Origin of the sequence: Shinella agrisoli (genome assembly GCF_046557955.1) — a bacterium.
Lineage (GTDB): Bacteria > Pseudomonadota > Alphaproteobacteria > Rhizobiales > Rhizobiaceae > Shinella.
In genome coordinates, this window is sequence record NZ_JBJIEP010000021.1 from 1 (window position 1) to 101,073 (window position 101,073).

Sequence of the window (101,073 nt, forward strand, 5' to 3'; positions counted from 1 at the left end):
GGAGGAGCATGAGCACCGGCACGATGAAGAAGAGGACGATGAGCAGCAATGCCGGCACGAGATAGCCGAAAGTGCCCAGGAGCCGCCTCCGGTATGCTCGAGAACTGGCAGATGCCATTCGTAACCCCTCTTACTCTCCCGGCGTCTTGAGGACGCCCATTGTCATTGCGGTCCGTCCCCGCACTCATCCGGCCGGCTGCGGCGAGAACGGCGCCGCATTCATGATCTTGTTCTCGGCAAGCTCGATGAGGCCGACGATCTCGGGAATGAACGCCTGCCATTCCGGATCTTCGGCGAGCGCCCTGCGGCGGCGCTGGCGATCGTCGAGGCTGGAAAAGGCCCAGATGTGGACGATCTCGTTGATCGGCCCGATTTCGGAATAAAGATAACAGACGAGGTTTCCCAGATGCTTCTTCTGGATTGCGATGCCTCTTTCCTCGACGGCCTTGAGATAGGCGGGAAGGGCGCCGTTCTTCAGCCGATAGGTCCTGACTTCATGGAACATGGCGTCATTTCGCCGTTCGGGACAGCGCCAGGCTCGACGTGACCGGGTGCACGCGGCCGGAAATGTCATCGCCGAAATAGACGCCGAAATTGCCGATCGAGCTTTCAAGGACGAAACGTCTGATGACGTCGGCCGTCGCCGTGTTCTCGAACGTCGCGTCCACCAGATCGGCCCCGCCGATGAACCGTCCTTCCCGCGGAATGCCGCTGCCGGCCAGCGCGTGGTAGATCACGTTGTGCTGCCGGCCGCCCTTCGTCGAGAAGACCGAATAGATGAAGCCGATCTCGATGGAGAGGCCGGACAATTGCCGCAGATGGTCCTCCAGCGCCTTGACCGGGTCTCCATCGACGCTGGTGCAGCTCGGCAAGGCAAGCCGCTCCTCGCCCAGCAGATAGATCGCGCCGTTCTGTTCGAGCACGGCCCCTATCCGCGCTTCCGGCTCGGCAGCCGCGGACGTGCCGATCGCCTCCAGCCTCGGCGTGAAATAGCGGCCGCGGACATAGCCGAGACCATTCAGCCCATTGTTGACGAAAGCGACGATGCGGCCGAGCAGGATGACGTGGTCGCCGGCCTCGATGACCTGGCTGAGGGCGCATTCGAACCAGGCCGCGGCGCCTGGAAAGATCGGCGAACCGTTGGGCGCATCGGCCCATTCGACGGAGGAGAACCGATCCTCGAGCTGGCGGGCAAATGTGTTCGAGACATCCTGCTGGTGCTCGGACAGGATATTGACCGCGAACCTGTCGGTGCCCGTCATGGCCGCGTAGCTGCGCGAGGTTCTGGCCAGGCAGACGAGCAGCATGGGCGGATCCATGGAGACGGAGCTGAAGGAATTAGCGGTGAAGCCGACGGGCTTGCCGTCACGCGCCCGTGCCGTGACGACGGTCACCCCCGTGGCGAAGGCGCCGAAGGCATCGCGCAACGCGCGGGGATCGATGGTCTGCTCAATCACGGTTGTCTCCTTTCCCGCTCGGACGGTCCGCAGCGCCGGCTCACACGCCCGCCGGATTGGCGACGTCGTGTCCGAGATCCTGCAAATCCTGGTAGCGATTGCCGATGCGGTGATGCGGCCGGCCGCCGACCGAGGCGCCGAGCGCGATCACGATCTCGCCCGCCGCCGGCGCATCGCAAACCGAGGTCTGGATCGTCAGATAGTGCGAGCGGCGGCCCTCGTCGTTCTTGTCCATCAGCGGGATCATCAGGGGCGCATTGGCCGGGCCGCGCGTGTTGCAGAAGGCGAGATAGGACTTCGCGCCCACCGCCGTGCGGTAGTGATTGCCGAAACGCAGCGTGTGGATCAGGGCCGAGGCGTGCTCGATTTCGCCGTCGAGGCCGACGATGGCCGACTTGCCGTAGGCCTCGACGCGATCGCCCGAGCCGACGGCGTCGATGATCATGCCGGTCAGCAATTCGCCGAGCACGGGGGCGGCAGCATGGATTTCCGGCTTGAGGTCCTCGACGAAGCCCCTGCCCGCCCAGGGATTCGTGACGACGGCGATGGCCGAGTAGAGTTTGAGGGGCGTGGCCGCCGTCTTGCCGCCCTCGATGAGGGTGGTTTCAACTTGCAGCAGGGTCTTGCGGATTTCGATTGCCACGAAAAGCTCCCGGTCTTGATGCGTCGATCAGATATTGGTGTTGATCCAGACCGTGATGGTCTTGGTGTAGTCCCGCACGGCATCGATCCCGCCTTCGCGGCCCTTGCCGCTGTCGCCGAACCCGCCGATCGGACCCATGGGTGCACCCATCCGGTAGCAGTTGACGAACTGGATGCCGGCGCGCAGGCCGTCGCTGAGGCGCAGGACGCGGCCGACATCCCGGGTGAAGATGCCGGATGCGAGGCCGAAACGGGTATCATTGGCCATGTCCAGCGCTTGCTGTTCGTCGTCGAAGGTCATGACGGTCAGCACCGGACCGAACATCTCGGTCTGCGCCAGGTCGTGACTGTTGGCATCCACTTCGACGATGGTCGGCAGGTAGTACCAGCCTTCCTTGAGTTCTTCAGGCCGGCTGCCGCCGAGCAGGATGCGTGCGCCGCCCGCCGCGGCCTTGGCGACGGAGGTCTCGATCCGCGAGAGCTGTGCCTCGGTCGCCAGCGGGCCGAGCTGCGAATCCGTGTCCAGCGGATCGCCGATCCTGAGCGTTGAGGCGGCCTCGACGAGACGGCGGACGAATTCGGGATAGATGCCTTTCTGCACCAGCGCGCGCGACGAGGCGACGCAGCTCTGGCCGGCCGAGCCGAGGAAGACGCCGGAGATGACGCTGGCGACCGCATTGTCCAGATCGGCATCATCGAAGATCAGCGCCGGCGATTTGCCGCCGAGCTCGAGCGACACATCCGCGAGATTGCGCGACGAGTTCTCGACGATATGCCGCGCCGTGTCCGGCCCGCCGGTGAAGGCGATCTTGGAAACCAGGGGATGGCTGCTGAGCGCCCGGCCGCAGGTGGCGCCCCCGCCGGTCACCACATTGATGACGCCCCTGGGCAGGTCGATGGCTTCGGTGACGAGGCGGACGAATTCGATGATCGGGGCCGCCGCGATTTCCGACGGCTTGATGACGATGGTGTTGCCGGCCGCAAGGGCCGGGCCCAGCTTGAGCGAGAGCAGCCAGAGCGGATTGTTCCATGGCACGATGGCAGCCACCACCCCGATCGGAACGCGCTTGGTAAAGGCGGTCATGCCCTGCTGCGGCGGCGTGAACGTATCGCCCGTGACCTTGTCGGCAAGCTCGCCGAAAAAGCGCAGGTAATCGGCGCAGACGCTGGCGAAGCGCTTTGTCTCGGCCAGCACCTTGCCGGAATCGGCGGCCTCGATCTCGGCAAGAAGATCGGCGTTCTGCACCGCGACATCGGCCATCCGGCGGATCAGCAGACCGCGCTGGACCGGCCCCAAAGCCCGCCATTCAGCGCCGTGAAAGGCGGCATGCGCGGCCCGGACCGCCTTGTCCACCTCCGCCTCGCCGCAATCCGGCATGCTGTAGATCGGCTGTGCGGTCGCGGGATTGTAGGACAGGATGCGGGGCTTCTCCGCGAGATCTCGCCATTCGCCATTGATGTAAACGGGCATGGGGCGTGTTTCGCCCGCGCGTGCGGTCACGGATTGCGTCATCGACATCTGGGAATCTCCATGCTTTCGGGCGACGCGAGCCGGCAATCGGATCGCGTCGCGATGGGAGGCCGGCGATTTGCCAGCCGTATTGCGATCAGGCCTCAGGATGCCTGCCAGGCGTACCACCGCGTTCCGATCTCGTCGGTATGTTCGGACCAGTATTCGAGGTTCATCGGCAGTTCCTGGTCGGCGTGCGAGAAGGGCATGAACTCGATCATGTCCTCGTTGAGCAGCGCTCGGGCACCCTCGTTGGTCGGCGCATAGGCGGATGCATTGGAGAAGTCTGCCTGGCCCTTGGCTCCGGATGCGATCGCGATGAATTCCATGGCGGCCGCCTTGTTGGGCGCACCCTTCGGGATGACCAGCATGTCCGGCCCCGGGATGTTCTGCGCCCAGGAGATGCCTAGCGTATCCAGGCCATCCTTCTGCATCGAATAAACGCGGCCGTTCCAGAACATGCCGAGCGGCGCCTCGCCGGAAGCGAGCAACTGCTGGGATTCCGCACCGGTTCCCCACCAGACGATCTCGCGCTTGATGGTGTCGAGCTTCTTGAAGGCACGGTCGAGATCGAGCGGGTAGACGTCCTCCGGCTTGACGCCATCGGCCAGCAGTGCCGCTTCCAGCGCACCCATGCATGCCCACTTGTAGAGCGCGCGCTTGCCGGGGAATTTCTCGAGGTCGAAGAGGTCCACCCAGCTCTTCGGTTCGCCGGTGACGAACTGCTTGTTGTAGGCCAGGACATAGGATGAGAGAAAACTGCCGACGCCGTATTCGAAGGTAAGGCGCGGGTCGAGCCCGTCCTTGTTGACGATATTGAAATCGATCGGCTCGAGGAGGCCTTCGCGGGCAAGCTTGTAGGCGAACTGGCCTTCGACATCAACGACGTCCCACATGACGTTACCGCTCTCGACCATGGCCTTCAGCTTGCCGTAGTCGGTCGGGCCGTCATTGATGACGGCGATACCGGTCTTTTCCGTGAACGGAACGGCCCAGGCCTTGTTCTGTGCGTCCTGCGTCGAGCCTCCCCAACTGACGAAGGTCAGTGATTTCGCTTGTCCGAAGACACTGCGCGCGCCCATGGCCGATCCCGCCAGAAGGAGGGCTGAATAATGAAGGAATGTTCTGCGCTTCATGTTTATTCCCCTTTTATGATGTGGTTGGAATTGCTGCGGGTGCCCCGACCGGTCTTGTTTGCCAGCCTCTGTCGGACGGCCTGAAGGGCGGGAATTTCCGTTATTCTTCCGAACCGGGAAATTCCCATGCGGTGCTGCCGGTCAGCCGACCTCGCGCCTGCTCTCTCCCGCGTTCTCGAAAGCGGGGATGACCTCGCGGCCGAACAGTTCGAGCGAGCGCTTCTGCTCCTCTCGCGACAGGCCAAATCCGGCATAGTAGCAGAAATTGTCGACTCCGGCCGCCTCGTAGAGCTTCAGCTTTGCGATGACTTCGGCCGGCGAGCCAAAAATCAAGTTCTCACGCAGGCTTTCGATGGCATATTCCTCGCTGTTGGAGGACGAGAAGACGTCGTGGGACAACGGGAAGCCGTTCACGACCCCGCCGTCGGTCTTGAAGAGATTCTCGAAGAGGCCGCTGCGATCGATCAGGGCGTCGACGGCGAGCTTGAGGCCGTCCGGCCTGTCATAGACGTGGGTGTGGCGCATCGTCATGAAACGCGGACGGCGGGCGAGCTTGCTCGCGGCGAAGGCATCTTCGAAACGTTGGCGATAGGCGAGGAATTCCGAGAACGGTCGCGTGATCGCCCAGGAATGAATGTTATAGCCCTGCGCGACGGCCCAGTTGTATGAGGCGGGATCGCGTGCGGCGATCCAGATCGGAATCTTGCTCTGGAGCGGCTTGGGAACGGAGGTCGAAGTCGGGAAGGACCAGTATGCTCCCTCATGGGCGTAGTCGCCGCCCCACAGCGCCTCCATCGCCGGCACCAGTTCCTGCATATAGGCAAAGCCCTGCTTTTGCGGGACGCCACCTGCCATGCGGTCGAATTCGTATTGATAGGCGCCGCGACCGATGCCAAGCTCGAGGCGGCCGCCGCTCAACTGATCGAAGAAAGCTGCCTCGCCGGCCAGCTTGATCGGGTGCCAGTAGGGCGCCACCACACACGCCGTGCCGAGCCGGATGCGGTCGGTGTGCTCTGCCATCTGGGTCAGCATCTGGAATGGCGCCGGGCCGATATTGGCCTCGATCGTATGATGCTCGCCGACCCAGACGATCTCGAAACCGGCCTGTTCCGCAAGCTGCGCCATCTCAAGCGTATGGCGGATAACGCCGCGCATGTCCTCGGCGTCGCTGCGTCGGTCCAGAGTGAGAGATACAGAAAACTTCATAGTGCAGACCCCGTTGTGACTTGCCGCCGAGAATAGACAAACCTCAACTAATTCCTTCCTATCTTTCAATGGAATCTGCTAAGTTTTTTCCTATGAAATTGTGAAGGATCAAGGTGGATGAAGCAGGCACCGGCGTCGGATTTCCTGGAGCGGCTCGGGGAAATCGCTCGGATCGTGCACGAAGGCAAGGACAGCCAGGACGTGCTGAGCCGCATGGCCTATGCGATTTGCTTCGACTCGCCCTGGAAATCGTCGTCGATCATGGCGGTCGACGCACCTTCGGCAAAATGTGTCGAGGTGGCGCATTTCAGCCGTTCCCAGACCGACAGGGTCAGGCCGACGGCCTGGAACTTGAGCACGAGCCCGACATCCGTCGTTCTGGCGTCGGGCGAGCCGGTGGTCATAGAGGATGCGCTTACGCAGACCGCCTATCCGGAATACTGGGCGGATGCGCAGGTCCAACGCTACCGGACCGTGGTTCTGCTGCCATTGCGGGCGACGGACAGGGACGGGCGCCCTCTCGTCATGTCGCTGCAGTCGCATGATCGTCTCGAAATATCGCCGATCATGCTGACCTATCTCTCGACCTGCGCGGATCTTGCCGGGATGGCGGTGGAGAAGGGCAAGACCCTGGAATCGCGGGACGATGCGATCGAGAAGCTGTCCTCCGTATTGATGCTGCAGCGCAGCCTTGTTTCCCAGGCGCTGAAGGAAACCTCGTTCCAGACCCTCGTCCAGCTCTGCCACCGCCACCTGACCAGCCCGTTCATCGTCGGCGATCTCGTGCTCGGTCGCGCCTATTGCAGCGGGTTTGCCGACAACCGGGCCATGGACGAATTGTGCAACGGCAGCGGCTGGCGGGCGATCGAGAGCTTTTTCAAGGTCACCGGAAGCGAGAAGTTCGACAAGAAAACCGTCCTGAAGCTCGGTGCCGGCACTGTGGCGCTCGACGTCCTGAGCCAGGCGATCATGGCCGATGGCGAGATCATCGGCGGCATTGCACTCGTGGTGAGCGAGGAGACATCGCAAGAGATCATTGAGGCCGCCGAAGCCATCTGGATGGTGCTTTCCATCGCGCTGCTGCGCAACCACATCCATTTCCAGGCCAACAAACAGTCCTCGTCGGAGTTCCTGTCCGAGCTCCTCGACGGCAAGCTGCACACTTTGCCCCTGCAGGATCATCCCTATGCACACATTTTCAAGCAATCCCATAATCTCGTGGCGCTCCGCAGCGACACGACTGCGGTGTCACTTTCGGCCGTCATGTGGCCCATATCCCGACTGGTGCAGACCATGGCGCAACGCATCGTAACCGGCATTGTCGGCCAGTTCGTCGTGCTGCTCGTCCCGCAGAACGAGTTCGACCAGCCCACAATGCAGCGGTTTACCGATCAATTGCTCGCCGAGGCGGAGCGTCTGAGCTCAGGTCGTTGCGTGATGCTGGAAATTCCGGACTGCATGGTTCCCGCCGACTACGCTTCGGCCTGGCGTCGCGCGTTGAGGCTGAGCGACTGGGCGATATCGAACAAGCACTATGGAAGGCTGTCGCTGACCGATACCGGGCCGTTCGGCATCCTCTCGGAAATGCTCGATTACACGCTCGTCAGCGACTATTGCCGCGCGGTCCTGAGCGGCATCCAGCAACATGATGCCACGCAATCCGCTCCACTCATGCCGACACTGCAGGCGCTTATTCGACATGGAGGACGCCCGCAACCGGTCGCAGACGAGCTCCACGTTCACATCTCGACTGTGCGCTACCGGATCGATAAGATTCGCGAAACTTTCAGCATCGATGTCCGGGACGCAGAGACCCGGTTTCGGGTCGAGATGGCTTTGCGCTTGACATCACTCTTGCCGGAGATGCGACATGATCAAGCGTTGCGGAGTGGCCCACCGAACAGACCCGACGGCGCGTTAGTTGTCCGGGGCCCGAGCGCATGAGAGATGATCTGGGCTGCCAACCGCCATGACATTAGACCTCTCATTGCGCCCGCTGAGAACATTCGGCGCCTTCGCTAGAAAATCGGTTCCGACCTCGTCAACCTCCGTCCCTGATCGCGGCCTATCGAGCAAGGAATCACTTCGCCGAGCGCCCGGATGAAATCCATAGCGTTGCATGGCGCAGGCCCTATGCATTGATGGGTCGCAGGGCATCGGTTGGCCCGTCGCTGGAATTCGTGCTTCATTTCGAGCTAGAAATGTGGCTCACCCCCTATGGGGCACCCTGAAATGGAATGTGGCATGCTGGACGTGCAGCAAAGACAAAATCTGAGCGGTGCGGCAAGGCGGCTACTTAACTATATCGAACGGCATCCCAATGCCGTGCTGGTCAGCTCCGCGCTTGACCTCGCTGCAAAGCTCGATGCCTGTTGACGCAGGATCGAACCTGACAACCCCTCCAACTGGTCGTAGAAGCCTATGCGAGGACGCTAGAGAGACTTTCGCGTCCGACACTGCCAAGACATATAAACAGCCTCATCAAGTGAGGCGAAATCACATGGCTCTGGGGTCGAACAGGCACCAAACAGCCAAGAACGGAGAATGGCCGGAGGAAGCCATCGCATGCACAATTCCGGGTTTGTTATGGAATGTGCCGCCGATCCCTGGTGTTTCCCAGTCATCATTCCCGTGGCGGAAGCGCCCGTCGGTGAGAACGAGGTAGATCTCCTCGGGTGAATGATTGTGATCCGGGTATCTCACGTCCGGTGCCAGAAGCGAGAGACCCACCCAGACATCGCGGCGATCCTCAATTCCCCCGGGACCGACGATCATGGTATTGGCGTGTCCGTTTCTGAAGGACTCGCTCGCCGTTGGTGCAGCACCTTCTCGCCTGTCCCACGACAGGAGAGGCGCCAGGGCAGCTATTCCAAGAGCCACCTCCTTTAGCGCGCCTCCCCGGCGAATTGCCGGCTCCAACGCGGCGTCGAGATAGTCGCACGCGGGCAAGCGGGTGCCATCGCCGACTGCTTCCTGTTTTGGCGTCGCAAGCGCTGCGAATACGCGGCGCAGGCAAGCTTGCGTCTCGGGACGCGGCGCACTTGTTTCAACGGCTCGTTTCACCGAGTCGAGAAAACCTTGCAGTGCGGGTGATCGTTCGATTGTGCTCATGACGGTCCTCCGGATCGGCGCTGCCTAGAATGTCGAAGTTGTCCGTAGTCCATCAGCGCTCCCTGCCCGCCTGCCACTGTTCGAAGGCTATCTGCAAGGTTGCCCCGATGCGCCTGAGCGGTTCCGGAGGAAGCCAGGTTGGAGTTCCGAGCTCCAGACGATCGCACAGGAGAGAAGAACGCAAACCGCTGGCTTGTTCGGCCAGGAGCTTACCTTGAATGGTTCCCCTGAGAACCCCCGCCCCTCCGCATCCAACAGATGCATACATTCCCGGTTTGACCTGCCCGAAGAAATAGTTGTCATTGTGGGTGATAGCCGTGACGCCGCCCCACACATGCTCGAATTCATGGGTGCGCATTCGCGGGAATCTGCGGCGGTAAAGTTGTGCCAGCATCCTGCGAGCGTCCGCAGTGCTGAGCTCCTTCTCATAGGAATCACCACTTCGAATGAGGAGGCGCCGCTTGGTCTTTCGCATTGTGGTTCCCATGCGATGCCCCGGAAGGACACCCCATGTGTGCCCGGCGCCCAGCAGTGCGAGTTGATCATCATCGAGTTGAGGCGTGAGTGCACCGTAGGTGTAGATCCCGATCATTCGATTACGGGCGATTCCGAGAGATCTCGCATGCAGATTGTTGGTTACGAAAACCCGATCTGCGACAAACTCGCCACGGTTCGTCTGGATAAGAAAGGGAGCGTTGTCGCTCAAAGACTGGACGGTGGTGTTTTCCCTCAGCTTTACTGCCGCAGGCAACGTGTCCGCGAGCCCGCGATGCAAAGCTGCCGGCTGTACCAGAGCCCGGGTCAAGGACCGTATCGCGTATCTATAGTACTCCGTCCCGAGCATCCGAGAAAGCTCCGGCCGGGCGTACTCCTCGGGGTTCAGGTCCCATGCACGATAGGTCTCGCGCGTTTGGCGAACCGATTTTTCGACCGACGGCGTGGCTGCAGCGGTTATAGCGGGCGTATTTTCATCCCAGTCGCAATCTATGGAGTGTTCGCTCACCAGCGAACGAAGCCAATCCAGGCCCGCTTGCGCCAGCCCCATCTGCCTCGTCGCCCACTCCTTCGCAAATCCGGCGGCGTTGGCACTTGGTTCACCTGGATTGACAAGGAGAAACCCGGAGTTCCGTCCTGAGGCACCTTCGCCTACGGTCGACGATTCCAGAAGGAGCACTTCTTCCCCGGGAGCAAGTTCGGCGAGACGACGCGCAGCCGCCAATCCGGTGTAACCCGCGCCGATGACGGCGGTGCGAAAACGTCGGGTTGTCGGCTCGTCTTCCCGGTTACGACGCTGTGGCAGCAACGCATTCCAGCCGGACCGTGACTTGTAGGAAGGGGCATTTTTCATTTCATGTACTCGACGTTGATCGACAATCAGTCGCCTTGATCAGAAGATATTTCCCGGAAATATCTGACGCCTTCCGGTTTCGGAGCCGGGCCCTTGCCGGGGTTCGTCGCGGGAACACGAACGGCTTGAAGCGACAGTGCCGCATTGTTGCGGAAGAGCCGGGAAACCAGGTTTTCGCGGAGTATTTCGAGATCCCAAGGTCGGATTGTACCGACCTTGGGGCAAACGTCCTCCTCATTCCCCGTAGATATCGAACGGGAAATACTTGTCGTTTATCTTCTTATATTCACCGCTCGCGCGCACCTTGCGGATGCCATCACTGATAGTGTCGCGCAGAAGGTTCTCACCCTTGCGAATGCCCATTCCGACACCGGGGCCGAAATATCTCGGATCGTCATATACCGGTCCTTTGAATTCGTAGTCCTTGCCCCGATCGGAGTCGAGGAAATGGAAGAGAAGGATCGTGTCGGAGAAAACCAGATCGACCCGGCCGGCTTCCATGTCCAAATAAGCCTGTTCGAGCGTCTGGTAGGACCTCATGACAGATTGCGGTAGTTCCGCCTTGACGTAGGCTTCCTGCCAGGCGCCTCCTTGAAGCCCGATCACGACATCTTTCAGCCCTTCAGGGGTATAGTCCCATTCCTTGCCCTTCCTGCCGACAAAACGGTTTTCTGTCGCCCAATACTTGTCCGTAAAATCGACGGCCTTTTTTCGCTCCTCAGTGATTCCGAGGCCGATGATGACATCGTATTTCCCGACCTGAAGGCCCGGAATGATCCCATCCCAGTCCTGCACGACGAATTCGCACCGGATCTTTTCCGCCGCGCAGATCGCATTCATGATATCGACGTCGAAACCCTGGACCTTGCCGTTCGTGTCGACGAAATTGAACGGCGGGTAAGCGCCTTCGATGCCGATCCGCACCGGGTCCGGCAACTTTTCCTGCGCCACAGCGGGCGCCAGGCCAAACAGTGGCGCTATCAACGCCAGTGAAACAATCCAAGATCGTGCCATTTCTTTCATTCCCCTTCTTGTGGCTGAGTTGCACTTCGATGCCCTTTACGTGTCCTGCGGTGAGGACACACCGAATGCGCCGGGCAAGGCGTTCGATCGCCGCCTCCGTTCGGGATGCAGCCATGCGTCGGCAATGTGGACCGCAACCACCGCGACCATGTTGATGAGCAGGTAGATCACCCCGGCCGCGATAAAGACTTCGAAGACGGCGTAGGTGCGGGAAATGATCTGCCGGGCGATCCCGGTTACCTCGAGAAGCGTGACCGTACTCGCGAGCGACGTCGCCTTGATCATGAGGATCAGCTCGTTCCCGTAGGCAGGCAGCGCCTGCCGCGCCGCCACCGGGATTACCACGCGTCGCACGATTGCCAGCCGCGACATTCCGACGGCATGGGCAGCCTCGATGTTTCCCGACGGCACGGAAAGGACGCCGCCTCTTATTATTTCACTCACATAGGCAGCCGTGTTGAGGGCCAGCGCTATCGTCGAGCACCAGAATGGATCCCGCAATACGACCCAGAAGATGCTTGTCCGGACCGCATCGAACTGGGAAAGCCCGTAATAGAGCAGGAAGAGCTGCACCAGCAGCGGCGTGCCGCGGAAGATGAAAACGTAGCCCTTTGCCAGCAGTTGGAGCGCAACGAAGCGCGACTGGCGTGCGGCGGTCAGCCCGATTGCCAGCATCAGGCCGGTGGAAACGCTCAGCAACGCCAGTTCCAGCGTGAGTCGCACGCCTTCCAGCAGCATCGGGAAGCTTTCCAGGATCATCTGGAAGTTCATGGCCGCGCCTCCTTCAGACCTCGTCCGGAGAAAATTTCGGCACGGGCGAAGAGACGCGCAGAGCCCCACGTGAACAGAAGATAGATCAGGGCTGCAGCAAGATAGAACGTGAACGGCTCATGCGTCACGCCCGCGGCCATGTTTGCGCTTCTCATGATTTCGGCCAGTCCGGTGACCGATATCAGGGAGGTATCCTTCAGCGTCGTCTGCCAGACGTTGTTCAGGCCGGGCAAAGCAACCCGTAGCGCCTGTGGAAACAGGATCCGCGAAACGATGACCCATCTCTTGAGCCCCAGGGCCATCGCCGCCTCCAGTTGGCCCTTTGGGACGCTTGCGATCGCGCCTCGGATCACCTCCGCAGAGTAGGCTCCCGAAATGAGGCCGACGGACAGAACGCCGATGGCGAATGCATTGACCTCGATGTAACCGCCGTAGCCAAACGTCAGCCTGACGATCGCCATGATCATCGAGCTGGTGCCGAAGAAGAAAAGGTAGATCACGAGCAGCTCCGGGATGCCGCGAACAAGCGTGGTGTAGACGAGAGCGAGCGCCCGCAGCGAAACGTGCCGCGATCTCGAAGCCATGGCAGCGAGCGCACCCGGGACGAGACCGAACGCAAAGGAGCTCACGGCCACAGCGATGGTCATCAGCGCGCCGATCAGAAGCGTGCTGCCCCACCCTTCCGGGCCAAACGAGAGGAGTGTGAGCGTCATGGAGCTCGCTCCCCGCCACCGCTGAGGAAGTCCCGGAGGCGTTGAGGCGCGCCGCCGCCGAACAAATCGCGCGGCGCACCTTGTGCGGCTATTCTCCCGCCCTGCAAGAAGACAAGCTGGCTGGCAACGTCCCTCGCGAAGGCCATCTCGTGCGTGACGATCACCATGGTGGTGCCTTCAGCCGCCAGTTGGCGCATCACCCTGAGAACCTCACCGACGAGTTCCGGATCAAGCGCCGACGTCGGCTCGTCGAACAGGATGGCATGCGGGGCCATCGCAAGCGCGCGAGCGATCGCGACACGCTGCTGCTGACCGCCCGACAAATGCGCCGGATAGGCGTTCTCCTTTCCGGAAAGGCCGACCTTCGCGAGATATGTGCGCGCCCGCTCGGCGGCCTCGCGCCTGGACAGGCCGAGAACGAAACGGGGGCCTTCCATGAGGTTTTCGAGAACCGTCCGGTGATCCCAGAGATTGAACGCCTGAAAGACCATTCCGACTTGCGACCGGAGGCGCTCGGCCTGCTTACGTCTGGCGCGTTCGTGCGGCGCGCCGTCGAAGGCTATCTGCTCTCCGCGAAACCTGAGCGATCCGGCATCGGGCGTTTCGAGAAGGTTCAGGCATCGCAGCAGCGTCGATTTTCCCGAGCCGCTTGAACCAACGATGGCAATGACGTCTCCACGGTTCGCTTCGAGCGAGACGCCGTCGAGAACCTTGTGTGCGCCAAACCACTTTTCCAGGTTGTCCGCTTCGATGATCGTCTCACGACCCGTGGCCGCACCGGGACGCCGGCCTCCGGCCGCCGTTTTGCGATCGACACGAGCAAGGTCGCAACCTGGAGTCGTCTCATCGTCTGTGGCGAAGTAGCATCCGTCCATCACCATTGCGCGACTTCTTCCCGCATGGTGGCGCGATCGCATTGCGGATGGGAGGGCCGATCGTCTTGCGCCTCGCCGTCTCCATGCTTGTAAGAAGCCATCGCTCACCTCCCTCGGCCGATTTTTCCGCCGCGATAGGAAGCTATCGCTTATTGAAAATTCTTTCAACAAGAATTGCGCTACAGCGAGTGCTGAAAGAGGCCGCATCTATCGACAGCGACCGTTTCTGGAAATGTGCCGGTGATTTGGAGATCGAGTGACGTCGGACGGTGGCGCCCGGATTCCTGGAAGTGAACGACGATTTCGAGCGTTGTCCTGTCGTCGAAACCGGCAACTGCAGTCACGATTTGACCGCTGCATCAATCACTTTTTGGCCAACGGCTCTTGAGCGCCCCGGTGGCTTACTGCCTATGTCAGGGAAGTTGCGTCTGCCGTTCGGTTGACGGCCCGGAAGGAGGCCTGGGGGTTTCGACGTTCCGGGACTCTGAGCCGGCCGATTGCGGCGCCCTCCGATCCCGCTTGGGTTTTAGACGGCTCAAGGGGCCTAGTTGCACTTCCAGGAGCGCATAACATCCTTCAACCGCGTCCGATTGAGATACGGCAGTCGGGTCGAGACACCATTCCAGCCACAGGCCATCGAAAAGGGCAATGAAGTTCATTGCAAGCTGCCCGGAGTTGACGCTGCGCCCACGTTCGGCTGCAAGCGCTGCTATTTCCAGCTGAAGCGCCTCACGATATTCGCGCCAAAGCTGGCTATGCTGGATTCTGAGGGCCTCGTTCTTGGCAATCTCGCCCCAGAGCGAAAGCCATATATGGAGGTTGGCCTTGGAAAAATGTTTTTCCGAGAACTGGGCCTGGATGAGGGCGCACAGCCGCTGTTCCGGGGTGCTTTCGTCAGCGTTGGCGCGGTTTATGCGAGCCTCGACAATCTGTTGATGGATGTCGTCATAGAGAGAAGCCCGATAGACCTCGGCCAGGATTTCGTCCTTGCCGGAGAAATGATGCGCAACGAGACCGATGGAGACCTTCGCCTCCTTGCGGATGTTGTCGGTCGTCAACGCCGTGATCCCGCCTCGCGAAAGGCATCGCGTTGCGGCTTCGATCAGCATCCGACGGCGTACCGCCGGCAACTCGCGGCTGAATCTCGGTCGTCGCGGTTTAATTTCTGTCATTTCTCGGGCCTTTTGGGTGACACGACTACTGCTAGCTGCGGCACTCGGGAGAGAGCAGTGATCTGCTTATGTCAGATTGAAGAGTCCTCGTCATCCTTTTCAGGCTCATGCCACGGGCAGCACTTCCGAGCCATCGCACACTATTCGTAGGCGCCGCGGCGACAGAAGGAAGATCATGCGAGATGACGAAAAAGGTACATCCCGCGGCAAGGGGGCCCTATTGCCCGCTGGATCGCCTCCTTGTTTGCGGGCAGAGGGCTGACATGTCGACCGTCGAGATCGGCATCGTTGTTTCATGGAAGCGGACACGAGACCACTGTTGTGGTGGTTGCGCCGCACTCGATTATCCTGGCACATGGCAGGTTCTGCCGACATCACTTCGTGATTGTGCCTAAGTTGCCAAATCATGTTTCCGTCCGCCCCTCGTTGCGACTACTGGTTTCCAGCCGGAACCATGGATTACAGCAAGGAGTAGGCAATCGCCGGAATCCCGATGGAGTCCGGCGATCACGTTGTTTTCTCGTCACTCGCAGATCATTTGGCCGGTGCTCTCCGGGAAGGTTACTCGTAGCGATCGTGGCGGCGTACCCAGTCCATTCCCTCGGCCTCGTTGCGACCCTTCGGAGCGAGATCGAGCATGTTGTAGGTGCCCATCATTACCTCGACGCCGCGCCCGTAGGTGGAGTAGGTGCGGAAGACCTCGCCCGCGTCGTCCTTGTAGAAGGCGCTGACGCCAGGCCATTCCTCGCCAGCTTCCCGCCATTCCCCGAAGTTGTAGTCGATATTTCCGCTGGCGACCTCCTCGGGCGTGAAGCTGACGCGGAAGTCGTAGTTGAAGTCGTTGCCGAAAGACGACACCCATTTGAACTGCCAGCCCATTCGTTTGCGGTAGCGCTCGATCTTGGCGAGCGGCGCACGCGAAACGGCAATCATGGTGACGTCGTGATGCGGCAGATGCTTGTTCATGCCGTCGGTGTGATCGGCCATGTAGGAGCAGCTCGGGCAGCCTTCCTTCCATCCCGGCGCGAACATGAAATGTTGCACCAGAAGCTGCGATCGACCGTCGAAGAGATCGGCCAGCGTGCGTGGGCCATGCAGCGTGTCGAACACGTATTCCTTATCGATGCGAACCCATGGGAGGGCAAGCCGGTCTCTGGCGATTTTGTCGCGAAGATGGGTAAGCTCCTTTTCCGCCTTCAGGAAATTCCGGCGGGCGTTCAGCCATTCATCGTGTGAAACGACAGCGTGTTGCATAGTCAGTCTCCTTCGGTTTGGGTGGTGGGGGCGCTGCGGCCCCGCAAACGGCCGGAAAGGAATTTCAGCCATGCCGATAGGTGAAAGAGGCTCATCAGCAGGTACATCAAGGCCATGTCGTTGATCGGCACGAAGGCCGGGACGGCGGAGCACATCATCGTGGCCGGCGAGCCAGCGGCAGAAATCCCGGCCATCCATGCGAAAGTCGGGGCAGCGGCGAGCCTGAGCCAGCCGTCCATGTCGCTAGCAGGCCCTCGCAACGAACCGGCGTTCCCTGCTGATGCCAACATCGTCACCTCCGATCGTCTGACAGAATTTGCCGTTTCCAGCGGTTGCTGTACGAAGACGTATCCCGGCCGGCAGGCCCAGCGAGAGTTACAAATGTGACGGGATTCCAATGGACTCGCTGTTTACTGCCGCTGCACGCGCGCTCTCGGCTGCCGATGCCCTCGCTGCGCTGAAGAGGGTCGCGTTGCGCGATGCCCCACCGGCGCCGGCGTTGCGTGGCATTCATATCGTATCAAGCGCAAAGCTCTTGATGAGATTCGAAATGGCGGCAAATGTGCCGGAGAAGCTAAACATTGATTATCTATGATAATGCTCTTGATCACAGAAGAATATATGAGTCAGAGGTTAAATTCTACGTCAACACAGACCGGTCGCTTGCGGTGTGTTAGAACAATCAATGACGATATTTTTTATTTTTAAGTAGGATTATCTATTCTTGGTTTTCTGATTTCAGCGGTTCATCGCCTTGCCTCACCCAGCGCGCGTTCTACGGAGCGGGCCGCGAGCCGAAACTTCCGGGGTGTCGTGCCGACGCGGCGCATGAATACGTCATAGAATCGGGTGCTCGAACCAAAACCGCAGTCGTGGGCGATTTCCACAATCGCCTCGTCGGTTTCCGTAAGCCGCTGCATTGCACGCGCGAGACGGTACCTGGTCAGATATTCCATCACGGAGATTCCAAGCACTTCCCGAAAAGCACGGTTTATCGTCGTCGGGTGGATGTCGGCGAGCTTCGCAAGCGATGCCAGCGTCAGCCTTTCGGCAAAGCGCGTGTTGATCAAGTCCGTCAACAGCTGTGCATGCCTGACGGCCGGATTGAGGGGTATCCCCGACTTGCTCGTTGCCCCATCCTTTTCCACCTGGTCGAGAATGATCCGGCGTACGGCCAGCTTGACCTCGTCGTACACCAGACGACGGCGCAGTTCGCCGCCCAATTCCCATTCGTCGATCCATCGGGAGGCAATGTGTGCACTTAGAATATCCTGCACCCTCTGCGTCACGAATGCGCCCTGCATGATCGCCTGGCGGGAGGCCTTGTTGATCGGCAGGGCCAGAAAGTCAACTAGGGGGAGATAGATGCAGATCAGGGGCGCATCCGGCGTTACGAAGATCGTCTGGTGCGGGATGGCGGCCCAGAACAGAGCGAAGCGCCCGGCCTCTACATGCTCCTGCCGTCCGTTGAACAGATAGGTCATGGTGCCGCTGAGGAGCAGATTGACCTCGATGTGATCATGCCAATGCGCAGTCCTCATCGTATCAGCGACGTGGCGCTCGACCAGAAAGGCGCGCGGGGAATCCGTCCACTCCCCGGTCTCGTTGAAATCCGCACTCATGCTGCCCCTGCGCTTCGATTCGGGAATAAATATACGAATATCGGGAAGAAATTCTGAATTAAATGGGCGATAGCGTTGACGAGGTGATCAGCAGGAGATCGAGATGCCGAAGATTTGCCTGGTTGGTGCAGGCAGCACCGTGTTTGCGCAGAACATTCTTGGAGATGTGCTGGCGACGCCGTCTCACCACGACCATGTGATCAGCCTGTTCGACATCGACGCCGAACGCCTCAAAACGTCCGAAATCGTCACCCGACGGATCTGCGAAGCGCTCAACCTTGCGACGGTGCGGGTCGAGGCGACGCTCGACCGGCGCACAGCCCTGAAGGACGCGGATTTCGTCATTCTGATGATGCAGGTCGGCGGCTACAAGCCGGCGACCGTCACCGATTTCGAAGTGCCGAAGAAATATGGTTTGCGCCAAACCATTGCCGATACGCTCGGCATCGGCGGCATTTTCCGCGGGCTGCGGACCATTCCGGTTCTCGAGGCGATCTGCCGCGATATGGAGGAAGTCTGCCCCGGCGCGCTGCTCATGCAGTATGTCAACCCGATGGCGATCAACTGCTGGGCCATCAAGGAACTGGCGCCGGGCATTCGCACGGTAGGGCTCTGCCACAGCGTGCAGCACACGGCCGCGCATCTCGCGGCATGCCTTGGCGAGGATATCGCCGACGTCAACTACCTGTCCGCCGGCATCAACCATGTCGCCTTCTTCCTGACATACGAGAAAATCCATGGCGATGGCAGGCGGGAGGACCTCTATCCCCGCCTGAAGGCGCTTGCCGCCGAAGGCCGTGTGCCGGACAACGACCGCGTCCGCTTCGACGTTCTGAAAAGGCTCGGTCATTTCGTCACGGAATCCAGCGAGCATTTCTCCGAATATACGTCCTGGTACATCAAGGAACGCCAGCCGGAGCTCATCGGCGCGCTGAACATCCCGCTCGACGAATATATCCGCCGATGCCAGGAGCAGATCGCCGGCTGGCATGCGCTCCGCCAGGATCTCGAGGGCAACAAGCCGGTCGTTGTCAGCCGTAGCAACGAATATGCCGCCGGCATCATCCATGCGGCGACCACCGGCGCACCGGCGTTGATCTATGGAAACGTCCCCAACAACGGCCTGATCGAGAATCTTCCGCCGGAGTGCATCGTCGAAGTGCCCTGCCATGTCGACAGGAACGGCATCCAGCCGATCCGGGTGGGCCGGATCCCGACGCAGCTCGCCTCGGTGATGAAGCTCAGCATTTCCGTCCAGGAACTCACGGTGGAAGCTGCATTGACGAAAAGCCGGGACCGCATCTATCAGGCCGCGCTTCTCGATCCGCATACGTCGGCGGAACTTTCGCCCGACCAGATCTGGTCTCTGGTTGATGACATGATCGAACGACATGGGGATCTTCTGCCCGAATATCACTGACGACGAGCCGTCAAAATCAATTGGCAAGGCGCCTTTCCACGGGAAAGGCGCCTTTTTCGTCTCGTTTGCCGCCCGAAAAAGATCATAAAAAATCATAAAAGTGATTGACATTGATTTTATATGGGAAGAATTTGACGCAAGATGTTGCGAGGGGAAGCACTGCAATGAGCCAGAACGGCGGGATAAAGACCGATCGATTGGATGCGATCCGCAGCCATCTTTATGCGAACGGCTTTTCCACGATCCAGGATCTGGCGGATGCGGTCGGCGCGTCGCTCGCGACCATTCGGCGCGACCTTCAGGTGCTCGAACAGAACGGCGTCATTGACCGCGTTCATGGCGGCGCGCGCATTGCGGAGGGTTCCTCGGTCGAGCTCGCCTTTCAGGAACGGGAGAAGCGCCAGCTTTCCGCCAAGCGCGCGATCGCCAATGCAGCTTACGAGCTGCTCTCGCCGCGCACGGCGATCTTCCTCGATGCGGGCACGACCGTGCTTCAGCTCGCGCGGCTCATCCGCATCAATCCGATACCCTTGCGCATCTTCACAAATGGGCTGATCGTCGCCCAGGAATTCCTGAACATTCCCAACCTCGAAGTCACTCTTCTGGGCGGGCAGCTGCGAAGCGAGAACGCGTCTATCGTCGGCCCGCAGGCGGAAGCCATGCTCGAAGGGCTCTGGTTCGATCAGCTTTTCCTTGGCGCGAGCGCGGTCAGCCCGGATGGTGCGATCTACAGCGTCGACAGTGCGGAAGCGAGCCTCAACCGCCGCATGCTGAGCCGCTCGGCCAATCGCTATGTGCTCGCGGATTCCTCCAAGTTCGGCATGACGGCCACCTATAAGGTCTCGCCGCTCGCCGATGCGCGGCTCATCACCGACACGGGCCTGACGGCGCAATGGCGCCGCCAGCTCGAAGAGGCTGGCGTGGAGACGGCCTTCGCACAGCTCGGTGCACAGGAATGAGCGGCGAGCTCATCCTGGGTATCGATGGCGGCGGAAGCACGATCCGTGTCGCCCTTGCAAACAGGAGCGGCGAGATCCTGCGCACCAGCCTGGGCAGCGGCGTCAATCCCATGGACAATCCGGACTGGCGGACCGAGCTCGACCGGCACATCGCGCCGTTTCGCCACGAGCCGAAGCTTACATCGGTGGCGGCCGCCTTGCCGGCCTATGGCGAAGTCAAGCATCTGTCCGCCCTTCAGGAAGCGGCGATTGCGGACATGTTTCCGGCCGTTCGCACGGCCATCCTGAACGATGTCGATGCAGCCCATCTCGGCGCCTTCGCCGGTAAGGAGGGCATCCTGATCCTGTCCGGAACGGGCTCCATGGCCTGGGCGAGAAACGCGGCCGGCCGCCCTGCCCGTTCGGGCGGCTGGGGCGATGTCATCGGCGATGAAGGCAGCAGCTACTGGATCGGCCGCCTGGCCCTCAATCTCGTCAGCCAGAGCCTCGACGGACGCGCCCCGAAAACGGCGCTGGCGGATATCGTCTTCGAGCATCTGAACCTCGACCTTTCGGATCCGATGAACGGTCTGGGCGGGTGGGTCAAGTCGCTGGCGAAGCCCCGATCGAGCATCGCGGCCCTGTCGGCACTGGTCGATCGTGCCGCACGGGCGGGCGATGCCGCCGCCCGGGACCTGCTGGAACGCGCTGCGGATGCGCTGGCGCGCCATCACACGGCGGTCGCCGGCCACTGCGGGGAGAATGCCGGCTGGACCTATGCGGGAGGCACCTTCGCCAGCACGCTCCTGCTCGAAGCCCTGGAGCGCCGCATCGGCACCGCTCCTAGGGTGCCCAAGCTTCCCCCGATCGGCGGCGCACTTCTGGCGGCCGCCCAAAATCTCGGCTGGCCGCTCAACGACGGCTGGCTCGAGCCTATCGCCGCATCCACGCGAGCGGCGAGCGCGCAGTCGATAACCGGTTCAAAATTCCAATAACAAAGAAGGATGGGAACATGCGTAGAATCATACTGTCACTGTTAGCCTCCGGCGCGCTGGCCATGGCGCTGCCGGCATTCGCCGAGGATTCGAAGCCGCTCGCTGGCGCCTCGATCACGGTGCTGATGCCCTCACCCCAGGGCGCCAATATCGCCGAGGAATTCGAGGTGGAAACCGGCATCAAGGTCGATCTGCAGACCCTGTCCTGGGATGACATCCGCCCGAAGCTGGTGACGGCGCTCGTCGCCGGCACCGCGCCGGCCGACGTCACCGAATTCGACTGGTCGTGGACGGGCCAGTTCGCTGCCGCGGACTGGTATCTGCCGCTCAACGACGTGATCGATGCGGAAACGGTTGCGGACATCGGCGTCGCCAAGATTTTCACGGTCGACGGCAAGCTGCTCGGAATACCCTATACCAACGACTTCCGCGTGATGCTCGTCAACAAGAAGCATTTCGCCGATGCGGGCGTCACGGAAATGCCGAAGACTCTCGACGACCTCGTCGCCGCCGCAAAAAGGATCAAGGAAAAGGGGATCTCGACCTATCCCATCGGTCTGCCGCTCTCGGCGACGGAAGGGGCGTCGACCAGCTGGTATCTCCTGACCAAGGCTTTCGGCGGGGAACTGTTCGACAAGGACTTCAATCCGCTTTTCACCACGCCGGACTCCGCGGGCTACAAGGCGTTGGCCTTCGAACTGATGCTGCTGAAGGAAGGGTTGGTCGATCCGGCCTCCACCGGCCTCAAGGACAGCCAGATCAACGAGAGCATGTTTTCCCAGGGCCTCACCAGCATCATGATCTCGGGTGAGCCCGGCCGGCTGGGCCAGATGAACGATCCCAATCAGTCGAAGGTGGCGGGCGAGGTCGAGGCGATCCTCGTCCCGACGGAAAGCGGCGAGACCCGCAGCTTCGGCCTCCCCGAAGCGCTCGCCATACCGAAGGTCTCCGCCAATCAGGAAGCGGCGATCGCCTTCGTGAAATGGTTCACGAGCCGGGAATTCCAGAAGAAGAATGTGGCGAACGGCTTCCTGCCGACCCGCACCTCCGTGCTCGCCGAGCTCAATTCCGAAGGCAAGCTCAACAGCGGCGACGCGCTCGTCGCGCAGTCGAAGACCGTCGAGGCCCTTTTCCCGCAGGGCACGCCCCCCTGGTATCCGCAATTCTCCAGCGGCGTGAACACGGCGATCAACAGCGCCGCCAAGGGCGAAATGACTGTCGAGCAGGCCGTCGAAAGCATCGCCGAGGCTGCAAAGCAGGCCATGGCGCAATGACAGCGGTCGTCGCCGGCCGAACGGCCGGAAAGCGGGGTGTCGGCTTCCATGCCGACACCACCCTCGGCGTGCTGCTCGTCGCGCCCATCCTTCTCACCATGGCGGCGCTCGTCTTCTATCCGATGGCGCGCACCCTCTGGGACAGCCTGCACCGGGTCAACCCGATGCAGGCGGGCACGCCCTTCGTGGGGCTGGACAACTATACGCGCATGCTCTCCGACGCGCAGCTCGGCGTGACATGGACCAATACCCTGATCTATGTCGCCCTCGCCGTCGTCGCCGAGACAGTGTTCGGCGTCCTCGCCGCGGCACTCATCAATCAGGTGAAAGTGGGACGACGATGGATCCTGGCGGCGGTCATTCTGCCCTGGGCGCTCCCGGGCGTCGTCAACTCGGTGATCTGGCTCTGGATCTACCAGCCGGGCGCCGGTCTCCTGAACGGCATCCTCTCGGCCCTGGGCCTGCCGTTCGAGAACCACGTCTGGTTCAACGACCGCACCAGCGCCATCATCGCCGTCACCGTCGTTCATGTCTGGCGCATGATGCCGCTCACGATCGTCATCGTTCTGGCGGCCATGCAGAGCATTCCGAGCCATCTCTACGAGGCCGCACGCATCGACGGCGCGACCCGCAGCCAGATGTTCACCCTCGTCACGCTCCCGCTCGTCCGAAGCGCGATCGCGGTCGCCATGACCAACGCCACGGTGAACGCCTTCAACCTCTTCGACGAGGCCTGGGTCCTTTCCGGGGCCAGCCTCGAGACCCGCCCCGTCCTCGTGCAGATCTATCTCGAAACGTTCCAGAACCTCCGCTTCTCCTACGGGATGGCGCTCTCGGTCACCATCACCTTCGTCTCGCTCCTCGTTTCGCTCGTCTACGTCCTTCGCGTCTATCGCAACACACGGTTCGACTGATGAAACCCACGCTTCCCTACCGCTTGCTGATATGGACCGGCGTCGCTCTCCTGCTTCTCTGGTCGCTCGGGCCGATCTATTGGACGGTGGTCAGCTCCGTGACGCCGACGGCGGATTTCTCCATGCGGCCGATCCGCTTCTTTCCGCAGAATTTCACGCTCGATCATTATTCGCGGCTGCTCGGCATCAACATCGCCCGGATCGGTGGCGTCGAGGTGTGGAAGCAGTTCCGCGCGGCGCTGTTCAACAGCCTCGTGACCTCGGTGGCGGCGACCGTGCTCTGCGTCGCGATCTCGTCTCTTGGAGCCTATGCCTTCACCCGCATGCCGTTTCCGGGCCGCGGCGCGCTTTTCGCGACCGTCGTCGCCACGCTCGCGATCCCCGCCTACGCCGTCCTCATCCCGCTTTACCAAATCATGATCAAGATGCAGCTCGTCGACACCTATGTCGGCGTCGCCCTCATCTATGTCTCGGCCTATCTGCCGCTCTCCCTCTGGCTTTTGCGGAGCGTCTTCGACGCCTTGCCGCTTGCGCTCGAGGAGGCGGCAAGGCTCGACGGCGCGGGACGGCTTTACATCTTCTTCAATATCGTGCTTCCGCTCGCCGGCCCCGGCCTGACGGCGGCTGCCATCCTGACCTTCCTCGGGGCCTGGGGCCAATATCTGGTCCCCCTCATCTTCTCCCCGCAGGCGACCAAGCCGCTGACGGTTCTGATCCCCGAATTCGTCACCAAGAATTTCATCGACTACGGGCTGATCACGGCGAGCGGATCCATCGCGATCATCATTCCCGCGCTCGTCGTCATCTTCCTCAACCGATACCTCGTCAGCGGATTGCTGGCCGGCTCGGTAAAATAATCGGAGACATTATGAATACGACTGAAAAGGTGATTTTCGAGCAGTTCCCCTATTGGGAAAAGGCAATCGGCTCGAACACCGCCGCTGAGAAGAGCGACCTGCTCGTCTATGTCGGCTGCGGCACGTCCTACTATCTCGCGCTTTCCCTGGCGGCCTATGCCAACGGTGCCGGACGGCAGGCGATCGCGGTGCCGGGCGACGAATGGCTCAACCGGCCGTCACTTTTCTGGCCCGATTGGACGAAGACCCATGTGGTCGCGATCTCGCGCAGCGGCGAAACGACCGAGACGGTGGCCGCCGCCGGGAAAAGCCGCGCCAGCGGCGCTTTCGTCACCGGCCTGACGGTGGAGCCGCAGAGCGCGCTTGCCAGAAACTGCGACGCGATCGTCGCCGCAGCGACCCATCCGGACGAGGGCATCGTGATGACGGCCTCGGCAAGCCTCATGCTGCTTCTCGGCATGCAGATGGTCGGATATGACATCCCCGCCTCGACCCCCGCCTCGGCGGAAGCGCTCGCGAAAGCGCTCGATGCGTCGCTCCCCGCCCGGATCCACGAGCGCTCGCATGTCGTCTTCCTCGGAGGCGGCGTGCTCTTCGGCATCGCGTCGGAAGGCGCTCTCAAGCTGATGGAGATGAGCCAGGTCCTGACCCAGGCCTTTCATCCGCTCGAATACCGCCACGGACCGATCAGCCTGGTCGACCAGAAGACAGCCGTCGTGATGCTCTACAGCGCCGACCAGAAGGACGCCGAGACGAAGCTCGTCGGGGAATTGCGGGACAAGGGCGCGTTCGTCGTGGGCCTGGGCGGTCCGGGCGACGTGGCGCTTCCCGTAGACGCCGATCCGGCCGTTGCCGGTCTCGTCCTCCTGCCTGCCCTCCAGGTCCTCGGTGAACGCGCCGCGCAAGCACGGCGGATCGATACCGTCGCGCCGCGTCACCTGACGAAAGTGGTGACCTTGGAATGAGCGCCGCCGTTGAACGCAACCGGCGCATTGCGCTTGCAAAGCTGTTCGAGCCGAGGGATTTGCCACTACCGCGAGGCGTCACCTCCGTGTGCTCCGCCCATCCGCTCGTCGTCGAGGCGGCCCTGCGCCATGCAGCGCGCGAGGATCGGGCGGCCCTGCTGGAGGCGACCTGCAATCAGGTCAACCAGGAGGGCGGATATACCGGCATGACGCCGGCCGATTTCCGGCTTTTCGTCGAGCGCATCGCCGTGACTGTCGGCTTTCCTGCCGACCGCCTCATCCTTGGCGGCGATCACCTCGGCCCGAACCCATGGCGGAAACTCCCTGCGGACGAGGCCATGGACCGCGCCCAAGCGATGATCGTCGCCTATGTCGAGGCCGGCTTCGAAAAGCTTCATCTCGATACGTCGATGGGCTGCGAAGGCGAGCCAGCCGCACTTCCCGATACGCTGACGGCGGAAAGAGCCGCGCGTCTGGCGCGCGCTGCCGAGGACGCCACGAAGCGCGCCGGCCGAAAGCCGCCGGTCTATGTCATCGGCACGGAGGTTCCTCCGCCCGGGGGCGCGACGCACGCGCTGGAGGAACTGGAAATCACCCGCCCCGAAGCCGTGCTGGAAACGCTTGCCGTCCATCGCTCCGCCTTCACCGCGGCCGGCGTCGAAACCGCTCTCGAGCGCGTCATCGGCATCGTCGTCCAACCCGGCGTCGAATTCGGCAATGCCAATGTCGTGCTCTACGAGCCCGATCGTGCGCAAAAGCTCGTATCGGCGCTCGACGCCATGCCGGGTCTCCTGTTCGAAGCCCATTCGACGGACTATCAGCCCGCTCAGCAACTCTCCGCCCTGGTCGATGGCGGATTCGGGATTTTGAAGGTAGGGCCAGGGCTGACCTTCGCACTCCGGGAGGCCCTCTATGGGCTCGATGCCATACGCCAGGCGGTTGCCGGCCGGACCGCATCGCCGAGCCTGCCCTCAATCCTGGAGGGTGTCATGCTGGCCGATCCCGGTCACTGGTCGGGCCATTACGACGGCACCGCCGAGGCGCAGCGGCTGCAGCGCCATTTCAGCTACAGCGATCGGATCCGCTACTACTGGCCGGACAGGCAAGTCTTGGAAGCCGTGGAGCGACTCTTCGCCGAACTTCCCGAGCGGATCCCCGAAACCTTGATCAGCCAGTATCTCGGCCGGCTCTATCCGGAGGTCGTCGCCGGCCGCGTCGCGCCGAACGCCCGCGACCTGTGCCTCGCCGCAATCGACAATGCGCTCGCGCCCTATCGAGCCGCGACGGCGCAACGATAGACCGCACCAGACCCATCCATTCCGCTGGAGACAATGATGGCACCAGTCACGATAACGAAGGCCCGCAAGGCCTATGGTCATTTCGAGGTCCTGCACGGGGTCGATATCGACATCCCGGACGGCGAGTTCGTTGTCCTCGTCGGCCCGTCGGGCTGCGGAAAGTCCACGCTTCTTCGGATGATCGCGGGGCTGGAGGAAATTTCCGGCGGAGACATCGCCATCGGCAGCAAGGTCGTCAACGACGTCGAGCCGAAGGAACGCGATATCGCGATGGTGTTCCAATCCTATGCGCTTTATCCGCATATGACGGTGGAAGCAAATATGGGCTTTTCGCTGCGGCTTGCAAAGGCACCGAAGGAGGAGATCAAGCGGCGCGTGCGCGAGGCGGCGCAAATCCTTGGCCTTGAACGGCTGCTCGACCGGTATCCGCGAAACCTCTCCGGCGGCCAGCGCCAGCGCGTGGCGATGGGCAGGGCCATCGTGCGCCAGCCCCAGGTCTTCCTTTTCGACGAGCCGCTCTCGAATCTGGACGCTAAATTGCGCGTGCAGATGCGCGCCGAAATCAAGCAATTGCACCAGCGCCTGAAGACGACGACCATCTACGTCACCCATGACCAGATCGAAGCGATGACGATGGCCGACCGGATCGTCGTCATGCGCGACGGCCATGTCGAACAGATCGGCTCCCCGCTCGATCTCTACGACCGGCCGGTCAACCTCTTCGTCGCCGGCTTCATCGGTTCGCCGGGCATGAATTTCATCCCGGGAAGAATCAGCGAGACGGGGCCAATCGAGTTTATCACCTTGAGCGGTGCTCGATTGCCACTACCTGAGGAGTGCCCCGTGGAGCGAGGCCAGGAAGCGATATACGGCGTGCGCCCGGAGCATCTGATCATCAATCGAGGCGGAGTGGATGCGACGGTATCGTTCATCGAGCCGACGGGCGCCGAAATACAGATCACGGCGAGCCTTGGCGCCACACAGATCATCGCCTCCGTGCGAGACCGGATCGGCGTGCGGCCAGGAGACACCATCTCAGTGGGTTTTGATCTCGACACGATCCACATGTTCGACGCGCAAACCGAAAGCCGAATATAGCCTTAAAAGCCGGCGCTCTGATGCGATCCGTTAGGCAGCACTTCAGTCTTCTGAATTCGCGTGCATCGTGATCCCTTCGAGCCGACCTTCGCGATACGCCGGATATCTGATTACCGGGTTTCAAGAACCCGGAGCGGATGCGGGGACCACCTCCGCATCCATTTGGCAAGCATATCCCACGGCGCCGAGCGGCGGGGCAGGCTGATGCGCATCCGGAGTTCGCGCGCAAGATCGCACGACAAGCCGGGAACATTCCGAGCCCCAAGCCGATTGGTCGACATGAAAGGAGACCGATATGGCCGATGACCCAAAGGACCCCAAAAAGCCTGTGGAGGTTCCGCCTGAGGAGACACCCGACTCGCTGCCAGACATCCCGGAGCGCCCGATCGAGGAACCCGGACCTGATGTCGCCCCGGAAGAAGCACCTGACGTCACACCCGTACCGGGCGAGGATGTTCCGACGAAAATGAACGGGTGAATGAACGGTCGCGGTCCAGCAACAGCGGGGCCGCCCAATTTCATCACTCAGGCGCTCCCGCCATGCGTTCCCGGCCGAGATTGGTGCCATCCGCCGGGCCGCCCTGGCGAAAGGCGGCGATGGCCGACGCCATGATCCGGGTCGAAATCGCCTATACGAGCGTGGCAATGCGCTCGCCCTGGACATCGCGCGGCACCACGCGGCGGCCGGTCGCGCCCGGCAGGCCCTCGCCTGGTTGCGTCTCAACCGCACCCGGCACGAGCCTAGGCTCGTCAGCATCCTTCCCGATCCTGCCTTCCGGCCGACCCGCGACGATCCGAGCTTCGTCACCCTACTCGGGGAATTAGGATTGGAGCAGAACGAGGCGGGCAAGGCGTAATCTGGCGAAAAGATGCCGCGGCCCGTGATCACAGCGTCAGACTGATCATTTTATGCCGATCCCTCCTCACAATCCGTCAAAATGGACGGTCATTATTGATCAATGTCTGAATTTTCGTATCAGCTTTTGCGAGTTTGATTGCCGGGTTTGGGAGAGGCCCTTGCAAAAGCTGCTGATTTTCCAGTCCTTGTGGGCAATGGAGCGTCGCAATACCGATGGCTTCGAGAGATCCCTGGAAGAAAACCTCCGGATGATCGCCGATGCCGGCTTCGATGGCATCAATGCGGACTGGCAGGATCGGGCGCAGACATTGAGGCTCGCCCGGTTGTTGAAATCGCATGGGCTGCAGGCCGAGGCCGTCTGCCTTCCGCTGACGGTCGACGACCTCAAGCCGGCGCTGGAGCTGGCCGCCGAAACCGGCGTCCATCATCTCAACATCCACCCCATGGCACGCCTGCGCCGGATCGAGGATTGCGTTCCGATCCTGGAGGGCTGGCAGCGGCTCGCCGAAGAGGTCGATTTTCCGGTCTACGTGGAAACGCATCGCGACCGCATGACCACGGACCTCTTCTTCGTCCTCGACCTGCTGGACCAGCTCCCCGACCTCAAGCTCGTCGGCGATCTCTCGCACTTCCTCGTGGGGCGCGAATTCGCCTGGCCGGTCTCCGAGGAAAACCACGGCCATATCCACCGCGTCCTGGAGAACTGTTGGGCCTTGCACGGCCGCGTCGCAAGCCGCGAGCAGGTGCAGATCGAGATCGGCTATCCGCATCATCGCCCGTGGCTCGACCTTTTCCTCGGCTGGTGGGACTACGCCTTCCGGAGCTGGCAGAGGCGCGCGGCACCGGATGCCACGCTCGCCTTCGTCTGCGAGCTCGCCCCAAGCCCTATGCAATCACCGGCCCGGACGGCAACGACACGACCGACCGCTGGGCGGAAGCGCTGATGCTGCGCGACCTCGTGTGGGCGACCTGGGAGGCGACACGGGCCTCCGCGCCCGCTGACCTCAATCCAAGCAGGATAGGTGCGTGAAATGGTAGACGATTCAACTTACGGAACCCGCAACAAGCGGGGCGACTGGAAGCCCGCCCAGCCGTATGAATACGCACCGGTGTTCGTATGGCCGCCGCGTCCGGGCCAATTCCTGAAATGGCTTCTGTGGTGGCCCGGCTACTTCCTGCCCTGGAACATCCTCTATGCTTTCATCGTGCTTGGTATCTGGCTCTGGCTGACGCCGGACATGGCGACGATGAAGACGCTGGAGCCGGGATGGATCGCTTTCATCCTGGTGCGCAACGCGACGCTCACGGCGATCTGGTACGGCCTGTTCCATTTCGTGCTCTACATCAAGCGCACGCAGGGCCTGAGCTTCAAGTACAACGGCAAGTGGCCCGGCGAGAGAAACGACGCCTTCCTGTTCCACAACCAGTTGCTGGACAACCTGTTCTGGACCTTCGTCTTCGGCATTCCGGTCTGGACCGCTTTCGAGGTCACGGCGCTCTTCCTCTATGCCAACGGCTACGTGCCCTATCTCGATCCGGCGGAACATCCGGTCCTTTTCCTCGCCATCTGGGCGCTCATCCCGCTCTGGCGCGAGTTCCATTTCTACGTGATCCACCGCCTGATTCACTGGCCGCCGCTCTACCGCACGGTGCACAAGGTCCATCACAACAGCGTCAATCCCACGCCGTGGACCGGGCTCGCCATGCATCCCGTCGAGCAGCTGCTCTACTTCTCGGGCGTGATCCTCTACTGGGTCATCCCCGCCCATCCCATTCATTCCGTCTTTCATCTGGCCCATTGCATGCTGGCCTCGGCACCCGGACATGTCGGCTTCGACAAGGTGGTGGTCGGCGAGGCCAATCTGATCGACATGCCCGGCTACGATCACTACCTCCATCACAAGTTCTTCGAATGCAACTACTCGGACGGCGTCGTGCCCTATGACAAGTGGTTCGGCACGTTCCACGACGGCAGCGAGGAATCGGAGAAGCGCATGCTCGAGCGGTTCAAGCGGAAAGCGGCAAGACAGAGCGCTCGCAAGGCCAAACGATAGCGGCCGGCCGCGCGCGCCGTGCGGCGCCCATCCGCGCCTGACAAGACAGAATTCAAGGAGGGACTGCCTATGGCTGAGTGGGTTGATGCCTGCTCCGTCGATGACATCGAGACGGAAGGCGTCGTGCGCTTCGACCACGATGGACGGACATTCGCGGTATACCGCAACCATGAGGACAGGTTCTTCTGCACCGACGGACTGTGCACCCACGAGGACGTGCATCTCGCCGACGGCCTCGTGATGGAGAACACCGTCGAATGTCCCAAGCATGCGAGCATCTTCGATTTCACGACCGGCGAGGTGGAAACCCCGCCCGCATGCGTGAACCTCAACACCTATCGCACGCGGGTCGATGACGGCCGGGTAAGCATCGAGATTTGACGAATGGAGGCCAGACCGCCTTGGCGAGCGAGCCAGCGGCCGGAGGCGACCGGCACCGGCCGGTCGCGGAACAAGGGGAGGAAGAGGACGATGGCGACGGTATCACTGAGGAACATCGAGAAGAAATTCGGCGCCTATACCGCGCTCAAGGACATTTCGCTCGACATCGCCGATCGCGAATTCCTTGTCCTGCTCGGTCCATCCGGATGCGGCAAGACCACGACGATGCGGATGGTGGCCGGCCTCGACCATCCGACCTCCGGCGACATCCTGATCGACGGCAGGCGTGTCAACGACATCCATGCGCGCGACCGGGATCTCGCCATGGTGTTCCAGAGCTACGGGCTCTATCCGCACATGACCGTGCGCGACAATATCGCCTATCCCCTCAAGGTGCGCGGCCTCGCCAAGCCCGAGGCGCGCCGGAAGGCGGAGGCCGCGGCGGCGAAGGTGGAGCTCTCGAACCATCTGGACCGCAAGCCCGCCGAGCTTTCGGGCGGCCAGCGCCAGCGCGTGGCGCTCGCCCGCGCCCTGGTGCGCAACCCGCGCGTCTTTCTCATGGACGAGCCCCTCTCCAATCTCGACGCACAGCTCAGGACGGTGATGCGCACCCATCTCAAGCACCTGCAGCGGGAGATGGCCTCCACCACGATCTATGTCACCCACGACCAGGTCGAGGCCATGACCTTGGCCGACCGCATCGTGGTGCTGAACAACGGCCGGATCCAGCAGGTCGCGACGCCGGCGGAGATCTATGCCCGTCCCGCCAACACGTTCGTCGCACGCTTCATCGGCTCGCCGCCGATGAACCTGCTCGAAGGCCGGATCGAGAATGGGACCTTCGTTCATGCGGGCGGAAGCATCCGGGTGGACAGCACGGCCGACGGTCCCGTCTTCCTGGGCCAGCGCCCCGAGGACATCTGTCTTGCGGCAAGGGGGGCCGGGCATCTCGGCGGGACCGTCTACGCTGCGGAGCTGCTGGGGGATGCTGTCCTCGTCGCGGTGCGGACCGGCGCAGAGCTCGTCAACGTGAAGATGCCGCCGGACTGTCGCCTCGCAGAGGGGGAGACCGTCGACCTCGTCTTCGATCCTTCGAAGATCCATGTCTTCGACGCCGTGACCGGCGATCGGCGAGAGTGCGTTCCGTCGCCTGCATTCGCGAATGCGGTCTGACCACGACGACAACAAGAGCCCGGGTCACGGGCCGAACACTTCCGGTCGACCGACGACCGTGAAATGCCAAGCAGGCATCAACAGGAGGAGAACAGTGATGCACATAACGCGACGACAGGCGCTTCTAGGATTGAGCAGCGCACTCGCCATCGCCGCAACCGGCATTCCGGCGATGGCGGCCGAAACGGGCGAATTCACCGACGCCAAGATTGACTGGCAGCAGTTCAAGGGTCAGGACGTCAACATCCTGCTCGTCCGCCACCCCTGGCAGGAAGCCATCGAGCCCCTGGTTCCGCAGTTCGAGGAGCTGACGGGCATCAAGGTGAACCTACGCAAGCTGCCCGAGCCCCAGTTTCTGGCCAAGGTCCCGGCCGACTTGACGGCGGGCACCTTCCAGTTCGACGTCATGATGACCCAGATCGCTCAGAACCTGCAATATCACAGCAAGAAGTGGCTGAGCCCGATCGACGTCTACATGAAGGATCCGAAACTCACCGATTCCGACTGGTACGACTGGAACGACTTCTTCCCCGGCGCGCAGGCGGCGGCGACGATCGGCGGCACGCCTTTCTACAATCTCGCGATCACCGCGGAGGCCCAGATCCTCGCCTACCGCAAGGATGTCTTCGAGCAGCTCGGGCTAAGCGTTCCTAAGACGTTCGGGGAGCTCGCCGACGCCGCCAGGACCATCAAGGAAAAGGGCGGGATGGACGGCATCACCCTGCGCGGCGGGCCGACGCTCTGGTGGCCGCTGCTGGGTGCGGTGGAGTCCTTCGGGGGAAGCTATCTGGACGAAAACCAGAAGCCGGTCCTCGACAGCGAGGGCACGATCGCCGGTGTGGAGGCCTATGTCGAGCTGGCGAAATATGCGCCGCAGGGCGTCACCAACTACGACTGGGACGAGATCAACACCGCAATGCTGTCCGGACAGGCCGCGATGTTCCTCGACGCGAATGTCGTCTACCCCCGGCTGAAGGATGCGACGCTGTCGAACCTCGCCGACAAGTTCGCCGTCACGGCCTATCCCGCCGGTCCGAACGGTGCGCGCTCGGATTCGCACTACTGGACGATCTCGATGGCGGGCAACGCCAAGAACAAGGAGGCGGCCTGGCTCTTCATGCAATGGGCGACCTCGAAGCCCGTCCAGCGCGATCTGGCGCTCGCGGGCATCCTCGCGCCGCGCCACTCGGCATGGGAGGGCCAGGCGCTCGTCGATGCCCTGGGCAGCGACCTGATCGAAGCGGTGAAGACGAGCCTATCGACCGCGACGCTCTATCCGGCCAACGAACATTGGACGGAGCTCGCCGACGCGCTGCGCGTCGAAGTCCAGAACGCCTTGACCGGCTCCAAGCCCGTCAAGCAGGCGATGGCGGATGCCCAGGCCCGGTGGGTGAAGATACTGGAGTGATCGCATCGCCCGCCGTCGCATCGCGCCGGCGGGCGTCCCCCGTATTGCTTGCGAGTGCGTGATGGACAGAGAGAGACGAAATTTTGCGCTGTGGCTGACGGCGCCGGTGGTCCTGGGGCTGCTGGCGCTCCTACTCTACCCGACGATCAGCCTGTTGGTCCTGTCGTTCCGAAGCCCGTCCGGCGAGGGACCGGCAACGGCCGGCACGATCCTGTCGGTGCTCGGCTCGCCGGCCTTCTGGGTCAATACCTGGACGACGGTGAAGTTCACGCTGCTCTCGACGGCCATTTCCTTCGTGCTCGGCTTCTCGCTCGCCTACGCGATGGAAGTCGTGGAGAAAGGCCATTCCTTCTTCCTGACCGTCTTCATCCTTCCCATGGCGTTCATGCCGGTGGCGGCGGCACTGACATGGCGGACGATCTATGATCCCACCTTCGGAATCCTGAACCACCTGCTCGGCTCCCTGGGGATCGGCCCCGTTCTATGGACGACCAGCCCGGACATGGCCTTGTGGTCCGTCGTCATCGTTGATGTCTGGCAATGGACGGGCTTCTGCTTCCTGATCCTGCACGCCGGTTTCCGCAGCCTGCCGAAGGACACGCACGAGGCGGCGATCATGGACGGCGCAAGCCCGCTTCAGGAGCTGATGACGATCACCATCCCCATGCTGGTGAACGTCTTCATCATCACGCTCATCTTCCGCTTCATGGACGCATTCAAGGCATTCGATTCCATCTACGTGCTGACGCAGGGCGGACCGGGCAACGCGACCGAAACGCTCGTCATCCGCGCCTACAAGGAAGCGTTCCAGTTCTACAATCCCGCCGTCACCGCGGTCATCGGCCTCTGGTTGCTCATCTTCACCATCGCCTGCACACGCTATGCCGGCAACAGGATTGCACGGGGAGACGTGAAATGAGGCTTTCTAGGATCATCGCCTATGGCTGGCTCGGCGTCGGCACCCTCTTCTTCGCCTTCCCGGCGGTCTGGATGGTCGTGCAGTCGCTCAAGCGGCCGATAGATTTCAATTCGTCTCCGCCCAAGGTGTTCTTCACCCCGACGCTCGAAAACTACTACAGCGTCGTCAGCAATCCCGGCTTCATCGCCGCCTTCAGAGACAGCCTGATCATCACCGGCATCGGCGTGGGGCTGGGCCTGCTGATCGGCGTGCCCTTCGCCTATGTGCTGGCGAGGTTCGACTTCCGCGGCAAGAACGATGTCGCGCATTTCATCCTCTCGACCCGCATGCTGCCTGCGGTGGTCATCATCGTGCCGCTCGCGAGGACGTTCCAGACCTTCGGGCTGCTCGACAGCTATCTCGGCCTCGGCATCGCCCATGTCGTGCTGGTGCTCGCGGTCATCGTGTGGGTGCTGCGTTCGTTCCTGCAGGCGCTGCCGCCGGACCTCGAAGAATCCGGCACCATGGACGGGGCCCGCCCCTTCAGGATCATGATGGAGCTGGTAATGCCGATCGCCCGTCCCGGCATCTTCACCGTGGCGGCGCTCGCCTTCCTATTCTCGTGGAACGATCTCTTCATGGTGCTGACGCTCACGAGCTTCAACGTGCAGTCCCTGCCGGTTTTCCTGGTGACGGAGTATACCGGCTTCCTGGCGGTGCGGTGGGGCGAGATGTCGGCCGCCGGCGTCGTCAGCACCGCGCCCATCGCCGTCATCGTGGTGCTCCTGCGCAAGAACATCGTCCGCGGCCTCTCCATGGGCGCGGTGAAATAGGTGCAGTCATGTCGATAATCCTGCCAGAGTTCGAATATGTCGACCGCGCGACGCAATCGATCCGCTATCTCGAGCATGGATGGCCGACCGAGGCATGCCGGTGGCATTCGCATCCGGAATACGAGCTCCACCTGATAACGGAGACCCGCGGGAAGGCGTTTGTCGGCGACTACGTCGGCGAGTTCGAACCGGGCGACCTGTTCCTCACCGGCCCGAACGTGCCGCACAACTGGGTGACGGACGAGATCACGCACCCGGCGCCGGTGGAAGTGCGCGACATGCTCGTGCAGTTCAGCGTGGAAAGCATCGAGCGGCTGACCTGCGCCTTTCCGGAATTCGGCGAGATGTTCCGCATGTGGGACCTGGCGCGGTCCGGCATCCGGTTCGAGGGCTTCGACCCGACCTTCGCCCGCGGCCATTTCCAGCGCATCCGGGATACACGCGGGGCGGAGCGCATCGCCGCCTTCCTGCGCTTCCTCGTGCGCGTCAACGAACATGCGGAGAAGCGCGGCCTGTCCGTGGTGAAGCTCACTCATGCGGATGCCAACTTTCGCCAGGCGCGCATCGCGAAGATCGTCGATCATATCAGCCAGAACCATGCCCAGAAGATCTCCATCGAGATGGCGGCCGACATGGCGGGCATGAGCAGCACCGCCTTCTCGCGCAGCTTCCACAACGTCACCGGCAACACCTTCGTCGAATTCGTCAACCGCGTGCGCATCGGCCAGGCCTGCTCCCTGCTCTATGCAACCGAGAAGCCGGTTTCCACGATCTGCTACGAGGTGGGCTTCCAGACGCTGGCGAGCTTCAACCGGCAATTCCTGCGGATGAAGGACATGACGCCGACCGCCTACCGGAAGAGCGCGCGAGCGGGCCTCGTCTCGGAGGAAAGCCTGCGCCCGTTCCAGCCGCTTTCCGGCCGGACCGCACCGCGGTCGGCACCCCGATCATGAAGGTGGCATCATGACCCATATCGTCGTCGTCGGCGCGGGCCAGGCGGCCGTGGCGCTCGCCGCACGCCTGCGGCTGGAGGGATTTGCGGGCGACATAACCCTGATCGGAGACGAACCGTTCGCACCCTACGAGCGGCCGCCGCTCTCCAAGGGAATCCTGCTCGGAAATACCGCACGGGAAAGCATCCTGCTGCGCGAGACTGCGTGGTACGGGCAGCACGGCGTGACGCTGCGCACCGGCGTGCCCGCTGTCGGCATCGACACCGCCGCGCGATTCGTGCGCCTGGAGGACGGCAGCCGGCTGACCTATGACGAACTGGTCTTCTGCACCGGTGCCGTTCCCCGGAAGCTGCCCGGCGAAATGGGCGGGAGCCTCGCGAGCGTTCATGCCCTGCGCGGCATGGCCGACACGGACAGGCTCGCCGCCGAACTGGCCCCGGGGCGGCACGTCCTGGTTCTCGGCGGGGGATATATCGGCCTCGAAACCGCGGCAACGGCCATCCGTCGCGGCCTTCGGGTCACGCTGGTCGAGATGGCGCCACGCATTCTGCAGCGTGTCGCCTGCCCGCAGACCTCGGCCTATTTCCAAGCCCTGCATGAGAGCCAGGGGGTCCGCATCCTGGTATCGACGGGACTTGCCCGTCTGGCCGGCACGGAAAGGGTGAGCGCTGCCGAGCTGGCCGACGGCACGATGGTGCCGATCGATCTCGCCGTCGTCGGAATCGGCGTCGTCCCGGAAACCGGCCTGGCGCAGTCGGCCGGAGTGGCAACGTCGAACGGCATTGACACCGATGCGGAGGGCCGCACGAACCTTCCCCATGTCTGGGCGGCCGGCGACTGCGCCAATTTCGTCTACAACGGCCGACGTATCCGCATCGAGAGCGTCGGGAACGCCATCGACCGCGCCGAAACTGTCGCCCGCGGCATTCTGGGAAAGGAGCAGGATCCGGCGACCGTGCCGTGGTTCTGGTCCGATCAGTATGACTGCAATCTGCAGATCGCCGGCCTCAATCTCGGATATGACGCGGTCCACGAGAAAACCTTTCCGGCCAGGCCGGCCTCGCGCGTTCATTGGTACTACCGGCAGGACCGGCTCATCGCCTGCGACGCGATGAACGCGCCCAGGGACTACATGATCGCCAAGCGGCTGATCGAAGCCGGACAGTCGCCCGACCCCGCGATCCTTTGCCGACCGGATGCCGATCTCAAAACCCTGCTGAGACGATGACGCGAGCGTAACCCATGACCATCGACCTGGTGATTTTCGACTGCGACGGCGTGCTGGTGGACAGCGAAAAGCCGACATCCGAAGCCATCGCAAGCAGCCTGACCCGCTTCGGATACCCCATCCGGAGTGAGGAGGTGCTCACCCGTTATCGGGGGAAGACCCTGTTCCAGATTGAGGCGAGCATCCGGACATGCGGCGCCGAGCTGCCGGCGGACTGGCACCGGCTTTGCGAGGACGAAATGTACGAGAGGCTGCGCACGGGGGTGGCCACCAGCAAAGGCGTGCCCGATCTGCTGCAGTTCCTGTCCGATGCGGGCGTGCGGGTCGGCATAGCATCGAACGGCGCCGCCGCGAAGATGCGCATCACGCTGGGACCCTCCGGCCTCTGGGACCGCCTCGGTACGATGATCCTCTCCGGGCACGACACGGGCTACCCGAAGCCGTCACCCTACATGCTGGAATCGCTGATGGACCGCGCGCAAGTGGCGCCGGAGCGGACCATGCTGATCGACGACAGCGGAGCCGGGCGTCAGGCGGCCGATGCCGCCGGCTGTCACTTCATCGGCTATTTCGAACACGGCGAGACGGGCAGCCTCCGGGACCGGTGTACCCACGTCGCTCACTCCATGGCGGACGTGGAGGAAATCCTGCGCAGATTGCGAAGCCGAGATCGCGGGCGGCCTTGAGGATCTGCTCGCGGCTCTGCTCCCGGCGCCTCCGCCGGAAGCGAAACCTTTTGTCAAGGGGGAAGGTTTGGCCGGCGGGGTGCCGACCCTTCAGAATTACTCCCCGCCCGCCTCGCCATGCCGCGCCGCCCAGTTGGCACCGCGGCGGAAGATGGTGCGCATCTCGGGAACGTCGAACTCCTTCGCCACGTGGCCGAGCGAGGAGTAGAAGACCCGGCCGTGGCCGTATTTCCGCTTCCACACCACCGGCATGACGACCCCGTCGATCCACCAGGCATGCTCGCCCGAAAAGGTGGTGGTCGCCAGCACCTCGTTCGACGGGTCGACATGCATGTAGTACTGCTCGGACGTGTAGGGGAAATCGGCGATCCCCGCCATCACCGGGTCGTCCGGACGGGTCACCTCGACCCTGTAGTCGATGATGTTGCCGGGATGGGCGACCCACTGGCCGCCGACGATGAACTGGTACTCGACGCAGTCGCGGAAGGCGTCGCCCGTCCCGCCATGGTAGCCGGCAAGGCCGACGCCGCTTTCGATCGCCGCGGCAAGGTTCCTCGCCTCCTCCTTCTCGATCTTCGACATGGTCATGATCGGCACGATCAGCGACAGGTCGTGGATCGCGGGATCGGCGAAGGCGGCCGTGCTTTCGGCGAGCGTCACGTCGAAGCCGTCCTCCTCCAGCATGGCCTCGATGATATGGGCGCACTGCTCCGGCTCGTGGCCTTCCCAGCCGCCCCAGACGATGAGTGCCGTCTTCATGTCGTGTCCTCCTTCGGTTAGCGGACGAGCCTGCCGTCGGCCAGCGATTCCGACAGGGGTGGCGGCCGGTCGACGCGCGTCGTAATCCTGATGGTTCTGCCCGTTTCCGCGGCCCGCTGGAAGGCTTCCATGACCTCGAGCACATGGAGCGCCAGCGCCCCGCTCGCCCGGTGCGGCCGGCCGGAGCGGATCGCATGCGCCATGTCGGCGACGCCGAGCGAGCGGTAGTTGCCGTCTGCATAGGGCTGATCGACGGCGACCGGCTGGAAGTCGCCGCCCTTCCTCAGGAGCTCGACCGGGCCGCCGAAGCGGTTCGGGTCCGGCACGACGAGCGTGCCGTCCGTGCCGTAGACCTCGATCGGCAGGTGCCTATGGCCGGCAACATCGAAGCTCATGCCGATCTGCACGACCGCGCCGTTCTCGAAGGCCATGACGCCCGCGACATGGGTGGCGACCTCGACTGGGATGCGCTCGCCGTTGCGCGGTTCGCTGGTGATCACCCGCTCCTTCCGCAGGGCGGTCGCGAAGGCGGCGACCTCGGCCACGGGACCGAGCAGGTTCACGAGGCCGGTGATGTAATAGGGCCCCATGTCGAGTATCGGCCCGCCGCCGGCCTCGTAGTAGAAGCCGGGATTGGGATGCCAGCGCTCGTGGCCGGGACACAGGAAGAAGGCCGTGCCGCCGACCGGCTGGCCGAGCACGCCCGAATCGACGACGGCGCGCGCCGTCTGGTGGCCGCCGCCGAGGAAGGTGTCGGGCGCCGCGCCGATGCGCAGGCCCTTGGTCTCGGCGGCCTCCGCAAGCCGCCTGCCCTCTTCGAAGGTGACGCCAAGCGGCTTTTCGGAATAGGTATGCTTGCCGGCTTCGAGCGCCCGCAGGGCGACGGCGACATGGGCCTTTGGCACAGTGAGGTTGACGACGAGCTCTATGGCATCGTCGGCAAGCAGCGCCTCGATCGATCGGGCCGGCACGCCGAACGCGTCGGCGCGGGCCTGCGCGGCGGCCGCGTCGAGGTCGGCGACGCCGCGGATGTCGAGGATCGGGAAGGAGGCCATCGCCGTCAGGTAGGCTGCCGAGATGTTGCCGCAGCCGATGATGCCGATCGGAAGTCTATCCATCCGTGTCGTTCCTTTCAGGCCGCGCTCGACCGGCCGGCATCGCCGTCCCGCAGCCAGCGGACATCGGCATCGGAAAGCGTGATCGAGAAGGCGTCGAGGCTGTGGTTGAGCTCGGCGAGCGATCCCGGCCCGATCAGCGGGACGATGCGGCCTTTCTGCGCCAGCACGTAGGCCAGCGCCACCTGGATCGGGTCCTTGCCGAGCTTGCGCCCGAGCGCGATCGCCCGGTCGCGGCGGGCGAAATTGCCCTCCGAATACCAGGCGCGGGCCAGCTCCGGATCGTCGAGCTTGCCGCGGCCCGCCCGGTCGGTGAAGAAGCCGCGCGCCTGGCTCGACCAGGCGAAGTTGGTGACGCCCTTCTCCTCCAGCCAGCGCATCCAGCCTTCGTCCGAGGACGCGATGCAGCCGGCCCAGACAGGCTGCACCATCTCGGCGAGCGAGAAGTTGTTGGACAGCACGCTGGGCTTCGTCCTGCCGGTGCGCTCGGCATAGGCGATCGCCGCGTCGAAGCGCTCCCGGGTCCAGTTCGAGCCGCCGAAGGGGCCGCGGATGCGGCCGGCCTTCACCTCCGCGTCCATCGCGTCGACGAATTCGCCGACGGGGATGTCGGGGTTGTCGCGATGCATGAAGTAGATGTCGACATAGTCGGTGCCCATGCGCTCGAGGCTGACCGCCAACTGCTTGCCGATGACGTCCGGATAGCAGAGCGGGCTGTGCGCGCCCTTGGCGATCACCACCGTCTCCTCGCGCACGCCGCGGCTGCGCATCCATTCGCCGACGAGGCGGTCCTGGGTGCCGTTGCCGTATTGGAAGGCGGTGTCGACGAGGGTGCCGCCCGCCTCGAAGAAGGCATCGAGCACGATGGCGGCGGAAGAGAAGGTCGAAAACTCCATGAGGCCGAGGGCGGCGAACGACATGTCCTTCGGCAGCCCGGCGATCCGCCCGCGCGGGATCCGGTCGATCCTGCGGCCGAGCACGTCGCCGCGCAGGGTACGCGTGCGCGCGGTATGCTTCTCGCCGTCGTATTCGAGGCCGATGGCGGCGCGCCACCGGTCCATCACCCGGAGGTTTGCGAGCGTGTCGGCTCTCGTCATGCCGGGATAAGCCAGCTCCGTGCGGCCGGCCCGGATCGCCTCGCCGGCCGCCTCGACCTCGAAACTGTAGAGATGGCGGGGCTCGACGACCGGCACCTCCCGCCGGCTGCCGTCCGCGCCGATCACGCGGATGGTGTTCGTGCCGCCCTGCTTGCCGCCGGCGAACCAGAACTGGTCCACCTCGATGCGGCCTTTCGTACCGAGCACGCGCAGCACGTTTTCCTGCGCGAGCGAGACGGAGCAGGAAATCTCGGCGATGATACCGTTCGGGAAGGAGAGGAGCGCGGAAGTCCATTCATCGACGCCGGTCTCGCCCAAGTGGCCGAGCGCCGTCACCTTGTCCGGCTCCATCACGCCCGACGGCGTGCCGATGCCGGCGATGAGGCGGGCCATCGACACCGGATAGCCGCCGACGTCGAGGATGCCCCCGCCGGCCTTCTCGTTGGAAAAGAGACGGTGGTCCGGATCGAAGGGCAGCTTGGCGAAGCCGAAGCTCGACGTGATCATGCGCACCGCGCCGACCGCGCCCGACCCGACGAGCTCGACGATCTTCGCCGTCAGCGGGTGGAGGCGGTACATGTATGCTTCGGCCATGAAGGTGCCGGCCTTGCGCGCCGCCTCGAACATGGCGTCGGCCTCCGCGGCGGAAAGCCCCATCGGCTTTTCGCAGAGCACGTGCTTTCCCTTCTCCGCCGCCTTGATCGCCCATTCGGCATGGAGCGGATGCGGGGTCGCGATATAGACGGCGTCGATCTCCGGATCGTCGAGCAGGGCCTCGTAGCCCTCGACGATCCGCGTTCCCGGAAAGGCCTCGGCAAGCCCGGGCTTGCCGGGGTCGCGCGCGCCGATCGCGACCACCCTGCCGTTTGCGGACTGGGCGGCGCCGGCGAAGAAGTCCCGGGCGATCGTGCCCGGCCCGAGGATGCCCCAGCGAATCCTGTCTGTGTCGTTCATGGTCTTTTCCTTGTCGGTCTCCCGCAGGCGGGCGTTTTCTGTCGGATGGGCGGCGCGCAGGGCGCGCGCCGGTTACGGGGAAAGGATCGGCTTGCGCGCCGTGACGGTCTGCCGGCCGTCGCCGGCGAAGAGATAGGCGTCGCGCGGATCGATGGAGAGAAAGACCCGGCCGCCGGCTTCGACGGGTGTGACCTGGCCGATCTGCACGGTGAGGCTGCCGGTGCCGCTCTCCGAGCCCACGCATTGCAGCGGGGCGGCATCGACGTAGAGGATCGTCTCCCGACCGAGATGCTCGACGAGCCGGACCCTGCCGTCGATGGCCGCATCCTCGCCCGGTGAGGAGAGGAGCGCGATGTTCTCCGGCCGCACGCCCAGGGTCAGCCGGTCGCCCGGCGCGACCGCGGCACCCTCCGCGAGCCTCACGGCAAGCGGCGCGAGGCCCGGGGCCGCGACACGCGCCTCGCCGCCCGAAACGGCCTCCACGGTGACGTCGAAAAAATTCATGCGCGGCGCGCCGAGGAAGCCGGCGACGAACAGGTTGTCGGGATTGCGGTAGAGCTCCAGCGGCGAGCCGACCTGTTCGATCGCGCCGCGGTTGAGGACCACGATACGGCTCGCCATGGTCATCGCCTCGATCTGGTCGTGGGTGACGTAGACCATGGTCGCGCCGAGCTCGGCGTGCAGGCCGGAAAGCTCGACGCGCATCTGCGTGCGCAGCGCCGCATCGAGGTTCGACAAGGGTTCGTCGAACAGGAAGACGTCCGGCGAGCGCGTGATGGCGCGGCCGATCGCGACGCGCTGGCGCTGGCCGCCGGAGAGCTGCTTCGGCCGCTTGTCGAGCTGGTCGGTGATGCGCAGGATTTTCGCGGCGCGGGCGACGGCGGCGTCGATCTCCGCCTTCGGCCGTTTCGCCATCCTGAGGCCGAAGCCCATGTTCTCGGCGACCGTCATGTGCGGATAGAGCGCATAGGACTGGAAGACCATGGCGATGCCGCGGTCTCCCGGCTCCTGCCCGCTCACGTCGCGGCCCTTGATGAGGATCTGGCCGGAGGAGATGCTTTCGAGGCCGGCGATGGCCTTGAGCAGGGTCGACTTTCCGCAGCCCGAAGGGCCGACCATGACGATGAACTCGCCCTGCTCGACGGCGAGGTCGATGCCGCGCAGGGCGTGGTAGGCGCCGTAGCTCTTGTGGATCTGGCGGAGTTCGAGGCTTGTCATCGTGTCCTTCCCGTGCGGGGTCCTGTCGTTTCGGGCGGTCGGGGCGGCGGTCATCCCTTCACGGCCCCCATGGTGAGGCCGGCGATGAAGTGTCTCTGCATCAGGAAGAACATGACGACCGGAGGCACGGCGACCACGACGGTGCCGGCCGAGATGAGGTTCCAGGCCGACACCCATTCGCCGCGCAGGTTGGCAAGCCCTGCCGTCACCGGCTTCACGCTGTCGCTGATGGTGAGCACGACCGCCCAGAAATAGTCGTTCCAGATGAAGGTGAAGAGCAGGATCGCGAGCGCCGCCAGCGCCGGGCGCACCAGCGGCACGACCACGTGGATAAGCGTCTGGAAAGGCGTCGCTCCCTCGGCGCGCGCGGCCTGGAAGAGTTCCGCCGGCAGCGCGGCGATGAAGTTGCGCATGAAGAGCGTCGCGAAGCCCGTCTGGAAGGCGACGTGGAAGATCACCAGCGCGGCCGTGGTGTCGTAGAGCCCGAGGCGGACCATCAGGTCGCGCACCGGGATCATCATGATCTGGTGCGGCAGGAAGTTGCCCCCGACGAAGAGCGCGAAGACCAGCATGTTGCCGGGGAAATGGTAGCGGGCGAGCACGAAGCCCGCGAGCGTCGAGAGCACGAGCACCGCGGCGACGGAAGGCACGGTGATGATCAGGCTGTTGAGGAAATATTGCGCCATCGGGGTCTGGGTGAAGACCGCCGTGTAGTTCTCGACGAGGCTGATCCTGGTGGGCCAGCCCCAGAGGTTGCCGCCCATGACGTCCTGCATGGAGCGGAGCGAGGTGAGGATGATGGCGAACAGCGGCGCCAGCCACAGGAGCAGGATCATGGCGGTGGCCGCCATGTAGAGGCGGCGGTGCCAGAGCGCGTCTTCGGGGATCGGCCGCGGGAACATCACGCGCTCCTTTCTTCGGCGCGGACGATGCGCGTAAGATACCAGGCGATGAAGGCGGCCATGATGACGAAGAGCACGGAGGCGATCGCCGCGCCGTAGCCGAAGCGGTAGGAGAAGATCGACTGCTCGAACATCTGGTAGGCGAGCACCGAGGACGAGCCGAAGGGCCCGCCGCGCGTCATGACGGAGATCATGTCGAAGGAGCGCAGCGCCCCGACCACCGTGACGGCGATGGCGATGAAGGTGACCTGGGTGAGCTGCGGCAGCACGATATGATAGAGCATGTTCCAGCCCTTTGCGCCGTCGACGCGGCCGGCGCCGATCAGTTCCTCGCTCAGGTTGTTGAGGCCGGCGAGATAGAGGACCATGCAGAAGGCGACCTGCGGCCAGAGCGCTGCGATCACGATGGCGAAGGTAACGAAGTGCTCGTCCGACAGCACGGCCGGCGCGGTGGCGCCGAAGAAGCGGAAGATCAGCGCGAGCAGGCCGAATTCCGGGGTGTAGACCCAGGTGAAGACGACGCCGACCGCGACCGAGGCAAGCACGAGCGGGATGAAGAACATCGACTTCACGAAGCGCATGCCCCTGATCTTCTGGTTGACGAGAAGCGCGATCGCAAGCCCGATCGGCGGCGCCAGCATGAACATGACGAGCCAGATCAGGTTGTTCCTGAGCGAGACGTAGAATTGCGGGTCGTCGATCAGTTCCCGGTAGTTGCCGAGGCCGATCCAGACCATGGGGCCGAAGCCGTCCCAGTCGTGCAGGCTGATCCAGAGGCTCTGGACCGAGGAGGCGAGGATGACGACGGCGAAGAGCACCGCGCCGGGCAGGATCAGGAGCGTCGGGGTAAGCCACCAGCGGTGGCGACGCCAAAGGCTCATCATTCGCGACTGTCCTTCTGTGAGGGAAAGGAGGGCGGGGCCGCGACAGCCCCGCCCGACGGCACCGGATCGGGAGGACCTCAGAGCTTGAAGATCCGGCGCCGTGTTCCCTCGAGGCGTTCGAGGATCGCGCCGCGGCGCTCGGGCCGCGCCATGAACTCCTGGAAGCCGACGAGCCCGGCCTGGGCCATGTCGGGGTCGGTGTCGCGGTCGTAATATTGCGAGGTGCCGGCCACCGTCTTCAGGCTCTCGACGGCCGCGTTGACGAGCGGGTCCTTGCTCGCCGGCAGGTCGTTGCGCGGCGGCACATTGCCGGCGGGCTCCAGATAAGCAGCGAGGTTCTCCGGCTTGTAGAAGAAGGAGAGGAATTCCCGGCCGCCCGCCTTGTTCTTGGCATTCGCCGGGATGTGCACGGAATTGAGGGAGAATTCCTCGTAGCGCGAGAGGCTCGCATCGATCGTCGGGAAGGGCGCGAACGTGAGCTGGCCGAGGTCCTCCTCCGGGAAGGCGTAGCGCACGAAGGCACCGAGGTTCATCATGCCCGCCCGCTTCTGCGCCAGGAAGGCGCCAGCCTCCTGCCAGCCGAAGGAGGTATGGTCGGGCGTGAAGAAACCCTGCTTGATGAGCTCTTCCCAATGGTCGAAGACCGGCGTCAGCGCGGCGTCCGTATAGGCCATTTCGCCGTTCATCAGCGCGAAGTGTCGATCAAGGCCATTGATGCGCAGGTTCATCTGGTCGAACCATCCCGCCGCCGGCCAGAGGTCCTTGGTGCCGATCGAGACCGGCACCAGGCCGGCGCCCTTGCACTTCTCGCCGAAGGCGAGGAAGTCGTCCCAGGTCGCCGGCACGGCGAGGCCGTTCTGGTCGAAGACGTCCTTGCGGTAGAACATGCCCCAGAGCGTGCCCCCGGTCGGCAGGCCGTACTGCTTGCCGTCCACGGTGACGGCGCCGGTCGTCGCCCCCAGCACGTCGGCATATCTCTCCTTCTCGAAGAGGTCGGAAATGTCGTCGAACAGACCGCGGTTGACGAAGGCGCGCATGCGGTTTCCGGAGAACCAGAAGCAGACGTCCGGCGCGCCGGCGACAAGGTAGTTGCGGATCGCCGTCTTGTGCGCCTCGTGGTCCATGTTGTTGACGGTGACCTTGGTGCCGGAGGCCTTCTCGAAATCGGCCGCGATGCGCCGCAGCGCCTCCTGGACGTTCGCGTTGCTCTCCGCGGAAATGACGGTCACTTCGCTCGACTGGGCAATGGCGGGGGCCGGAAAGCCGCCCATTGCGGCCGCCGACAGGCCGGCCGCGCTCTTGAGGAACGTACGTCGAGTTGGCGTGCGCTCGATCCATTTGAAAGTCATGTCGATAGTCCTCCCTTTGAATCTACCGTCTCGACCGCCTGCCCCGTCTCCTCACGGGGCTGCAGCCGGCAACGAGGTTCCCATTCCGGCGCATGGCTGCGTACCAGAATTCTCCTATGGGATACCTGCTTGCGCCATTGGCCGGTTCTGCGCCTGGCAAAGCGTTTCCGGTGTTGATCGGCAGGGGGAGTTATGCATAGGTGCTGGCAGGATGCAATATTAATTTACAAAATAAATTAAAGAGGCGACGTGAAGATCAAAGGCGACCAGAGCACGACCCGCGCGATGAACCGCAGGCTGATCCTAAACCTCCTTCGGCGCGAAGGCATGAAGAGCCGTGCTGAAATAGCCGCCGCGACCGGACTCAGCCCGGCGGCGGTGACCTTCGTCGTCGGCGACCTCCTGGAAGAGGGCCTCCTCGTCGAGGGCAAGTCCGTCGCGGGGTCGCAGGGGCGGCGACCCATTCCCGTGGGCATCAACTATGACGGCGGCGTCGCGCTCGGCTTCAAGCTCATGGTGGGAAGCGTCGAATGCGTCGTGACGGACCTGGAGACGACGCCGCTCGGCTCCCTGCGCCTGCCTTTGCCGGCGCACGATCCCGAGACGATCGTCGATACGCTGGCGAAGGCCGCGCCGGACCTGATCGCGCTCGCCGACCGCCCCGCGGCCCGCCTGATGGGCATCGGCATCTCCATCCCCGGGGTCATCGACAACCAGCGCGCCGTCTGCGTGCGCAGCAACCGGTACGATTGGGACAACGTTCCCCTCGGCGACCTCGTGGCCAAGCGCCTCGGCGTGCCCGTCTGGCTGGAGGACGACACCAACGCCTATGCGATCGCCCAGCAGCTCTTCGGCCTCGGACGACACCATCGCACCATGGGCGTTCTCGCGATCGGCGTCGGGATCGCCTGCGCGCTCGTGCTCGAAGGCAAGCTCTATCGGGGCGCGAACGGGGCGGCCGGCAAGTTCGGCCACATACCCTACGAGGAGGGCGGACGGCTCTGCGAATGTGGAAAGCGCGGCTGCCTGATGTCCTACTTTTCCGAGCCGGCGATCCTGCGGACATGGCGCGAGCGCAGCGGCCGCAAGGAGACGGACGGACGGGCGGAACTGGTGGCGGCGCTCGCAGCCGGCGAGAACGCGGCACACGCCGTCGTGCGCGAGGCGGGCGAGACGATCGGGCGCTATCTCGCGGGTGCGATGAATGTCGTCGATCCCGAGGTGATCGTGGTGGGCGGCGAGGCGGTCGCCTATGGCGAAGCGCTTTTCGAGCCCCTGCGCGCCGCCTTGAGCCGCTACGCCTTCCGCACCGCGCCCCCCGTGCTGCCGGACTGGGAAGACAATTCCTGGGCCCGCGGCGCAGCCGCGCTCGTCACGCAGAAGCTCTTCGATTTCGAGACGACGGCCGGAAACGCCGAGGCTGGTGGCCACGAATGAAGTCCGGCGCAGCGCGCACCGGGACGAGAACCACGAGCCGCACGTCGTGAAGTTCAGCAATCTCGTTGTGAAAAGGATTTCGAGATTGCAACCAAATGCCGAAGGCATCGGAAGCCGAAAACCAAAAGTTGACAACCCGATGGAGAGCGCCTATATATCGACTGTCGATATTTGCTTGCTTAGCTTTGGTTATCGCGCGCTTGGCACCGTGCCCTGAACGAATCTTTTCTTTCAAAAATCGCTATCACATCTGCAGCGCCGCGGGCGTTGTGGTTCTCTTATTGCTATGAAAGGGTTCATCATGACCACTGGCACAGTTAAATGGTTCAATTCCACCAAGGGCTTCGGCTTCATTCAGCCTGACAATGGCGGCTCTGATGCGTTCGTCCACATCTCTGCCGTCGAGCGCGCCGGAATGCGCGAGCTCGTGGAAGGCCAGAAGATCGGCTACGACCTGGAGCGCGACAACAAGTCGGGCAAGATGTCGGCCTGCAACCTGCAGGCTGCCTGAATCATCCCGGTATCCGCTCTCCGTTGACCACGGATGTACTGGCACTGTCGAGAGCATGATACCAGCAAGGTCAGGCGGATCGCCTGGCCTTTTTTGTTGCCGCGCTATCCTGCGGCGTCCCATCCGGAAAAGATCATCATGTCACAGACCCACAGCAAATCCCGCCAGAAGGCGGAGATCGCCTTCGCCAGTGCCCAATCGCAATTCTTCGCCCGCAACAGCGCCGTCGAGGAACTCGATTCCCTCGTTCTGGCCCGAGAGGAAAAGACGCGGCGGCTTCGTGAAGCCCGCCTTGCAAAAGAATTGAAGGACCGGGAGGCGGCGACCGCCTCTCTCATCGCCAGACGGGCCAAGACGGCCTGACTTGTTGCAATACGATTTGCAGGACAAAGATTTGAAGAACGCCAGAAACAACGACCTTTTCGACCGCCGCAATGCGGCCACGCAAGCAAAGACCGCTCTCCTGAATGCCTATCGTGCGGCAGCGGCTGCCGCCGAACCCGTCAGGTTGGAGAAACAAGCGGAACGGATGGCCGTTGCCGCTGCCAGGGAGGAGCGGCGTCTTGAGCGCGAGCGGATAAAGCGCAGCGAGGCCGAGCGCCGCGCAGCCGAGGCCGCCGAGCGGCAGGCAGCTGCGGACGCCGCAGCGCGGGCCGAAACCGAAGCGCGCGAGGCCGCGGAAAGAAATCGCATCGCACGGGTGCTCGACGAGGCCGCCCGCAAGGCTGAGCGCGATCGGCGTTACGCCAACCGCAAGGCCAGACGCGCCTAGCATCCCGGGTTTTCGGATATTCGATCGAATCTGCGGGGCCGTGCGGCCCTGCGGCGTCAGGCAAAACCAGATGCTTTCGGCAGTTTCTTCTCGCCCATATATCATGCGGACGGAGAGGAAGCCTTTCTGGCGAACATCAAGCGTATCGAGGAGGCTGCGGTCGACAGCATATATTCCGACCTGCGGTTGCGCGGCACGAACGAATGGACGGAAGTGCTTGTCAAGGACAAGGCAAGCAATTTCGTCACGACGCTGCTGACATCGTTCACGTTGATCGTGCCTGAGGGCCCGAAGGCCGAATGAATTTTTCGGAAACCGTCGGTTCAGGCGCCATAGCCGACCGCCAACTCTGGACCCGACAGCCGCAAGGCGGGCTTTGGAAAACATCCCGATCTGAGATCGGAAATCCCAATCTGCCCAATCCTTCTGGCAGGCGGTGGGTTGAACGTGCGACGGATTTCAGCCCCGGCGAAGATGAATCGAACGGCAGCAAGTGGCCGATTTGCCGCGCACCTCGATACGACCGCGCACCCGCGTTGTAAGTAAGGTGCCAAGCACAAGTGACTGCAGCACGATCAACGTTCAAGCACTATCCTTTCACCGCCCCGGCGGTGAGCCCGCTCACGATCTGGCGCTGGAACGCCATCACGAGCAGGAACAGGGGCGCGGTGATCGAAACGGCCGCCGCAATGGCTTCGACCTGATCGGTCGTCGTCGTCTCGCGGTTGAAGTAGGCGGCGATGGCGGGAACCATCGTCATGTCCGACTGGTCGAGCAGCAGCGACGTCACGAGAAAGTCGTTATACGCCAGCAGGAAGCTGAACAGGCCCGTCGTGATCACGCCCGGCCACATCACCGGCATGATGACCCTTCGGAACGCCTGGAAATGGGTACAGCCGTCGACGCGCGCCGCCTCGTCCAGCTCGGCGGGGATGCTCTGGAAGAACGAGCGCAGCATCCAGATCGTGAAGGGCTGGTTGATCGACACGAGCACGATGATGACGGCGACCTCGGCGGCCTCCTGGACCGCGCGATGCAGTTGCCGCGACGAGATCGGTGCGGCTGCGGCCGGGGAACAGCCAGCCATGCGGAAGCATGATCCCGCGTCGCCGGCCTTCGCGCCACCACAGACGCAGCAGTTCGAGGAGCTGCGGCGAGAGCATCGCGTTGCGATCCTTCCGGCCCTTCCCCTGCTCGACGCGAAGGAGCATGCGCGCCGAGTCGACGTCGTCGACCTTGAGGTGCGCGACCTCGGACACACGCAGGCCTGCACCATAGGCAACACCAAGCGCGGCCTTGTACTTGAGGCCGGGTGCAGCTTCGAGCAGCCGCGCCGCCTCCTCCACGCTGAGCACATCCGGCAGCTTGCGGTGATAGCGGGTGATCACCAGGGCGCGCGACAAATCCCGGCGCTGCAGCGTCACCAGAAACAGGAACCGGAGCGCCGTGACAGTGCTGTTGATGGTCGCAGGCCCAACGCCCTTCTCGTGCTGATCGAGCTGGAAGCGGCGGATATCGTCCGGCGTCGCGGTGTCGGGCGAGCGGCCGAGAAACGCGGCGAAGCACCGGACGTGACGAACGTAGTCCTGCCGCGTGTGGGAGCCGAGGCCCCGCATGAGCATGTCGTGCTGCATGCGCTGGCGAAGCGGCGAGACGGTTGCATCGGTCGACGGGGTAGCCATGGCGAGTTCCTCTCGTTGAAGGGAACTCCATGGTCGGCTCGCCCGACGCTACCTGCTCAAAGGCTATGAAGACTACGCCATCTCAAGTCGTGGCGCCCCTCCCGCGAAGCGGGTTCGTGCATGATGGCGAAAGCAGTCATTGTTTTCGGGTCGTTTGACGCTAATGCTTAACCCGGATGATGGAGCGCGGTCATTCCTCCGTCGGCCATCAAGCATGTAGCATTGATGAAGGGGCACTCATCCGAGATAAGAAAGAGAGCGGCTTTGGCGATCTCTTCCGGCGTTGCGATGCGCCCGCCGGGATGTAGCTTCATGGTTTCCGCCTCGGCCGCTGCCGGATCGGCAAAGCTGTTCCAGTACTCGACAACCTTCTGGGTGCGCACATAGCCAGGCGCAAGCGCGTTCACCCGCACGCCCTGTCCGGCATATTCGAGCCCCAGCGCCTTCGTCATGCCCAGCAGCGCATGTTTGGCGACCGGATAGGGGAAGGTGTGCGGAATGATGGTGAAGGCATGCGTCGAGGCAATGTTGAGGATGACGCCACCCCCCTCCTCGATCAGGCCCGGCAGCACGGCCCTGCTGCAATTCCAGGCCCCCTTCAGATTGATGTCGAGGCAGCGCTGCCAGTCGGCATCGCTCAATTGCAGCGGTTCGGAAAAAACATTGACACCGGCATTGTTGACGAGCGCGTTCGGCCGTCCGATCTCCCGGCCTGCCAAGGCGACAGCGGCCTCAATGGCAGCGGCGTCCGTGATGTCCGCCGCGGCAAAGCCGAGCGTCCCACCCGACGCGCGAAGACGCGCGGCTTGTGTGGAGAGGAGATCGCCGTCACGGTCGATCAGGAAGAGACGGGCGCCTTCCGCAAGGAAGGCTTCGGCCATAGCAAAGCCGATCCCCTGCGCCGCACCGGTCACGATGATCCGCTTTCCCTCAAGCCGTCCAGCCATGCCCGTTCTCCTTACCACTCGGCGACGCTACCGTCCGCATGGCGCCAGACGGGGTTGCGCCATCGATGGCCCTCCTTGGCGCGCTCGATGACATATTGCTCGTCCACCTCCACGCCGAGGCCCGGCCCCTGCGGGATCGACACGAAGCCGTCCGCATAGTGGAACACCTCCTTGTTCGAGATGTAGTCGAGGATGCCGTTGCCCTTGTTGTAATGGATGCCGAGGCTCTGCTCCTGGATGAAGGCATTGTAGGAGACGGCGTCGACCTGAAGGCAGGCGGCAAGCGCGATCGGCCCCAGCGGGCAATGCGGCGCCAGCGCCACGTCGTAGGCTTCGGCCATGGCCGCGATCTTGCGGCATTCCGTGATGCCGCCGGCGTGGGAGAGGTCGGGCTGGAGGATGTCGACATAGCCGTCCGCCAGCACCGTCTTGAAATCCCAGCGCGAATAGAGCCGTTCGCCGAGCGCGATCGGCGTCGAGCAATGGTTGGCGATCTCCTTCAGCGCCTCGCGGTTCTCTGAGAGCACCGGCTCCTCTATGAAGAGCAGCTTGAACGGCTCCAGCTCCTTCGCCAGCACCTTGGCCATCGGCCGGTGCACGCGGCCGTGGAAATCGACGCCGATGCCGATATAGGGACCGATCGCCTCGCGGATCGTCGCAATCGTCTTGACCGCCTTCTCCACCTTGTCCCAGGTATCAATGATCTGCATCTCCTCGCAGCCGTTGAGTTTGATCGCCTTGAAGCCGCGGGAAACGACCTCGCGGGCATTGTTGGCGACGTCCGAGGGCCGGTCGCCGCCGATCCAGGAATAGACCTTGATCCTGTCGCGCACCTGGCCGCCGAGCAGGGCGTGAACCGGCTGGCCATAGGCCTTGCCCTTGATGTCCCAGAGCGCCTGGTCGATGCCGGCAAGCGCTGACATGTGGACGGCGCCGCCGCGATAGAAGCCGCCGCGGTAGATGACCTGCCAATGATCCTCGATGAGCAGCGGGTCCTTGCCGATGAGGTAGTCCGAGAGCTCGTGCACGGCGGCTTCCACGGTCAGCGCGCGCCCTTCCACCACCGGCTCGCCCCAGCCGACGATGCCCTCGTCCGTCTCCACCTTCAGGAAAAGCCACCGCGGCGGCACGATATAGGTCGAAAGCTTCGTGATCTTCATGAGATGGTTTCCTTTAGACTGTGCCGCCGGCTAGGCCGCGCCCGCAAGGATGAGGTCCGCAGCCTTGGCAGCGGCGCCCAGCACCGCCGCATTGGTGTTTCCGCTGACGATGGTGGGCATCATGGATGCATCGACGACGCGCAGATTGCGGACCCCGCGCACGTTGAGCCCGGCGGTAAGCACCGCCATCTCGTCGCCGTCATGGCCCATCTTGCACGTGCCGACCGGGTGATAGCCCGTCTTGACCGTCCGCCTGCAATGGTCGGCGATGGCCTCGTCGGTCGTCACGTCCGTGCCCGGGAAGATTTCGCGGTCGATGAGGTCCCGCATCGGCGAGGCGGCAAGAACCGACCGGGCGAAGCGGAAACCGGCGATCGTCAGGCGAAGATCATCGGGATGGCCGAAGATGCCGGTGCTGACGACGGGATCGGCCAGGGGATCGGCGGAGGAGAGCGTGACGCTGCCACGGGCCTTAGGGCGCAACAGCAGCGAATTGATCGTCACGCCGTCGCCCGGATCCATCCCCATCACGTCGCGATCGAGATAGACGGTCGGGACGCAGAACATCTGGATGGTCGGCTCGGCATTGTTGCCGTCCGGATCGTAGAAGGCGCAGGTCTCTACACCCGTCGTCGTGACCGGACCGGACTTGAAGAGCAGGTATTGCAGGCCGGCCTTGATCATCGGCCAGCCGCGATCCTGCCCGTAATAGCCGAAGGTCCCTCGGGTCGTGGCAACGACCGGGCATTCGTAATGGTCCTGAAGGTTCTGTCCGACACCCGGAAGGGAGATTTCCGTGCGGATGCCGTGCCGCGCCAGCTCCACCTCCGGGCCGATGCCGGACAGCATCAGCAGCTTCGGCGTCTGGTAGGCGCCCGCCGCAAGAACGACCTCCATGCCGGCGCTCGCCGTCCTGCGCGTCCCGCCTCGAAGATATTCGACGCCCACTGCCCTACCACCTTCGAGTACGAGCTTCGTCACGGTCGCTTCGGTCTCGATGGTCAGCAGCGGATCGTTCATGACCGGCGCCAGGAAGGCGTCGACGGCGCTGCACCGCCGGCGGGTCCGCCAGTCGATCGTGTGCTGCATCAGGCCAACGCCGAACTGCTCCGCGCCGTTGAAATCCGGGTTCCATGGGATGCCCATACCCTGCAGCGTCTTTATATAGGTGCGGGTCATGGGGCTGGTATGGCCGAGGTTCGAGATCTTCAGCGGCCCGCCGACGCCGTGGAATTCTCCGGCCAGGTGGTCGTTGTCCTCGTGCGCCTTGAAATAAGGCAGCATGTCCCGGTAGGACCAGGCGCCGTCGCTCTGGACGCCCGGCGGCGTGATCGCCGCGTTCCAGCGGTCATAGTCCGCGGCCTGACCGCGCATGTAGACCATCGCATTGACCGTGCTGCCGCCTCCGAGGACCTTGCCCTGCGGCACGATGGGACCGCGGCCGCCGAGCTGCGGCTGCGGCGCGGTGCGATGCATGGAAAGGTAGGTGTCCTTCGCCAGGAACTTCATGTAGCCGGCAGGGAAGTGCATGATAGGATTGGCCTTGCGCGGCCCCCGCTCGATAATCAGGACCCGGGCGCGCGCGTCCTTCACGAGCCGCGCCGCCACGACGCAGGCCGAACTGCCGCCGCCGACGATAATGTAGTCGTATCGTGTCTCGTGAGACATGCCGGATTCTCCGTTCAGGGGAGCCTTGCCGGCATCATGCGGATGCTGCCGGCCAGTGCTTCGCCGGGTTGCAGGACCGCAAGATCGCCAAGGCCAGCCTGATTATGGCCATCGGCAAGGTGCGACATCGGCTCGAAGCAGAAGTAATCCCGCTGAAACGCCGGGTCGAAACCGGTATCAGACACGAAGACGAAGGCGTGCCGGAATAGCGGATCGGCAGAGAGGGTAAGCCGCGTGCCGCGCTCCGGCCAGTCGATCCGGGCCTGCCCTGACCAACCCTCGAACCCGTTGTTGACCCAGCGGTGCGGCAGGCCGCGCGGCGCGCGGAAATCGACGTCTTCCGGAATCTCGACGGCCTCGCCGGGCAACCAGCCGTCCACCTCCGTCCAGTATTTGCGGGCGGGCGCAAGAAGCGTCGTCTGCGGCGTCATCGGAAAATAGGGGTGCCATCCGAGACCGAACGGCAGGGCGGTTTCGCCGCGGTTCGTCACGGAAAGGGTCAGGACGAAGGCACCGTCCTCGATGGCAAAGCGCTGCGTCGCCGCATAGCGGTAAGGCGTGCCCTCCCCGGCGAGATGCACAAAGAAAAGCTCCACGGAATTTGTGCCGCTCTCAACTACCGACCAGTCCGCCTGCCAGCCCTCGCCGTGCAGGTAATGGGGATCCCAGGCCGTGTTGGGCTGGAACCGGTAGTCCCGGCCCGCGAAGCGGAAGGCATTGCCGCGCACGCGGTTGCCGAAGGGCACGAGCGGGTAGCAGCCGGAGGCAAGCGCGTCGGCCTCAACACCGGGCGCCGGTCGCAGCAGCGGGATGGGTATGTCGCTCGGCTTCCACCACAGGCCGAGCACCAAACCGCCGGCAGTGGAAATGCGGGCCGACAAATCGCCCTTACCGATGTCGATGACCGTCATGGCAAACCCTCAGCCCCTGTTGCGCACCGCGCCGCGCTTGATCGCCTGTATATTGGCGAGAACCGCGACGACGATGATGATTCCGCGCACGACCTGCTGAAAGAACGGGTTGATGCCGAGCAGGACAAGCCCGTTGCCGATGAGCGTGATGACCAGCACGCCAAGCAGCGTGCCGAGCATAGAGCCCCGGCCGCCGGAAAGCGCCGTGCCGCCGACCACGACGGCCGCGATGACATCGAATTCCAGCCCGCTCGCCGCCGTCGCATTGCCCGAGCCGAGACGCGAGAGCAGCAATATGCCCGAGACGGCGGCCATGGCGCCGGCGATGGCGAAGAGCTGAACGCGGATGCGCGACACGTTGATGCCCGAGAGGAATGCGGCATGGGGATTGCCGCCGACGGCATAGACGGAACGGCCGAAGGCGGTCTTGCGGCTGACAAAGGCGAACACGGCGAAAAGGACCAGCATGATGATCGCCGCCGGCGGCACGCCGAAAACGGGACGGTCGAGCATGTCGACGATGTCATTGCGGCCGATCGAGACGGGCAGCGCATCCGTGACGAAGAGTGCCGTGCCGCGCAGCGCGCTCCAGAGGCCGAGCGTGCCGACGAAGGACGGCACGTCGAAATAGGCACGCAGGGCGCCGGCGATCGAGCCGAGGGCCGCGCCGATCAGGATGGCGAGAACGAAGGCGAGCGGCGTCGGGACGCCCCATTGTAGCAGATAGGCGAGTGCGACGGAAATGAAGGCGACCATGGGGCCGACACTGACGTCGATCTCGCCGGAAATGATGATCAGTGTCGCCGCCCAGGCCGCGATGCCGATGGTTGCCGCATCGCGCAGGATATTGATCTGGTTGTTGAAGCTCATGAAGCCGTTGGCCGTCGTCGTGAACACCACGTAGAGCACGACGATGGCGACGAAGAGGCTGAGCTCGTTCATATGCTGCGAGAAGCCGCGGCGACGCGGCGCGGCGCCTGCCGCGGTCCGGATTGCCTGGTCGTTGGACATGTTCGCCTCCGTCAATGGCCGGCGATGCAGGCTGCCATCACGGCGTCCTGATCGATATTGGGGGATGTGAATTCTTCCAGCAGTCTGCCTTCACGCAGCACGAGCACGCGGTCGCAGACGAGCGGCAGTTCCTCGATCTCGCTGGAAACGAAGATGACGCTGCGCCCTTCCGCCGCCAGCTGCCGGATGATCGCGTAGATCTGCGCCTTCGCCTCCACGTCGACGCCGCGGGTCGGCTCGTCGAGCAGCAGGACGCGGCTGCCGGCATGGATCCAGCGGCCGATGACGACCTTCTGCTGGTTGCCGCCGGACAGCGTCCCGATAGGCGTACCTGTATCCGCGGTCTTCACATGCAGGCGCGCGATCACATTGCGGGTCGCCTGCGCAATGTGACGGGCTGAGAGGATGCCGTGATGGCTGACGGCGGCGAAATCCGTCGCGACCATGTTCTCGTCGACGCCGAGAAGCGGCACGATACCCTCCTCTTTACGGCTCTCCGGCGTGTAACCGAAGCCGCGCTCGAGCATGGCACGGTAGCGCGGCCGCCCGACGGAGATGCCGTCGACCGCGATGCGGCCGCCGTCGAACGGGCGCACGCCCATGATCGCCTGCAGAAGCTCCGTCCGCCCTGCCCCGAGGAGGCCGGCGATGCCCAGCACCTCACCTTGGCGCAACTGGAACGACACCGAGTTGAGCTTGGGCGCAAACGCGAGGTCGGAAACCTCCAGGACGACCTTGTCACGAGCCTGCGTTTCAAAAACTGCCGACTGGGCGGCCTCGGAACCGAGCATCAGGCGCACGATCTCGCGCGTGTCGGCGCCTGCCACGTCCACCGTGTCGATAATGCGGCCGTCCCGCATGATCGTCGCGGACCGGGCGATCTGGCGGATCTCGTTCATGCGGTGGCTGATATAGATGACGGCAATGCCATCCTCGGCGATGCGCTTGACGGCGGCCATGACCTTTTCGGCCTCGGCGGCGGCCAGCGAGCTCGTCGGCTCGTCGAGGATGACCAGCTTCGGCTTGCCGAGCAGAACGCGCGCGATCTCGACGAGCTGGCGCTCGGCGGGGCTGAGGCCTGCCACGAGATCGGACGGCGGCATTTCCAGCCCGAGGCGCTGCATGGCGACACGCGCCTCGGCCTCCATGGCATCATAGTCGAGAATGCCCGCCCGGCGAGGCCAACGGCCGAGGAACAAATTTTCCGTGATGCTCATGCCGGGAACGAGGCTGAGTTCCTGATAGACGACGCGCACGCCCCGGTCGAAGGCTTCCTGCGCACGGGCGGAGCCACCCTGGCTCAACGCGACGCCGTCGATCGTCACCGTGCCGGAATCGGGCACCTCGGCACCGGTCAGCATGCGGATCAGCGTGGATTTGCCCGCACCGTTCTTGCCGAGGAGCGCCCTCACCTCGCCGGGCGCGACGCGGAAGGTCGCATCGTCGAGCGCCAACACGCCGGGATAGCGCTTGGTGCAGCCTTCAAGCGCGGCGATGGCGCCGGCACCCGCTTCGCTGCGAGGCTTGCTTGCGGAATAGATCATGGCGGAACTGCCTGGATTCGGACATTGGACATGTCGGCGGCGATACGGCCGGCATCCTTCAGGGGTGCCGGCCGGCTTGGTCGGGACAGCGGCGTTTCACCACACGCCGCGAAGTTCAGGGAATGCCGTCGGCATGCGCTTCGAGCCACGCCTTCCCGTCCTCGGCACTCTTGTAGAGGTCGATGTCATAGGCAACCTTGATGTCGGCCGGCGGATTGCCGTCGATCGCCTTGATCGCCTGCTCCAGCGCCAGCTTGCCGAGACCCTGGCCGGAAATATCGACCACAGCCTTGATGACGCTGAAGTCGGCGAGCTCTTGGGCGATTTCCGTCGTCATGTCGCCGCCGAAGACCACGGTCTTGCCGACCCGGCCCTGGCTTTTGACGGCACGCGCCGCTCCGAGGGTCGCACCGCCCGCTTCGCCGAAGAAGGCGTCGAGATCCGGGTGGGACGACAACATCGTGCTGGCGACCGAAACGGCCTTGTCGAGGATCGCGCCTTCCTGGTTATCGACGATCTTCGCACCCGGAACCTTGGCGAACAGCGCTTCCTCGAAGCCCTTGCGCCGCGTGACGCACACTTCGACGAATTCGCAGTTGAGGACGGCGATCTTGGGCGCATCCTTCTTCTCCGCCAGGAAATATTCGGCGGCGGCATCGCCCAGCTTGTGGCCGAACTCATAGGGATCGCCGACCGCGTAGGCGGAGACGTATTCCTTCATGTCGCTTTCGCTGAGGCATGTATTGTAGCAGACGACCGGAATGCCGGCATCGTGCGCGCGGCGGATCGCACGATAGGAGCCGTCGGCCGATACGGGCGAGACGATGATCGCCTGGACGCCGGCCGAGATGAGCGAGTCGATGAAGGACGATTCCTTGCTGACGTCGCCCTGGGCATTGGTCTCGATGACCTCCAACGTGCGGCCGGCATCCTTGGCGCCGTCCTGGATGCCCTTGCGCACGCCGGCATAGAAGCCCTGCGCATCCATGTAGATCGCGCCCACCTTGAGGTCTTTGTCCTGCGCGAATGCCGTCGATGCCGTCAACGCGGCAATGGTCGCCAGCGCAGCTGTGGCTATGAACTTCATATGCTCCTCCCATGAATTGATGACAGGCGCGGCAGGCGTGCCAATGGCACCCCGCTCACGTTGGGCATACCCTAATTCGCGTCATATGAATGTCAATATAAATACGATTTATTTTTTGATATTCGGTGAATTCTCACACCGGTCGCTGGAAAGAATCGAGGAAATGCGATAGAAGCCGCATAATAATAATATTTAATTCGTATAGCGGGATGGGCGCGGTGCAGGCAATGCACGCTGGCGACGGAGGAGGACAGTGTGACGGCAACACCAATGGCGCGCGCCCTGACGCAGGACGGCAATCCGATCGCCGAGCGCGGCAAGGGCAGCGTGCGCGAGGGGCTGCTGCGTCAGATCGCGCAGAAGATCGTCACCGGCGAAATGGCGGAAGGATCGACGCTGCCGAACGAGGCAGAACTGACGGAACGGTTCGGTGTCAGCCGGACCAGCCTGCGGGAAGCCATGCAGTACCTGTCGGCGATCGGCATGGTGCGATCCCGCACGCGGGCAGGCACGATCGTCCTGCCGCGGGAGAACTGGAACTACCTCGACCCGCTGGTGCTCGACGCGATGCTCACCGTCGGGGCGGACGAAAGCTTCTACACGTCGCTGATCGACGCCCGCCAGTTGCTGGAACCGGCTGCCGCAGCACAGGCCGCGGCCAATGCCACCGCACGCCAGCTCTCGCAGATCGCCAAGGCGTTCGAGGACATGGTCGAGGCCAATTCGCGCGACAACGAGGAATGGAGCCGTGCCGATCTTGAGTTCCACACTGCCATCATCAATGCCAGCGGCAATTGGGTCTACCGCCAGTTCGCCACTGCGATACGCGCGGCCCTCCTTGCGAGCTTCCGCCTCACCAACCGGGCCAGCCAGTCCCACGAGCAGGCGATCCTCAAGCATCAGGACGTGCTCGAAGCCATCCGCATGCGCCGCCCCGACGCCGCCCGCCATGCAATGGAACAACTCATCGGCGTTGCGCGAAGCGAGATAACGGATGCCCTGCGCAAATCGAGGAACGCGGACATCAAAGACGAGTTTCCTTGATTGAAGCCGCCATCAGGCAAGGCGGACCGCGGTCTTGAATGGGTATTGCCGGCGGTTCATTCGAATGGCTCAGCCGCTGGCCACGTCGCCTTCGGGAGCGGACAGGTGGAACAGTAGTCGAGCCTGTCGACGAGATAAGCGGATACAGCAGAGACGGCGGCGGTGCTCACCCTCGTCATAACGCACGGCGAGGCGCTGTTTCCGTATGAGAGCGAATGCGTCCGCGATGGCCGCGTTGGAACCGATAAGGGCCTCGGCCCGGTGCGCCGCAAGGTCGAAGACGTTTCCGGTCTTGCTCTACAGAACGCGCCTCGACACGCCACGATGGACGACAGCGCGCCGATCAGGGCGCGAGATGGCCTTCCGTCAGAAGCTCGAAGCGGCCTCGAACGGAACGGTTTCCGTAACGCTTCCCTCCCCGGCGCGAACGGCAAGTGCCCGGGATGGCTGCATGCCGAAGCGGCGGAGGAAGAGCTGGGAAAAGTGGCACGGATTGCTGTAGCCGACGGCGATCGCCGCCGGGGTGACATTCAGTTCACCCCTCTCGATCACGCGGCGGGCCTTCAGCAGCCGCTGCTCCTTGAGGAAGGCGTATACGGCTCGGAAGCCCACCGTTTGGTGCAAGAGGCTGTCGCGACACTCCTGAAAGAGCGCAGAACAGCCTCCTCATGTCCCAGGCGAACGAGCCATGCGCTAATTCAATCCCATATGCCGATCATCGCGGTTATGAGAGGATGCTGTATGACAACTGCGCTCCAAACCCGATGCCCGTTCTGAGAAGAATGTCCCCATCTTCCGCTGAACCGTAGCCACCTACTGCTTGAAACAGTTCACGCGATGCCACTGGAGGAAACGCGGATGCGGTTGCTCAAATGGTCGTTATGGTACAATCGTCCGGTCTTGTTGATCAGGCCCTGGACACTCTCCAAATCGTTGGCTTGCCCCGAGATCAGGATATCGGGCTCATCCGATAGGCTGATCAGTCCGCGGTCGAACATCCAGTGTGCCGTGCCTGACAGCGCAATCCCATCGGTAAGGATATCGGGTCCGTTCGCCTCGACAGGCCGGATATGCGCGGCATCGACTTCGGCTCGCCCGGCACGATGAGCTTCAGGCCGGTGATCGCGCATCGCTTGTCATGGGCCTGCAGAACGAGCCGGCGAAACATCCGGTCGCGAACGAACCGCGACGCCCCTTGCTGTCATCGAACAAACTATTGACGGATGTGCCGAACAATCACTGATTTAAGTTTCTCGACGTCCTTCATGTTGATGGCGTCGACCATCTCGTAGTGCTCCAGGCTCGATTGCTGGATGCGGGCGCGCGTGATCCATTGCGAGACCGGCGCTGACGACGTGCGCTGGCGGATCTCCGTTACGAGGCTTACCAGTTCGTCGTTACCGCAGAGCGAGAGCAAAGCGTGGTGAAACGCCAGGTTGGCCTCATAGAGGTCGATCGTCGTTCCATCCAGGATGACCGCATCGAACCGGTCGGCAAGACGGCGCAGTTCGGCGATCGCGCCCGACGTGGCATTGTCGATGATTCTGTCCGCAACGCCTGTTTCCAGCAGGATACGGATCTCGCTGACCTGGCGTGCACGATCTCCATCCGGCTCGAACACGTGGTAGCCGCGGTTCGGAACGTGCTCGACGATCCGCTTTTGCGTTAAGCGGTCCAGGGCACGTCGAACGTCCGGCCGGCCGCAGCCATAGCGGCGTTCAAGGTCGATCTGCTTCAGCCATGTCCCCGGCGCCAGAACACCCGTCTGGATATCGTGGAGGATGAGGTCCGTCACGTCGACGGTCTGCACCGCCTCGCTTTCCTTCGGCTTCATCGTCTTCATCCGCCCCAAATCTCCCATAGCGTCGAGCATCCAAGTTGCTTCGTGCAAAAATATAATCACCGCCGGCTCTTGCGTAAATCCAAAATCGGCGCATAAATTGGCACCAATTTTGGATAATATTGAAGTCGAGGCGGATCGATGAAGAATGCGGATGCGGTTTGGGCGTTGGTCGACGAAAAGGGACCGGCCTTTGCGGCTCTTAGCGACCGCATCTGGGACACGCCTGAAACGAACTACGAGGAGTACCGATCGAGCGCTGCGCAGGCCGCGATGTTGGAGGCGGAAAGCTTCCGCATCGAGCGCGGCATCGCAGGGATGCCCACCGCCCTCATGGGCGAGGCCGGCGAGGGCGGTCCGGTCATCGCCATCCTCGGCGAGTTCGACGCTCTGCCCGGCCTCAGCCAGGAAGCGGGTGTCGCGGAAGAGCGACCGATGGTGGAAGGTGGAAACGGCCACGGCTGCGGGCACAATCTGCTGGGGTCCGGCTCCATGCTGGCGGCCGCGGCCGTCAAGGACTACCTGAAGAAGAACCGCCTGCCGGGCCGCGTACGCTATTACGGCTGCCCGGCCGAAGAAGGCGGCTCCTCCAAAGGTTTCATGGTCCGCGCCGGCGTCTTCGACGATGTCGACATCGCCATTTCCTGGCATCCCGCCGCTTTCGCCGGCGTCAACAACCCCCTGTCGCTTGCCTGCAACGAAATCCTGTTTCGGTTTGCTGGCCGTGCTTCGCATGCATCCGCGTCACCCCATCTCGGGCGCAGCGCGCTTGACGCCGTCGAGCTCATGAACGTCGGCGTGAATTATCTGCGCGAACACATGCCGTCCACCGCGCGCATCCACTATGCCATCACCGATACCGGCGGCCATGCGCCGAATGTCGTGCAGGCCCGGGCATCCGTGCGGTATCTCGTGCGGGCGCGGACACTGCCGGAACTGTTCGAACTCGTTGAGCGGGTGAAGAACGTCGCGCGGGGCGCCGCCCTGATGACGGGAACATCCGTCAGCGACGCGGTGGTGAGCGGGGATGCCAATCTGGTCGGCAACACGCCGCTGGAGCAACTGATGCACCGCAACCTCGAGCGCCTTGGACCTCCGGAGTTCGACGATGCCGATCGCGATCGCGCGGCTGAATTCCAGCGCACGTTCAGCGATGCCGACATCGCCGCCTCGTTCGGCCGTTTCGGCCTCAAGGTGCGCAAGGGCGTTCCTCTTTGCGACGTGATCTTTCCGCCGGAGAGCGGGGACGGCACGCTGGTCGGCTCGACCGATGTCGGCACGGTCAGCTGGGTGGTGCCGACGGTGCAGATGCGTGGTGCGACCTATGCCGTGGGAACGCCGGGCCATTCCTGGCAGCTCGTCGCCCAGGGCAAGTTGCCGGCCGCGCATAAGGGCATGATCCACGCGGCCAAAGTGATGGCCAGCACGGCGGTCGATCTCTTTGCCGATCCGCAGGAAATCGCCGCCGCCAAGGCCGACCATGCCGCCCGGCTGGAAGGCACGCCCTTCGTCAATCCGATCCCCGACGACGTCAATCCGCCGCTACCGGAGAAGGCCGATGCCTGAGCTCCCTTTCGAGCCGGACCGTGACCGGCTGATGGCCCATATCGGAGAATTCGCCAAGCGTGTGAAACTCTCCGGCACGCCGCAGGAGCGGGAAAGCTTCGACTATCTGCAGCGACAGATGGCTTCGTATGGCTACGAGACGCGGCTCATCGAACATGATGCCTATATCAGCCTGCCCGGCGAGGCCCGGCTGAAGGTCGACGGCGGCGATATCCGTTGCATCACCCATTCCATGTCCGCCTCCAGCCCTGCCGACGGCCTGACGGCCGAGGTCGTCTATGGCGGCGACGGCAGCCCGGCGGATTTCGCGCGCCTCGACGCGCGGGGACGGATCGTCCTAGTCGATGGGATTGCGACCGAGGAAGTCGCAGCGCAAGCGCGCGATCACAGCGCCGCGGGGCTCATCCATGTCAGCCCGAACGAACTGCTCTATGAGATGTGCGTCTCGCCGGTCTGGGGCAGTCCTTCGCAGCTTACCCGCGATCAACTGCCGACCGCAGTGATCTGCACCATCGCCGCGGAAGCCCGCGCGATTCTGCGGGAGCGCTGCAAATCCGGAGAGACCGTCAATGCCACCATGTGGGCGAGCGTCGACACGGGCTGGCGCAAGACGCCGATCCTCGTAGCGGAACTCGACGCCTTCTATGCGACCGATGACGAACGGCCTTTCGTCCTGTTCTCCGGCCATCATGATACCTGGCATTTCGGCGTCATGGACAATGGCGGGGCCAACGCCACCATGCTGGAGGCGGCGCGGCTACTGGCCGCACGCCGCGACCGCTGGCGCCGGGGCCTGCGGATTTGCTTCTGGTCGGGCCATTCCCATGGGCGCTATTCGGGGTCGGCCTGGTATGCAGACGAATATTGGGACGAACTCGACCGGCGCTGCGTGGCGCATGTCAACGTCGATTCCACGGGCGGCGAAGGTGCCGATGTTCTCGCCAATTCCGCCGTCATCGACGAGTTGAAGGCGCTTGCCGCCGAGGCCGTGCTGGCGGAGACCGGTCAGGTGCATGCCGGGCGGCGCCACGGCCGCGCGGCCGACCAGTCCTTCTGGGGCGTGGGCCTGCCCTCGATGTTCGGCAGCCTCAGCCACCAACCACCCGGGCCGATCAGGATGCCGACGGCGCTCGGCTGGTGGTGGCACACGCCGCAAGACACCGCTGAGCATATCGATCCCGCCAATCTCGTCCGCGACACGCGCATCGTGCTGCGCGTATTGGACAGGTTGCTGACGGACGAGGTGCTGCCGCTCGACTACGGCGCCACGGCGGCGTCGCTGCAGCGCGAGCTCGAACGGATCGGCACCGATCTCGCCGGCCGGTTCGATATCACGCGGTTGATCGCCGAGGCGGAGCGGTTCGGCGAGCTCGCGGGGGCGGTCAGACGGCGGGCGGCGTCGGCGACCGGCGCAGAAGCGCGCGCGATCAATCGGGCGCTGATGCGGGTCTCCCGGCTGCTGGTGCCGCTCAACTATACGCAAGGCAATCGCTTCGTTCACGACAGCGCCCTGCCCCATGCGCCCTGGCCGTCGCTCGACGGGCTACGCGCGCTGGCGACCGCTGAGGCGGACGAGGACGCACTCTTTCATGCCGTGCATGCGCGGCAATGCAGGAATCTTGCCGCATACGCATTGCGGGAAGCCCAAGCCGCGCTGGCGACACTCTAACCACCAGCACGATTCAACGGGACCGGACAAAAAGCCGGTTCGAAGAAAGGGGAACTTGAAATGACCAAACTGGGAATTCTTGCGGCCGTGACCGCAATGGCCCTGTCCGCAGCCGTCGCACCGGCAGGCGCGAAGGACTGGACCCATGTAAAGGTGGGCATCGAAGGCGCCTTCCCGCCATGGAACGCGCTCGACTCCAAGGGCGCTCTCACGGGTCTCGACGTCGAGGTCATCGATGATCTCTGTGCCCGGGCCAAGGTGGAATGCGAGCTCATCACTGGTGAATGGAGTGCGATGATCCCGAGCCTGAACGCTGGCAAGTTCGACCTGATCATGACGCTGGGCATCAATGCCAAGCGCCGGGAAGTGGTGGACTTCACCGTGCCCTATGCCTCCGGTGTCGCCACCTTTATCGTCCTCAAGGATGGTCCCCTCGCCTCGCTGCCCATGGCAGGCGAGCGGCTGAACCTCAACGACAAGGAAAAGGCCGATCCGGTGATGGCCGAAATCGGGACCGTGCTGAAGGGCAAGACCATCGGCGTCGTCCAGTCGACAAGCCAGGAACAACTGATCAACGCCTATTTCGGCGACACTGTGACGGTTCGTACCTACAAGAACTCCGCCGAGCGCGACCTCGACCTCAAGGCTGGCCGCATTGACGCAGGCTTCGACAGCGGCGTCTACGGCACCTCGATGCTCGCCAAGCCCGGAAACGAGGAGCTCACCATGGCCGGCCCGCTGCTGAAGGGCGCCATGCTGGCAACGGAGGTGGCCATGGGTCTGCGCAAGGGCGAGACTGACCTCAAGGAAAAGTTCGATGCCGCCATCAAGGAGGCGGCCGCCGAAGGGGTCATCAGGCGCCTTTCGGAAAAATGGAGCAAGCTCGACCTGACGCCGTCCTTTGACCAGTAGAGAGGCCGCCGCCCCGCCATCGCGGGGCGGCCCCTTGTTGATCGCTGATCGCATGCGGAAGGATCGCGCATGAATCCACCTGGCTTTTTTGAAACTTTCGGCTTCGGGCCGGACGGCTGGGGTGCCGCGCTGGCCGCTGGCGCCGTGATGACCGTGCTGATCGCCGTATGCGGCTTTGCGATCGGCGCCGTCATCGGCATTTTCGGCGCCTGGGCGAAGATTGCCGGCGGCCCGGTGTCGCGCACCGTCGCCGGCACCTACACCACCGTCCTGCGCGGCATTCCCGACCTGCTCGTCATCTACCTCTTCTATTTCGGGGGATCGGCGGTGATCTCCTCGATCGGGCGCCTGTTCGGCAACGAGGGCTTCATCAGCTTTCCCGGATTCTTGGCTGGCGCACTCGCCGTTGGCGTCACGTCGGGGGCACAGCATACCGAGGTGTTTCGCGGCGCCTTTCGCGCGGTCCATCCTGGTGAAATCGACGCGGCGGTCGCGTGCGGCATGTCGCGGATGCTGCGGTTCCGCCGTATTGTTGCCCCGCTCACGCTGCGACATGCGCTGCCAGGCCTCGGTAACGTGTGGCAGGTCGTTTTGAAGGAGTCGGCCCTCGTCTCCATCACCGGCGTCGTGGAACTGCTCCGCCAGTCGCAGATCGGCGCCGGCTCGACCGGAAGGCCGTTCGATTTCTATGTCGTCGCTGCCGCCCTCTATCTCGCGATCTCCACCTTCTCGGGCCTCGCGCTGCAACTGGCCGAAAAGCGCAGCCGGCGTGGAACCGGGAGGGCGTCATGAACTTCGTCTTCATGTGGGAGACCTTCCTGGAACTCGTCGCAGCCGTGCCGACGACGCTCCGGCTGGCCGCGACGGCCGTGAGTCTCGGTGCCGTGCTGGCCTTGCTGCTCGCGCTTTGCCGCACGTCCGGCCTGCGCATCCTCGACTGGCCGGCGCGCTTCTACATCTACGTCTTTCGCGGCTCGCCGCTTCTGGTGCAGATCTTCCTGATCTACTACGGTCTCAGCCAGTTCCCCGAAGTGCGCCACAGCGCCGTCTGGCCGATCCTGCGGGAACCCTACTGGTGCGCCGTTATCGCGCTGATGATGAACACGGCCGCCTATTCGGGCGAGATCATCCGCGGTGGGCTGCTTTCGGTTCCCGAGGGGCAGATCGAGGCAGCGCGGGCCTGCGGCATGTCGCGGTTCCTCGCCTTCCGGCGCATCGTGCTGCCGCTCGCCATCCGCCAGGCGCTGCCCGGCTACGGCAACGAGATGATCTCCATGGTGAAGGCCACCTCGCTCGCCTCGATCATCACGATCATGGAGATCACGGGCGTCGCGGCCAGGATCATTTCCGACACCTACCGGGCGATCGAGGTCTTCCTCGTCGCCGGCGCCATCTATCTCGCCATCAACTTCGTCCTGACGCGTTGCGTCGCGTTCCTAGAATACCGGCTGAGCGGCCACCTGCGCCAGCCCCTGCCAATCCGCCTGCGGGTGACTGGAGACAGCCCATGACCATGCCCGAAATCCTGTCCGAACCCGTGGTGGTCGTGAAGGACCTGCACAAGAGCTTCGGGCCCGTCAAGGTGTTGAAGGGCATCTCCCTCAAAGCGCACCAGGGCGAGGTGATCTCGATCCTGGGATCGTCCGGCTCCGGCAAATCCACGCTGCTTCGCTGCATCAACATGCTGGAGACGCCCGATGCCGGAACCGTCACGGTGGCGGGCGAGACGATCCGCCTCGTTTCGACGCCGCACGGCAAGAGTCGAGCCGCCGATCAGCGGCAGGTCGACCGGATCCGTACCGGCCTTGGGATGGTGTTCCAGAGCTTCAATCTGTGGACCCACAAGACCGTCCTCGAAAACTTGATCGAAGCGCCGATCCATGTGCAGAAGCGCCCGCGTGCGGAATGCATAGAAGAGGCGGAGGCGCTCTTGGAGAAGGTCGGCATCGCCGAGAAGCGAAACGCCTATCCGGCGCATCTGTCCGGCGGCCAGCAGCAGCGGGCCGCCATCGCCCGCGCGCTCGCCATGAGGCCGAAGGTGATGCTGTTCGATGAGCCCACCTCGGCGCTCGACCCGGAACTGGTGGGCGAGGTGCTGCGCGTCATGCGGGCTCTCGCCGAAGAGGGGCGCACCATGCTGGTCGTCACTCATGAAATGGGCTTTGCCCGGGATGTCTCGAGCCGAGTCGTGTTCCTGCACAAGGGCGAGATTGAGGAGCAGGGACCGCCCGCGGACGTCTTCGGCAACGCTAGGTCGGAGCGCTTCCGCCAGTTCATCAGCAAATAACCAGCCACTGCAACGAAACAAAAGGGGAATTCAATGCACAAGCACGTAATCGTCCTGGCCGCGGCGCTGGCCGTCGCCGCCGTCTTTGCACCGGCCGCATCGGCCGAGGACAAGAACAAGATCACCATCGCCACCGAGGGCGCCTTCCCGCCCTATAACCTCACCCGTCCCGACGGTACGCTCGACGGCTACGACGTCGAGCTCGGCAACGACCTGTGCGCCCGGATGAAGATCGAATGCACCTTCGTTGCCCAGGCCTTCGACGGCATGATCCCGGCGCTCACCGCCGGCAAGTTCGACGCCATCATGGCCGGCATGTCCGCCACCGACAAGCGCAAGGAGGTCATCGACTTCTCCATCTCCTACGGCAGCACCGGCCAGTCGTTCGCCACGCTGAAAGGGAGCCCGCTCGCGGATCTGCCGATGAAAGGTGAACTCTTCTCGCTGGCGACCAACGAGACCGGCGCGCGCAAGGCCGCGGAGGAGCTGAAACCGCTGCTCGAGGGCAAGGTCATCGGCGTGCAGACCGCTTCCATCGCCGCCCGCTTCATCGATGAGTACCTGAAGAACGCGGTCGAGGTGCGGGAATACAAGACCACCGAGCAGCATGACCTCGACCTGGTCGCCGGACGTGTCGATCTAACGATGGCGTCGATGGGCTACCTAGTGACCGCGGTCGAGAAGCCGGCAAATTCCGACATGGTCATCGCCGGCCCGCGTTTCCAGGGCGGCATGCTCGGCGCCGGCAGCTCCGTGGGCCTACGCAAGGAGGACGCCGCCCTCAAGGTCAGGTTCGACGAGGCGATCCATGCGGCGATCGCCGACGGCACCATCAAACGCCTGTCGGAAAAGTGGTTCGGTTTCGATCTGACACCCCATTGATGTCAATCTCCTATCGCCTGCGGATCGCCGCCATACGTGGCGGCGAACATGGAAAAAAGTTGTGGCGATTTGGCCCATAACAATTCCTTGCTTTTGAGCGGAACGAACCTCCGATTCTCCCAATTTCAACGAAAAGAGACCGCGCTACCAGCTCACGTCGCCGCCATTCGGTGAGATCGATTGTCCAACCATGAAGCTTGCTTCCTCGGATGCAAGGAAAACGTAGGACGATGCAATTTCCTCCGGTCTCGCAATTCGCCGGATCGGAAGCTGTGCCTGTTTCCATTGCCGCCATTCAGGATCACTGGCACGCCAGGTGGCCGTGTCAGTCGGGCCGGGGCATACGCAATTGACGAGGACGCCCCTGGACGCGACCTCCTGGGCGACGGCGGCGGTCAAGGCGACCACCGCCGCCTTCGTGGCGCTGTAGACCGCCGCGCCCGCCGCCGGCTTGTGCGCCAGTTGGGAGGCGGTGTTGATGATGCGGCCATATCCCCGTTCCAGCATCGGCGGCAGGCCGTGCCGCAACCCGAAGGCGACGCCGCGCAGGTTGACGTCGAGAAGCCTTTGCCAGTCCTCCTGGTCCAGCGTGATGAAATCGCCCGGCGGCTGGCCGATGCCCGCGTTGTTGACGAGGATATCGATACTTTCGTATCGCGCGACGGTCGTCTCAACGGCGGACGCGACGTCCGACTCGACCGTTACGTCGCACTCGACGGAGAAGGCTTCGACTCCGCCCGATGCGATCTCCGCTGCCACGGCCGCGCGTTCGGCCTCATGGCCCCGGTCGGCGACGACGACGTTTGCGCCCTCGCGCCCGAAGGCGAGCGCCACGGCGCGGCCGATGCCGATCGCGCCGCCGATGACCAGCGCATTGCGTTTCGCAAGCCGCGGCATGCGTGTCCTCCTTCCCGCCGGCCGCGCTCAGGCTACGGCGGTGACCATGACCTCGACCGTATAGTGGGGTGCGGCCAGCCGGGCTTCCACGCAGGCTCTCGCCGGCGCGCAGCCCTCCGGCAGCCAGGCATCCCAGACCGCATTCATCTCTTCGAAGGTGCCGATATCGGTGAGCCAGATCGTCGCCGTCAGAATCCGGCCCTTGTCCGTGCCGGCTTCCCGGAGCAGCCCTTCGATGCGCGCAAGGATGTCGCGGGTCTGCTCGTTTACGCTGGCGCCGGGGGCACCGCTTGCCACCTGTCCGGCGAGGTAGACCAGGTCGCCGTGCTTGACGATCTGGCTCATGCGCTGGTTGGTGTGGGCGCGTTCGATGGTCATGTGTCTGCTCCTGGGGTTGTGTTGTCTGGTCAGGTGAGGGATTCTTCGCGGCCCCGCACGAGCTGGGAAAGCGCCACGGCGATCACCAGCGCACCCCCGTAGAAGAGGTCCTGCACGAAGGTGTCGATGCCGAGGATGGATAGTCCCGTGATGCCGGTGACGAGGAGATAGACGGCGATCATGGAGCCGAGGGGATTGAAGCGCCCCGGCGAGATCGCGGTCGCGCCGAGATAGGCGGCGGCGAAGGCTGGCAGCATGAGCTGCGTTCCGGAGTTCGGGTCCGCCGAGCCGGAGGTGCCGGCGTAAAGCACGCCCGCGATGGCGGCGAAGACGCCCGAGGCCACGAAGCAGATCAGCCGGACGCGCGTGACGGGAATTCCCGAAAGCCGCGCCACTTCGCGCCCGCGGCCGACGAACAGCGCCTTGCGGCCGAACGACGTGAACTCGACGACATAGAGAAGGAGAAGCGCGAGCGCGAGCGCATAGTAGAAGGCAAGCGGAATCCCCAGGAACCGCGTCAGGATCACCGCGTTGACCAACCCCCAGTCGACGCCGCCGATCGTGCGCGAGCTGCTGATCCACAGTGTCAATCCATGCAGGAACGTGCCCGTGCCCAGCGTGACGATCAGCGAGTGGATGCGGAAATAGAGCGTGAAGAACGCGTTCAGGAGGCCGGTGAGGAAGCCCGCCGCCACGGCGGCCATGATCGCAAGGCCGATGGGCCAGCCGTAATTGACGTTGAGAACGGCGATGATCATGGACGAGAGCGTCAGCACCTGCGCGATCGACAGGTCGATGTCGCCCGCTGTCAGCGGAATAATCAGCCCCAGTGTCAGGATCACCAGAACCGCCTGGGAGCCGAAGATGCTGGAGAAGTTCGGCCAGGTGAGAAAGGTCTCGGGCGCGATGACGCCGAAGATCGCGATGATCAGCAGCCAGGCGATCAGGAGCGCGAAGCGCTCGAGTTCCACGAGGAAACGGCGCCGGCCGTGGCGCGGGACATCGTGCCCCGCCGGGGGATTTTCTGTGACTGCTTTGCTCATCGGAGATTCTCTTCCAGAAGGGCGGGCGCTGCCTCGAGCGTGCCCGCAAGGCTGTCGAGGCAGCTTTCCGTGATGGTGGTCTTGTTCACGTCCGCGCCCGTTAGGCTCGCCACGACGCGGCCATGGCTGAAGACGAGGACGCGGTCGCATATCATCTCGAGCTGCTCGTGGTCGGAACTGGCGCAGATGACCGCCGCGCCGCGGGCCGCCGCATCCCGGATGAAGCCGTAGACCTGGTGGCGGGCGCCGACGTCGACGCCCTGCGTCGGTTCGTCGAGGAGGATCACGGCAGGCTCGGTCTGAAGCCATTTGGCAAGGACGACCTTCTGCTGGTTTCCGCCGGACAGTTCGCGGATGAGGCGGCCGGAGTCGCGGGGCCGGACGTCGAAATCCTCCACCAGGCGGGCGGCGTGGCGCGTCACCTCGACGGCGCGGACGAAGAGGCTCGGCAGCGACCGGCCGAAGGCCGGAAGAGCGATGTTCTCGGCGACCGTCAGCCCTTCCGCGATCGCCGCCTTCTGGCGGTCCGCGGGAACGAGCACCATGCCCCGGTCGATGGCCCGTGCCGGCGTCATGTCGGAAAGGCTCGCCGTCTCGCCCGAGACCGTGAAGGTGCCGCTTTCGGCCTTCTCGGCCCCGTAGAGATAGTAGGGGACCCGGTCGTAGCCCGATCCCACGAGACCGGTGAGGCCGAGCACCTCGCCCGCCCTGACGTCCAGGTCGAGCGACGCCAGGTCCGCCGTGCGAAGGTCGTGAACCGATATTGCCGGCCCTCCCTGCGGCGTCGCCGACGCGGGCCGTTCCGAGGCAAGATGGCGCCCGACGATCGCGGCGATGAAATCGGCCTTGCTGGCTTCGGCCGTCGTCAGGGTGGCGGCGATGCGGCCGTTGCGCAGAACGGTCGCACGGTCCGTCAGCTCCTTGACCTCGTCCACGTCGTGCGAGACGAAGATGATGCTGGTTCCCTGCCCCGCAAGGGTGCGCACGAGCGCGAAAAGGCGCTCGACGTCCACGCGCGACAGGAACGGCGTCGGCTCGTCGAGAATGAGGAGCCCGCCCTTGCCGCCCGTCGTCTCCATGATCTCCCGGAAGGCGCGGATGATGGCGACCAGCGCGCGCTCGACCGGAGCGAGGTCGCCGACCGGCAGGCGGGGATCGATGTCCAGGCCGGCCTCGGCGAGGATGGCCGCGGCCTCGCGGTGGGCCGCGCGCCAGCGGATGAACGGATTCGCCTGCCGCACGAGCCGGCGCGCCAGCAGGTTCTCCGTGACGGACAGCGACGTGACCAGACCGAGGGCCTGGTGCACGACGGCGATGCCATATCGGTTGAACTCGCCGGGCGGCAACGGCAGGGGCAGATCCACCCCCGCCAGCGTCACCGCGCCGCCGTCCGGCGCATAGACGCCGGAGAGCATCTTGATGAGGGTCGACTTGCCCGAGCCATTATGGCCGAGGAGCCCATGGATCTCGCCATGGCCGACCGTCAGCGAGACATTGTCGACGACCTTCGAGCCGCCGAAGGACTTCGTCAGCCCCTCGACGATCAGATTGGCGGTCCGGGACGCCGCCTCGGCCATTATTGCAGGCCCCAGAGCTTGCGGTAGCCGGCGAGGTACGCATCGCCATAGCCGGTGGAGATCTGCGGCGGCTTTCCGGCCGTGTCCGCGTTCGAGGCATCGAAGATGTAGAGCGGCACCTTGGGGTCCTTGACCGGCGGCAGGCCGCACAGCATGCGCATCTCGGCATCGACGATGGCGTGGGCGACCCAGTCAATGCTTTCGCCGATATCCATCTCGACCTTGCCCTGCTGGACGAGCTGCAGCACGTAGGGGCTTCCGTTGAAGGTCGCGATCTTCACGCGGTCCGCCGACTGCGTCAGCTCCACCGCCGGCACGACGAACTGCGCCATGCCGTCGTAGATCGGCAGGATGTAGTTGATGGCGGGGTCGCGCAGCAGCGCCGACTGAACCGTGGACTGCATGCGGGTCGCCCAATCCGTTACCGGGACGTTGATGTACTGGACCTTGCAGTCCTCGCACGCCTCCATCACCTGCTTGATGCCGTTCTGCAAGGAGTTGGCCGAGAACGAATCCTCGGCCACGATGGCGAGGACATTCGCCTTGCCCTGCGTCTTGAGGATCGCCCATTGTGCCATCAAGCGGCCGGCCTGGGTGTAGTCGATATGAACGTTCTGGAAGGGTTCCGGAGCCGGCGTATCGAAGCCGGACGCATGTGCCGCGACGATCTTCAGCCCGGCCTGGTCGGCCTGCATCGCCTGTGGAAGCAGGACGCGCGGGTCCGACATCAGCACGTCCACGAGATCATAGCCCTGCGTGATGGCCTGGTTGATGCCCTGAATCCACTGCGAGGGCTGACCCTGCGTCTGGTAATGATCGTATCGGAAGCCGACCTCCTTTGCGATCTCGGTCATGCGGGTGGCTACCCCGCCGGTGAACTCGACGGCGCTGGAGAAAGGCACTACCATCAGCTTCTTGTCCGCCATGCAGGTCTTCGCGTCAAAGGGCTCGCCCGCGGGCACGAAGGCCGGCAGCTTCTGGTGCTCGGCGATGCTGGCCTGTATGGCGTCCAGATCCACCGCGCCGGCCGCAACCGGAACCGCGGCCATGGTGGAGGCAAGTGCGAGCCCCGCAAGGTTCGTGAGAAATTTCGTCGTCATCTGCTTTCCCTCTGGATGGACCGCTGTCGCGGTGCGTTTTTCTGTTTTTTGCAACAAGGCGTGTTCGCCGTGAAACCAAGTGTTCCGCTCTGCCGCCAGGGTAGGATCGTAACCTCTGACATTTCATGCAATCGAATTGATTTGAAGAAGTCGCTTCAAATTTCCTGAAGTAGCGCAGCCGCGTAGGATCGGATGCCCTCCGGCAGGGTAATCCGCGCGCGCCAGCCGAGATCCCTGGCCACCGCATCCAGGTCGTAGGGACCTTGCGGATCGGAAAGCGGATCCTCCTTGTCGCCGACGAGGACCGGCGGGCCTGGTACGATCTTCCGGACAAGCTCTGCCAAGTCGCCCATCGTAATGCCCCGGTCCGCCGCGATCGTATAGGCGGGCTTCCGGATGGACCCGGCGCGGACCGCCGCGACGACGGCGTCGGCGACATCCCCGACGTGAACGTAGTGGTAGCGCTGGTCGCGTCCGTAGGACAGGCAGGCCGGCTTGCCCTCCAGCCCGGCAAGGATCAGGTCCCGGATGGCGCAGGGCGTCCTGCGACCCGGCCCGTAGACGGCCGCGATGCGCAGGCTCACGCCCGAAAGGCCGCATTGGTGCGAACAGGCCTCCACCAACGCTTCTCCGGCTACCTTGCTGGCGGCATAGATGGACGTCGGATGCAGCGGCCGCTCCTCTTCCACCATCACATCCTCCGGCGTCCGACCATAGACGGCAGCCGAGGAGGCGAAGACGAAACGGGGTATGCCTCGCGCGACGGCGAGTTCCAGCAGGTTCACGGTGCTTTCGATATTCGTCCGCGCCACATAGCCGGGATCGTCCCGGTGGAGGGCCGGCCCCGAGACCGCGCCGCAATGGACGATGGCCGAAATCTCGCGGGACTGCGTGATTGCCGCCAGCCGCCGTGCGTCGCGCAGGTCGCAGGCGACGATGCTCCCGCCCGGATCGTCGGCGAGATCCAGGCCGAACACGGCGGTCCCTTCCCTTCGCAGCGTGGAGGCCACGGCTCTCCCGACGAGGCCGGCCGCGCCCGTGACGAGAACGGCGCCGCTCATGGCCGCGCAGGATGCGTGTTGCGCCAGTGGTCGGCGATGTCGATCCTGCGGGTGACCCAGACGTCGTCCGCGGCCGCCACATGATCGAGGAACCGCTCCAGATCCGCCGCCCGGCCGGGCCGGCCGACGATCCGCGTGTGCAGGCCGATGCTCATCATGCGCGGCGAAACCTGCGCTTCCCGCCGCAGGAAGTCGAAGGCCTGGATCAGGTAGGCGGAGAAGCTCGGCGACTGGTAGCCGAAGGTGTTCACGTAGCGCCCGTCATTGTTGTCCAGCGTATAGGGCACGACGAGATGATCCTGTCCCTCCACCTCGACCCAGTAGGGCAAGTCGTCGGCGAAGGAGTCGGCATCGTAGGTGAAGCCGCCCGCCTCGACGAGCAGGCGGCGCGTGTTGATGCTCATCCGCCCGGTGTACCAGCCGGTCGGCCGCGTTCCCGTCACTTCGGTGTGGATGCGGATCGCCTCGGCGATCTGCGCCCTTTCCTGCTCCTCGGGCATCTCGGCATATTGGATCCAGCGCAGCCCGTGCGAGGCGATCTCGAAATTCGCCTCCTTCATCGCGGCCACGGCGTCCGGGTTCTTCTGCAAGGCGGCCGCGATGCCGAAGATGGTCACCGGAAAATTGCGCTGCGTGAACATGCTGTAGAGCCGCCACCAGCCGACGCGGCTGCCGTATTCGTATTGCGACTCGACATTGATGTTGCGGATGTTCGCGAAGGCGGGCGTCGGTTCCTCCGTGAGGAACGCCTCGCTCTGCCGGTCTCCGTGCAGAACCGAGTTCTCGCCGCCCTCCTCGTAATTGATGACGAACTGCACGGCGAGCTTCTTGCCGCCCGGCCACCGGGGATCGGGCGGATTGCGTCCATAACCTTTCAGATCGCGCGGATAGACCATGGAATGTCTCCTCTGTTCTTCAATATGCCAGTGCGTGCAGCCCTGCGGCCAGAACGCGGATCCCCGCCACAATGTCCTCGACCGACGAGAATTCGTCCGGCGTGTGGCTGCGGCCGTCCTTCGACCGGACGAAGATCATCGCAACATCCGCGATGGCCGCCATCTGCTGCGAATCGTGGCCGGCGCCGCTCGCCATGGTCATGAACGGCACGCCCTGCTCGGCGGCGACGCGCTGGAGGGTCGATACGATGGCGGGGTCGGACGGGGATGGCTCGTGATCGAGCATGACCTCCCAGTCGATCTCCAGGCCGCGCCGGTCGGCGACTTCCCGCATCAGGCCCTCGTGCATCGCATAAAGCCTGCGCCGCGCCTGCGGGTCGGGATGGCGCGCATCGATGGTGAAGCCGACCTTGGCGGGGATGATGCCCGGAAAATTCGGCTCGACGACGACGCGCCCGATCGTCGTGACCGCCGGCCGGCCGATGCGGTGCGCCGTATTGATCAGCCCGGAGGCGATTTCGGCGAATCCGGCAAGCGGGTCGTGGCGAATGTCCATCGGGAAGGCGCCCGCATGGTTCTGCACGCCCCTGATCTCGCCGCGGTAATGGCGGATGCCGGTGATCGCGTCGACGATGGCGACGGGAAGGCCCGCCTGTTCCAGGATCGGCCCCTGCTCGATGTGCAGCTCGACGAAGCTGCCGATGTCGTCGCGACGGGCTTCGGGGATGCGTGCCGGATCGAGCCCGACGTCGCGCATCGCCTGCGCGATGGTCTCGCCGGAAAAGGCGATGACGCGCTCGGGATCCTCGGGCGAAATGCGCCCCGTGACGGCGCGCGAGCCCCAGTAGTTCGCATTCGGGAATCGGCTGGATTCCTCTTCGCAGAACGCCACGGCCTCGATCGTCCGCCTCGGCGTGCCGAACTGCTCCTTCAGCGCCTTGAGGGCGATGAGCGCGGCAAGCGCGCCCAGCGTGCCGTCATAGCGGCCGCCGGGCGTCTGGGAATCGATATGGGAGCCGGAGGCGATCGACTTCTCATCCGTCGATCCTCTCAGCCTGCCCCAGACGTTGCCGACGGCGTCGCGGTGCACCTCCAGCCCCGCCGCCGCGCAGGCATCGGCATAGTAGTCCGTCGCCCCGACCCATTCCGGCGAATAGACCGTGCGGGAAACGCCCGTTTCCCCAACTGCTCCGAACGCGGAGATTTCCAGGATGGTTTTCTCGACGAATGCCGGGTCGATCTCGATGTGCTTGGTAGACACGTTTCCTCGCTGTCTCTCGTATTCTGTCCAGCAGTCGGCCCCATGGCCATAGCCGGTAATGGGAAATTCATTCCATGCGCGGCATGCCAGGAAAAACGAATTCTTCGATTGACGAAATATCAGGAAAATTGAAGTATCGCCGGAGAGCTTCGGAGGCGGAAATGAACCACCGGCATATCGAGACGTTCTACTGGGCGGCCCGGCTGGGCAGCTTCGCCCAGGCTGCCCATCGCCTGAACGCGACCCAATCCGCCATCTCCATGCGCATCCAGGAGCTGGAGATGCGCATCGGCGTCCCCCTGTTCGACCGCTCGCAACGGACGGCGCGGCTCACCAACCAAGGCGTGCTGCTGATGCCCCTTGCCGAAGAGATCCTCCTGGCCGCCGAACGCTTCCGGCAAGCGGCTGCGGCGAAGGAGGAGGTGGTCGGCTATATCCGGCTCGGCGTGGCCGAGATCGTTGCGCTGACCTGGCTGCCGGAGCTGATCAGCGTGGTGCGCCGCACCTATCCGCGCCTGCAGCTCGAGATCGAGGTCGCGCTTTCGCACGTCATCGAGGAAAAGCTCGATGGAGGCGCCCTCGATATGGCGTTTGCGGCCTGTGAAATGCCCCAATCCCGCTTCGCATCCACGATCCTCGAATCGATCAATTTCTGCTGGATGTGCAGTCCGTCCGTTCCCGAGATACCGGAAACCGTCACGCCGCGGAGCCTGAGCGAGCTGCCGGTCATCGCCACGTCGCGGGAATGGCAGTTCCGCGGCTCTACCCTAAACTGGATAACCGCAAACGACGTCCACTTCCGTAACCTAACGATCTGCAACACCTTCCGCACGGCCGCCGATCTGGCGATCGCCGGACTGGGCCTCGCCTATCTGCCGGAACGGCTCTATCGGCGGGAGCTCGAGCACGGGCGGCTGAGGCGACTGCGATCCGATCCAAAGTCGGCCCCCTTGCAGATTTACTCGATACGGCCGATCAGCAACGGGCTGCCGGCCCATCAGTTGCTGGAAGGAACCGCCGAGGCGGTCGTTGCGGCCAACGGAAAAAGCGATACCGACGCCAGCATCGGCGATCGGCATGGTGCGCATGATCGGCGTCCCCGCGCAGAGCCGAATGAAATCGCGCTGATGCGCAACGATATCGGAGGCAATAGTCCGCCCACTGACTCTCAGGTCTGAATGATCCAGATGGGCCGCGACCTGCGCGGTAGCAGTTTCAGGCACGGCGGCAAGTGAAAAAAGGTCATCAGAACGTACATCAAGACGATGTCGCTGATCGGCGCTAGCGGCGACGCACATGACCATATCTGGATTTCCGAGAAGTTATTCTTGCTGCGCGGGTTATGCTCCTAAATCTCGTCGTCGCAGTGTTTGACGAGCGCGCGGATTCTGTTGAGATCGTCCGGAGAGCGCGGGAGCGGATCGAGCTTGCCGACCAGTTCGGCAAGTTCCAACCGGAGACGGTAGATCTGGAAGACCTCGTCGATGATCGAGACCTTCTCGCCACGCGCGATGTCGAGGTTGATATTGTCGAGAACGGTAAAGGCGCCGTAGCATGGGCATCTCGGTCATCCGTATCTCCTCGAAAGCCAGCCGTCCATGACGCGGACCAGTCCCGCGGAGAGGAGGCTCATCACCAGAAAGAAAAGCTCCACGAGCGTTACCGGTTCGGTGTGTTGAGCGCCGTGGAAGCTTCCCACTGGCCTTTCGGGACGGCCCGGATGGCGCCGCGATCGCATGCCCGGTTCTCGCCTCGAAGGCCGGGTGCGTTCCGCAAGCAACGGAGCCGAACCGAATAAAGAGCCGTATGTTGGCGGTCTGCGAACGGCCGAGATGTTCGTGTTGGAGCAGCCGGACATAGAACGTCGGCACGCCCATCAGCACGGTGCTTTGGGGAAGGGCCGCAATGACCTGGTCGGCATCGAATTTCGTAAGGAAATACATCGAGGCATCGGAAGTAAGGACAACGTTGGTCGCCACGAAAACCCATGGTGTGGAAGATGGGCAATGCGTTGATGAGCCTGTCGTCCGGGCCGAAGCGCCAGTGATCCTTCAGCACCATCGCATTGGAGAGCAGGTCCTCATGCGCCAGTATAGCCCCTTTCGAGCGACCCGTCGTACCGGACGTGTAAAGGATCGCGGCAAGGGTTCCCGGGCCGCATTCGCGAAGCCGGCGGATTGCTCGCCGGCCAGCTCCAGCAGGGAGCCGGTGCCATCCACATCCAGTGTGGCTACCAGCGCTCTGTGAAGGGTCGCAACACCGGTCAGCCCCTCCCGCCGATCTATGTCCGTTACGACGAGGCGGGTTCGCATCGCCCAGGAAATAGTCCAGTTCCCTCAGGGTATAGGCTGAGTTGAGGGGAGATAGACCGCGCCGCTCCGGACGCAAGCCAGATACAGTATGATGGTCCAAACGTTCTTCTCCGTCTGAACCGCGACACGGTCTCCCCGGCGAAGGCCGAGCCCGACGAGCGCGTGGGCGATGCGGGCGGAGATCGCCCAGCTGTCGCGAAAGGTGAATGCCCTTCCCTCCGGCAGTTCGACGAATATCCTGTCGACATCCTCAATCCCGGATTGAAGGCTGTCAAAGAGATGATTTGACATGATTAAGCTTTCCCACAATTCGCCCGCCGCTCACCGGCCTTGCCAGACAGGCGCGCGCTTTTCGGTGAAGGCCTTGAAGCCCTCGATCATGTCCTGCGAGCCATACAGTGCGTCAACCGTTGGCAACTGGCGGCGGGTGACACGATTCATCGTCGTCTGGAATGCCTCGCCGTCCGAAACCCGCGCGACTTCCTTGATCGCCGCGAAAACAAGGGGCGGACCTGCCGCGAGCTTCGCCGCGAGGGCGTCGACTTTCGTCACAAGCGCGTCGGAAGGCAGGACGTCGTTGACAAGACCCCACCTTTGCGCTTCCCGCGCCTCCATGGTCCGTCCGGTATAGAGCATTTCCATGGCAATGTGATAAGGGACGCGTCTGGGAAGCCGGATAGCGGCTCCCGCGCAAATATCCCCTTTGTCGAGAGCGGAAAGCGTAAAACTGGCCGTATCGGACGCGTAGATGAGATCGCAGGCGAGCGCGAGCTCCATTCCCGCGTCCACCGCAGGTCCCTGGATGCATGCGACAACCGGCTTGTTCAACGCCCTGAGCTCCTGAAGCCCTCCGAAACCACCGACGCCGTGTTCACCGAAGCAGGTTTCGCGGTAGGGATGGACCCCATGCTCCGCCCCAGACGAGAAAACGTTTCCTTTCGCAGATAACACCGCCACTCGTAGTTCCGGATCGTCGCGAAAGTCTCTGAACGCCTCGCCGAGAGCACGAGAGATGTGGCTATCGAGAGCGTTGCCCGGCGGGTTGCGGATCTCGATCCGCAAAATCGCACCATCCCGGTGAAATCCTATCGCTTCGTGGCCCATTCTCATCCACCCGCCGCTTGCCGACCGTGGGTGGTCGTCTCCGGATTTGCCACCTGAATGCACCGCGCGCCTGCTAGTTCCTCTATGCGGGCGGCCGTGTAGCCAAGAGCAAGAAGGACTTCGCGCGTGTGCTCACCGAGGATCGGCGAAGCAGGTGACGGCTCCGGTGGGGCCAGGGGGTGCCTGCTGTAGAGGGCGGAAGGGTTATCGATGACAGGAATGAATGCGCTTGTATCCCTCGCATAGGCACTGGATGCGAAATCGGGAACGCTCATGACGGGCGCACACGCGATATTGGCCGCGCGCAGCACCGCAAGCCAGTACCCGACGCCGTGGTGCGCCAATTTGCCGTTGATGACATCATCCAGTTCGTCACGATTGGCCAACCTTGCCGGAGTATCCCGGAAACGCGGGTCGTGCTCGATTTCCGCAGCGTCGATCGCGGCGCAGAATCGAGGCCAGTCCGCGTTCGTTCCAAGGCCGATCACCAACGCGCCGTCGGAAGCGGTATAGGTCTCGAACGGCGCCATGGACGGATGCCGGGACCCCATGGGCGAAGGTACCTCCCCCGCATTCAGAAAACGGGCATAGGCATTCTCCAACATGGCTACCTGGCATCCCACCATGGATATGTCGAGCGGGAATTTCACATGGTTTCCTCGCGCATCGCGTTCGTAAAGGCGGCCGAGAATGCCGATCGCAGCAAAGAGGCCAGCGGCTATATCACCGATGGAGAAGCCGACCCGCACGCCCCGGCTGCCGGACGATCCGTTGATGCTGATCATTCCGCTCATCGCCTGGGCGACGATGTCGTATGCGGGGTATTTCGAAAACTCGCCCTTTTGGCCGAAGCCGCTGATGGAGCAGACGATCAGCCGGGAATTGATCTTCGCAAGAGCGTCGTCGGAGCAACCAAGGCGGTCACGGACGCCCGGACGGAAATTTTCGACCAAGACGTCGGCGTCCCGCAGCAGTTCCACCAATATCGTCCGGCCTTCGGCGGACTTCAGGTCGAGCGCAACGCTTCTCTTCCCCCGGTTCAGGCTATCGAAATAGATGCTGCGCTCCCCTGCGAAGGGCGGAGTTTCCCTCGATCCGTCACCCTTCCCCACCGCTTCGACCTTGATGACGTCGGCACCGAGCGTCGCGAGCGTCCATGTGCAATAAGGCCCCGAGAGGTGCTGGGTTAGATCGATGACGCGGATGGGTCTCATGTGCGGCTTTCTTCTGGTCTACTGCATGGAGCTTACAGTACGATGATTGATTGTCAACAATCGATTGTCACTCATATGGCAAGGCTGATTGTTGACAACCCTTCAGCTTTTGGCGCAATGGAAACGATCGGAGGCCATATGGTGAAGCTCAGTACAGTCGAACGGCGCAGCAGCGTCGATGCAGTTGTCGATCAACTCCGGAACAACATCATTCATGGCCACCTCGCGCCGGGGGAGCGTATCACCGAGATGGAGCTTGCGGCCGGCCTAGGCATCGGCCGGAGCACGGTTCGCACAGCGCTCCTCGAACTTGAGAAGGACGAACTCGTCGTTAGAAAGCCCTACAGCGCCTGGGCGGTTTCCGATATTACTGAAATCAAAGTCCGTGAGGTCTATTCACTCAGAGGCGCATTGGAGGAACTTGCAATCAGCCTTGTCGTCGGCAGGCTGGATGAGGCCGGCAAGTCGAAACTGGATGCAGCTTTCAAAGCCCTGGCAAAGGCCCAGCGCGGCGAGTCCGACCGGACCGAGGCGGATTTGAACTTCCATCGCACGATCGTACAGTTGAGCGGACACTCAAAGCTCATCAAAGTATATGAGGCGCTCCTTCTCCAGGTGGAGTGGATCTATCGTTGGTCCGAGAAGCACAAACCGTCGAGCATCGAGCTGGTCGAGTGGCACCGTCCGATCTATGACGGCCTCCTGTCGGGAGATGCGACGGCAGCGAGCCAGGCCACACGCAATAACTACGCCTCGGCAACCTCGGCCGACCTCGGCAGCCTGGCTCATACGCAATAGCTCATTCGGCACCCAGCGTCCTGAGTTCCGCGATGGCGTCATGATCCATGTCATAGACCGCGCGGTAGCAAAGGTCGATGACCTCAGGCGACGCGCCATCCTGCGTGAGCAGGCGCTTCGTCGCGAGCTGTGACGTCGCCTGGCCGTCCATCACCTGTTCCGCGAGCGTGTCGACAGTTTTCCAAGCACCGCCCTCATCCACCAGTTCGTCCAGTAGCCCCGCCTCAAGCGCGGCGGGCATCGCGATCGCCTGTCCCAGCACCAACAGCTTGCGCGTCACGGACCTGCCTGCAATCGCCTTGAGGCGGGCGAGATCAGCGACAGAGGGCATGAAGCCGTGCTTGGCAACCGGATAACGAAAATAGGCGTGGCGAGCGCCCAGACGATAGTCGAATGCGAGCACGACACTCAGGCCACCGCCGATGCAAGCTCCGTTCACAAGCGCCACAGTGAAGCACGGCAATGCGGCGATGCGTGCGGTCAAAGCATCCCAACGCTGATCATTGGCCATGGCCGAGTCGCTTTTGGAGTTTTGTCCGGTCGCTTCAAAGAGATCAGCTCCCGCGCAAAACACCTTCTCGCCTGCTCCCGTAATTGCGAAAAGGCGGATAGCATCATTGCCCGATGTGGCGTCAACGACGGCTTCGAGTTCGGCAAGCGCCGTGCTGTTCAGCGCATTCGCCTTGGCCGGGCGGTTGATCGTCGCAAGGCGCATCGGGCCGCGATCCTCGACGCGAATGACCTCGAATTCCGCAAACGGGTTGGATGACATGGAATATCCTTTTCAAGGGTCTAGCACGCAGGGCCGGTCTTCGTTTCAATAGGATCCGGCAAATCCGGCGAGAGCCGCCGAGACGGTCAGACCTTCTGCAAGCCGCGTGATGTGTTTCATCGCCGAAATCGTCGCGGATCGGGCGGCAAGAGCCCGTGCCACTTGCCAAGCACGCTCTTCAAGAAGGTTTGACGGAAGCACTTCATTGACAAGCCCCCATCCCAACGCCTCCGCTGCATCCATCCAACGCCCAGTGAACAGCATTTCCATGGCGACATGATAGGGAATACGCTTGGTGAGCTTCAGGGTCGCCGCGTCGGCGAGGATACCCGAATGAATCTCCGGCAGACAAAAGCGTGAATGGTCCGATGTGAGGATGAGGTCGCAGGCAAGCGCCATTTCAAATCCGCCACCCACCGCCATGCCGTCGACACAGGCTATCACCGGCTTGTCGAGATCGCGCAATTCCTGCAGGCCGCCGAAGCCGCCGCTGCGGCCGCCCTCAGGTCCCAGCCAGCGGAAAAGAAGCGGCTCCCTTCCGTTCGGAAGATTGCCACGGCCAAATCCGGATCATCGCGATAGGATTGGTAGATCAGTCCCAACTTGCGAGACATCGCAAGGTCGATAACGTTTGCCTTGGGACGATCGATCGTTATCTCCAGAATACCGCCATCGCGACGCGTTCGGATCATTTCTCGCTTCCCATCAAGACCCGCGTCAATCTGCCTTGGCATCGTTGTAGTCGAGACGAGCGCCTTCGGGGCTGTAGACCAGTTCAGGCACGAAGCCGGCGCGCGGCTGTGCGTGAAGACGCCAGTATTCCTCAGCGATACGATGAGGGTCGAAAAGACCACCGGCTTCAATCAATCCGCAGATCGTCACGGTGGCGACATTGATGCCGCGATCCAGAACCGACTTGTGTAGCGAATAGGCATAGGCACGAAGGGCGGCCTTGCCCATGGCCAGCGAGCTCCATGCGGCGACCGGATTGAGAGCCAGTCCTCCCGATGTAAGGAGGATCGTTCCGGACGCCCTGGCGATCATGTCGGGCAATACGGCCTGTACGCTCTGGACTGCACCGACCACATTGACGGCGAAATCCCGCTCCAAGGCTTCGATATCGAGCGTTTCGGCTGTCTCTTCATTGAAAGAGGCGGCATTATATATCAACACGGACGGCGAACCGGCCCACTTCATGGCGGCCGACAGGCCCTGCACGAGTGAGGAACGGGATCCTGCGTCTGCGTGGAAGGCGCGGATATTAACCTCGCAAGCTTTTGCATCATCCAGGAGCTTTCGGGTGGATTCCGAAGTCCTGGATATAACCGCGACAGGCTCACCGTTTTGTCCGAACCGCATCGCCAGCGCTGCACCAAGGCCCGGCCCCGCTCCCACAATTATCGCCGACATCTTCACCCCATGATCGATTGTTGACAATCGATCATGGGGTACGCGCATTTCAGGGACGTGTCAAGGATGACCTGATGAGCAGTTTCACGCGGATTTGCGCTCGAACAAAACGACGATGACACCGGCGATGACGATCAGCCCAGCCCCCACGAAAACGTTCGCATGCGGGATATCTCCCCAGATTATCGCGCCGAGGATGAAAGCCCATACGAGCGCGGAATATTCGAAAGGCGCCAGAACCGATACCGGCGCGCGCCGGAAGCTTTCGAACAGGGCCAGTTGTCCGATGGCCGCGAAGGAGCCAGTCAGGATCATCAGCATTGCCGCTCCCATGGAAACGGGTTTCCAGTACCCAATCGAGATGACACCCGTAGCGGTGACCAGCAAGGCACTGAACACAGTCATCTGAACAATGGTTCTTTCCCCCATCGCGGATTTGCGAAGCAACAGCGTGGATACCGCCCAGAGAAACGCGGCGAATAACGCCAGGGCTGTTGCCCGTATCCGGGCGCCAGCCCTGCGTGAGCGGATTGACGGCGACGAGTACCCCCGCGAGCCCCAGAATGACGGAAAGCCACCTGGCGGTCGTCACGCGTTCCCTCAGGAAAGGAATCGCCAGCGTCGTGATGAGCACTGGCGACAGATAATAAAGGGTGGTGAGTTCTGGAAGGCTGAGGTCTCGCGCGGCAGAGAAATAGGCCGTCCACGCGCCGAGCAGGAGCGCCGTTCTCACGATCATGACCTTTACAATGGGTGATCTGACGGCCTTGATCGCGAGTCCGCGGGGGCCGCACGCCAGCAAAGAACGAGGATGACTGTGCTCCTAACGAACAGGATCTGGACCACCGCATAGTCGTCGACGAGCCATTTCACCAAAGCGTCCTGTAGGGCGAACATCAGATAGGCTGCCACGGTAAGAGCGATCCCAGACGTTACTCCATGCGGCATGCATAGAACCTCGACATTCAGACAAGGTCGGATCATGGGGCGGTCGAAGCATCGAATGGCGATGCGACGACCTCGCGATCCGTTCATCGCCGACCATACGAATCATCTTGATTGTTGACAATCGATTATCGGAGATTAATCATACGGCATATCAGTCTATAAAAGAGGGGAATGCCGCATGTCGATCGACTTGGAAATCAGCCGGAGAATTCTTCTAAAATCCATGGCCGCGTCAGCCTTCATCGGACTGGCGTCACCCCTGAGGGCGCAGACGTTGACACCCAGACGCGGAGGCCACTTCAAGCTTGGAGTGGGCGGCGGCGCGACCTCGGACACACTGGACCCTGCGGTCTGGACGACCTTCATGCAGAGTTTCGGCCATAGCCTTCACGGCTACCTCACCGAGGTCGACAACGAGGGGCGACTGAAGGGAGAGCTTGCCGAAAGCTGGGAGTCGAGCCCCGATGCGCGCATCTGGACCTTCAAGCTCCGCCAGGGCGTCGAGTTTCACAACGGCAAGACGTTCACTGCTGAGGATGTCGTGGCATCGCTCAACCATCACAGAGGTGCCGATTCCAAATCGGCAGCTAAGTCCATCTTATCATCGATCGTCGATATCAAGGCCGATGGCAAAGGCGTTGTGATCGTCGAATTGAAAGAGGGAAATGCCGACTTTCCCTATCTGCTTGACGACTATCACATCCCGATGATGCCGGCAAAGGACGGCCGGGCGGATACGTCAGGCATCGGTGCAGGCGGATACGTTCTCGAGAGCATCGATTTCGGCGTCAAAGGCACGACGAAGCGTTTTGCGAACTATTGGAAGCCGAATTCGGCATGGTTCGATTCCTTCGAGGTGTTGGCGATCCATGATGCCACCGCCCGCACGAACGCGTTGATGACCGGTCAGATCCACGCGATGGATCGCTGCGATCTGAAAACCATCCACCTCCTCGAGCGCAACAAGGATATCGAGATCACATCCATCGCCGGCACGCAGCACTACACGATGCCGATGATGACCGATTTCGGCGCTTTCAAGGACAAGGACGTCCGCCTTGCCTTGAAGTTTGCGATTGACCGCGCGCAGTATCTCGAAACGATCCTGCGGGGATATGGGCAGGTCGGAAACGATCATCCGATCTCCCCCTCCATGCGCTTCGCCGCAACGGATATCCCTCAGCGCAGCTACGATCCCGACAAGGCTAGATATCACCTGAAAAAAGCAGGCGTGACCGACCTGACCCTCGACCTGTCCGCATCCGATGCCGCTTTCCCCGGCGCGGTGGATGGAGCGGTCCTCTATCAACAGAACCTCAAGGCGGCAGGCATCAACATCAATGTCATCCGGGAGCCGGCAGATGGCTACTGGGAGAATGTCTGGCTCAAGAAACCCTGGTGCACCTGCTATTGGTCAGGCCGCGCGACGGCCGACTGGATGTTCTCCCAGGTCTATGCAACGGGTACGAAGTGGAATGATACCCACTGGAGCAGTGAGCGGTTCGACACGCTCCTCGCGTCGGCCCGAGCGGAACTGGACGAAAGCAAGAGAGCCGAGATGTATCGGGAAATGCAGATGCTGGTCAGCGACGATGGCGGTGCGGTGATCCCGGTCTTTGCCAACTATGTGTCGGCGATGTCCCGCAAGATCGGTCACGGCAAGATCGGTTCGAGCTGGAACCTTGACGGTTACCGCAGTGCCGAGCGTTGGTGGTTCAACGAAGCCTGATCCGCAAGAACGGCATTGGCGAATTGCCGCTTCCAGTTCAGGGCGGCGTCCACTTCCGGGAGCCGAGATGGGAAACGTCTGGCAACTCATGCTATGGAGGATATTGCTCGGTCTTCTGACCCTGTTCGTGGTATCCGTATTGATTTTCTCCGGTGTGCAATTCCTCCCCGGCGACTTTGCGACAGAGGTTCTGGGGCAGGCAGCCACGCCGGAGGCGGTAGACGCCATTCGACGAAGTCTCGGCTTCGACGTGCCGGCCTATATGCGCTACTTCTCTTGGATCTCGGACGTGGCCCGCGGCCATTTCGGCACAGCATTTGCCAGCGGGCGGGACGTGGCCGAACTTGTGGCGCCCAGGCTGGCCAACACCATGTTTCTGGCGGCGATAACCGCCGCGATCGCCGTTCCGCTCGCGCTCACTCTGGGCCTCTTTTGCGCCGTGTTTCGCGACAGGTGGTTCGACCGCGCAGTCAGCTTCGCGACCCTGGTCTCGATATCGTTCCCGGAATTCTTCGTCGCCTATGTGCTCGTCCTCTGGCTGGCGGTCAATGCCGGGCTGTTTCCCGTTCTGTCCGACATCAGCAGTCAAAGCACGTTGGCCGAGCGGATTTTCGTCTCGGTGCTTCCGGCTTTGACTCTGACGCTCGGCGTCCTGGCTCACATGACGCGCATGACCAAGGTTTCATTGGTGAACTTGCTCGATAACCAGTACATTGAAACCGCCCGGCTGAAAGGCAATCCCGAAATCGTCGTGCTCTTTCGTCATGCGCTTCCGAATGCCTGGGCACCGATCACCAATGTCATCGCGCTGAATCTCGCGTACCTCATCACCGGCGTGGTCGTGGTGGAATCGGTTTTCGTCTATCCGGGTCTCGGACAGTTGATGGTGGACTCCGTGCAGATCCGCGACATTCCGGTGGTCCAGACCTGCGCTTTGATTTTTGCCGCCACTTACGTCGTCGTCAATCTGATCGCCGACGTCGTATCGGTCGTCACCAATCCCAGGATATTGCACCCGAGATGAGCATGAACACGCTGTTTCAAAGTTTTCTCGGAAGGTCGCGGTCAGCAGGAGGCGTGACCTTCAGCGCGGGCTTTGGCTTCCTCGTCATCTGCGTCTACATCATTGTCGCGGTATTCGCTCCGCTCATCGCCCCCTACGGAGAGACGCAGATCGTCGGGAGCCAGTTCGAGCCCTGGAGCGCGGCCTTTCCGTTGGGAACAGACAATCTGGGCCGGGACGTGCTGTCGAGGCTGATCTTTGGCGCACGCAATACGATCGGCATCGCGCTTGCTGCCACACTTGTCGCCTTTGGCATCGGAACCATCCTCGGTCTCCTCGCGGCCACAAAGGGAGGATTGACGGATCGGGTGCTATCGACCTTCGTCAACATTTTCATGGCGATACCACTTTTGATCTTCGCTCTCCTGCTGTTGGCGCTTTTTGGCACCTCCATCTCATCCCTGATCGTGATCGTGGCTCTGCTGGAGAGCACGCGAGTATTCCGGGTCGTTCGGGCCGTCGCGATGAACGTCGCGGTCTCCGATTATGTTGAGGCAGCCCGACTTCGCGGTGAAGGTAATATCTGGGTCATGGTGTTCGAGATCCTGCCAAATCTCCGCGCTGCGCTTCTTGCGGAAATGGGCCTGAGATTCTGTTTCATCTTCCTTCTCATCAGCGGGCTCTCCTTTCTTGGGCTTGGCATCCAGCCCCCCGCGGCGGATTGGGGTTCGATGGTAAAGGACTACTCGGCTCTCATAGCTTACGGCGATATCACGCCGCTCATTCCCGCGATGACCATCGCGCTGCTTTCGGTGAGCGTAAACCTCATCGTGGACTGGTTTCTGAGGGCGTAGCGCAAACCATATTAGGAACGGGTTGCACTGCCGGAAGAATATCAGGGTAAGAAATAGTTGCTGATTGAGCACGCCCTGTCCGCATACCTTGTGGGCAGGGCTTTGTCTTGTTGAAAAAAGGTTTCAACGATGCTTTTGTCTCAGTTGAAGAATTCCGATGGTTCGATCACGGTCGTTTGCCGGAAAGTCCCCCGAGGTTCCAGGTAAGGATCGCACTGTCGACGTGTACCGACACGGGCTGCCCCGTTCACTCGGCAGCAGCGACCGCGCGACGTGCGCCACGTACTGGGCGTTCCGGTATCGTTCATATGATTGAATCCAATAACGAAGCTTTATAGGGAAACGGCTTTTTCGCCTCCACCGCTCTCGACGGAGGTCAGCAAACCGACAGGCCGTCTTGGCTACGGCGCCTTCCTCTCAGGCGGTTCCAGGCCTATGCGCCGGTAGGCCTCGGGCGGCGCGTCGTTTTCCGCCATTAAATCAACAAGCCGCGCGATGAGACGTGCCTCCGTCGCAGCATCGTCCAGGGGTTGCGATTGGCGAGGATCGGTCACCACGTCATAGAGGCGCGTATCGCTTTCGATGAGGGAACCGGGGCCGTAGTTCATGTAGAATGGAGAGCGGGCCTGCACAGGAATCTGCAGGAGAGGCACGTCCTTTGTCCAATCGAACGGCGGGTGCAGCCGGGCCTCGCGCAACTCCTCTGGCGTGAAGCGCGTCTTCAGATGCGTCGGCATCAGCGTGTACTGGTAAATCTCCTGAGTGCGGATATCGTCGGGATAACGATGATAGGTGTAGGCGCCGTCGGTGATGTTCACAGCGCCGCCGAAATAGCCGAAGATCACCGCGTCATGGTGCGTGCCGCCCACCAGCGACCGCCCCTTCATCTCGTCCGCAGGCGGCAGGCCGAACAGCGCCAGAAGCGTCGGCGCGATGTCGATTGACTGGGTGACCTCGCCGACACGGCCGGAGCGCGGCGCGCGCGGATCGTGGATGAAGAGCGGAATGTTAGCGATCTCCTGGTAGATCGTCATCCGGTTCTTCGCCCAGAGATCATGCTCCCCGAGCAGGAAGCCGTGATCGGTGGTCAGCACCAGCGCCGTGTCCTTCCACAGATCGTATTCGTCGAAGGCGTCGAGCAGCTTGCCGAGCAGGTGGTCGCAATGGGCAAGCGTCGCCCGGTAGTTGGCGCGCAGTTCGTCCGCCTCGCCCGGCTCGTCGTTGCCGCGGCCATAGGTCGGCCAGTCGCGAATGGGGCCGTTCCATCCGGTCCGAAACGCATTCTTGAACCGGTCCGGGGCGTGGAAGGGCTCGTGCGGATCGAAGGTCTCGATCTGGAGCAGCCAGTTCTCCGCCGCATGGTTGCGCGCAAGGAAGTCGAGGCCGTGCGCGAAGGTCCTGTAGGAGGGAAACTCCTCCTCCTCGGTGATGAATTCGCGATTGACGATATAGGGCTCGAAGACATGCTTGATGCCCCCGCCCCGCTGCTTGGGGTGATACTTCTCGCTGAGCTCGGCAAGGTCCTTCGACTTGTCGACTTTCCAGGGGTCGGCTTCCTGCCCGCGCACGAACTCGAAGGTCGAATAGCGATTGTGATAGGTGGCCCCACCGTCCTCCCAGTAGTGATAGTGATCGGTCACCAGATGGGAGTGCACGCCCGCCTCCTGCAGGAGCTCCGGGAAGGCGTTATCGAACGGCTCCAGCGGCCCCCAGCTCCGATGCAGGAAGGAAAGCCGTCCCGTCATCATGTCGCGCCGCGCCGGCATGCAGGGCATGGAGCCGACATAGTGCTTGTCGAACACCACCGAGCGGGCCGCCAGCCGATCGAAGTTCGGCGTCGGCACATCGGTGCCGCCATAGGGTCCGAGCAGGTGGCGGTTGAGGCTGTCGAAAAGCAGGAAAACGGCTTTCATGGCGAAGAGGCTCCAGTGATCTGCGGCAGGACGCCGCCGGTGGTCTTGTCGAAGAGATGAACGCGGCCGGGCTCTGGCCGCAGCCACACGGTCTCGCCGGCCTGCCCCTGCGAGCCGGGCCGGCGCCAGCAGATCTGCCGGCCGTCGTGCTCGCCGAACACGTAGGTCTCGGCGCCGAGATGCTCGACGATGCCGAAGGTGAGCGGCAGCGCGTCGAAAGCCCCCTGTTCCGCAGCAACGAGGTCCTCGGGCCGGATGCCGATATCGACCGGACCGGGCGCTGCCGAAGAACGCCCCAGAACGAGGCCGCCGGAGCGCACCGTGCCGTCGGCCGCAATATCGCCATCCAGGATGTTGATCCCCGGCGCACCGATGAATTCGGCGACGAAGCGGCTGAGCGGATTGGCATAGACCTCCAGCGGCGTGCCGATCTGCACGATCCGGCCGCGATCCAGCACGACGATGCGGTCCGCCATTGTCATCGCCTCGACCTGGTCATGCGTGACATAGACCGAGGTGGCGCCGAGGCGCTGGTGCAGCGCGCGGATCTCCGTGCGCATCTGGACGCGCAGTTTCGCATCGAGATTGGAAAGCGGCTCGTCGAACAGGAACAGCGCCGGCTTGCGCACGATCGCCCTTCCCATCGCGACGCGTTGCCGCTGGCCGCCGGAAAGCTGGCGCGGCTTGCGGTCGAGAAGCCCCGAAAGGCCGAGAAGCCGGGCGGCATCGTCGACCGCCGCGTCGATCTCGGCCTTCGGACGGCCGGAGAGCTTCAGGCTGAAGCCGATGTTCTGGCGCACCGTCATGTGCGGGTAGAGCGCGTAGGACTGGAACACCATCGCGATGTCCCGCTCGCGCGGTTCGAGCCCCGTGACGTCGCGGCCGTCGATGCGCACGGCCCCCGCGTCCGCATCCTCGAGGCCGGCGATCACGCGCAAGAGTGTCGATTTCCCGCATCCCGACGGGCCGACCAGCACGAGGAATTCCCCGTCCTCGATATCGAGCGCGATCTGCGAGAGCACTTCCGTCCCGCCGAACCGCTTGTCGATGCCTTCAAGATCAACTCTTGCCATGGTTTTCCCTATTTCAAGGCGCCGCCGGTCAGGCCCTGGACCACGAAGCGCTGGCCGAAGATCATCAGCACCAGCGCCGGCACGATCGCGATCATGGAGGCGGCGGCCATCGGGCCGTTCTGGATTTCAAACTGCTGCGCGAACTGGGCAATGCCGATAGGGACCGTCGCCGAGGCCCGCGATGCGAGGGTGAGCGCGACCGAGAACTCGTTCCAGCTGAACACGAAGGCAAGCACGCCCGCCGCGATCAGCCCCGGCGCCACCAGCGGCAGGACCACCTTCCGGAACACCTGGAACGGGGTACAGCCATCGACGCGCGCCGCATCCTCCAGTTCCACCGGAATGTCGCGCACGAAGCCCATGAGCAGCCAGACCGTCAGGGGCAGGTTCAGCACGACATGGATGAGGATCAGCGCCGTCAGCGTGTTGTAGAGGTCCAGCCATCGGAAGATCAGATACCAGGGACCGACCAGCGTCAGCGTCGGCATGACGTGGAAGACCAATGTCCATCCCAGGAACAGCCGGGAGACGAGCCTGGCATGCTTCTGCCGCTCCAGCGCGTAAGCCGCGAGAAGCCCGATCGCCAGCGTGATGGCGGTGCTGACGACCGCGACGGTCACGCTGTTGGACAGGTTGCGGACGAAGTTCGAGCGCCGTCCGAACAGGACCTGCTGGTAGTTGGCGAGCGTCGGGTCGAACAGGACCTCACCGGTCGCGATCGAGATCTCGGTCTTGAACGAGGTCGCCAGGATGTAGAGGAAGGGCGCCAGCGTGAAGACGACGGACAGGGCCAGAAGCGCATGGCCGAGCACGAGGCTGCGGCCTCTCAACTCAAACATCGCGCGCCTCCACCCAGCGCATGCCGAGGCGCGCCGTCAGGAGGAAGACCAGGATCATCGCGACCGTGACCACCGAAAGAAGCGCACCGTAGCCCATGGCGTTCTGCTCGAAATAGACCTTGTAGAGACGAAGGCTCAGGACCTCGGTCGACGTGCCCGGCCCGCCACCGGTGAGGAGCACGACCTGGTCGAACACCTTGAAGGCCGCGATCGAGCGGAAGATGAAGGCGACCGCGATGGCCGGCGCCAGGAGCGGCAGAACGATATGGCGCAGGAGCTGGCGGCGATTGGCCCCGTCCATCCGCGCGGCCTCGATCACCTCGCGCGGCAGGCCTTCGACACCCGCGAAGAGGATGAGGAAGACAAGCGGCGTCCAGTGCCAGATATCCACGGCGACGACGGACAGGAGGGCGATCGAGGTTTCCGAAAGCCAGCCGACCTTGGCAAGGCCGAGCGCTTCGAGAACCTGGTTGATGAGGCCGAAATCGTAGCTGTACATCAGCCGCCACATCGCACCGATGGCGACGGGCGAGACGAGGATAGGCAGGATGGTCACCGTGCGGATGAGCCCCTTGCCGCGCCGGACCGAGGCGGCGAGCAGCGCGAGGGCGATGCCGAGCAGGAGCTCCACCGAAACGGAAAGGACGACGAAGAGAAGCGTGTTCCAGGTGGCGGTCAGGAACAGCGTGTCATCGAGGAGAAGGCCGAGATTGGCCAGCGGCTTGAACGCCCATTCGGTCCTGCCGCGCGAGATCGTGATCTCCGCCAGCGCCATCGCAAACAGGTTCACCATCGGCACGACCGTCAGGAGAACCAGCAGGATCGTCGCCGGCCAGAGGGCGAAGCGCCGGAACGTCTGCTTGCGGCGGGGTGCCCTGTGAGGACGCCCCGCTTCGTCTCGAATGGCTGCACGCACAGTCATGCCCCTGCCCGCCTCACTGCGCGAGGTCGGGCAGGCGGCCGGTCTTGCGGCCGGAGCTCTTGAAGATCGCCTCGATCTCCGCAGCGGCCGTATTGAGCGCGGCGGCCGGCGTCAGCTCGCCGATCAGCGCCTGGTTGAGGCGCAGGCCGAGAACCTCGTCCACCTTGGCCGCTTCGGCATAGCCGAACAGGCTCACGGCGCCGTCGAGATTGGAGAGATACGCCTTGACCCAGAAATAATCCTCTTCATCGGCAAGCGGCTCCAGCACATCGCCGCGAACCGGCACGCCACCCGCTTCGACATAGGCTTGCTGGGCGGGCTTGGAGACGAACCATTTGAGGAAGGCGAGCGCGGCCTGCTTTTCTTCCGGCGAGATGTTCTGCGGGATCGCGGACACCCAGTTGCCGATGGGCGACGGACGTTTCCTGCCGTCGACGGTCGGGTTCGGCACGGCGCCGAGCTTGCCGGCGACCACGGACTTGGCCGGATCGGTCAGGCTGGACATCGCCGCCACCACGACCTGGATCTCGGCAGCCTTGCCGGCGGCCATCAGCTGGATCACGTCGTTCTGGGTGAGCGCCGCGACGTTCTCGGGGCCGCAGCCCTTGATGATGTCGAGGAACTTGGTGAGCGCGGTCAGCGCCTCGGGACTGTTGACGGTGACGGTATAGTCGCCGTTCTCCATGTCGGCGGCGATGTCGGCGCCGTGCGCCAGCAGGTAGGGCGACCACTCGAAGCGGATGGAGCCGCGCTCGCCGCGCGTCACATATCCATAGAGGCCGGACGCCTGCTGCACGGCCTTGCAGCGCGCCGCGACATCGTCGACCGATACCGGCGGCGTCAGCTTCGCTTCCTCGTAGACATCCTTGCGATAGACCTGCATGTGGGTGTTGCAGTTCGGCGGAACGCCGTAGAGCGCGCCGCCGTCCGGCGTGCGCCAGCGCTTGTCCGCGTTCCACCAGTGCGTCAGCCCGCAGGCGAAGGCCTCCTCCGGCAGCTTGAATTCGGGATCGATCTCGCTAAGCGGCGTCAGCGTGCCCGCCTCGTAGAACTCCACCGTCCAGCCGCCGTCGATATTGAGCAGTTGATGGGTGCTCTCCGCGCCGCGCACGGCGTTGCGGGCCTTTTCCAGCATGCCCGAATAGGGCGTGACGTCGAGCTCCACCTCATTGCCGGTTTGCTCCTCGTAGAGGGCGACGGCCGCCTCATAGCCCGAGAACCAGGGCGAGGCATTGATCAGAATAGTGATCGGCACCTGTTCGCCGACCTCCGGGAATTCCTCCTGCGCGAGCGCGGGCGTCGCCGCCAGCCCCGTGGCCATCAGCGCCGCACCGAGCGTCAGGCGCCCCCGCCTGCAGCCCATCCGAAACGTCCTGTCCATCACTTTATCCTCCGTTGGCCCTCTAGTCGCCATGCTAAAAAACGATGTATTTTATAGACTTTATTGACAAAACTACCGGCGGGGCGATGATGTAAAATGAAATGATTGGGCCTTATCCATAACTCCAGGGAATGAGATGGATAGAAATCTTCGCGCGTTCCTTTCCGTAGCAAGAAAGGGCAACCTGACCGCCGCTTCGGAGGAAATTGGTCTCACGCAGCCCGCTGTGACGAAAACGATCCGCCGACTCGAATCCGAGCTCGGCGCCGAACTTTTCTCGCGCACGGCCCGCGGCATGTTCCTGAACGGTACCGGCAAGCGTTTCCTGCAACGCGCCGAGGCCATCGAGAACCAGTACCGCTTCGCCGCGGAGGAAATGGCCGCCGAGCAGCGGCATGAAAAGGCGGTCCTGCGCATCGTCGCCGGCGTCGCCTATCAGAGCGGCCTTGCTGCCCGCTTCGTCAGCCGGCTCCATGCCGACTTCCCGCGCACGATGATCGAGCTGCGCGCGGACCTCCTCGCGCCCACCCGCCCGGAGCTGATGCGCGGCGACGTGGACATCATCCTCGGCGCGCTAGTCGGCAATCCGCCGGAAGGGATCACGACCCATCCGCTGCTTTCCGCCAATGTCGTGGTCTTCGCCGGGCCGCTCAATCCGCTTCATCGCAAAGAGCATGTCACATTGGCGGACACCGTCCCCTACCCTTGGGTGCTTCTTCACCGTGACGACCAGACCGCCGACCGCCTCACACGCGCCTATGACGACCTTCGCCAGCCGCCGCCCCATATCGGCCTTGCGGCCCACACGATCGAAGCCTGCCTCGATATCGTCGCGAATTCCACGGCGCTGACGGCGGCGGTCGATCCTGTCCGTCCGCTCGCCCAGGAACGGGGCCTGCGCATGCTGCCCCTCGCATCCCCCTTGTGGAGCTTCGAATCCGGCGTCTGGGTCCGGGCATCGTCGTTGGGCTACCCCATCATCCAGCGCGCGATCGAGATTCTCGATGAGCTGTGCACGCCGCTGCGCGATAAAAATTGGTCATGACCGGCGGCCCGCAATTTCATTTCCCGGCCGGACAGGGCGCCGCTACGGTCCGTCACCCTTTCACCAGCAGCGGAGCCTTCGGTGACAAAACGGCCTAACGTGATCGTCTTCTTCACAGACCAGCAGCGTTTCGACACGACCGGCGTGCACGGAAACCCGATGGGGCTGACGCCGAATTTCGACCGGATCGCGCAGATAGGCACGCATGTCGCCAACGCATTCACCTGTCAGCCGCTCTGCGGTCCCTCGCGCGCCGCGTTGCAGACGGGACGCTACGCGACGGCGACGGGAGTCTTCCGCAATGAGATCGTCCTCGACCCCGATATCCCGACCCTCGGCCGCGTCTTTGCCGAAAACGGCTACCGTACCGGCTATATCGGCAAATGGCATCTCGCCGGCGAGGATCCCGTTCCCCCGGCCATGCGCGGCGGCTATGAGGACTGGCTGGCGGCGAACCATCTCGAATTCGTCTCCGACGCCTATGACACGCGGCTCACCGACGGCGACGGCGTCGAGCATCGCCTGCCGGGTTACCGCGTCGATGCGATGACGGACGCCGCCATCCGCTATATCGACACTCACAAGGACGCACCCTTCCTGCTGTTCGTCTCCTTCCTGGAGCCGCATCACCAGAACCATACCGACGATTATCCGGCTCCGACGGGCTATCGCGAGGAGCTCCAGAAGCACCTGTGGACCCCGCCGGACCTCAAGACGCTGCAGGGCACGTCGAGTTGGCACCTGCCCGGGTACTACGGCATGGTCAAGCGTCTCGACGAAGCCTTCGGCCGGTTGCTCGATGCGCTGAAGAGCCTCGGCCTCGAGGACGATACGATCGTGCTCTTCACGTCCGACCACGGCTGCCACTTCAAGACGCGCAACGACGAATACAAGCGCTCCTGCCACGAATCCTCCATCAGGGTGCCGATGGCGCTGGCGGGCCCGGGTTTCAACGGCGGCGGGCGGGTGCGCGCGCTGGTCAACAACACGGACATCGCCCCGACCCTCATCGAAGCCGCCGGTCTTCCGGTTCCGGAAAGCATGCAGGGCCGCTCGATCCTGCCGCTCCTTCGCGATCCGAAATCCGACTGGCGGGAAGAGAGCTTCGTTCAGGTCTCCGAAACCGAAACCGGGCGGGCGATCCGCACCGCGCGCTGGAAATATGCCGTGACGGCGCCCTACGATGCCGGCCGGTCCGGCGCCGACGAATACGAGGAGACGGCGCTCTACGATCTCGAGAGCGACCCCTACGAGCTGGTCAACCTGATCGGCATGCCGGCCTTTGCAGCGGTGACGAGCGACCTTCGCGCACGCCTCCTTGGTTGGATATTGGAGATCGAAGGCGAGAACCCGGCGATCATCCCGCATCCCGAGCGGTATCAGCGGCAGCACCGGCTGAGCCCGCGGGACCTTCTCGACGACTATCGCAACGGTCAGGTGGGGCGCGGCCATGGGGGTGCATGAAGGCAAGGGCTGCTGCGTGCCGAACCGGGAGAACCGCCTGCCGGCCACCGCTTCCGCATCGTCCGCCAGCCCACCTACCCCGGACACCGGCGACATGGCCGCCATCCCGGCAGGCCCATTCCGCATGGGCGACGACGGTCCCGACGGCTTTGCCGCCGATGGCGAAGGCCCGTCGCGGACCGTCCACGTCGATGCCTTCCTCATCGACAGGACTGCAGTCACCAACGCCGCATTCGAGCGCTTCATATCGGCGACCGGCCACCAGACCGACGCCGAACGATACGGCTGGTCCTACGTGTTCCATGCGGCCCTGCATCCGGCAGCCGCCCGCTTCGTCATGGATGCCAGCGTGCCGGCCGTTCCGTGGTGGCTCGCCGTTCATGGCGCGACCTGGCGGACGCCGGATGGGCCGGGCTCCGAGCTGGAAGGACGCGAGGACCATCCCGTCGTACATGTCTCCTGGCGTGATGCATCGGCCTATGCCGCCTGGGCCGGAAAGCGGCTCCCGACAGAGGCGGAGTGGGAAAAAGCCGCACGGGGCGGGCTCGATGCCAAGCGGTTTCCCTGGGGCGACGACCTCAATCCCGGCGGCGAACACCGCTGCAACATCTGGCAGGGCGAGTTTCCGATGCGCAACACTGCGGAGGACGGCTTCCTTGCCACCGCGCCGGCGCGCAGCTTCGAGCCCAACGGCTATGGGCTCTGGAACACGTCGGGCAACGTCTGGGAATGGACGGGCGACCGCTGGAGCGCGACCTGGCACGCAGCCAATCGCATTGAGACGCGCCGAAACCCTCGTGGCCCCGGCGCAGGAACCGCGCGGGTGATCAAAGGTGGCTCCTATCTCTGCCATGCGTCCTACTGCAACCGCTATCGCAACGCGGCGCGCAGCTTCAACGACGAGGACACGACGACCGGACATATGGGATTTCGATGCGCGAGCGATCCGCTGATGGGTCATGATCCCGCCTGATCACGGACGCATTCCGATGCGCGTCGAAACGCACGACGATTAAGGTCGTCCGATGTCGCCGCGACACTGCGGCAGCTCGCTGGGGCATAGCAACCGGCCGGAACGTGCGGTCGAGCAGCCAGTATCCATGACGCGGCAGGTCCAGATCGTCTGCGGCCAACCGCGGCAGACGCTGCAAACTATGACACATCTCGCACCGCCCCGCATCGGCAGGCTAGCTTACACCTTCAGCAATCCGACAACCGTGCGGATCATCAGCCGTCAGACAGCGCGCGATGCCCCTGATGCCGTTGCAGCGGACGGCTCCATCATTGTTGTCGAAGGTCAGGGCGAAAGCGCCTGGGGGCCGGTGACCGGCATTGTCGCCACGCGAAGCGCCGGTAGTTCCAAAACGGACACGCCCCTGATCGAGACACCACAATCTGTTTCCGTCATCTCGACCACAGAAGTGAAGGAGCGCGGCGCTCAAAGTATATCGGAGGCACTGCTTGGAACTCCTGGCGTTGTAACCGAGACGCTTGGAAGTGACGTCCGTTACGACATAACGTCGGTGCGTGGCTTTACGCCGAATACCTTCCTCAACGGTCTGTCACTGCCCCTGGGCTATCTCAGCGGTACACATGGTCTGCCGCAGGTTGAGCCTTACGGTCTGGAACGCATCGAGGTACTTCGCGGCCCTTCGTCCGGCCTTTACGGACAGGTTCCTCCGGGCGGCCTTCTCAATCTCGTCAGCAAGCGTCCGACCGAGGAGGCGTTCGGTGAGGTGCAGCTTCAGACCGGATATCCTGGCCGCGCGCAGACTGCTTTCGATATCGGCGGTCCCGTCACCGAAGATGGCTCTTTACTCTACCGCCTGACCGGTCTTGGCCGGATTGCGGATACGCAGGTCGATACCCAGGATGAGAAGCGCCTGTTCATCGCGCCAAGCTTCACATGGCGCCCGACGGACGACACGACATTCACCTTCCTGTCTTCCTATCTAAAAAACGATTCAGGCACGACCGGCACCATGGTTTCGGCGGTCGGCTCCCTCTATTCGAGCCCGAATGGACGCATTTCCACGAGCACCTATCTCGGCGAAAAAGACTACGACAGTTTCAAGCGAGAGCTCGGGACAGTAGGCTACGCATTCGAGCACCGCTTCAGCGACGACCTGATCTTCCGCCAGAACCTGCAATACGCGGATTCGAAGACCGACAACCACGCGATCATGACCAACGGCTATGTCATCGGCAGCGACCGTCTTCTGAACCGACGCGCCGCACATATCATCAATAATGGCACGCTCTTCTCGGTCGACAACCAGTTGCAATGGAACGTCGACACTGGCCCCCTCGAACATAAAATTCTCGTCGGCGTCGATTACCAGAAGTTCAAGAACGAGTTCTGGTATCGCCTCGGAAACGCGCCGAGGACGATCGACGCTTATGATCCGAACTATTCGGGTTACTCGCCGACGTCCTGGACCATCAACAACCAAAAGTCGCAAGACGTGTCACACACACGCCATTCAGGAGGTTCCCTCGCTCTGGATCATAGATGATGTGCTTTGGCAAGGGGCGAAGAAACGACAAGGCAGTTGACCTGCTTCCTGATCGTGTTCACCAACTGGATGCGGCGCGATTTGGAGGAATCGCGCCGCCCACGCCGAGAATGGGGAGAAGCCTTTCCCGGCGCGTCTGGAATGTACAGAAACGATTGACGCGGTGTGCGGCCGGCGAAAAGGTTTCTCAATAGACGACGACGCTACGGATGGACTTGCCCTCGTGCATGAGGTCGAAGCCCTTGTTGATGTCCTCGAGCGGCATGGTGTGGGTGATCATCGG

General features: G+C 63.2%; 97 protein-coding genes and 6 pseudogenes. 47 read left to right on the plus strand and 56 right to left on the minus strand.

All coding sequences use genetic code 11. The features are described from left to right. Positions 1-184 precede the first annotated feature (184 nt). From ACIIOY_RS20315 to ACIIOY_RS20340, 6 genes are all read right to left on the minus strand, one after another. Positions 185-505, minus strand: a complete 321-nt coding sequence (locus ACIIOY_RS20315; protein ID WP_411036498.1) for an NIPSNAP family protein — start codon at positions 503-505, stop codon at positions 185-187. Positions 506-509: 4 nt separating this feature from the next. Beyond that, positions 510-1,457, minus strand: a complete 948-nt coding sequence (locus tag ACIIOY_RS20320; protein ID WP_411036499.1) for a flavin reductase family protein — start codon at positions 1,455-1,457, stop codon at positions 510-512. Between the two features lie 40 nt (positions 1,458-1,497). Then, on the minus strand, positions 1,498-2,100 hold the full coding sequence (locus tag ACIIOY_RS20325) for an amino acid synthesis family protein (RefSeq protein ID WP_411036500.1): 603 nt from the start codon (positions 2,098-2,100) through the stop codon (positions 1,498-1,500). Between the two features lie 27 nt (positions 2,101-2,127). Continuing rightward, the gene (locus ACIIOY_RS20330) at positions 2,128-3,618 is read right to left on the minus strand and encodes an aldehyde dehydrogenase (RefSeq protein WP_411036501.1); all 1,491 of its coding nucleotides are present in this window, start codon (positions 3,616-3,618) and stop codon (positions 2,128-2,130) included. Positions 3,619-3,713: 95 nt separating this feature from the next. Next, positions 3,714-4,691: an ABC transporter substrate-binding protein gene (locus tag ACIIOY_RS20335; protein ID WP_411036502.1), complete on the minus strand. Its 978-nt coding sequence runs from the start codon at positions 4,689-4,691 to the stop codon at positions 3,714-3,716. A gap of 195 nt (positions 4,692-4,886) precedes the next feature. After that, positions 4,887-6,020, minus strand: a complete 1,134-nt coding sequence (locus ACIIOY_RS20340) for an LLM class flavin-dependent oxidoreductase (protein WP_411036503.1) — start codon at positions 6,018-6,020, stop codon at positions 4,887-4,889. Positions 6,021-6,068: 48 nt separating this feature from the next. Here ACIIOY_RS20340 and ACIIOY_RS20345 point away from each other — a divergent pair, with 48 nt between their 5' ends. Both ACIIOY_RS20345 and ACIIOY_RS20350 read left to right on the plus strand, forming a co-directional pair. Beyond that, complete coding sequence (locus tag ACIIOY_RS20345) at positions 6,069-7,895, plus strand: helix-turn-helix domain-containing protein (protein WP_411036504.1); 1,827 nt, start codon at positions 6,069-6,071, stop codon at positions 7,893-7,895. Between the two features lie 300 nt (positions 7,896-8,195). After that, positions 8,196-8,327, plus strand: a complete 132-nt coding sequence (locus tag ACIIOY_RS20350) for a hypothetical protein (protein ID WP_411036505.1) — start codon at positions 8,196-8,198, stop codon at positions 8,325-8,327. Between the two features lie 120 nt (positions 8,328-8,447). Here ACIIOY_RS20350 and ACIIOY_RS20355 read toward each other — a convergent pair whose 3' ends face one another. The 6 genes from ACIIOY_RS20355 to ACIIOY_RS20380 form a co-directional block, all read right to left on the minus strand. Further along, a complete protein-coding gene (locus ACIIOY_RS20355) occupies positions 8,448-9,062 on the minus strand; it encodes a dimethylsulfonioproprionate lyase family protein (protein WP_411036506.1) in 615 nt (204 codons plus the stop codon). A gap of 52 nt (positions 9,063-9,114) precedes the next feature. Beyond that, entirely contained in the window at positions 9,115-10,410 is a 1,296-nt protein-coding gene (locus ACIIOY_RS20360) for an NAD(P)/FAD-dependent oxidoreductase (RefSeq protein WP_411036507.1), read from the minus strand. Between the two features lie 234 nt (positions 10,411-10,644). Further along, positions 10,645-11,433: a transporter substrate-binding domain-containing protein gene (locus ACIIOY_RS20365; RefSeq protein ID WP_411036508.1), complete on the minus strand. Its 789-nt coding sequence runs from the start codon at positions 11,431-11,433 to the stop codon at positions 10,645-10,647. Positions 11,434-11,469: 36 nt separating this feature from the next. Then, on the minus strand, positions 11,470-12,204 hold the full coding sequence (locus ACIIOY_RS20370; RefSeq protein ID WP_411036509.1) for an ABC transporter permease: 735 nt from the start codon (positions 12,202-12,204) through the stop codon (positions 11,470-11,472). Continuing rightward, entirely contained in the window at positions 12,201-12,917 is a 717-nt protein-coding gene (locus ACIIOY_RS20375) for an ABC transporter permease (protein ID WP_411036510.1), read from the minus strand. Before ACIIOY_RS20375 ends, ACIIOY_RS20370 begins: the two co-directional genes overlap by 4 nt. Beyond that, positions 12,914-13,792, minus strand: a complete 879-nt coding sequence (locus tag ACIIOY_RS20380; protein ID WP_411036590.1) for an amino acid ABC transporter ATP-binding protein — start codon at positions 13,790-13,792, stop codon at positions 12,914-12,916. Before ACIIOY_RS20380 ends, ACIIOY_RS20375 begins: the two co-directional genes overlap by 4 nt. A gap of 5 nt (positions 13,793-13,797) precedes the next feature. On the opposite strand from ACIIOY_RS20380, the gene ACIIOY_RS20385 reads away from it, so the two are divergent. After that, complete coding sequence (locus tag ACIIOY_RS20385) at positions 13,798-14,052, plus strand: hypothetical protein (RefSeq protein ID WP_411036511.1); 255 nt, start codon at positions 13,798-13,800, stop codon at positions 14,050-14,052. Between the two features lie 153 nt (positions 14,053-14,205). Here the strand turns inward: ACIIOY_RS20385 and ACIIOY_RS20390 are convergent, their stop codons facing one another. The 3 genes from ACIIOY_RS20390 to ACIIOY_RS20400 form a co-directional block, all read right to left on the minus strand. Beyond that, the gene (locus ACIIOY_RS20390) at positions 14,206-14,901 is read right to left on the minus strand and encodes a TetR family transcriptional regulator C-terminal domain-containing protein (protein ID WP_411036512.1); all 696 of its coding nucleotides are present in this window, start codon (positions 14,899-14,901) and stop codon (positions 14,206-14,208) included. Between the two features lie 624 nt (positions 14,902-15,525). Then, positions 15,526-16,218, minus strand: a complete 693-nt coding sequence (locus ACIIOY_RS20395) for a DUF899 domain-containing protein (protein ID WP_411036513.1) — start codon at positions 16,216-16,218, stop codon at positions 15,526-15,528. A 2-nt stretch (positions 16,219-16,220) separates the two neighbouring features. Next, a complete protein-coding gene (locus ACIIOY_RS20400) occupies positions 16,221-16,457 on the minus strand; it encodes a hypothetical protein (protein ID WP_411036514.1) in 237 nt (78 codons plus the stop codon). A 158-nt stretch (positions 16,458-16,615) separates the two neighbouring features. Between ACIIOY_RS20400 and ACIIOY_RS20405 the strand changes: the two genes are divergently transcribed. After that, positions 16,616-16,813, plus strand: coding sequence for a hypothetical protein (locus tag ACIIOY_RS20405; RefSeq protein ID WP_411036594.1), 198 nt, complete (start codon positions 16,616-16,618; stop codon positions 16,811-16,813). A gap of 151 nt (positions 16,814-16,964) precedes the next feature. Here ACIIOY_RS20405 and ACIIOY_RS20410 read toward each other — a convergent pair whose 3' ends face one another. After that, the gene (locus ACIIOY_RS20410) at positions 16,965-17,840 is read right to left on the minus strand and encodes a helix-turn-helix domain-containing protein (protein ID WP_411036515.1); all 876 of its coding nucleotides are present in this window, start codon (positions 17,838-17,840) and stop codon (positions 16,965-16,967) included. 103 nt (positions 17,841-17,943) lie between these two features. Here ACIIOY_RS20410 and ACIIOY_RS20415 point away from each other — a divergent pair, with 103 nt between their 5' ends. From ACIIOY_RS20415 to ACIIOY_RS20510, 20 genes and pseudogenes are all read left to right on the plus strand, one after another. Continuing rightward, positions 17,944-19,260 (plus strand): alpha-glucosidase/alpha-galactosidase, encoded by a 1,317-nt coding sequence (locus ACIIOY_RS20415; RefSeq protein WP_411036516.1) that lies wholly within the window; start codon positions 17,944-17,946, stop codon positions 19,258-19,260. Between the two features lie 164 nt (positions 19,261-19,424). Further along, entirely contained in the window at positions 19,425-20,219 is a 795-nt protein-coding gene (locus ACIIOY_RS20420) for a DeoR/GlpR family DNA-binding transcription regulator (protein ID WP_411036517.1), read from the plus strand. Beyond that, on the plus strand, positions 20,216-21,193 hold the full coding sequence (locus tag ACIIOY_RS20425) for an N-acetylglucosamine kinase (protein ID WP_411036518.1): 978 nt from the start codon (positions 20,216-20,218) through the stop codon (positions 21,191-21,193). The genes ACIIOY_RS20420 and ACIIOY_RS20425 overlap by 4 nt, the downstream gene beginning before the upstream one ends. A 17-nt stretch (positions 21,194-21,210) precedes the next feature. Further along, positions 21,211-22,467: an ABC transporter substrate-binding protein gene (locus ACIIOY_RS20430; RefSeq protein ID WP_411036519.1), complete on the plus strand. Its 1,257-nt coding sequence runs from the start codon at positions 21,211-21,213 to the stop codon at positions 22,465-22,467. Continuing rightward, a complete protein-coding gene (locus tag ACIIOY_RS20435) occupies positions 22,464-23,381 on the plus strand; it encodes a carbohydrate ABC transporter permease (protein WP_411036520.1) in 918 nt (305 codons plus the stop codon). Before ACIIOY_RS20430 ends, ACIIOY_RS20435 begins: the two co-directional genes overlap by 4 nt. After that, positions 23,381-24,238, plus strand: a complete 858-nt coding sequence (locus ACIIOY_RS20440) for a carbohydrate ABC transporter permease (protein ID WP_411036521.1) — start codon at positions 23,381-23,383, stop codon at positions 24,236-24,238. The genes ACIIOY_RS20435 and ACIIOY_RS20440 overlap by 1 nt, the downstream gene beginning before the upstream one ends. Positions 24,239-24,249: 11 nt before the next feature. After that, positions 24,250-25,203: an SIS domain-containing protein gene (locus tag ACIIOY_RS20445; RefSeq protein WP_411036522.1), complete on the plus strand. Its 954-nt coding sequence runs from the start codon at positions 24,250-24,252 to the stop codon at positions 25,201-25,203. After that, positions 25,200-26,501 (plus strand): D-tagatose-bisphosphate aldolase, class II, non-catalytic subunit, encoded by a 1,302-nt coding sequence (locus ACIIOY_RS20450; protein ID WP_411036523.1) that lies wholly within the window; start codon positions 25,200-25,202, stop codon positions 26,499-26,501. The genes ACIIOY_RS20445 and ACIIOY_RS20450 overlap by 4 nt, the downstream gene beginning before the upstream one ends. Positions 26,502-26,537: 36 nt before the next feature. After that, positions 26,538-27,599 carry an ABC transporter ATP-binding protein gene (locus tag ACIIOY_RS20455; RefSeq protein ID WP_411036524.1) on the plus strand — a complete coding sequence of 354 codons (1,062 nt, stop codon included), beginning with the start codon at positions 26,538-26,540 and terminating at the stop codon, positions 27,597-27,599. Between the two features lie 295 nt (positions 27,600-27,894). Further along, a complete protein-coding gene (locus ACIIOY_RS20460) occupies positions 27,895-28,077 on the plus strand; it encodes a hypothetical protein (protein ID WP_411036525.1) in 183 nt (60 codons plus the stop codon). A gap of 575 nt (positions 28,078-28,652) precedes the next feature. Next, positions 28,653-29,488 (plus strand): annotated as a pseudogene (locus ACIIOY_RS20465) (sugar phosphate isomerase/epimerase family protein). A gap of 1 nt (position 29,489) precedes the next feature. Further along, entirely contained in the window at positions 29,490-30,512 is a 1,023-nt protein-coding gene (locus tag ACIIOY_RS20470; RefSeq protein ID WP_411036526.1) for a sterol desaturase family protein, read from the plus strand. Positions 30,513-30,581: 69 nt separating this feature from the next. Further along, positions 30,582-30,893: a MocE family 2Fe-2S type ferredoxin gene (locus ACIIOY_RS20475; protein WP_411036527.1), complete on the plus strand. Its 312-nt coding sequence runs from the start codon at positions 30,582-30,584 to the stop codon at positions 30,891-30,893. 90 nt (positions 30,894-30,983) lie between these two features. Further along, the gene (locus tag ACIIOY_RS20480) at positions 30,984-32,066 is read left to right on the plus strand and encodes an ABC transporter ATP-binding protein (RefSeq protein ID WP_411036528.1); all 1,083 of its coding nucleotides are present in this window, start codon (positions 30,984-30,986) and stop codon (positions 32,064-32,066) included. Between the two features lie 130 nt (positions 32,067-32,196). Continuing rightward, positions 32,197-33,474: an ABC transporter substrate-binding protein gene (locus tag ACIIOY_RS20485; RefSeq protein ID WP_411036529.1), complete on the plus strand. Its 1,278-nt coding sequence runs from the start codon at positions 32,197-32,199 to the stop codon at positions 33,472-33,474. 61 nt (positions 33,475-33,535) lie between these two features. Next, the gene (locus ACIIOY_RS20490; protein WP_411036530.1) at positions 33,536-34,393 is read left to right on the plus strand and encodes a carbohydrate ABC transporter permease; all 858 of its coding nucleotides are present in this window, start codon (positions 33,536-33,538) and stop codon (positions 34,391-34,393) included. Beyond that, the gene (locus tag ACIIOY_RS20495) at positions 34,390-35,205 is read left to right on the plus strand and encodes a carbohydrate ABC transporter permease (RefSeq protein ID WP_411036531.1); all 816 of its coding nucleotides are present in this window, start codon (positions 34,390-34,392) and stop codon (positions 35,203-35,205) included. Before ACIIOY_RS20490 ends, ACIIOY_RS20495 begins: the two co-directional genes overlap by 4 nt. Before the next feature lie 8 nt (positions 35,206-35,213). Next, complete coding sequence (locus tag ACIIOY_RS20500; RefSeq protein ID WP_411036532.1) at positions 35,214-36,158, plus strand: helix-turn-helix domain-containing protein; 945 nt, start codon at positions 35,214-35,216, stop codon at positions 36,156-36,158. Between the two features lie 10 nt (positions 36,159-36,168). Continuing rightward, positions 36,169-37,386, plus strand: a complete 1,218-nt coding sequence (locus ACIIOY_RS20505) for an NAD(P)/FAD-dependent oxidoreductase (RefSeq protein WP_411036533.1) — start codon at positions 36,169-36,171, stop codon at positions 37,384-37,386. Between the two features lie 14 nt (positions 37,387-37,400). Beyond that, positions 37,401-38,072, plus strand: coding sequence for an HAD family hydrolase (locus ACIIOY_RS20510; protein WP_411036534.1), 672 nt, complete (start codon positions 37,401-37,403; stop codon positions 38,070-38,072). Between the two features lie 96 nt (positions 38,073-38,168). Here the strand turns inward: ACIIOY_RS20510 and ACIIOY_RS20515 are convergent, their stop codons facing one another. The 7 genes from ACIIOY_RS20515 to ACIIOY_RS20545 form a co-directional block, all read right to left on the minus strand. Then, on the minus strand, positions 38,169-38,831 hold the full coding sequence (locus ACIIOY_RS20515; RefSeq protein WP_411036535.1) for a ThuA domain-containing protein: 663 nt from the start codon (positions 38,829-38,831) through the stop codon (positions 38,169-38,171). 17 nt (positions 38,832-38,848) lie between these two features. After that, the gene (locus ACIIOY_RS20520) at positions 38,849-39,949 is read right to left on the minus strand and encodes a Gfo/Idh/MocA family protein (protein ID WP_411036536.1); all 1,101 of its coding nucleotides are present in this window, start codon (positions 39,947-39,949) and stop codon (positions 38,849-38,851) included. 14 nt (positions 39,950-39,963) lie between these two features. Further along, complete coding sequence (locus ACIIOY_RS20525; RefSeq protein ID WP_411036537.1) at positions 39,964-41,997, minus strand: aldo/keto reductase; 2,034 nt, start codon at positions 41,995-41,997, stop codon at positions 39,964-39,966. Positions 41,998-42,069: 72 nt separating this feature from the next. After that, the gene (locus tag ACIIOY_RS20530) at positions 42,070-43,215 is read right to left on the minus strand and encodes an ABC transporter ATP-binding protein (protein WP_411036538.1); all 1,146 of its coding nucleotides are present in this window, start codon (positions 43,213-43,215) and stop codon (positions 42,070-42,072) included. A gap of 50 nt (positions 43,216-43,265) precedes the next feature. After that, positions 43,266-44,117 carry a carbohydrate ABC transporter permease gene (locus ACIIOY_RS20535; protein WP_411036539.1) on the minus strand — a complete coding sequence of 284 codons (852 nt, stop codon included), beginning with the start codon at positions 44,115-44,117 and terminating at the stop codon, positions 43,266-43,268. Next, positions 44,117-45,001 carry a carbohydrate ABC transporter permease gene (locus tag ACIIOY_RS20540; RefSeq protein WP_411036540.1) on the minus strand — a complete coding sequence of 295 codons (885 nt, stop codon included), beginning with the start codon at positions 44,999-45,001 and terminating at the stop codon, positions 44,117-44,119. The genes ACIIOY_RS20535 and ACIIOY_RS20540 overlap by 1 nt, the downstream gene beginning before the upstream one ends. 77 nt (positions 45,002-45,078) lie before the next feature. Continuing rightward, positions 45,079-46,350 (minus strand): ABC transporter substrate-binding protein, encoded by a 1,272-nt coding sequence (locus tag ACIIOY_RS20545; RefSeq protein WP_411036541.1) that lies wholly within the window; start codon positions 46,348-46,350, stop codon positions 45,079-45,081. A 249-nt stretch (positions 46,351-46,599) separates the two neighbouring features. Here ACIIOY_RS20545 and ACIIOY_RS20550 point away from each other — a divergent pair, with 249 nt between their 5' ends. The 6 genes and pseudogenes from ACIIOY_RS20550 to ACIIOY_RS20575 form a co-directional block, all read left to right on the plus strand. Beyond that, on the plus strand, positions 46,600-47,787 hold the full coding sequence (locus ACIIOY_RS20550) for an ROK family transcriptional regulator (RefSeq protein ID WP_411036542.1): 1,188 nt from the start codon (positions 46,600-46,602) through the stop codon (positions 47,785-47,787). Then, positions 47,774-48,004 carry a hypothetical protein gene (locus ACIIOY_RS20555; protein ID WP_411036543.1) on the plus strand — a complete coding sequence of 77 codons (231 nt, stop codon included), beginning with the start codon at positions 47,774-47,776 and terminating at the stop codon, positions 48,002-48,004. Before ACIIOY_RS20550 ends, ACIIOY_RS20555 begins: the two co-directional genes overlap by 14 nt. 84 nt (positions 48,005-48,088) lie before the next feature. Beyond that, positions 48,089-48,298, plus strand: a complete 210-nt coding sequence (locus ACIIOY_RS20560) for a cold-shock protein (RefSeq protein ID WP_411036544.1) — start codon at positions 48,089-48,091, stop codon at positions 48,296-48,298. A gap of 138 nt (positions 48,299-48,436) precedes the next feature. Continuing rightward, positions 48,437-48,661: a hypothetical protein gene (locus ACIIOY_RS20565; protein ID WP_411036545.1), complete on the plus strand. Its 225-nt coding sequence runs from the start codon at positions 48,437-48,439 to the stop codon at positions 48,659-48,661. A gap of 31 nt (positions 48,662-48,692) precedes the next feature. Beyond that, positions 48,693-49,070: a DUF6481 family protein gene (locus ACIIOY_RS20570; protein WP_411036591.1), complete on the plus strand. Its 378-nt coding sequence runs from the start codon at positions 48,693-48,695 to the stop codon at positions 49,068-49,070. A 96-nt stretch (positions 49,071-49,166) separates the two neighbouring features. Continuing rightward, positions 49,167-49,373: pseudogene (locus tag ACIIOY_RS20575) on the plus strand (hypothetical protein); the annotation flags it as partial. Positions 49,374-49,659: 286 nt separating this feature from the next. Here ACIIOY_RS20575 and ACIIOY_RS20580 read toward each other — a convergent pair. The 8 genes and pseudogenes from ACIIOY_RS20580 to ACIIOY_RS20615 all read right to left on the minus strand — a co-directional run bounded on the left by ACIIOY_RS20580 (position 49,660) and on the right by ACIIOY_RS20615 (position 59,080). Then, positions 49,660-50,752: pseudogene (locus ACIIOY_RS20580) on the minus strand (ABC transporter permease subunit). 167 nt (positions 50,753-50,919) lie between these two features. Next, a complete protein-coding gene (locus ACIIOY_RS20585) occupies positions 50,920-51,699 on the minus strand; it encodes an SDR family oxidoreductase (protein WP_411036546.1) in 780 nt (259 codons plus the stop codon). Positions 51,700-51,710: 11 nt separating this feature from the next. Continuing rightward, positions 51,711-52,859, minus strand: coding sequence for a galactonate dehydratase (dgoD, locus tag ACIIOY_RS20590; protein WP_411036547.1), 1,149 nt, complete (start codon positions 52,857-52,859; stop codon positions 51,711-51,713). Positions 52,860-52,889: 30 nt separating this feature from the next. Continuing rightward, on the minus strand, positions 52,890-54,527 hold the full coding sequence (locus ACIIOY_RS20595) for a GMC family oxidoreductase (protein ID WP_411036548.1): 1,638 nt from the start codon (positions 54,525-54,527) through the stop codon (positions 52,890-52,892). 14 nt (positions 54,528-54,541) lie between these two features. Further along, on the minus strand, positions 54,542-55,438 hold the full coding sequence (locus ACIIOY_RS20600) for an aldose 1-epimerase (RefSeq protein WP_411036549.1): 897 nt from the start codon (positions 55,436-55,438) through the stop codon (positions 54,542-54,544). Positions 55,439-55,447: 9 nt separating this feature from the next. Beyond that, positions 55,448-56,449 (minus strand): ABC transporter permease, encoded by a 1,002-nt coding sequence (locus ACIIOY_RS20605; RefSeq protein WP_411036550.1) that lies wholly within the window; start codon positions 56,447-56,449, stop codon positions 55,448-55,450. 11 nt (positions 56,450-56,460) lie between these two features. Continuing rightward, positions 56,461-57,993: a sugar ABC transporter ATP-binding protein gene (locus ACIIOY_RS20610; RefSeq protein ID WP_411036551.1), complete on the minus strand. Its 1,533-nt coding sequence runs from the start codon at positions 57,991-57,993 to the stop codon at positions 56,461-56,463. A gap of 115 nt (positions 57,994-58,108) precedes the next feature. After that, on the minus strand, positions 58,109-59,080 hold the full coding sequence (locus tag ACIIOY_RS20615; RefSeq protein ID WP_411036552.1) for a substrate-binding domain-containing protein: 972 nt from the start codon (positions 59,078-59,080) through the stop codon (positions 58,109-58,111). Positions 59,081-59,350: 270 nt separating this feature from the next. On the opposite strand from ACIIOY_RS20615, the gene ACIIOY_RS20620 reads away from it, so the two are divergent. Then, positions 59,351-60,124: a FadR/GntR family transcriptional regulator gene (locus ACIIOY_RS20620; protein WP_411036592.1), complete on the plus strand. Its 774-nt coding sequence runs from the start codon at positions 59,351-59,353 to the stop codon at positions 60,122-60,124. A gap of 366 nt (positions 60,125-60,490) precedes the next feature. On the opposite strand, the gene ACIIOY_RS20625 is transcribed toward ACIIOY_RS20620, so the two are convergent. From ACIIOY_RS20625 to ACIIOY_RS20635, 3 genes and pseudogenes are all read right to left on the minus strand, one after another. After that, complete coding sequence (locus ACIIOY_RS20625; RefSeq protein ID WP_411036553.1) at positions 60,491-60,748, minus strand: helix-turn-helix domain-containing protein; 258 nt, start codon at positions 60,746-60,748, stop codon at positions 60,491-60,493. Between the two features lie 189 nt (positions 60,749-60,937). Continuing rightward, a pseudogene (locus tag ACIIOY_RS20630) lies at positions 60,938-61,322 on the minus strand (HNH endonuclease); the annotation flags it as partial. 15 nt (positions 61,323-61,337) lie between these two features. Beyond that, on the minus strand, positions 61,338-61,967 hold the full coding sequence (locus tag ACIIOY_RS20635) for a GntR family transcriptional regulator (protein ID WP_411036554.1): 630 nt from the start codon (positions 61,965-61,967) through the stop codon (positions 61,338-61,340). A gap of 138 nt (positions 61,968-62,105) precedes the next feature. Between ACIIOY_RS20635 and ACIIOY_RS20640 the strand changes: the two genes are divergently transcribed. From ACIIOY_RS20640 to ACIIOY_RS20670, 7 genes are all read left to right on the plus strand, one after another. Continuing rightward, positions 62,106-63,530: a M20 family metallopeptidase gene (locus ACIIOY_RS20640; protein ID WP_411036555.1), complete on the plus strand. Its 1,425-nt coding sequence runs from the start codon at positions 62,106-62,108 to the stop codon at positions 63,528-63,530. 31 nt (positions 63,531-63,561) lie between these two features. Further along, on the plus strand, positions 63,562-65,199 hold the full coding sequence (locus tag ACIIOY_RS20645) for a M28 family peptidase (protein ID WP_411036556.1): 1,638 nt from the start codon (positions 63,562-63,564) through the stop codon (positions 65,197-65,199). Between the two features lie 60 nt (positions 65,200-65,259). Beyond that, positions 65,260-66,111: a transporter substrate-binding domain-containing protein gene (locus tag ACIIOY_RS20650; RefSeq protein ID WP_411036557.1), complete on the plus strand. Its 852-nt coding sequence runs from the start codon at positions 65,260-65,262 to the stop codon at positions 66,109-66,111. A gap of 69 nt (positions 66,112-66,180) precedes the next feature. Further along, complete coding sequence (locus ACIIOY_RS20655) at positions 66,181-66,903, plus strand: ABC transporter permease (protein WP_411036558.1); 723 nt, start codon at positions 66,181-66,183, stop codon at positions 66,901-66,903. Continuing rightward, a complete protein-coding gene (locus tag ACIIOY_RS20660; protein ID WP_411036559.1) occupies positions 66,900-67,622 on the plus strand; it encodes an ABC transporter permease in 723 nt (240 codons plus the stop codon). The genes ACIIOY_RS20655 and ACIIOY_RS20660 overlap by 4 nt, the downstream gene beginning before the upstream one ends. After that, on the plus strand, positions 67,619-68,398 hold the full coding sequence (locus tag ACIIOY_RS20665; RefSeq protein ID WP_411036560.1) for an ABC transporter ATP-binding protein: 780 nt from the start codon (positions 67,619-67,621) through the stop codon (positions 68,396-68,398). The genes ACIIOY_RS20660 and ACIIOY_RS20665 overlap by 4 nt, the downstream gene beginning before the upstream one ends. Positions 68,399-68,431: 33 nt before the next feature. Further along, positions 68,432-69,280 (plus strand): transporter substrate-binding domain-containing protein, encoded by an 849-nt coding sequence (locus ACIIOY_RS20670; RefSeq protein ID WP_411036561.1) that lies wholly within the window; start codon positions 68,432-68,434, stop codon positions 69,278-69,280. A gap of 144 nt (positions 69,281-69,424) precedes the next feature. Here ACIIOY_RS20670 and ACIIOY_RS20675 read toward each other — a convergent pair whose 3' ends face one another. The 8 genes from ACIIOY_RS20675 to ACIIOY_RS20710 form a co-directional block, all read right to left on the minus strand. Next, positions 69,425-70,177, minus strand: coding sequence for an SDR family NAD(P)-dependent oxidoreductase (locus ACIIOY_RS20675; protein WP_411036562.1), 753 nt, complete (start codon positions 70,175-70,177; stop codon positions 69,425-69,427). Between the two features lie 27 nt (positions 70,178-70,204). Beyond that, complete coding sequence (locus ACIIOY_RS20680; RefSeq protein WP_411036563.1) at positions 70,205-70,555, minus strand: RidA family protein; 351 nt, start codon at positions 70,553-70,555, stop codon at positions 70,205-70,207. A 29-nt stretch (positions 70,556-70,584) separates the two neighbouring features. After that, entirely contained in the window at positions 70,585-71,598 is a 1,014-nt protein-coding gene (locus ACIIOY_RS20685) for an ABC transporter permease (protein WP_411036564.1), read from the minus strand. Then, positions 71,595-73,175 (minus strand): sugar ABC transporter ATP-binding protein, encoded by a 1,581-nt coding sequence (locus ACIIOY_RS20690; RefSeq protein WP_411036565.1) that lies wholly within the window; start codon positions 73,173-73,175, stop codon positions 71,595-71,597. Before ACIIOY_RS20690 ends, ACIIOY_RS20685 begins: the two co-directional genes overlap by 4 nt. Then, complete coding sequence (locus ACIIOY_RS20695; RefSeq protein WP_411036566.1) at positions 73,175-74,275, minus strand: sugar ABC transporter substrate-binding protein; 1,101 nt, start codon at positions 74,273-74,275, stop codon at positions 73,175-73,177. The genes ACIIOY_RS20690 and ACIIOY_RS20695 overlap by 1 nt, the downstream gene beginning before the upstream one ends. A 155-nt stretch (positions 74,276-74,430) precedes the next feature. Beyond that, on the minus strand, positions 74,431-75,336 hold the full coding sequence (locus tag ACIIOY_RS20700; RefSeq protein ID WP_411036567.1) for an NAD-dependent epimerase/dehydratase family protein: 906 nt from the start codon (positions 75,334-75,336) through the stop codon (positions 74,431-74,433). Then, the gene (gene puuE, locus ACIIOY_RS20705; RefSeq protein WP_411036568.1) at positions 75,333-76,232 is read right to left on the minus strand and encodes an allantoinase PuuE; all 900 of its coding nucleotides are present in this window, start codon (positions 76,230-76,232) and stop codon (positions 75,333-75,335) included. The genes ACIIOY_RS20700 and puuE overlap by 4 nt, the downstream gene beginning before the upstream one ends. A gap of 19 nt (positions 76,233-76,251) precedes the next feature. Next, a complete protein-coding gene (locus tag ACIIOY_RS20710) occupies positions 76,252-77,493 on the minus strand; it encodes a hydantoinase/carbamoylase family amidase (RefSeq protein WP_411036569.1) in 1,242 nt (413 codons plus the stop codon). Between the two features lie 74 nt (positions 77,494-77,567). Here ACIIOY_RS20710 and ACIIOY_RS20715 point away from each other — a divergent pair, with 74 nt between their 5' ends. Next, on the plus strand, positions 77,568-78,671 hold the full coding sequence (locus tag ACIIOY_RS20715) for a LysR family transcriptional regulator (RefSeq protein WP_411036570.1): 1,104 nt from the start codon (positions 77,568-77,570) through the stop codon (positions 78,669-78,671). Between the two features lie 481 nt (positions 78,672-79,152). Here the strand turns inward: ACIIOY_RS20715 and ACIIOY_RS20720 are convergent, their stop codons facing one another. The 4 genes from ACIIOY_RS20720 to ACIIOY_RS20735 are packed head-to-tail and all read right to left on the minus strand — an operon-like array spanning position 79,153 to position 82,123. Further along, positions 79,153-79,905 (minus strand): AMP-binding protein, encoded by a 753-nt coding sequence (locus tag ACIIOY_RS20720; protein WP_411036571.1) that lies wholly within the window; start codon positions 79,903-79,905, stop codon positions 79,153-79,155. Beyond that, entirely contained in the window at positions 79,830-80,096 is a 267-nt protein-coding gene (locus tag ACIIOY_RS20725) for an AMP-binding protein (protein ID WP_411036572.1), read from the minus strand. The genes ACIIOY_RS20720 and ACIIOY_RS20725 overlap by 76 nt, the downstream gene beginning before the upstream one ends. A gap of 30 nt (positions 80,097-80,126) precedes the next feature. After that, on the minus strand, positions 80,127-80,909 hold the full coding sequence (locus ACIIOY_RS20730) for an enoyl-CoA hydratase-related protein (RefSeq protein WP_411036573.1): 783 nt from the start codon (positions 80,907-80,909) through the stop codon (positions 80,127-80,129). 2 nt (positions 80,910-80,911) lie between these two features. Further along, a complete protein-coding gene (locus ACIIOY_RS20735; protein ID WP_411036574.1) occupies positions 80,912-82,123 on the minus strand; it encodes a CaiB/BaiF CoA transferase family protein in 1,212 nt (403 codons plus the stop codon). A gap of 138 nt (positions 82,124-82,261) precedes the next feature. Here ACIIOY_RS20735 and ACIIOY_RS20740 point away from each other — a divergent pair, with 138 nt between their 5' ends. After that, entirely contained in the window at positions 82,262-82,921 is a 660-nt protein-coding gene (locus ACIIOY_RS20740; RefSeq protein ID WP_411036575.1) for a GntR family transcriptional regulator, read from the plus strand. Position 82,922: 1 nt separating this feature from the next. Here ACIIOY_RS20740 and ACIIOY_RS20745 read toward each other — a convergent pair whose 3' ends face one another. The 5 genes and pseudogenes from ACIIOY_RS20745 to ACIIOY_RS20765 all read right to left on the minus strand — a co-directional run. Continuing rightward, positions 82,923-83,693: an enoyl-CoA hydratase/isomerase family protein gene (locus ACIIOY_RS20745; protein WP_411036576.1), complete on the minus strand. Its 771-nt coding sequence runs from the start codon at positions 83,691-83,693 to the stop codon at positions 82,923-82,925. Positions 83,694-83,762: 69 nt separating this feature from the next. Further along, positions 83,763-84,385: pseudogene (locus tag ACIIOY_RS20750) on the minus strand (enoyl-CoA hydratase-related protein); the annotation flags it as partial. Positions 84,386-84,410: 25 nt separating this feature from the next. Next, positions 84,411-85,103 carry an SDR family oxidoreductase gene (locus tag ACIIOY_RS20755; protein ID WP_411036577.1) on the minus strand — a complete coding sequence of 231 codons (693 nt, stop codon included), beginning with the start codon at positions 85,101-85,103 and terminating at the stop codon, positions 84,411-84,413. A gap of 84 nt (positions 85,104-85,187) precedes the next feature. Further along, positions 85,188-85,424, minus strand: a complete 237-nt coding sequence (locus ACIIOY_RS26820; RefSeq protein ID WP_502226623.1) for a hypothetical protein — start codon at positions 85,422-85,424, stop codon at positions 85,188-85,190. A 274-nt stretch (positions 85,425-85,698) separates the two neighbouring features. Next, positions 85,699-85,842 (minus strand): annotated as a pseudogene (locus ACIIOY_RS20765) (DMT family transporter); the annotation flags it as partial. Between the two features lie 387 nt (positions 85,843-86,229). Between ACIIOY_RS20765 and ACIIOY_RS20770 the strand changes: the two are divergent. The 3 genes from ACIIOY_RS20770 (at position 86,230) to ACIIOY_RS20780 (ending at position 89,637) form a co-directional block, all read left to right on the plus strand. Then, a complete protein-coding gene (locus tag ACIIOY_RS20770) occupies positions 86,230-87,780 on the plus strand; it encodes an ABC transporter substrate-binding protein (protein WP_411036578.1) in 1,551 nt (516 codons plus the stop codon). Positions 87,781-87,847: 67 nt separating this feature from the next. Continuing rightward, the gene (locus ACIIOY_RS20775; RefSeq protein WP_411036579.1) at positions 87,848-88,804 is read left to right on the plus strand and encodes an ABC transporter permease; all 957 of its coding nucleotides are present in this window, start codon (positions 87,848-87,850) and stop codon (positions 88,802-88,804) included. Positions 88,805-88,806: 2 nt separating this feature from the next. Next, the gene (locus ACIIOY_RS20780; RefSeq protein ID WP_411036580.1) at positions 88,807-89,637 is read left to right on the plus strand and encodes an ABC transporter permease; all 831 of its coding nucleotides are present in this window, start codon (positions 88,807-88,809) and stop codon (positions 89,635-89,637) included. A gap of 401 nt (positions 89,638-90,038) precedes the next feature. Here the strand turns inward: ACIIOY_RS20780 and ACIIOY_RS20785 are convergent, their stop codons facing one another. Genes ACIIOY_RS20785 through ACIIOY_RS20805 form a run of 5 tightly spaced genes read right to left on the minus strand, consistent with a single transcriptional unit; the run spans position 90,039 to position 95,765 of the window. Continuing rightward, the gene (locus ACIIOY_RS20785; protein ID WP_411036581.1) at positions 90,039-91,550 is read right to left on the minus strand and encodes a sulfatase; all 1,512 of its coding nucleotides are present in this window, start codon (positions 91,548-91,550) and stop codon (positions 90,039-90,041) included. Then, positions 91,547-92,623 carry an ABC transporter ATP-binding protein gene (locus ACIIOY_RS20790; RefSeq protein ID WP_411036582.1) on the minus strand — a complete coding sequence of 359 codons (1,077 nt, stop codon included), beginning with the start codon at positions 92,621-92,623 and terminating at the stop codon, positions 91,547-91,549. Before ACIIOY_RS20790 ends, ACIIOY_RS20785 begins: the two co-directional genes overlap by 4 nt. Positions 92,624-92,631: 8 nt before the next feature. Next, complete coding sequence (locus tag ACIIOY_RS20795) at positions 92,632-93,462, minus strand: carbohydrate ABC transporter permease (protein ID WP_411036583.1); 831 nt, start codon at positions 93,460-93,462, stop codon at positions 92,632-92,634. After that, complete coding sequence (locus tag ACIIOY_RS20800; RefSeq protein ID WP_411036584.1) at positions 93,455-94,384, minus strand: carbohydrate ABC transporter permease; 930 nt, start codon at positions 94,382-94,384, stop codon at positions 93,455-93,457. Before ACIIOY_RS20800 ends, ACIIOY_RS20795 begins: the two co-directional genes overlap by 8 nt. Before the next feature lie 13 nt (positions 94,385-94,397). Continuing rightward, a complete protein-coding gene (locus ACIIOY_RS20805; RefSeq protein WP_411036585.1) occupies positions 94,398-95,765 on the minus strand; it encodes an ABC transporter substrate-binding protein in 1,368 nt (455 codons plus the stop codon). A 136-nt stretch (positions 95,766-95,901) separates the two neighbouring features. Here ACIIOY_RS20805 and ACIIOY_RS20810 point away from each other — a divergent pair, with 136 nt between their 5' ends. From ACIIOY_RS20810 to ACIIOY_RS20825, 4 genes are all read left to right on the plus strand, one after another. Further along, complete coding sequence (locus tag ACIIOY_RS20810; protein WP_411036586.1) at positions 95,902-96,810, plus strand: LysR family transcriptional regulator; 909 nt, start codon at positions 95,902-95,904, stop codon at positions 96,808-96,810. 81 nt (positions 96,811-96,891) lie between these two features. Beyond that, positions 96,892-98,274 (plus strand): sulfatase family protein, encoded by a 1,383-nt coding sequence (locus tag ACIIOY_RS20815; protein ID WP_411036587.1) that lies wholly within the window; start codon positions 96,892-96,894, stop codon positions 98,272-98,274. Next, on the plus strand, positions 98,261-99,247 hold the full coding sequence (locus ACIIOY_RS20820) for a formylglycine-generating enzyme family protein (protein WP_411036588.1): 987 nt from the start codon (positions 98,261-98,263) through the stop codon (positions 99,245-99,247). Before ACIIOY_RS20815 ends, ACIIOY_RS20820 begins: the two co-directional genes overlap by 14 nt. 127 nt (positions 99,248-99,374) lie before the next feature. Then, positions 99,375-100,790, plus strand: coding sequence for a TonB-dependent siderophore receptor (locus tag ACIIOY_RS20825; RefSeq protein ID WP_411036589.1), 1,416 nt, complete (start codon positions 99,375-99,377; stop codon positions 100,788-100,790). Positions 100,791-101,073 lie beyond the last annotated feature (283 nt).

Excerpts from the sequence above, each read along its gene's own strand:
- ACIIOY_RS20315 (WP_411036498.1), bottom strand. The coding sequence starts at position 505 with ATGTTCCATGAAGTCAGGACCTATCGGCTGAAGAACGGCGCCCTTCCC.
- ACIIOY_RS20330 (WP_411036501.1), bottom strand. The coding sequence starts at position 3,618 with ATGTCGATGACGCAATCCGTGACCGCACGCGCGGGCGAAACACGCCCC.
- ACIIOY_RS20335 (WP_411036502.1), bottom strand. The coding sequence starts at position 4,691 with ATGGGCGCGCGCAGTGTCTTCGGACAAGCGAAATCACTGACCTTCGTC.
- ACIIOY_RS20345 (WP_411036504.1), top strand. The coding sequence starts at position 6,069 with ATGAAGCAGGCACCGGCGTCGGATTTCCTGGAGCGGCTCGGGGAAATC.
- ACIIOY_RS20350 (WP_411036505.1), top strand. The coding sequence starts at position 8,196 with ATGCTGGACGTGCAGCAAAGACAAAATCTGAGCGGTGCGGCAAGGCGG.
- ACIIOY_RS20355 (WP_411036506.1), bottom strand. The coding sequence starts at position 9,062 with ATGAGCACAATCGAACGATCACCCGCACTGCAAGGTTTTCTCGACTCG.
- ACIIOY_RS20360 (WP_411036507.1), bottom strand. The coding sequence starts at position 10,410 with ATGAAAAATGCCCCTTCCTACAAGTCACGGTCCGGCTGGAATGCGTTG.
- ACIIOY_RS20365 (WP_411036508.1), bottom strand. The coding sequence starts at position 11,433 with ATGAAAGAAATGGCACGATCTTGGATTGTTTCACTGGCGTTGATAGCG.
- ACIIOY_RS20370 (WP_411036509.1), bottom strand. The coding sequence starts at position 12,204 with ATGAACTTCCAGATGATCCTGGAAAGCTTCCCGATGCTGCTGGAAGGC.
- ACIIOY_RS20375 (WP_411036510.1), bottom strand. The coding sequence starts at position 12,917 with ATGACGCTCACACTCCTCTCGTTTGGCCCGGAAGGGTGGGGCAGCACG.
- ACIIOY_RS20380 (WP_411036590.1), bottom strand. The coding sequence starts at position 13,792 with ATGGACGGATGCTACTTCGCCACAGACGATGAGACGACTCCAGGTTGC.
- ACIIOY_RS20390 (WP_411036512.1), bottom strand. The coding sequence starts at position 14,901 with ATGCTGATCGAAGCCGCAACGCGATGCCTTTCGCGAGGCGGGATCACG.
- ACIIOY_RS20395 (WP_411036513.1), bottom strand. The coding sequence starts at position 16,218 with ATGCAACACGCTGTCGTTTCACACGATGAATGGCTGAACGCCCGCCGG.
- ACIIOY_RS20400 (WP_411036514.1), bottom strand. The coding sequence starts at position 16,457 with ATGGACGGCTGGCTCAGGCTCGCCGCTGCCCCGACTTTCGCATGGATG.
- ACIIOY_RS20405 (WP_411036594.1), top strand. The coding sequence starts at position 16,616 with ATGGACTCGCTGTTTACTGCCGCTGCACGCGCGCTCTCGGCTGCCGAT.
- ACIIOY_RS20410 (WP_411036515.1), bottom strand. The coding sequence starts at position 17,840 with ATGAGTGCGGATTTCAACGAGACCGGGGAGTGGACGGATTCCCCGCGC.
- ACIIOY_RS20415 (WP_411036516.1), top strand. The coding sequence starts at position 17,944 with ATGCCGAAGATTTGCCTGGTTGGTGCAGGCAGCACCGTGTTTGCGCAG.
- ACIIOY_RS20420 (WP_411036517.1), top strand. The coding sequence starts at position 19,425 with ATGAGCCAGAACGGCGGGATAAAGACCGATCGATTGGATGCGATCCGC.
- ACIIOY_RS20425 (WP_411036518.1), top strand. The coding sequence starts at position 20,216 with ATGAGCGGCGAGCTCATCCTGGGTATCGATGGCGGCGGAAGCACGATC.
- ACIIOY_RS20430 (WP_411036519.1), top strand. The coding sequence starts at position 21,211 with ATGCGTAGAATCATACTGTCACTGTTAGCCTCCGGCGCGCTGGCCATG.
- ACIIOY_RS20435 (WP_411036520.1), top strand. The coding sequence starts at position 22,464 with ATGACAGCGGTCGTCGCCGGCCGAACGGCCGGAAAGCGGGGTGTCGGC.
- ACIIOY_RS20440 (WP_411036521.1), top strand. The coding sequence starts at position 23,381 with ATGAAACCCACGCTTCCCTACCGCTTGCTGATATGGACCGGCGTCGCT.
- ACIIOY_RS20445 (WP_411036522.1), top strand. The coding sequence starts at position 24,250 with ATGAATACGACTGAAAAGGTGATTTTCGAGCAGTTCCCCTATTGGGAA.
- ACIIOY_RS20450 (WP_411036523.1), top strand. The coding sequence starts at position 25,200 with ATGAGCGCCGCCGTTGAACGCAACCGGCGCATTGCGCTTGCAAAGCTG.
- ACIIOY_RS20455 (WP_411036524.1), top strand. The coding sequence starts at position 26,538 with ATGGCACCAGTCACGATAACGAAGGCCCGCAAGGCCTATGGTCATTTC.
- ACIIOY_RS20460 (WP_411036525.1), top strand. The coding sequence starts at position 27,895 with ATGGCCGATGACCCAAAGGACCCCAAAAAGCCTGTGGAGGTTCCGCCT.
- ACIIOY_RS20470 (WP_411036526.1), top strand. The coding sequence starts at position 29,490 with ATGGTAGACGATTCAACTTACGGAACCCGCAACAAGCGGGGCGACTGG.
- ACIIOY_RS20475 (WP_411036527.1), top strand. The coding sequence starts at position 30,582 with ATGGCTGAGTGGGTTGATGCCTGCTCCGTCGATGACATCGAGACGGAA.
- ACIIOY_RS20480 (WP_411036528.1), top strand. The coding sequence starts at position 30,984 with ATGGCGACGGTATCACTGAGGAACATCGAGAAGAAATTCGGCGCCTAT.
- ACIIOY_RS20490 (WP_411036530.1), top strand. The coding sequence starts at position 33,536 with ATGGACAGAGAGAGACGAAATTTTGCGCTGTGGCTGACGGCGCCGGTG.
- ACIIOY_RS20495 (WP_411036531.1), top strand. The coding sequence starts at position 34,390 with ATGAGGCTTTCTAGGATCATCGCCTATGGCTGGCTCGGCGTCGGCACC.
- ACIIOY_RS20500 (WP_411036532.1), top strand. The coding sequence starts at position 35,214 with ATGTCGATAATCCTGCCAGAGTTCGAATATGTCGACCGCGCGACGCAA.
- ACIIOY_RS20505 (WP_411036533.1), top strand. The coding sequence starts at position 36,169 with ATGACCCATATCGTCGTCGTCGGCGCGGGCCAGGCGGCCGTGGCGCTC.
- ACIIOY_RS20510 (WP_411036534.1), top strand. The coding sequence starts at position 37,401 with ATGACCATCGACCTGGTGATTTTCGACTGCGACGGCGTGCTGGTGGAC.
- ACIIOY_RS20515 (WP_411036535.1), bottom strand. The coding sequence starts at position 38,831 with ATGAAGACGGCACTCATCGTCTGGGGCGGCTGGGAAGGCCACGAGCCG.
- ACIIOY_RS20520 (WP_411036536.1), bottom strand. The coding sequence starts at position 39,949 with ATGGATAGACTTCCGATCGGCATCATCGGCTGCGGCAACATCTCGGCA.
- ACIIOY_RS20525 (WP_411036537.1), bottom strand. The coding sequence starts at position 41,997 with ATGAACGACACAGACAGGATTCGCTGGGGCATCCTCGGGCCGGGCACG.
- ACIIOY_RS20530 (WP_411036538.1), bottom strand. The coding sequence starts at position 43,215 with ATGACAAGCCTCGAACTCCGCCAGATCCACAAGAGCTACGGCGCCTAC.
- ACIIOY_RS20535 (WP_411036539.1), bottom strand. The coding sequence starts at position 44,117 with ATGTTCCCGCGGCCGATCCCCGAAGACGCGCTCTGGCACCGCCGCCTC.
- ACIIOY_RS20540 (WP_411036540.1), bottom strand. The coding sequence starts at position 45,001 with ATGATGAGCCTTTGGCGTCGCCACCGCTGGTGGCTTACCCCGACGCTC.
- ACIIOY_RS20545 (WP_411036541.1), bottom strand. The coding sequence starts at position 46,350 with ATGACTTTCAAATGGATCGAGCGCACGCCAACTCGACGTACGTTCCTC.
- ACIIOY_RS20560 (WP_411036544.1), top strand. The coding sequence starts at position 48,089 with ATGACCACTGGCACAGTTAAATGGTTCAATTCCACCAAGGGCTTCGGC.
- ACIIOY_RS20565 (WP_411036545.1), top strand. The coding sequence starts at position 48,437 with ATGTCACAGACCCACAGCAAATCCCGCCAGAAGGCGGAGATCGCCTTC.
- ACIIOY_RS20585 (WP_411036546.1), bottom strand. The coding sequence starts at position 51,699 with ATGGCTGGACGGCTTGAGGGAAAGCGGATCATCGTGACCGGTGCGGCG.
- dgoD (WP_411036547.1), bottom strand. The coding sequence starts at position 52,859 with ATGAAGATCACGAAGCTTTCGACCTATATCGTGCCGCCGCGGTGGCTT.
- ACIIOY_RS20595 (WP_411036548.1), bottom strand. The coding sequence starts at position 54,527 with ATGTCTCACGAGACACGATACGACTACATTATCGTCGGCGGCGGCAGT.
- ACIIOY_RS20600 (WP_411036549.1), bottom strand. The coding sequence starts at position 55,438 with ATGACGGTCATCGACATCGGTAAGGGCGATTTGTCGGCCCGCATTTCC.
- ACIIOY_RS20605 (WP_411036550.1), bottom strand. The coding sequence starts at position 56,449 with ATGTCCAACGACCAGGCAATCCGGACCGCGGCAGGCGCCGCGCCGCGT.
- ACIIOY_RS20610 (WP_411036551.1), bottom strand. The coding sequence starts at position 57,993 with ATGATCTATTCCGCAAGCAAGCCTCGCAGCGAAGCGGGTGCCGGCGCC.
- ACIIOY_RS20615 (WP_411036552.1), bottom strand. The coding sequence starts at position 59,080 with ATGAAGTTCATAGCCACAGCTGCGCTGGCGACCATTGCCGCGTTGACG.
- ACIIOY_RS20620 (WP_411036592.1), top strand. The coding sequence starts at position 59,351 with ATGGCGCGCGCCCTGACGCAGGACGGCAATCCGATCGCCGAGCGCGGC.
- ACIIOY_RS20635 (WP_411036554.1), bottom strand. The coding sequence starts at position 61,967 with ATGAAGACGATGAAGCCGAAGGAAAGCGAGGCGGTGCAGACCGTCGAC.
- ACIIOY_RS20640 (WP_411036555.1), top strand. The coding sequence starts at position 62,106 with ATGAAGAATGCGGATGCGGTTTGGGCGTTGGTCGACGAAAAGGGACCG.
- ACIIOY_RS20645 (WP_411036556.1), top strand. The coding sequence starts at position 63,562 with ATGGCCCATATCGGAGAATTCGCCAAGCGTGTGAAACTCTCCGGCACG.
- ACIIOY_RS20650 (WP_411036557.1), top strand. The coding sequence starts at position 65,260 with ATGACCAAACTGGGAATTCTTGCGGCCGTGACCGCAATGGCCCTGTCC.
- ACIIOY_RS20655 (WP_411036558.1), top strand. The coding sequence starts at position 66,181 with ATGAATCCACCTGGCTTTTTTGAAACTTTCGGCTTCGGGCCGGACGGC.
- ACIIOY_RS20660 (WP_411036559.1), top strand. The coding sequence starts at position 66,900 with ATGAACTTCGTCTTCATGTGGGAGACCTTCCTGGAACTCGTCGCAGCC.
- ACIIOY_RS20665 (WP_411036560.1), top strand. The coding sequence starts at position 67,619 with ATGACCATGCCCGAAATCCTGTCCGAACCCGTGGTGGTCGTGAAGGAC.
- ACIIOY_RS20670 (WP_411036561.1), top strand. The coding sequence starts at position 68,432 with ATGCACAAGCACGTAATCGTCCTGGCCGCGGCGCTGGCCGTCGCCGCC.
- ACIIOY_RS20675 (WP_411036562.1), bottom strand. The coding sequence starts at position 70,177 with ATGCCGCGGCTTGCGAAACGCAATGCGCTGGTCATCGGCGGCGCGATC.
- ACIIOY_RS20680 (WP_411036563.1), bottom strand. The coding sequence starts at position 70,555 with ATGACCATCGAACGCGCCCACACCAACCAGCGCATGAGCCAGATCGTC.
- ACIIOY_RS20685 (WP_411036564.1), bottom strand. The coding sequence starts at position 71,598 with ATGAGCAAAGCAGTCACAGAAAATCCCCCGGCGGGGCACGATGTCCCG.
- ACIIOY_RS20690 (WP_411036565.1), bottom strand. The coding sequence starts at position 73,175 with ATGGCCGAGGCGGCGTCCCGGACCGCCAATCTGATCGTCGAGGGGCTG.
- ACIIOY_RS20695 (WP_411036566.1), bottom strand. The coding sequence starts at position 74,275 with ATGACGACGAAATTTCTCACGAACCTTGCGGGGCTCGCACTTGCCTCC.
- ACIIOY_RS20700 (WP_411036567.1), bottom strand. The coding sequence starts at position 75,336 with ATGAGCGGCGCCGTTCTCGTCACGGGCGCGGCCGGCCTCGTCGGGAGA.
- puuE (WP_411036568.1), bottom strand. The coding sequence starts at position 76,232 with ATGGTCTATCCGCGCGATCTGAAAGGTTATGGACGCAATCCGCCCGAT.
- ACIIOY_RS20715 (WP_411036570.1), top strand. The coding sequence starts at position 77,568 with ATGCGCGGCATGCCAGGAAAAACGAATTCTTCGATTGACGAAATATCA.
- ACIIOY_RS20725 (WP_411036572.1), bottom strand. The coding sequence starts at position 80,096 with ATGTCAAATCATCTCTTTGACAGCCTTCAATCCGGGATTGAGGATGTC.
- ACIIOY_RS20730 (WP_411036573.1), bottom strand. The coding sequence starts at position 80,909 with ATGGGCCACGAAGCGATAGGATTTCACCGGGATGGTGCGATTTTGCGG.
- ACIIOY_RS20735 (WP_411036574.1), bottom strand. The coding sequence starts at position 82,123 with ATGAGACCCATCCGCGTCATCGATCTAACCCAGCACCTCTCGGGGCCT.
- ACIIOY_RS20740 (WP_411036575.1), top strand. The coding sequence starts at position 82,262 with ATGGTGAAGCTCAGTACAGTCGAACGGCGCAGCAGCGTCGATGCAGTT.
- ACIIOY_RS20745 (WP_411036576.1), bottom strand. The coding sequence starts at position 83,693 with ATGTCATCCAACCCGTTTGCGGAATTCGAGGTCATTCGCGTCGAGGAT.
- ACIIOY_RS20755 (WP_411036577.1), bottom strand. The coding sequence starts at position 85,103 with ATGTCGGCGATAATTGTGGGAGCGGGGCCGGGCCTTGGTGCAGCGCTG.
- ACIIOY_RS26820 (WP_502226623.1), bottom strand. The coding sequence starts at position 85,424 with ATGCTGATGATCCTGACTGGCTCCTTCGCGGCCATCGGACAACTGGCC.
- ACIIOY_RS20770 (WP_411036578.1), top strand. The coding sequence starts at position 86,230 with ATGTCGATCGACTTGGAAATCAGCCGGAGAATTCTTCTAAAATCCATG.
- ACIIOY_RS20775 (WP_411036579.1), top strand. The coding sequence starts at position 87,848 with ATGGGAAACGTCTGGCAACTCATGCTATGGAGGATATTGCTCGGTCTT.
- ACIIOY_RS20780 (WP_411036580.1), top strand. The coding sequence starts at position 88,807 with ATGAACACGCTGTTTCAAAGTTTTCTCGGAAGGTCGCGGTCAGCAGGA.
- ACIIOY_RS20785 (WP_411036581.1), bottom strand. The coding sequence starts at position 91,550 with ATGAAAGCCGTTTTCCTGCTTTTCGACAGCCTCAACCGCCACCTGCTC.
- ACIIOY_RS20790 (WP_411036582.1), bottom strand. The coding sequence starts at position 92,623 with ATGGCAAGAGTTGATCTTGAAGGCATCGACAAGCGGTTCGGCGGGACG.
- ACIIOY_RS20795 (WP_411036583.1), bottom strand. The coding sequence starts at position 93,462 with ATGTTTGAGTTGAGAGGCCGCAGCCTCGTGCTCGGCCATGCGCTTCTG.
- ACIIOY_RS20800 (WP_411036584.1), bottom strand. The coding sequence starts at position 94,384 with ATGACTGTGCGTGCAGCCATTCGAGACGAAGCGGGGCGTCCTCACAGG.
- ACIIOY_RS20805 (WP_411036585.1), bottom strand. The coding sequence starts at position 95,765 with ATGGACAGGACGTTTCGGATGGGCTGCAGGCGGGGGCGCCTGACGCTC.
- ACIIOY_RS20810 (WP_411036586.1), top strand. The coding sequence starts at position 95,902 with ATGGATAGAAATCTTCGCGCGTTCCTTTCCGTAGCAAGAAAGGGCAAC.
- ACIIOY_RS20820 (WP_411036588.1), top strand. The coding sequence starts at position 98,261 with ATGGGGGTGCATGAAGGCAAGGGCTGCTGCGTGCCGAACCGGGAGAAC.
- ACIIOY_RS20825 (WP_411036589.1), top strand. The coding sequence starts at position 99,375 with ATGACGCGGCAGGTCCAGATCGTCTGCGGCCAACCGCGGCAGACGCTG.